The organism is Rhodobacter viridis (assembly GCF_003217355.1).
Lineage (GTDB): Bacteria > Pseudomonadota > Alphaproteobacteria > Rhodobacterales > Rhodobacteraceae > Rhodobacter > Rhodobacter viridis.
In genome coordinates, this window is sequence record NZ_QJTK01000014.1 from 1 (window position 1) to 82,377 (window position 82,377).

The window sequence follows — 82,377 nt, forward strand, 5'->3', positions numbered from 1 at the left end:
AATGGGCGATCAGCTTCGCGCAACTGAACGGCTGCGCAGATCGCCCATTGCTCCGTCGGCGCAACCGCGCCAAATTCAGCAAAGGACTCTGGTTTTAGCCGGATGAACATCGGGGGTCACAGCAAAAGCCAAGTTGATTCCGCCTAGTTCCACCGCTTGTCTATAGAAGAATAAGGTGGAAGTTGGTGGATCAAAGGGCAAATGGCAAAAAGGAACACCGACGAGCAACATCCGTGCTCGGCGTTAGCCGAGTGCGGTGGGGCGACGGCGGTACGGATCGCAATTGCGCGAACAGCGCTGTTGCGGGACGTCGTCATCAATGTAAGTAATTTTTATTTTCTCAACGATAAACTGAGGGATAATAACGAATGGCTCGTGGATACAACTATTCGGCTCTAGCCGTTCGCAATCAAACTGACTGACCCCTGTTGCACGCACGCCTCGCACTGCTCGTCGTTCGTGCAGCAGGGGTAGTGCTGACGAATGTCGACGTCGCTCCGCGTCTCACGCCTACGGCGTTTCGATGCTCGCTCGGCGCCAATCGTCAGCAGGTGCTACGCACCCAACTCGTTTCACGACAGATCCATTACACTCGTTATCTCACTCGTCTATCCAGTTATGCGGTCATCGTGAGAAACCCTCTCCTCGATCGTCGCCCAAAATCCTTGATACCACCAGATATGCGACGGAATTTCGCAGGATGGCCGGAATCTATGCAGATAAATACATGAGGCGGATAGATTCAGATCGCAATCCGTCGTTTGCCTATAACGAGGAGAACTGACTTGATTTACCATCGCTACGCTTTCGATTCGGATCCGTTTGATGACCTTGCTGAGCACCTAGAGCAGGTGCCAATATTAGCAGACGCCGTTCTCGGGATCGGTGCTCCCGGTTGTGTCGCCCGTTTTCAAAACCACTCAGATCAAAACTTGTTTTATTTGGCATGCGACGAAAACTGGCTGCCGCACATAGAGCGGCATGGGCTCGATCTGGTCTTGCCCGTTGATTTGCCGTTCGGGCTGGCGACCATAAACTCAGTTATCGAGCAATGCTCGTTGCACTCCCGTGTCAATTTGCTGGAACTGTATGACATTGGTTTTTACAGCGAGAGCGATCACGAGGATTTTCTGATGACCGTCAATGGGCATGCGGAGACTGTTAGATGCTATCCATTGGAGATCTGTGATGCCGTTGCAGAATAATTCCGTTGCCCACATCTATATCGTGCTCGGGGATATTATGCAGGCGATTATGCCAGCGCTTGCGGGTTTGCCCTTGGCTGATGTGCAAATTGCGGAGACCGGTTGCGCCGTCGGTTTCGAGAACGATTCAGATCTGGCGCTGCTCAGACTGGCAATGCCCCCGGGTATTGCAGATTTCGATGACGGGGATGAAACCATCGTGATTTTGGCGGATCCACCATACGCCCGCAGCCTAGTTGATCCTGTGCTCCACCAATGTTCCCTGCAAGATCGAGTTCAGATCGCCGAGTTTGCGAGAATTTACCTGCCAACCGCACAGCACCATGATCGGTTGATGCAGATGATGCGGGGCGCGGGTGTTGACGCATATTTCTCCTGATCTGGTCGAAATCGAAGCGCGCTCACATTTCGATTTCAAAACTTGGTTGGTAGTTGGTCAGCAGATACTCCGTGCATCTCGACCCGCTGCCCGAGGATGTCGCGCAGGTATAGGTGGTTTCTATCGCTCTGGCGTGCCACTCAGGAAATCTGGATCTGATTTGCTCCGACCGATTATACGAGATCAGGATAGGGGATGGCTGCTCCCTCGCGGCGTTCGCAAACGCATCGTGGTCAAATTGTCTGTGTCGATAATAGAGCCTCCATGGGATCTCGTATGGTGGATCCAGATAAAATAGCGGGTGCCTGCCCGAGACGGGCGATGTCAGCACCTCTCGATAATCCGAGTTTGAAATTTTCCAATGCTGGATCTGGCGAGAGTAGTGTTCGAGCTGCTGAATTTTCTCCTCCCTCCAATGCACCGAGTTGCTGGTCGGCGCATAACTGCCGTGTTCGCCGAGACCTGAAAACGAAAGTCGATTTACGGCGTAAAACCACGCGGCAGTATCGACAATGTCGCCTGCACCCTTTGAAAGCGCTTTCTTGCACTCGTCGAAATGATGCCGCGCATCGGCGTCAGTTTTGCAACTGAGGCGCGCGCGCATGAGTTCATTGATCAGCGCGTCGGGATGATCACGCAGTGCCAGCCAGAACGCCCAAACCGCTGGATTGGCGTCATTGACCCAGATCGACGCCTGCGGATGACTCTCGGAGACCGCCAATGCTACGGATCCACCGCCCAGAAACGGCTCGCGATACTCGTCGATTTCCCTTGGAAAATAGTTCAGGATTTTGTTGAGAACCTTGGATTTCCCACCGACATAACGCAGCGGGCTCGCCCCAATGCGCAACGATTTTTGAGTGGCGTTTCCGCAGGCGTGCCAGAGCGTTGATGGCGACGGCGGTGTCGCATCTCCCCACAGTCTGGCGCGGATCACCCGGATGATCGCATCGCCCTCGGGATCCTCTCCCTCGTGATCGTCCAACCAATGGTGGATCCGATCATCGTCGGGATCCGGGAGAGAAGCGGGTTTGGCTGAGGGGTCGCTCAGCACATAGCGGTCGAGCTCGCAGGCGGCAATTGTCCCGTCGCGGAGCAGATCGACGATCGCGCGATCACCCTGCCGCTGGTTGCTGACAACTGCCAGCAGATCCTCGCGGGATTGGGCGGGAGAGTCGAGGCGGAATTGGGCGAGGATGTCGGCGCGCGCTGCTGCGAGGGCATTGTCCCGGATCGCACGCGATGCCTCGCGGCTCTGCGTTGTCGCCGCCCGTTCCTCGGGGGATGGGCTGGGGCGCACCTGACGAGCCAGATTGTTCAGGGCATCCCTCAGTGGGTCAGCAAACAACGTGTCAAAGTCCGCACTGCTACCGTATTTGAATTTTCGCGATGCAGCGTCGGCGACGACGCGCACCAGTGGGACAGTGGTCAGGCTCGCGACGGCGTTCAGCAGCGCGCGCACGAGATCGGCGTCGAGCGCATTCCCTGCTCTGTGCGCGTCGAGCGCCTGCTGAACGTCGTCCACGATAGACACGATGCGCCCCTCCGGTGGGCAATGATTGGCTGTCCTGCGCAACGGGGCTGCGCAGGGGATTGGTGGGGCTCGACAATGGCCGAGCCCGATTTGGGCGTGTGATCAGGGCGTGACTGTCCGGTCCGCCGATCGGAGGTTGGTGCAGAGCCGCATTGATTATGGGGGGTGTCCGACGCTGCCCCCGCTGCTAGGGGCTGAGTATTTCAGCGGGTTTTGCCAAGTGGTTTTTGGGATTCAGCCAATTTGTGTTGCGCTAGCCTGTGAGCCGCAAAAAAGAGGTCACATTGCTCGGAGCGGCGCATTTATGCCGTGAAACGATGGCTCTCGCCTTCCCGAGCGCATCAGTCCGCGCCTTTCTGGCGTCGAATTCGGCATGCAGGCGCACAAAAATCGGCAGATATGATGGGTCTTTATCGGACAAAATCGCCGCCGTCAGAAGCATACTTTCGAGGTCTCTGTCAGATATGTTCACCATGATCTTACGCTCGGATGCATTCCAACTAAAGTTGCGATTGAGGAAACGCCTATTGCGCCTACGTTACGCCATATTTCCCATCTCGAGTTTTTGCATGCTACGCATCCGAAATTTCATCCCCGAACTCTTGATCAACCTCGTCAGCGCTCAAGCATTCCTGTGCCCAAGCGAACGCATACTGCTTTTCAATCGGAGTAATAGCAGAACCTCCTGACCATGAGTTTCCACCAGCAGAACGAGCATATTTGCTCATCGCTCCTCCCTCTCCTGCAATAAAATATTCCCCCTTGGAAGTCCGATAAAGATCTTCCTCAAACCAGCCAAAGTCACCCGGATGACCATGAGCGTATGTGCCAATATAATTTGCGGAATCGGTGTCATACCGTTTGCCATTGATGATTCGCTTCATCACTGAATCCTGTGCTGCTAGAGTGGTCAACATTTGCGGCCAATAGGTCGCAAAAAACTCATAGTCCGAATTCAGCATGAGCGACAATCGTGGCGTTGACACGATCTCGACGTCAGTTTTGACACGATCTCTGACATGATTTCAGTCTGAAATGATGAAAACAGCAAAAGCCAATCATATTCAAATTACTTGATGATCACCAAAATATTTCGAGAAGATGCGCAATGAGTGCACTTTTTCGAAAAGCCCGGAATGCGCAATGGAGTGATATCTTCACCACGTGAATTCACCTTGCGCCTAAGTCCATGCAACTGAATTTATATGAATGGTCAGCCGCCAAATCGAAAAATATTGCCGTTGCTGCATTGTTCCGAGTTTTTCAAAAAATTGATTTTTCCGCCGACTTGTTGAAGGCAAAAATCTTTACCCCAGCCTGCGAATTGCGATGAATATCTATGTGAGCGGCGTTGACGGTCGGACAATGAATGATTTTGCAAAATATAACAGTCAAGGCTTCCTTCCGGGCTTTGCAACCAACGGATCCTTGGCGGCTGCAGCGATCCGTAGTGAGCGATAAAAAATATCCGAAACCTTCACGCAATATATTTCCTGCAACCGAACCTTGATCTGCGCCTTTGATAAGCCCGCATGGGTTAGCGTAATGATATGCTGAATCATTTTATCGTTATGCTCATTTGTTGTACGATTTTGCAGTGGCTTCAAAGGTTTTGGCGGCGACGGATACAAGCAATCTTCTAAGCCATCTGGAATTTCCACCCTAAAATGTATCTTACATCCGTCCAAGCCATGGGCATCGGCATCAGATGCGAACTCTTGCAACCCAAGACTTCGGATTTGCGTTTTGTTTGTTTTTGTGTCTATGCAACCGCCTTCTATGTTGACGAATGGAAGAGGGAATACGTCAAACATAATATCATATTGCTTCTTCGCATCCTCTGGGAAGTCCCCGCAATATAGACTAACCTCGCCCCTCTCGTTGGGCAGTGCATGTGAGATGAAAAGTTGATGCAGAGGAGCGTATTTCACTCCGTTCCGATCCAGTAGAAATACCCTTTCACTATGCTCAGATAGCAACTTGTGAATCGCCCATCGCTCGTACGCAACATCATTTCTGTCGTTGGTTGGCTCTCCACTGAAAATCGCGATCGGGTCTTCGCTTGACTGTTCACCTTCCTCCGTGAGTTTCGGCGGATACCTCCGTTTGAAGATCTCCGAAATGGTGCTCTGTAACTCGCTCCAATCCATGATGCCCCCTGTACCGTGCAATTTTGCGCAGACACCGAGCCGAAGAATCGTCCCCAAAAGCGCTGGCGCAAACGCAGTTACACATCAACGGTTGACATCGTGTGCCCGGCGCGCGTTTAGAGGCGAAAATAAAGTGAAAATCTGAGCGAACGGCTCTATTCATCGCAGGTGGATTACATCGCGATCTTCACGACGGCGTCCCGCAAGGTTTCGAGCGGCGTCACGCCGTATCGTTCGCGCTTGATCGCATGCCCCATCAGATCTGCCTTCACGCGCTCTTCTATGCCAGCCGCGATCATCCGCGTCTCGAACGAGTGGCGAAGGCTGTAGGCCGTGTGCTCGTCGCTCTCCATCAGTCCATTTTCACGCAGGAACTTGTTGGTGGTGGCAGAGAGCGTCGGATTATCGCGGTAGCGAGCGAAACCGTTCGGGAACTGTCTGATGGCTTCCAGCGAGACACCAAGCAGGGGAATGTCCCGTATGGCATTCCGCGTCTTGCCTTTGTGGATGTGGATGTGCGGGATCTTGGCGTCGAGCCTGATGTGCTCGCTCAGAAGATCTGCGATCTCAGACGGGCGGCAACCCGTGTTGATGCAGGTCAGGAAGATGGCGCGAGCCTCCGGGTTGAGACCGTCCAATGCCCCCGGCGCGAGCAGGGTCTTGGTGATCCACTCACGGCTGAAAGGCGGGCGCTCCTTGCGCAAGGTTGTGTCAGCAATGCTGAGCCTGCCGAATGCCAAAGGTAGCCCGAGTTGCTTAGCATCGTTCACGGTGCGCAGGACATCCATGAGATGCCCGATGTCCTTCTTCGCACTGTTGGCGGTCAGATCCTCATCCCGGATGCGATCAATCCACCAGCGGCGAAATGTCTGCATGTCGTCGGTATTGATCTCGCCGAGATCCCGATCGCCGACGAGGGCGATGAAATTCTTCACTGCCTTGATGCGTGGATTGCGCCAGCGACGGATGTCATCCTCCGTTTTGCCGATGACCCGATCAGCGGCGATGCCCCAGAAGTCATCAAGCGCCTTGGAGAGGGTCAATTTCGGCTTGGCAACCGTGCCGAGCAGAGCGGCAGCAACCACGGCATCCGGTTCGCCACGAATTTGAGGGATCCGGCTGATACGCTCCGCAATCTTTTCGAGGGGCAGAGCGGCAACGTCCTCGACCGGCAGATACCTGTGTCCGTAGCGCTGAGCTATCTCCACCGCTGCGGCGTAGCGTTGGTCTGCCTCCTTTGAGTTGCCTGCCAGACGCGCCTCCCATGCCCGCAGCAGGTCGTCCCAAATGGCAATCGCCTTGCGTTGAGCTTCCGCCTGCGAGTCCGTGTGCAGCGACATCAAGATATCGGTGCGCGGTTCGATGTCTTTGTAGCGCCCCGGCACTCTGCGCCGCAGGTAATAACTCGCACCGCGCAGCACAACTTTCGGTGGCTTGGGGATCGGCATCCGGGGGCTCGTGTGTCGAAATGAGTATCAAAATGTGTGTCAGATTTGGCATGAGAAAGCAAGGAAAACTGGGTTTTCCTTCGTTTTCAGCGCTTTACCTGTGAGATGCTGGCGGACGGGATGGGATTCGAACCCACGAGACGGTTCCCCGCCTACACACTTTCCAGGCGTGCGCCTTCGACCACTCGGCCACCCGTCCGTCGGCGGGTTTAGCGGCAAATCTCCCCCCTCGCAAGGGGGGAGATCATCCCGAAACACGCTCAGCGATCATCGCCTTCCTCGGCGCCGTCATTGTCGGAAAGCGTCGCAATCCCCTCGCCCGTCTCCGGACGCGCGGGCGGGGCTGCGGCGATCGTCCCGTGGCCCACCACCATCTTCTCGGCGGGGGGCACGTAGTCCGGGCGCAGCATCTCGGGGTTGCGGATCCAGACGTCGCGTTGCGGGAAGGGAATCTCGATCCCCTCGCGGCCGAAGCGCTCGGCGATCTGGTGGTTCATCTCGGAATGCACCCGCAGCTTGAAGTTCACATCCGACAGGATCGCCCGGATCTCGAAGTTCAGGCTGTCCGCCCCGAAGCCGACGAAAACGGCGAAGGGCGGCGGCGTCATCATCACCAGCGGATGGGCCTGGGCAATCTCGGTCAGCATCGCCTCGATCCGGCGGGTGTCATTGCCGTAAGCCACGCCCACCGGCACGATCAGCCGCCCCGTCTTGTTGCCGCGCGTCCAGTTCGTCACCGCGCCCGAGATCAGATCGGCGTTCGGCACGATCACATCGGTGCGGTCGAAGGTCTCGATGATCGTCGCGCGCACCGAGATCGTCTTGACCACGCCCTGACGGCCGCCGACCTCGATCCAGTCGCCTTCGGAGATCGGGCGCTCGACCAGGAGGATGATGCCCGACACGAAGTTCTGCACGATCGTCTGCAGACCGAAGCCGATGCCCACCGACAGCGCCCCGGCCACGATGGCGAGCGACGACAGGTCGATCCCCGCGGTCGAGATCGCGATCAGCGCGGCGAGCAGGATGCCGACATAGCCCAGCCCCGAGACGATGGCGTTCTGACCGCCCTTGTCGATCGTCGTGCGCGGCAGGATCGAGGCCTTGAGCGCGCCCTGAAAGATCCGTGTCAGCGTGTAGCCGATGGTGAAGACGATAGTGAAGGTGATGAAGGACGAGGGCGAGATCCGCACGCCGCCGACCTCGATCCCGGCCCGGAACGAGGTCCAGAGCTCGACCAGATCATCGACCCGCGCGCCCCAGATCAGCGCCAGAACCGGCATCGAGGCGAGCGACAGCAGGAAGCCACCCAGCACCGGCAAAAGCGCGTCGCGACGGGACTCGGGGCCGGAGATGGTGACGTAAAGCTCGGCAAGGAAGCTTTGCAGCGTGATCACCAGCGCGAAAAGGCCAAGGGTCTGCACCGCGGGCCAGATCAGCGCATTGGCGGCGCTGACATAGCCGACGACGCCCAGCACCGGCCCGGCCAGCGCGATCAGCAACAGCGCATTGCCAAGCCAGCGCAGGAGGCCAAGGCGGAAGGCGCCATCCGCTTCCTCAGCCTGTTTCGCGCCATGGCCTTGACGGCGCAGCAGCTGCCCCATGCGGAAAAGTGCCAGCGCGGCAAAGACCTGCAACGGCACCTGCAGCACGGAAAGGGCCGCATCGGCCTTGTCGGCCACCGCCGCGGCGCGGTCGGAGCCGAGTTCACCCGCCCCGCCCAGAAAATCCTCGGCGCGGGGGGCGACCCACATTTCGATCAGCCGATAGGCCATGAAGGCAAGGCCGAGCATCAGCGCATAGACCCGCCCCTCGGCGCCGGGGGTGATCACCCCCTCGCCTGCCTGCGGCGGAAAGACCCGGGTGCCGAGCCAGCGCGCCGCAAGCACGACAAACAGCATCCCCGGCGCCAGAAGGTAAAGCGAGGACAGGATCGGCCCGAAGAGCGCGGTCTTTTCCAGCGCCGTCGTCGCCATCACCGCGCCCGCCGTGGGCAACAGCACCTGACCGAAGCTGACGATGCCGGAAATCAGATTGCGCCCGCGCATCGCGGTTTTCGTCAAAAGCCAGCGCGTCAGCCGCGCCATCCAGGCGCCACCGCGCGCAATCAGCAACAGCGCGCCGAGGATCAGACCGATGATCAGGGGCGCATTGTCGCGTGTGGTCTCGTAATTCACCGGCTGGGTGAAGCGCCAGCGGGTCTCGTCATAGATCCACTCGCCCATCCAGCGCAGAAGCGAGGCCCCCGCGGGCCAGTTCACCGGATTGGCCACCGAGGGCGAAAGCCGCAACAGCTTGTCCGCCTGACGTTCGCGGATCAGCTTGTCGATGGCACGGATGATCGCATCCGAGCGGCTTGCGGCCTCGGTCGCCGAAATCCCCGGCGCCTGCAATTTGGACAGTTTCGCGTTCAGATCCTCGCGCCGATTGGCAATCAGCGGATCTTCGGGCGTGCCCTCGGCCGGGGCTGGCCCCAGCGCCGCGATCTGGCTTTTCAGCGTCTCGATCTGGCTGGCATTGGTGCCCTGCGCATCGGTAAAGGTGGTGCGCCATTTCACCATCTCGGCCCGCATGTCCGAAAGCCGCGCGTCGGAAATCTCGCCTTTGGCGACGGCTTCCTCGACCTGCGACGACGCCTTTGTGAAGGACTTGTAATTCGGTTCGGGGGTGTCTTGCGCCGCGACCGGCAGCGCAAGGACAAGCGTCACAAGCAGGACGCGCAGCATGAGGCGGGCGATCATCCTTCGAACACCTCCGGCACGGCCTGGCCGCGGCCATCCAGCCAGACCGGAACCGGCAGGCCCTTGGCGTGCAGGAATTCCGGGTTGAACAGTTTCGACATGTAGCGGGTGCCGTAATCGCACAGGATGGTGACGATGGTATGGCCCGGCCCCATCGCGCGGGCCATGCGGATCGCCCCCGCGACGTTGACACCCGAGGAGCCGCCGACACAGATGCCTTCTTCCGACAGCAGATCGAAGACGACCGGCAGCGCCTCGGCATCGGAGATCGCGAAACTCATGTCGGGGGTGAAGCCTTCAAGGTTCGCGGTGATCCGGCCCTGCCCGATGCCCTCGGTGATCGAGGAGCCTTCGGCCTTCAGCACGCCCGTGGTGTAGAAGCTGTGCAGCGACGCGCCATCGGGATCGGCGAGCGCGATCTTCACGCCCTTGGGCTGCAGCGCCAGACCGACGCCCGCCAGCGTGCCGCCCGAGCCCACGGCGCAGACAAAGCCATCGACCTTGCCGCCGGTCTGCTCCCAGATTTCCGGGCCGGTGGTTTCCAGATGCGCCTGCCGGTTGGCGATATTGTCGAACTGGTTCGCCCAGACGACGCCATTCGGCTCGGTCTCGGCCAGCGCCTCGGCCAGGCGGCCCGAGTAGCGGACATAGTTGTTCGGATTGGAATAGGGCGCCGCGGGCACCTGCACGAGTTCCGCGCCGGCCAGCCGCAGCATGTCCTTCTTTTCCTGACTTTGGGTTTCCGGGATCACGATGACGGTGCGAAAGCCCATCGCCGCGCCGACCAGCGCCAGACCGATCCCGGTATTGCCCGCCGTGCCCTCGACGATGGTGCCGCCGGGTTTCAGCGCGCCACGCGCGATCGCGTCGCGGATGATGTAAAGCGCCGCCCGGTCCTTGACCGACTGGCCGGGGTTCATGAACTCGGCCTTGGCGAGGATCTCGCAGCCGGTCATTTCGGACGCCTTCTTGAGGCGGATGAGCGGCGTGTTGCCGATGGCGGCAGCCAGGTCCTTGCAGATCATGTCTCTCCCTCGTGCCGGGGCGTTGGGCCCGGTCGGGCAAGACTAAAGGGCAAGCGGGGGCGCCTCAAGTCCCGAGGGCGCTTTTGCGCAACTCCTCGCGCAGACGTGCCAACCAGAGAGCAATCACGATGAGCGGCCCGTTCTCGATTTCACCGCTGTCGATCAACTCCATCATCTGCGCGAAAGGAATGCGGTGGCTGCGGATATCCTCGCCCTCGGCCTCAAGCCCGCCAAGCCCCGCGCCGGTCTCGGGCAGGTCGCACAGACCGATGTAGCAATAGAGATATTCGCTTTTCGCCCCGGGCGAGGGGTAATGCGCAGGCGCCGCGATCAGGCGGCCCAAGGTCACGCCCGCCTCCTCCTCGGCCTCGCGCCGCGCGGCCTCTTCGGGGGTTTCGCCCGCATCGACACGGCCTGCCACGGTTTCCAGCGACCACGGGTTCGCATCGCCGCGCGCAAACGGACCGGGGCGGAATTGCTCGACGAGCAGCACGGTGTCGCGGACGGGATCGTAAGGCAACACCACCGTCGCATCGCCCGAGATGAAGGCGGCCCGGTCGAGCACCGCGCTCATGCCGCCGCTGAAACGGCGATGACGCAGGCGGTAATCCTCGACCGCGAAGAATTTCGCGTAAGGCGTGGTCAGGCTTTCGACCTGCACATCGGCCGCGACAGTGTTTCGGCGCAGCGTGGCCGGGCGCGGCCGGGCCGCGCGCAGCCGCGAGGCGGCCCGGACCCGGATCATCGGATAGCGCGCGATCGCGGCCTCGGACGAGACCTGCCCGCGCAGCGCCATCACCTCGGCCACGGCGAGCGTCGCGAGGTCACCCTTTTCCGCCGCCCACTCCGCGAGCGCCCAAAGCCGCCCCGGCGTCCAGCGCCGATCCTCGGGCAGATAGGCCAGCGCCGTGAGCGCCGTTCCATTGGCATCAACGACGCTGACAAGATCCTTGCGATAGCCGATCTCGTACCAGTCGAGCACCTCTTCTTCGGCCGCAGTCACCTCGGCCAGAAAGCCCTCGACGCCTTCGGGGCCGGGAACCAGCAGCGGATAGCCAAGTTCGGCGCCCGCAGGATCGCAGGCATGGCGGACCTCATAGCCGGTCGCGCGGGCAGGATGCAGGTCGGGAGAGCGGCCCAGAACGGCCGCAAGCAGCGGCGGATGGCCCAGAGTTCCGTAAAAGAAATAGAGTTTGCTCAATGACATCACGCCCCGCTGCGGTTGGGGCGCGGCCTATTGCCAGCGTTTCCACGCCCATTCGGCGAGCATAGCGGAAAGGACGGCCCCGCAAAAGAGCGTGGCCAGCACGTCCAGCTGGATCGCCTCGCTGCCCAGCCGCATGCCCTGTGCCAAAATGTCGAGCAGCGCCTCGCTCGGGCTGCCATAGCGCCCACGCATCATCTCGCGCATCATCTGCAACGCGCCAAGGAACAGCATCGTCCAGAGCAGCAGATAGATCGCCGCATGCAAGCCGCGCTCAACCGCTTTCGTCAGGCCCTTGCCCGGATGCATGCCGATCACCCGCCAGCCGAGCAGCAACCCGAAAGAAGCCGCCATCAAGGCCAACCCATGGATCTCGGCCCCGGGATGAAGCTTCTCGGGGATCAATTCCGCGGTGAAGAACCCTGTGGCCGCAAGACCCACAGCCCCGAACAGCTTTGCTGTCGTGGGCAGGGCCATCTGCGTGTCGCGCAGCACGACTTTCTGCATTTCCGAACTCCGACCGAAACTCGTTGAACCAGGCAATCATGATTTAACGTTATCGTCGAGGAATGTGGCGCGAATCGGGATGCAATCATGGCGAGAACGGAAACGGTCCTGCTGTTAACCCTCCTTCGTTGACCGGGCGGCATAGGCGGCCAGCGCCCGGTCCCGTCCGGCGGCCAGATCGATCAGCGGCGCGGGCAGCGCCGGGCCGGGAACCAGCTTCCACGACTTCGGCACGGCGGCAAAGAAATCGAGCGCGGTCTGCGGCGCATGGCGGTTGCCCTCGGCCAGCCAGCGGCGGCGATAGGCACCCTCGGGGTCGAATTTCTCGGCCTGCGACGCCGGGTTGAAGATGCGGAAATAGGGCGCGGCATCCGGGCCGCAACCCGCCACCCATTGCCAGCCCATCGCATTCGCGGCCGGATCATGGTCGATCAGGCAGTCCTCGAACCAGCGCAGCCCGACGCGCCAATCGGTGAGCAGATGCTTGGTCAAATAAGACGCCACGATCATCCGCGCCCGGTTGTGCATCCGCCCGGTCACGTAAAGCTCGCGCATCGCCGCATCGACGACGGGCTCGCCGGTCTGACCACGCCGCCAGCGCTCGGCCGCATCGCTGTCGCCCGCCCAGGGGAAGTCATCCCATTCCGACCGCCAATTCGCCCGGGCAAGGGTCGGATAGTGATACATCAGGTGCCAGGCGAAATCGCGCCAGACGAGTTCCTTCAGGAAGGTCTCGGCCCCGGCCCGCCCCTCCTGCATCGCGCGCCATCCGGCATGCCAGATCATGCGCGGCGAAATCTCGCCCCAGGCGAGGTTTTCCGACAGCTCCGAGGTGGCGTGATCGGCGAGAAAATCCCGCCGCGCCTGATAGGTCTCGATCCCGTCGCGCAGAAAGCGGTCGAGCCGGGCTTGCGCCTGCGCCTCGCCGACACGGGCATATTTCGCAACGATCGCTCCGCCCCGTCGCATCGGAAGGCCCAGACCCAGCGCCGCAAGGCTGTCGCCGCGCAGGATCGGCCCCGGCCTGAGCGCCGTGACCGCGGGCAAGGGCGCGGCCACCGGCAGACCCCGCACCGCTTTCCAGTAGGGCGTGTAGACGCGATAGGGACCGCCCTGCCCCGTCTTCACCTCCCAGGGCGCAAAAAGCACCTGCCCGTCAAACGAGCGCGCCTCCAGCCCTTCGGCTTTCAGCGCCGTCTTGATCTCGGTATCGCGCGCAATCGCCGCCGGATCGAGATCGCGGCTCCACCAGACCGCCCCCGCGCCACTTTCGGCGATGACCGCACGCAGCACGGCCAAAGCCGCGCCCCGGCGCAGCACCAGCGGCACGCCGCAGCGTTCCAGCGCCGGGCCAAAGGCCGCAAGCGCCTGTTCCAGACGCCATCTCGGCGCCGCGCCATAGGCCTCGGCCACAGCATCCAGAATGAACAGCGCCAGCACCGGCCGCCCGGAGGCAGCCGCTTCGGTCAGCATCGGATGGTCACTCAGCCGGAAATCGCGGCGCAGCCACAGAAGGATCGGTGTTTCATCGGTCATGTCCCCCAACTGGGGCAGCGCGGCTGGTTCGGCAAGGGGACGCCGGGCCGCAGCGGCGGCAAAATATTCACTTGTTCGCACGCTTTGCGCGGACTAGCGTTTCGCCAAATCCACATCCAACGGGGAACGCCACTCATGAAGAAAACATCGCTTCTGCTTGCCTCTGCCACGGCCGCGCTGCTGCTGTCGCTGCCTTCGGCCCCGGCCCGTGCGGGCGATTCCGGGCTTCTGGTCTTCGACTGGGCAGGCTTCGAGATCGAGGGCATCTATCAGGCGTTCAAGGACAAATACGGCGATGCCCCGACCTATTCCTTCTACGGCGATGACGACGAGGCCTATCAGAAGATCGCTTCGGGCTTCAAAGCCGACGTCGCCCACCCCTGTTCGCAGATGGTGTCGAAATACCGCGATGCCGGGCTGATCGAGCCCTGGGACCCGGCGAAGATCCCGGCCATCGCCGATATCGATCCGAAATACCTGAACTCGCCGATCTTCAAGGATGACAAGGGCGTCTGGTTCATCCCGACCGACTGGGGGGCCGCCGCCATCGCCTACAACCCCGACGAAGTCCCGGCCGAGGATGTCGCCTCGCTGCAAGTCTTCGTGAACCCGAAATATCAGGGCCGGATCTCGCTGCCGAATTCCTCGGATGACGTCTGGGCGCTGGCCTATCTGGCGACCGGCGTGACCGACTGGACCAAGGTCACCGACGCACAATTCGCCGCCGCCGCCGCCTGGCTGCGCGAGGCGCACAAGAACGTGCTGAGCTACTGGGCCGACCCGGCCGAGCAGGCGCAGACCATGGCCTCGGGCGAGGTGCTGATTTCGTGGTCTTGGAACGATGGCGTCACCAACCTGCGCAACGAAAACTACCCGGTCGCCTTCCAGCGCGAACCCAAGGAAGGCTCTTCGACCTTCTTCTGCGGCTATGTGAACCTGAAGGACGGCCCCGGCGACGAGCAGAAGGCCTATGACTTCATGAACTCGTGGCTGCGCCCCGAAGCCGCCCGCGCGCTTCTCGACAACATCGGTTACGGCCATTCGAGCCTGAAAGCGATGGCGACGATTCCGCTCGAAGAGCAGGTCAAGGCCGGCATCGGCCCGGTCAGCGCGCCGATCCTGCCGCAGGTGCCGAACGATCCGCAGCTGCGCGAAAAGCAGCTCGCCGAGTTCGAAAAGATCAAGGCCGGGTTCTGAGGTCCGGTTTCAGAAATGGGGGCGCCTTCGGGCGCCCCTCGCGTTTTCCCGGCCGCTTGACGGGTGCGGCCCGGGGTTCTATCGCCAAAGGGCGAAACCAGCGAAGGGGACAGGCCATGAAGATCGGAACGCGCGAGATCGGACCGGAGCATCCGCCGCTGGTGATTGCGGAAATCGGCATCAACCACGGCGGCTCGCTGGCCGTGGCGAAGGAAATGGTGCGTCTGGCCGCAGCCTCGGGCTGCGAATGCGTCAAGCATCAGACCCATATCCTTGAAGACGAGATGACCGACGAGGCGAAGCAGATCTTTCCGCCGAATGCCGATGTCTCGATCTGGGAGGTGATGGCGCGCTGTGCCCTGTCGCGCGAGGACGAGATCGAACTGAAGCGCTACACCGAGAGCCTCGGCATGATCTATCTCTCGACGCCGTTTTCGCGCGCGGCGGCGGAGTTTCTCGAAAGCATCGGCGTTCTGGCCTACAAGATCGGCTCGGGCGAGGCGGACAACCTGCCGCTCATTCGCCACATCGCGCGGCTGGGCAAGCCGGTGATCCTGTCGACGGGGATGCAGACCATCGAGAGCATCCGCGCGAGCGTCGCGATCCTGCAGGCCTCGGGCGTGGAATTTGCGTTGCTCGAATGCACGAACCTCTATCCCTCGCCGCCCGAAATCGTGTCGCTGCGCGGCGTCAAGGATCTGCAAGACGCCTTCCCGGGCGTGCCGGTGGGCTTTTCCGATCACTCGATCGGGCCGGAGATGGCGCTGGCCTCGGTCGCCTTGGGCGCCTGCATTCTGGAACGCCACTACACCGACACGCGCTATCGGATCGGGCCTGACATCATCAATTCGATGGACCCGTCGGAGCTGCGCCATCTGATCGACCGCTCGAAGGAAATCTGGATCGCCTCGCGCAATCCGAAGGAACGCACCCCGGCCGAGGAGCCGGTCTATCGCTTCGCGCGGGCTTCGGTCGTCGCCGACCGCGACCTGCCCGAAGGCCATGTCATCACCGAGGCCGACATCTGGGCCCGCCGCCCCGGCTCGGGCGAGATCGCGGGCTATGATTTCGACAAGGTGGTGGGCAAGCGCACCACCCGCGCCCTGCCCCGCAACACCCAGCTGAAATGGGAGGATCTGGCGTGATCGACCCGCAGCTGCGCTTCGTCTGTTTGGAAGAGCGGCGAGGCAAGCGCGCGGAGTTGAAATCGGTTTTTTCGGCTCTTGGCGACACGCTCTGGCTGATTGCTCCACCGCTGAGCAAGACGGACTACCCCGAATCCGAAGCGCGGGCGCAAGAGGCTTACGATCGTCGCAAGGATCCCGCCGCCAGTGGCTTCATGCGCATGTTGAAGCTCAGTCTGCTGAAATGGCAGTACAATGGCGCAAGGAGTTTGTTCGAACGGCGTCAGGATGGCATTGCCGTGGCCTGGAATGCGCAAGCCGGTCACCGCTACGCCTTCATGCAGGGCGCGCATGATGCCGGAGCGCAGTGTTTGTTCCTTGAACTTGGGCCGTTTCCGGGCACCATTACCGCCGATCCCTGCGGTGTGAATTTCGTCAATGGCCTCCCCCGAGAGATCGCCCCCTATCTGGTCTGGCGCGCACAAACGCCGCGCACGGGTCCGGGCTGGCGCAGTCTCGCCGATACGATCCGCCAGCGCGCCGCCTCGGGCGAAGCCAAGCCGAATGCTGCGGCCCTGCCACCGCTTGACGCCCCCTTCGTCTTTGCCCCGCTGCAAACCCCCGGCGACAGCCAGTTGCGTCTTTTCGGCGGGCGGCATCGTACTGTCGAGGATTTCGTGACCTCGCTCGTGCGGACCAGTGCGGCCTTGCCGGAGGGCTGGCACATGCGGATCAAGGAGCACCCGACCGCCGAGGTCTCGCTGGCCGAGTTCATCACCCGTGAGGCGCAGGGCAGCCGCGTCTTTCTGGACAATGAGACCGACACCTTTGCGCAGGTGCGCGCCGCGCGGGCGGTGGTAACAGTGAATTCCTCTGTCGGGCTGGAGGCGATGTGCTTTGACAAGCCCGTGATCGCCACGGGTCAGTGTTTCTGGGCGATCGCGGGCGTTGCCGATCACGCGATGGACGACGAGACGCTGTCCCGGCTGCTGGCTGATTGCGACGCGCTGACTTTCGATCCGGTCGCCCGCGATGCCTTCCTTGGCTTCCTGTTCGACGAATATTACCCGCGCCTGCGCGCGCCGCAGCCCCCCGGGATCGATCTGTCTGCCGAACTGGAAAAACTCAGGCTCAGACTGCGACCGCCGACCGGGCACCCGATCTGGAGCTGGCGCCGCCCCGAAGCGCCCGGCCCCGAAACGCAACGCGACGGACACGGAGTGCGCTGATATGGTCCCTGGTTGGAAGGTCAAGCGCGAGCTGTTGCGCCTGGGGGCGCAGATATCGGGCCTGCCGCGCCGGTTCATGGAAAAGTTCGCCCGCGTGCATTACGAGCGGACACGCTGGGACAAGATCACGGTGACCGAAGGGCCTGCGCTGCCCGGCGAGAAATACGCGATATTCCTGATCTACCAGCCGGGCCCGCTGCCGGGATCGATCCTGGAAACCTGCCGCTATCTCGTTGCGAACGGCTATCAGACCGTGCTGGTCTCGAATGGCACTCTGCGGGAGGAGGCGCGCTCTGAGTTGGGCGCGCTTTGTCGCTACGTTCTGGAACGGCCGAATTTCGGCTACGACTTCGGCGGCTATCGCGATGGCGTGCACTTCCTGCAGCAACAAGGGCTGTCGCCCGCTCATCTGGTCTTGCTCAATGACAGCATCTGGTTTCCGATGCAGGCGACATCCGACGTGCTGGCGCGAATTGAAGCCCTGCCGGCCGATATTACCGGATTGCTGCTGAACCTGCGACGCAATGGCAAGATGCGCAAGCTCCACGCCATGTTCCGCGCCGACAAGCGACCGTTCGAGTTTCTTGAATCCTATCTCATCCACCTGCGCCGCTCGACCTGGGAAAGCGCGCCGTTCCGGGATTACTGGGACACTTACAAGCAAAGCAGTTCCAAGGCCTTCACCGTCAAGCGCGGCGAACTGGGGTTTTCCAAGGCGATGCGGCGTGCGGGCTTTTCCTTCGGCGCCGTGTTGCGCCGGGACGATTTCATCGCCGCGATCCGGGAAAAGGGCGAACCCTTTCTCGACAAGACCCTGCGCTACGCCGCCTATTCGGACGAAGCCTTCCTCAAGGGCGCCATGGATCTGGCCAAGTCGCACGGCGATGAGACGCTTTGCGAACGCAAACGCGCGCATGTGATCAAAGTCGCCTTGCGGCGGCGCGTGAATGCGTCCTTCTGCTGGGCGACCGAAGAAATTTTTGGGACGCATTTCATCAAGAAGCACAATGGCGTCCTGTTTCAGAGATCCCGCGAAAAATACCTCGAAGCGGTGGATGCGGGCGATCTGCAGGTCGACGCCCCGGCGGCGCTGGACGAAATCCGTCAACGGGTACGGCGCGACCGCGGGCGTTAAGCAGGCGGATCGGCGCCCCATCCCCCGGGACGGGAGATGATCGCGCTGTTTGCACTGGCGCCGCAAACTCCGTAAGAACCTTGGACGACAGACATCGCCCAGTCCGGCTGGCCCGAAGCGCATCCCGAATCCCAATGACCCGTCATATCCTCTTCGTCACCGGCACCCGTGCCGATTTCGGCAAGATCGAGCCGCTCGCCATCGCCGCCCGCGATGGGGGGTTCAAGGTCTCGTTCCTTGTCACCGGCATGCACATGCTGGAACGCTATGGGCTGACCAAGATCGAGGTGCATCGGGTGGCGGGCGCCACCGTGCATGAATTCCTCAACCAGCGCGAGGGCGACCCGCAGGATCTGATCCTCGCGAAGTCGATCACCGGCTTTTCCGACATCTTCGCCGAGTTGCGCCCCGATCTGGTGGTCTTCCACGGCGATCGGATCGAGGCTCTGGCCTGCGCGCTCGTCTGTGCGACGAATTACATCCGCTCGGCCCATATCGAGGGCGGCGAGGTCTCGGGCACGATCGACGAGGTGTTCCGGCATTGCAACACCAAGCTGGCCGCCTGCCATTTCGTGTCTTCGGAAGCGGCGGCGAAGCGGGTGATGACCTTGGGCGAACCGGCTGACAAGATCCATGTGATCGGCTCGCCCGAGCTTGATTTTCACGCCCGGCCGTCGGGCGTCACCCTGACCGACGTGCTGCGCCGCTATGACATCCCGTTCGACGATTACGGCGTGACGACCTTTCACCCGGTCACCTCGGAAGCGGCGACGATGGGGCGGCAAGCGGCGGATCTGTTCGGGACACTCGACGCCTCGGGACGGAATTTCGTCGTCATCGCACCGAACAACGATCCGGGATCGCGCGATATCTTTGCGGTGCTGGAAAAGCTGCCGCGGGAGCGGTTCCGGCTGATCCCCTCGATGCGGTTTGCGCATTTTTCCGAGCTGATGAAGAACGCCGCCTGTCTGGTGGGCAATTCGAGCGCGGGGGTGCGCGAGGCGCCGTTTCTGGGCATCCCCTCGCTCGATATCGGGACGCGGCAGACAAACCGGGCCGAGGCGCCGTCGCTGTTTTCCGCCCATGCGGCGGAGCGGGGGAAGATCGACACTTTCCTGAGCCGCGAATGGGGCAAGCGCTACCCGCCCCATACCGCCTTTGGCGAGGGCCGCGCTGCCGAGCGCTTCATCGAGGTGCTGGCCGACGAAGGCTTCTGGCAGGGCGGGTTGCAGAAGACCTTCGCCGATCACGGCTGAGCTCAGCCCATCTCCATCTCGACCTGCCCGGTGAAGCGGCGAGCCGACCAGGCTGTGGCGACCATCTCGTTCACCGGCCGCATCGTGGTGAAACGCGGCGCGCGCGGAGAGAGATCCGCCCCCGGCCCTTCGGCGATGAGCCGCAGGAAGTCGCGCATGGCGCCGAGGAACATGTCGTTGCGCTCGAAGACGTAGGATTGGCTGGTGCGCCGTCCGGGCGTCAGGAACGTGATCTCGGGCGTCAGGAAATCGACCTCGATCAGGCGCTTCAGCCCCACCAGACGGGCGCGGCGGATGAAGACCGGCGAGAGGTAATCCATCGAGACGGTGCCGACCGGCCCGCCCTCAGCCGCAAGCATCAAGGTCGTGGCGAAATCGACGCCGGGGAACGACGGATGGCCCAGGCTTTCCGCGCCGCAGAGCGCAAGGTCGGGGAAGAGCGTCATCGCCAGATCGACCTCGTGCGAGAGGTCAAGGAGCACCCCGCCCCCCTCGGGCCGCGCGGCGTAGCTGTCGCCAAAGCGCCAGTTCGCCCGCCATTGCCGCACGTCATGGCCGATCTCGAAGGAGAAGCGGTAGATGTCGGAGAGATCTTCCGCCGCCAGCGCCTGCAGCGCCGGATTGTAGCGCATCATGAAGCCAATGAGGCTGCGATCGGCGACCGGAGCCGCGGCGGCATAGATCGCCGCCACCTGTTCGGGCGTGTAGGCGAGCGGCTTTTCGACGTAGAAAGGCAGGCCCATCCGCGCGCAAGTCTCGATCAACTCCAGCCGGATCTGCGTTTCGGTGGCGATCACCACCCCGTCCAGATCTGTCCGCGCCGCGAAAGCCGCCGCATCGAAGCTGCGCCAAGGCAGATGCGAGACGGTGCAGCCCAGTGTCGTCAGGTTGGCCGCATGCCGACGCCCGATCGAGCCTGCGCCGATGACGGCGATCCGGGCGCTTACCACGCCGAGAACCCGCCATCGACATTGACCAGCTGCCCGGTCATGTAACCCGCGCCTGCCGAGCACAGGAACAGCATCGCATCGGCGATCTCATCCGGTTTCGCCATGCGGTTGAGCATGATCAACTCGCCCACGCGGCGCTGGAATTCCTCGGAATGGTTGTTGAAGACCGCGCCGGGGGCGATGGTGTTGACGGTGGCGCCGCGCGGTGCCCAGTAGCCCGCGAGCCAGACGGTCAGGCCGTGGATGCCCGCCTTGGTCACGCCGTAAGCCGAGAAATTCTTGAACGGCATGCCGTCATAGATCGGGTGATGCGCGCCGTTCAGCGCATACATCGAGGCGACGTTGATCAGCGTCGCGGGCCAGCGGCCGACGATGTCGCGGTCCATCTGCCGGGCCACCATGAAGGCGCCGGTGAGGTTGGTGCGCAGGGTGCGCTCGAAATCGGCGACCGAGGTATCGGCGAAATCCGGGAAGGGCTTGCCCGCGCCCATCAGCATCTCGCCGGTGATCGCGGCATTGTTCAGAACCACATTGGGCTCCCAGCCATCGGCCAGAACGCGCTGGAAGATCTCGGTCACCTGCGCTTCATCACCCACGTCCAGATCGTAGAAGCGAAAGGCCTCGTTGCCCGCATGCGCCGCTTGCAGCGCCTCGGCCCGATGGCCGGGCAGATCGGTCGCCACGACGCGGGCGCCCTGATCGAGCATCCGGCGCACATAGGTCGAGCCCAGCACACCGCCCGAGCCGGTGATGAAAATGGTGCGGCCCGAAAGTTGGTTCGTCATCTCAGTTTCCTTCCGCGATGCGGTCGTTCATCAGCATTTCGACCAGCCGGAAATCAAACGGCGTGTCGATGTCAAGGCAGCGCTCGGGCGGCATCTCGAAGGGGATCACCCGGCCTTCGTAGATCGTCTTCGCCCGGCGCAGATAGTCCGAGGACAGCACATAGGTCGAGGCCGCATGTTCCCAGACCTTGGGCGCGGATTGCCGCGACCAGACCCCGCCCGGCAGCGGCTTCGAGACATGCAGCGCCCCGGTTTCATCCGCCTCGACGAGGTTGAAATAGGGGTTCTTGCGCGCCTCGCAGACGCTCATCACCATGTCGGGCTTTTCGCGGGCGAAAAGATCGAGCGCGCCGTCAAGGTCTTCGGGCAGGCGCAGCGGCGAGGTGCAATCGAGATCGACGAAGGTGGTCACGGGCTTGCCCAAAGCCGCCTGCCCGGCCTCGAGCGCATGTTGCCAGACGCCCCATTTCGGCGCCGCGTCAGTCGCCAGATGTTCAGGCCGCAGCCCGATCGGCAGCGCGCCTTTCGCCACCGCATGCTCGTAAATGCGTTCGTCATCGGTCGAGACGACAACGGCATCGATGCGCGGATTGGCGAAGAGTTGATCGAGCGACCAGTCGATCAGCGGCTTGCCCGCGATCAGCCGGAAGTCCTTGCCGGGCACGCCTTTCGAGCCCTTGCGTGCGCCGATATGGCCCAGGATCATGCGAAGTCCCCTTGCCGGTCACCGGCGATCAGGTTGCTGTGAGGAAGGTCTCGGCCCGGCGCGGCGGCGCTTCGGGCAGGAACGGGCTTTTCCATGCGCTGCCAGATGTCGGCAAGGTGGTGCACGGGTCAGCCTCGCGGATGGAGAAGGTGGCCGCACCATCGGGGAGAGGGGGGCGAAAGTCAAGCTGACGCGAGGCGCGACGGCCCCGCCCCCGCATGACGGGACTTTGAAGGGCGTCCCGGGCTCAGCCCACGTCCCAATCGTCTTCATGGGCGCAGCCGCCGATCGCCAGCCAGTCGGCGCGGACGCGGGCAACGCGGGTGTCGCCCCAGGTGCGGAAGACGATGACGAAACCCTCGGGCGTGATCATGTCCGAGGTGATGTCCATGCGCGGATTGTGCTTCTGATCAATGTCCCACATCGACAGCGAGACCTGCACCGCCGGGCTCTCGCGGAAGGGCTCGTCGAAGATGACGGCGCGGCGCAATTCGCGCGGGCCCTCGCCCGTCCACATCACGCCACCGTCCTGATAATCCGAAAACAGCACCAGCGAGCCTTGCGCCACGCCGATCCGGGTCGAGGAATACTTCTTCATCTGCCTTTACCGTTCACTCCGGTCGTCCACTCAACTTACGCTAATCCGCGGCGCGGAAAGAAAAAAGCGAAAAGCAAAGGCCCCGGCGCGAAGACCGGGGCCCAAACTCGCCTAAGAGGTGATCCCTCAGAGGTTGATGTGCGTGCCAAGCGCTTCCATGTCGGCGAGCATCTTGGCGGCGGCATCGGCCACCGTCGGATGCGCCGCATCGGCGACTTTCTTGGCCTCGGCCAGCATCTCGGCATGAACCGCGGCGGTCAGTTCCGCCTTGGTCAGACCGCGCTCGGCCAGAACGGTCACCTTGTCGCCCGAAACCTCGGCGAAGCCGCCGGTCACGGCGTAGTCGGCCGTGCCTTCGGCGCTGACCACGGTCAGGATGCCCGGCCGCAGCGAAAGGATGACGGGCGCATGGCCCGGCATCGCCGTCAGGTCGCCTTCCACGCCGGGAAGACGGACCTCGCGGGCCTGAACGGAAGCGAGCTTCCGTTCGGGCGAGACGAGGTCGAACTGCATCGTATCGGCCATGATGCCCCCTTACGCCGCAGCGGCGAGGCGCTGGGCTTTCGCGATCACTTCGTCGATGCCGCCAACCATGTAGAAGGCCGCTTCCGGCAGGTGGTCGTATTCGCCCGCAACCACCGCCTTGAACGACTTGATGGTGTCTTCGAGCGGAACCTGCACACCGTCCGAGCCGGTGAACACTTTCGCCACGTCGAAGGGCTGCGACAGGAAGCGCTGGATCTTCCGGGCGCGGGTCACCGTCAGTTTGTCTTCTTCCGACAGTTCGTCCATGCCGAGGATGGCGATGATGTCCTGCAGCGACTTGTAGCGTTGCAGCATGCCCTGCACGTCACGCGCCACCTGATAGTGCTCTTCGCCGACGACTTGCGGGTCGAGGATCCGCGAGGTCGAGTCGAGCGGGTCCACGGCCGGGTAGATGCCGAGTTCCGAGATCGCACGCGACAGAACGGTCGTGGCGTCGAGGTGGGCGAACGAGGTGGCCGGAGCCGGGTCGGTAAGGTCGTCGGCCGGCACGTAGATGGCCTGCACCGAGGTGATCGAACCGGCTTTGGTCGAGGTGATGCGTTCTTGCAGCGCGCCCATGTCGGTGGCGAGCGTCGGCTGGTAGCCCACGGCCGACGGGATACGGCCAAGGAGCGCCGACACTTCCGAACCCGCTTGGGTGAAACGGAAGATGTTGTCGACGAAGAACAGCACGTCGGTACCCGACTGGTCGCGGAACTGTTCCGCAAGCGTCAGACCGGTCAGCGCCACGCGGGCACGGGCCCCCGGGGGTTCGTTCATCTGGCCATAGACCAGCGCCACTTTCGACTCTTCGAGCTTGTCGAGGTTGATAACGCCCGACTCGATCATCTCGTGGTACAGGTCGTTCCCTTCACGGGTCCGTTCGCCAACGCCCGCGAACACCGAGAAGCCCGAGTGCACTTTCGCGATGTTGTTGATCAGTTCCATGATCAGAACGGTCTTGCCCACGCCGGCGCCGCCGAAGAGACCGATCTTGCCGCCCTTGGAGTAGGGGGCGAGCAGGTCGATCACCTTGATGCCGGTGACGAGGATTTGGCTCTCGGTCGACTGAGCGGCGAAGTCCGGGGCCGGCTGGTGGATCGCACGGGCTTCGGTTTTCGCGACGTCGCCGCGCTCGTCCACCGGCTCGCCGATGACGTTCAGGATGCGGCCGAGGGTGGCGTTGCCCACCGGAACGGTGATCGGGCCGCCGGTGTCGGACACGGCAGCGCCGCGCACGAGGCCTTCGGTCGCGTCCATGGCGATGGTACGGACGGTGTTTTCACCAAGGTGCTGCGCCACTTCGAGAACGAGGCGCTTGCCGTTGTTGGTGGTTTCAAGGGCGTTCAGAATCGCCGGGAGACCGTCTTCGAACTGCACGTCGACGACGGCGCCGATGACCTGGGTCACTTTGCCTTTGCTTGCCATTGTTTCCTATCTCCGGTTCCGTCAGAGCGCCTCGGCGCCCGAGATGATTTCGATGAGCTCTTTGGTGATGGCGGCCTGACGCGAACGGTTGAACTCGATGGTCAAACGATCGATCATGTCACCCGCGTTGCGGGTGGCGTTGTCCATGGCCGACATCTGCGCCCCGTTGAAGGACGCATTGTTTTCCAGCAGCGCGGCGAAGATCGCCGTGGCCACCGCACGCGGCAGAAGCGCGGTCAGGATTTCCTGATCGCCCGGTTCGTAGTCGTAGACCGCCGAGGCCGAAGCCGCTTCGGTTTCGAACTGCGCCGGGATCACCTGCTTGGCGGTCGGCACCTGGCTGATCACGCTCTCGAAGGTCGAGAAGAAGATCGTCGCGACATCGTATTCGCCCGCGTCGAAGCGGTCGAGGATGTTCTGGGCAATCTTCTGCGCCACCGGGTAGCTCAGCTTCTTCACTTCGCTCAGGTCGATGTGGTCGATGTAGTACTGGCCCAGATCGCGACGCAGGGCGTCGCGACCTTTCTTGCCGACGGTGAGGATCTTCACCGTCTTGCCGGCCGCCAGCAGTTCATTCGCCTTCGCCTTCGCGAGCTTCGCGATGTTGGCGTTGAAGCCGCCGCAAAGCCCGCGCTCGCCCGTCATGACGACGAGGAGATGGACCTTGTCGGAGCCCGTGCCAGCCAGCAGGCGGGGAGCGCCTTCGGTCGAGCCCACCGCAGAGGCAAGGCTCGACATCACGGCGTTCATCCGCTCGGCATAGGGCCGGGCAGCTTCGGCGCTTTCCTGGGCGCGGCGAAGTTTCGCCGCCGCGACCATCTGCATCGCTTTCGTGATCTTGCGAGTGTTCTTGACACTCACGATCCGGTTTTTGAGGTCCTTAAGGCTGGGCATCTCCCTGTCCTTTCAGGCCGTCAAGCGAAGGTCTTGGCGAACTCGGCGATCGCGTCTTTGAGCTTCTTCTCGGCGTCGCCCTTGATCTTGGGGTCTTCCTTGGTGAGCCACTCAAGCACGTCCTTGCGGGTCGAGCGCAGATAGGCCAGCAGGCCTTTCTCGAACCGGCCGACTTCTTTCACCGGAACGGTGTCGAGGAAGCCGTTCGTCCCCGCGAAGATCACCGCCACGATTTCGGCGTTGGTCAGCGGCGAGTATTGCGGCTGCTTCATCAGTTCGGTCAGGCGGGCACCGCGGTTCAGCAGCTTTTGCGTCGCGGCGTCGAGGTCCGAGCCGAACTGCGCAAAGGCGGCCATTTCGCGATACTGCGCGAGTTCCAGTTTCACCGGACCGGCAACCGATTTCATCGAGTTGGTCTGAGCCGACGAACCGACGCGCGACACCGAGAGACCGGTGTTCACGGCCGGGCGGATGCCCTGGTAGAACAGTTCGGTTTCAAGGAAGATCTGGCCGTCGGTGATCGAGATCACGTTGGTCGGGATGAAGGCCGACACGTCGCCGCCTTGGGTTTCGATGACCGGCAGAGCGGTCAGCGACCCGGCGCCGAAGTCTTCGTTCAGTTTCGCCGAACGTTCCAGCAGGCGCGAGTGGAGATAGAACACGTCGCCCGGATAGGCTTCACGCCCCGGCGGACGGCGCAGAAGCAGCGACATCTGACGGTAGGCCACGGCTTGCTTCGACAGGTCATCATAGATGATCAGGGCGTGCTTGCCGTTGTCGCGGAAGTATTCCGCCATCGCGGTCGCCGAATAGGGGGCGAGGAACTGCATCGGAGCCGGGTCCGAAGCGGTCGCGGCGACGACGGTGGTGTATTCCATCGCGCCGGCTTCTTCGAGTTTCTTCACCAGCTGGGCAACGGTCGAACGCTTCTGGCCGATGGCGACGTAGAAGCAGTGCAGCTTGTTGCCCGGGTTGGCGTCGTTGTACGACTTCTGGTTCAGAATGGTGTCGAGCGCGATCGCGGTCTTGCCGGTCTGACGGTCGCCGATGATCAGCTCGCGCTGGCCACGGCCGATCGGGATCATCGCGTCAACCGACTTGAGGCCGGTCGCCATCGGCTCGTGCACCGATTTCCGCGGAATGATGCCCGGGGCTTTGACGTCGGCGATGCGACGCTCTTTCGCCACGATCGGACCTTTGCCGTCGATCGGGTTGCCAAGACCATCGACGACGCGGCCGAGCAGGCCTTCGCCCGCCGGAACGTCCACGATCGAGTTGGTGCGCTTGACGGTGTCGCCTTCCTTGATGTCGCGGTCCGACCCGAAGATAACGATACCGACGTTGTCGACTTCGAGGTTCAGCGCCATCCCGCGGATGCCGCCGGGGAATTCGACCATTTCGCCCGCCTGGACGTTGTCGAGCCCGTGAACGCGCGCGATACCGTCACCGACCGAGAGCACACGGCCCACTTCGGCGACTTGGGCATCCTGCCCGAAGTTCTTGATCTGCTCCTTGAGGATCGCAGAGATTTCAGCAGCCTGGATGCCCATTATCCAACCTCTTTCATGGCGTTCTGGAGGGAAGCGAGTTTGGCTTTGACCGTGGTGTCGATCATGCGCGAACCCAGCTTGACGATCATGCCACCGATGAGGCTCTCATCGACGGCGACGTTCAGTTTGACGGTCTTGCCCGTCTGTTTCGCCAGCGTCGCCGCCAGCTTGTCGACCTGCGCCGTGGACAGCGCGGTAGCCGACGTGACGTCGGCGGTCATCTCGCCCTTGGCTTCGGCGATTGCGGCAGCGAGCCCGGCGAGGAGCTGCGGCAGCGCGAACAGCCGGCGTTTGCCCGCCATCAGCTTGAGCCCGTTGGCGAGCGGTGCCGACAGGCCCATCTTCGCGGCCACCGCGGCGATCGCGGCGCCTTGTTCGTCGCGGCTGTAGACCGGCGACGAAATCAGGTCACGCAGGTCCGCCGAAGCGGCCAGAGCCGCCGTCAGCGCATCCACGTCAGCCGAGAGCGCGTCGATGCCCTTGGCTTCCTGCGCGAGGTCGAAGATGGCCGTGGCATAACGCCCGGCAATGGCTGCGGAAATCGAAGCTGGTTCGGACACGTCCACCCTTCCGATGCTTTTGCCTCCGCACGCCGACGACCGAAACGTAACCGTTCCGTCACCGATTCAGAGGCCCCCCTCGGCGCCCAAGTATCTCCCGCGCGCCGCATTCGGGGTTGCGTCTAGCAGAGCATAAAGACCCTCGCAACCATCTTGGCGGCATGAATCTACATCAGGCTGGCACATTTTCTGCACAAGCACGGAGTGTTAGCGCAAAGGGTCGGACGCACCCGTTCTGCGTCCCCCAACCGCGGGACGAAGTGACGCGGAAACGCACATTTTCGCGATGGCGATTCTCTCGTGCGATCGGGGCGCTCAGGTGCGACCGACGACCGGCTTTGCTGCCCCTTCGAGGATCGAAAGCGGCTTGCGCACCGCCGCCCCCAGCCCGGTGCGGCGCGGCGAATGCACCTGCTTGATGACTTCCAGCATCACCACCCCCGCCGCAAGGTAGCCCGCCGCCCGTGTGCCGAGCCGCTCCCAGACCTCGGACGAGCGCAGCCAGAACCGCCGCTGCGAGGGCGGAATGTACAGCGCGGCCGCCTGACGCTCGGGGGCGAACCCCACCCTTCGTGCCTGCGCTTCAAGCTGACCCATCGTATAGGGGCGACCAAAGCCGAAAGGCGTGGTCTCGCGCGGGGCCCAAAGCCCGACCCGGTTCGGCACGATGAAGAGCGCCCGCCCCCCGGGGCCGAGCGCGCGCCAGCATTCGTCCATCAGCGCATCGGGGTCATCCGAGACTTCAAGCCCGTGCAGCACCACCAGCCGATCGATCATCCCGGTCTCGACCGGCCAGTTCGTTTCCGCGCACAGGACCGAGACATTCGGCTCGCCCGCGGGCCAGGGCATCACGCCCTGCTGCGCGGGCATCAGCCCGATCACCCGCCGCGCCTGCCCGAGGTAGGGCCGCAGCAGCGGCACCGCGAAACCATAGCCCGCCACCGTCAGCCCGGCCACGCCGGAGGGGGTGTTGGGCCACAGCTCCACCACCTTGTCGCGGATCGCCTTTTGCGCCGTGCGGCCAAGCTGGGTCCGGTAATAGAAATCACGCAGGTCGAGCACGTCGAGATGCATTGCAGGTTGGCCTTCCTTCGGCGAAGCTGGGTCAGGATAGCGAAAGATGCGCAAAAGACCATGACCCTCGAACTGATCCCGATCCCCTGTCTGAAAGACAATTACGCCTGGCTCTGGCACGATACCGCCACCGATACCGTCGTCGTGGTCGATGTCCCCGAGGCCACCCCGGTTCTGAACGCGCTGGCCGAACGGAACTGGCAGTTGCATCACATCCTGATCACGCATCACCATGCCGACCACATCGCGGGGGTCGAGGCCTTGGCACAGGCCACCGGGGCGAAAGTGGCGGGGGCGGCGGCCGATGCGCATCGCCTGCCGCCGCTCGATCATCCGGTGGCGCCCGGCGATGTCGTGCATCTGGGGATGGAGGCGGCGCAGGTTCTGGCGGCGGATGGCCATACGGTCGGGCATATCGCCTGGTATCTGCCGGGGGCGGGGCTGCTCTTTTCCGGCGACAGTCTGATGAGCTGGGGCTGCGGGCGGCTTTTCGAGGGCACGCCCGCGCAGATGTTCGACACGCTCGCCCGTCTGGCCGCCCTGCCCGCCGAAACGCTCGTCTGTTCGGGGCATGAATACACCGCCGCGAACGGCCGTTTCGCGCTCTCGCTCGAACCCGGCAACGGGCGGCTGCACGACCGGATGGACCGGGTGACGGCGCTGCGGCTGGCGGGTGAACCGAGCCTGCCGGTGCATCTGGGCGAGGAGTTGGCGACGAATCCCTTCCTGCGCAGCCATGACGCCGCGTTGCGTGCAGCACTTGGCATGGCCGAAGAGGCAAGCCCGCTTTCGGTCTTTACCGAGGCCCGCGCCCGCAAAGACAAGTTCTGAAAGCATTTTTGCACGGTGCCTGCGGATCGCGCGGAACCCTCACCCTTTGGTCAGATTTGCAACACAGCGTGGAGAGGTGGAAAAAACACGCAAGCGGGTCTTGAAGCGCGGCGAAATCCACCGAAACTTAATCACATGAGGCCAGTATCGGGAGACCCGAGGAAAGGAGCGCCGCATGCCTTCGTTTTCGACCACGCTCGAGCAAGCAATCCACGCCGCACTGGCGTTGGCAAACACGCGCAAGCATGAACTGGCCACGCTCGAACACCTCTTGCTCGCGCTGATCGACGAGCCCGATGCCAGCCGCGTGATGCGCGCCTGCGGCGTCGATCTCGACGAGTTGCGCCAGACGCTCACCGAATTCATCGATGATGATCTGTCGACCCTCATCACCGAGGTCGAGGGGTCCGAGGCCGTGCCGACCGCCGCCTTCCAGCGGGTGATCCAGCGCGCCGCGATCCATGTGCAAAGCTCGGGCCGGACCGAGGTGACGGGGGCCAACGTCCTGGTCGCGATCTTTGCGGAGCGGGAGTCGAACGCGGCCTTCTTCCTGCAAGAACAGGACATGACCCGCTACGACGCGGTCAACTTCATCGCCCATGGCGTGGCCAAGGACCCGGCCTTCGGCGAAAGCCGTCCGGTCGTCGGCGCCGAGGAAGAGACCGCCAAGGCCGAACCCGCGCAACCGGGCGAGGCGAAGGAATCCGCGCTTGGCAAATATTGCGTGAACCTGAACCAGAAATCGCAAAAGGGCGATATCGACCCGCTGATCGGCCGCGCCGAAGAGGTCGAGCGCTGCATTCAGGTGCTCTGCCGCCGCCGCAAGAACAACCCGCTTCTGGTGGGCGATCCGGGTGTCGGCAAGACCGCCATCGCCGAAGGTCTGGCGCTGAAGATCACCCGCGGCGAGACGCCCGACATTCTGGCGCGCTCGACGATCTATTCGCTCGACATGGGCGCGCTCTTGGCCGGCACGCGCTATCGCGGCGATTTCGAAGAACGGCTGAAAGCGGTGATGAAGGAGCTCGAGGAACATCCCGACGCGATCCTCTTCATCGACGAGATCCACACCGTGATCGGCGCCGGGGCGACCTCGGGCGGGGCGATGGACGCGTCGAACCTGCTCAAACCCGCGCTGCAGGGCGGCAAGCTGCGCTGCATGGGCTCGACCACCTACAAGGAATTCCGTCAGCACTTCGAAAAGGACCGCGCGCTGAGCCGCCGGTTCCAGAAGATCGACGTGAACGAACCCTCGGTCGGCGACAGCATCAAGATCCTGATGGGGCTGAAACCCTATTTCGAGGAACATCACGACGTGCGCTACACCAACGACGCGATCAAGTCGGCGGTGGAACTGGCGGCGCGCTACATCCATGACCGCAAGCTGCCCGACAAGGCGATCGACGTGATCGACGAGGCGGGGGCGGCGCAGCACCTGCTGCCCGAAAGCAAGAAGCGCAAGACTTTGGGCGCCAAGGAGATCGAGGCCGTCGTGGCGAAGATCGCCCGCATCCCCCCGAAGAGCGTGTCGAAAGACGATGCCGCGATCCTGCGCGATTTGGAAAAGACGCTCAAGCGCGTGGTCTTCGGTCAGGACAAGGCGATCGAGACGCTGGCCTCGGCGATCAAGCTCGCCCGGGCCGGTCTGCGCGAACCGGAAAAACCGATCGGCAACTATCTGTTCGCGGGTCCGACCGGCGTCGGCAAGACCGAGGTGGCGAAACAGCTGGCCAACACGCTCGGCGTGGAACTTTTGCGCTTCGACATGTCGGAATACATGGAGAAACACGCGGTTTCGCGGCTGATCGGTGCGCCTCCGGGTTATGTCGGCTTCGATCAGGGCGGGCTTTTGACCGATGGTGTCGATCAGCATCCGCATTGCGTGCTGCTGCTCGATGAAATCGAAAAGGCGCATTCGGACGTGTTCAACATCCTGCTGCAGGTGATGGACCACGGCAAGCTGACCGACCACAATGGTCGTCAGGTCGATTTCCGCAACGTGATCCTGATCATGACCTCGAACGCGGGCGCGGCCGAACAGGCGAAATCGGCGATCGGTTTTGGCCGCGAGCGCCGCGAGGGCGAGGATACGGCGGCGATCGAACGCACCTTCACCCCGGAATTCCGCAACCGTCTGGATGCGGTGGTCAGCTTCGCGCCGCTGCCGCGCGACACGATCCTGCAGGTGGTGGACAAGTTCGTGCTGCAACTCGAAGCGCAACTGATCGATCGCAACGTGCATATCGAGCTGACGCCCGAAGCCGCCGAATGGCTGGCGGTCAAGGGCTACGACGACAAGATGGGCGCACGTCCGCTGGGCCGGGTCATTCAGGAGCACATCAAGAAGCCTCTGGCGGAAGAACTGCTGTTCGGCCGCCTGATCAAGGGCGGGGTGGTCCGGGTGACGGTGCGCGACGATGCGATCGCGCTCGATGTCGAAGAGCCCGGCAAACCGCGCCTTGCGGGGGCGAAACCCCGGCTTCTGCCCGCGGGTTGAGCTTCGGCCGCGGCGGGTCGGCGCTGACGGTCACATGCGCAGGAGCGCGCCCAATGGCGCGTGACCGGGCCAATATCGCTGTGCTACGCTTTTCAGGCGCTCCCTCGGGGGCGCCTGTTCTGTTTTGCGGGGATATTGCGATGCCTCTGGTCTCTCTTCGCCAGTCTGACCGCCGCGCCGTCTTTCTGGTGCTCTCCCTTGGCCTCACCGCCCTGCCCGGCGCGGTCCGGGCGCAGGACATCGTCCTGAAACAACCGATCGCCTGCACCTTGGGCGAGACCTGTTACATCCAGCATTACGTCGATCACGACCCCGGCCCGGAGGTGCGCGATTTCGGCTGTGGCACTGCGACCTATCAGGGCCATGACGGCACCGACTTCGCCCTGCCAACCCTCGCCGCGATGCAGGCGGGCGTCGATGTTCTGGCTGCCGCCCCCGGCCGTGTCCGGGCTGTCCGCGATGGCGAAGCCGATGGCGCCTTTGCCGCCGGGGTCAAGGTCGACGACAAGGAATGCGGCAATGGCGTGCTGATCGACCATGGCGGCGGCTGGCAGACCCAGTATTGCCACCTGAAGAACGGCTCGGTCGCGGTGAAGCCGGGCATGAAGATCGCTGCCGGCACGAAGCTTGGTCAGGTCGGCATGTCCGGCAAGGCCGAATTCCCGCATCTGCATCTGGCCGTGCGCCATGATGGCGCCGATCTTGACCCGTTCCAACCCGACACCGCGGCCGCCTGCGGCCCCGCTCCGACCCGCACGCTCTGGCAGACCCCGCCCGCCTATGTCGGCGGCGGCCTGTTGCAGGCCGCGCTGACCGACACTCCGCCGAGCTTCGAGGCGGTCAAAGCAGGTTTACTTGCACAAGACACGCTTCCGGCCAATGCCTCGGCGCTCGTGCTCTGGCTTTACGGCTATGACAGCCGCAAGGGCGACGTGGTGACGATGACGATCACCGGCCCCGGGGGCTTTACCTTCGCGCATGACGAGGTGCTGGAAAAACCGCAGGCGCTGTTTTTCCGCTATGCGGGCAAGCGCGCGCCCGCGGGCGGTTTCGCCCCCGGCGGGTATACTGCCACCGTCACTCAAAGCCGCGACGGCACCGAAATCAGCCGCAAGGAGGTTTTCGTAACCGTCACCGCGCCCTGAGCGGCGAAAGCCGCCCGCGGGGCGTTGACTCTGCGCCCGCCCCCTGTATAAGCCCCCCATCCCGGCAGCGGCGACGCTTGCCGGGGCTTTCATTGGTGTTGGTGGACCCCGCAAGGGGAAGCCTGTCGCCCGAACCGCAAGGGGAGGGAAAGGACAACGCCCTTCACAGTCAAGAAGGAGATCAGCGATGACCAAACGCACCGCTGCCAAGTACAAAATCGACCGCCGCATGGGCGAGAACATCTGGGGCCGCGCCAAGTCGCCGCTGAACAAGCGTGACTACGGTCCGGGCCAGCACGGCCAGCGCCGCAAGAACAAGCTGTCGGACTTCGGGACCCAGCTGCGCGCCAAGCAAAAACTCAAAGGCTACTACGGCGATCTGACCGAGAAGCAATTCCGCAAGATCTACGGCGAAGCCGAACGCGTCAAGGGCGACACCGGTGAAAACCTGATCGGTCTGCTCGAGCGCCGTCTGGACGCGATCGTCTACCGCGCCAAGTTCGTTCCGACGATCTTCGCAGCGCGTCAGTTCGTGAACCACGGCCACGTCACCGTCAACGGCGCCCGCGTCAACATCGCGTCGTACCGCGTCAAGGAAGGCGACGTGATCGCCGTTCGTGACCGTTCGAAGCAACTGGCGATCGTCCTCGAAGCCGCCCAGTCGGGCGAGCGCGACGTGCCGGATTACCTCGAAGTCGACCACTCGAAAATGACCGCGACCTTCGTGCGCACCCCGGGCCTGAGCGACGTGCCCTATCCGGTGCACATGGAACCGAACCTGGTCGTCGAATTCTACGCGAAGAACTGATCCGGTTCTTTGCCTCCCAAACGAAAGGCCGCCCTTCGGGGCGGCCTTTTGCTTTGCCTGGCGTGTTGCGGAGCGGGCGGTGCCCCCGCCCCTGAGGAGGTCAGCCGCCCAGATGGATCTTGCGCAGGAAGGCGCTGCCCGCCGAATAGTCGCCGGGACGCAGGTAGGTGGCGTAGGAGCCCTCGGCCAGCGCCTCGAGATAGGTTTGCATCGAGCGGGTGGTTTTCAGCTTCGGATGCACGCGATCGCCGGAATTCAGCGCGATCGTTTCGACCGACCGCAGCACTGCACGCTCGGTCGCGGCACTCCAATCCCCGGTGGGATCGGCAAGGTAGAGATCGACCTCGGCCAATTCCGACTGGATGGCGACACGGGTATCGATCGGAAGCGCGTGGAACGCGGCGCCAAGATCCCCAGCCAAAGCCGCAGATCCGAGACCCGAGCCGAAGAGGCAGCAGACACTGGCAAACAGGACAGCACGAGAGGGGTGTTTCATCAGGACCTTCCAACTTTTACCAACCGTCATCCCATCGGGCCGAAATGTGGCACCAAACGGCGGCTGCGACGGCAATATGGGGCGGATGTTCTAAAAATTTCCTAAAATTTGATCTGCAGGTTGCGGTCTGACGGCATCACTGCCGCAGTCACGCCGATTTCGGGCCGAAACAGCGCTTCCCATGCGGCTTTCCCCCGGCTATTGAGGCATCCAGGACAAGGACCTCAGCATGACAGACCCGATCCGCCCCCAGCCCGGCATCCTCGACATCGCCCTTTACGAAGGTGGCGCCTCGCATGTGGCCGGCGTCAGCGATGCGATCAAGCTCAGCTCGAACGAGAACCCGCATGGCGCCTCGGACCGCGCCAAGGAGGCGTTCTCGCGCACGGTGCACAAGCTGCACCGCTATCCCTCGACCGATCACGCCGCCCTGCGTCAGGCGATCGGCGATGTGCACGGGCTTGATCCGTCGCGCATCATCTGCGGCGTCGGTTCGGATGAAATCATCCGCATGATCGTCAACGCCTATGCCGGGCCGAAGGACGAGGTGGTGCACAGCGAACACGGGTTCCTGATGTATCGCATCGCCGCGCTGGGTGCGGGGGCGACGCCGGTCTCGGTGCCCGAGCGCGAACGCACGCTGGATGTGGATGCGATCCTGAAGGCGTGCGGCAAGAAGACGAAGCTCGTCTTCATCGCCAACCCGAACAACCCGACCGGCACGATGGTCGGGCTGGCGGAACTTGAACGGCTTGCGATGGGGATTCCGAAACAGGCGATGCTGATCATCGACAGCGCCTATGCGGAATATGTCGAGGGCTATGACGGCGGTGCCGAACTGGCCTCGCGGCTGCCCAACGTGATGATGACGCGCACCTTTTCCAAGATCTACGGTCTGGGCGGGCTGCGCATCGGCTGGGGTTACGGCCCGAAGGACATCATCGATGTGCTGAACCGCATCCGCGATCCGTTCAACCTGTCGACTTCGCAGCTGGAAACGGCCGAGGCGGCGGTGCGCGATCAGGATTGGGTTTCCCAGTCGCGGTCGGAAAACGCCCGGCTGCGGCATTGGCTGTCGGGAGCTCTGGCCGAGCGCGGCGTGCCGAATGACACGTCGATGGCGAATTTCGTGCTGGCGCGGTTCGGCTCGGAAGCCGAGGCCGAGGCCTGCGACGACTTCCTGAAAAAGGACGGGCTGATCGTGCGACGCGTGGCCAGCTATGGCCTGCCGCATTGCCTGCGCATCACCGTGGGTGACGAGCCCTCATGCCGGCGCGTGGCGCATATGATCGGCCTGTTCAAGGCGGGCGCCTCGGCATGACACACTACAAGCGCGTCGCCCTGATCGGGCTGGGGCTGATTGCCTCCTCGATGGCGCATGCGATGCGCGAAAAGGGTCTGGCGGGCGAGATCATCGGCCATGCGAAATCGGCCGAGACCCGGGCGACGGCGCTGGAAATCGGCATCTGCGACCGGGTTTTCGACACCGCTGCCGAAGCGGTCGAGGGCGCCGATCTGGTGGTGCTTTGCGTGCCGGTCGGCGCGATGGCGGCAATTGCCGCCGAGATCGCGCCGCATCTGGCGCCGGGGGCCACCGTGACCGATGTCGGCTCGGTCAAGCAGGCAGTGGTCGAAGCCGTGGCGCCGCACATGCCCGAGCATGCGCAGTTCATTCCCGGCCACCCGCTGGCGGGCACCGAACATTCCGGGCCGCGCTCGGGCTTTGCGACGCTTTTTGTCAACCGCTGGTGGCTGCTGACGCCGCTCGAGGGCAACGACCCGGCCGCCGTGGCCCGGCTGAAAGCCTTCCTGACCGCGCTTGGCGCCAATGTCGACGAGATGGAGGTGGCCCGGCACGATCTGGTGCTGGCCGTCGTCTCGCATACGCCGCACCTGATCGCCTATACGATGGTGGGTGTGGCCGACCACCTGCGCCGGGTGACGCAGGAAGAGGTGATCAAATATTCCGCCTCGGGCTTTCGCGATTTCACCCGGATCGCGGCCTCGGACCCGACGATGTGGCGCGACGTGTTCCTGACCAACAAGGAAGCGACGCTCGATATTCTGGGCCGCTTCACCGAGGAACTGTTCATGCTGCAACGCGCCATCCGCATGGGTGACGGGCAGATGCTGTTTGACTATTTCACCGAGACCCGCGCGATCCGCCGCGGCATCATCGAGGCCGGTCAGGACACCGCCGCCCCCGACTTCGGCCGCGTGCCGCCCCCCAAGGCGGAGACACGCTGATGCGCGCGACACGGAGCCTTGCGCTGGCGCTGATCTTGGCGCTGGCGTCTGGACCCGTTCCCGCCGAAAGCCTGAAAAGCTCTCCGCTGCCCCTGCCCCGCCCAAAATCGGCCGCGACGACGACACCGCAGCCCGAAGCGCCAAAGGCGACACCGGGCGGGGTCGCTTTGCCCACAAGCTCCGGGCAATCGCCGATCGGCACGCCCGAGGCGCGCGCGGCCGAAACGGCCCCCACCTCCGATCCGGCTCTGGCAGGCTTTCGCCCGCATCCGCGCCCCGCATCGATCGCGGCCAGCGCGCCGACAGACAGCCTGCCGCCCCCCGCCGATCCGCGTCTGGCCAAGGCGCATCCGAAACCCCGCCCCGAGGGGCTGGTGACGCTGCCGCCCACGGAGGCCGCCCCCGGTCCCGCCCCCAAGGCGGACCCGCGGCTGGCGGGCTACCGTCCGAAACCGCGCCCCGAGGCGCTTGAAATTCAACGCCCCGCCGAAAGCGAGGAAGCCGCCGCGCAACCGATCGTTCCGATCGTGCCCGAGGAACCGGTCGAGCCCGTGGCGCAGAAACCGCCGCCGGGCGGGGTGCTGTCGCGGCTGTTCGGATCGCGCAAGCGCAACGTGCCCAAACCCGAGGTTCAGGCCACGGCCCCCGCCCCCGAGCAGAGCCTGCGCGGCTCGGTCTGCGGCGTGCCCGGCCTGATCGGGCAGGAAGTGCCGCCGATCGGCAATGGCGGACGCGGCTCGGGCTGCGGCATCGCCGAACCGGTGCGGATCACCTCGGTCTCGGGCATCAAGCTGACACAGCCGATGACCGTCGATTGCCAGACCGCCACCAGCTTCAAGCGCTGGGTCGATCGCGGCATCGTTCCGGCGGTGGGCGGCAAGGGCGGCGGCATCGCGAAACTCGATGTCGGGCCGGGCTATGTCTGCCGTCCGCGCAATGGCGTGCGCGGGGCGAAACTGTCAGAGCACGGCCATGGCAAGGCGATCGACCTGATGGGGCTGGTGCTGCGCAACGGCCAGAGCCTTGACGTGCTCAAGGGCTGGAGAAGCCAGCCGCGGCTGTTCAAGTCGATTCACGCCTCGGCCTGTGGGCTTTTCGGCACGGTGCTGGGGCCCAGGGCCGACCGCTACCACCAGAACCACATCCATGTGGACACGATCCACTACCGCTCGGGCACCTACTGCCGTTAACGCAGTCGCGGCGCGGGGCCAAGCGGCAGCGCGGCAAGGCTCATCCGGCCGTTGGCAAAGCTGAGCGGCAGTTGCACCGACCCGTCGGGGCTTTGCTTCGACAGATAGTCGCCCATCGCCGCCAGCATCGCCTTGCGCTCGGGCGGAACCAGCCCCGCGGCCAGACCGAGATCGAGCCAGACCGGAAAATCGCTGAGCGCGATCGTCAGCGTGCCCTCGGGCGTGCCCTCGGCGTCAACCGTCAGATGGCCGGAAACGCTGATCCGATGCCCGCCCCAGACCAGCTCGGCCCGGCGCAGATCAAGCGCGCTCACGGCCACCGGCGCGGGGGACAGCAGCACCAGAGGCTGCGCAAGTCCCACCCCCGCGTCGAGCGAAACTTGCTCCAACAGATCCGGCAGAGGCCGCTCCAGCCCGGCCTGACGGCTGAGGCTCGCGGCCAGACCGGGCGGCAGCGCAGCCCCGACGATCGCGCCCGCGAGCGTGTAAGTCTGCGGGTCCTCCGTCGGTCGCAGCGCCAGATCGACACTTTCGGCGGCGAGCGAGGGGGCCTTGGCCGCCTCCAGCTGCAGCGCCGGGGCCTGCATCCGCAGCGTCACCCCGGCCAGCGGCAGATCGGGCGCCGGGGCGGCCGCAACCGTCAGCGCCGCCGCCGTGCCCGTCAGGGCGAAGGGCAGGCCCTGCACCTCGACCCGTTGCGGCAAGGGCAGATCGAGCGTCCAGGCCAGCGGGTTCCAGACCGGCGCGGTGATCGTCGCCCGCTCGAGCGCCACGACCCGCATACCCGCATTCGCCCCCCAGGGCGCGTCCAGTTGCACGCCGATCCGGGCCGGAAAGCCGGTCGCCGTCACTTGCGCCGCCCCCGCGGCATCGGACCCGTCCAGCGCCCCGCGCAGCCAAAGCGCCATCCCCTGCCCCGCGCCCCAGTCGACCAGCCCCAGCCCACCTGCCAGAACCACAGCCCAAACCCGCCCCCGCATCGCAGCCCCTTCCCAAACCCCGACCTTCCTTTTATCCCCCGTCCGAAAGGAGGGCCAGCCATGCCCGAGGCGCTTTGGATTTTCGGCTACGGATCGCTGATCTGGGACCCGGGTTTCGCCCCGGCCGAGACGGCTGCGGCGCGGCTCGACGGCTGGCACCGCAGCTTCTGCATGCATTCGATCCATTTCCGCGGCACGCCCGAGGCGCCGGGTCTGGTGCTGGCGCTCGACGCGGCCGAGGGCGCGCAGTGCAAGGGCCTTGCCCTGCGCGTGGCCGAGGCCGAGGCGGACCGCGTTCTGGCCGAGATCCGCGCCCGCGAACTGGTGTCCGACGCCTATCTGGAACGCAGGCTGCCGGTGACGCTTGCCGACGGGCGGCAGGTCACCGCGATCACCTACGTCATCGACCGCGCCGGACCGCAATATTGCGCCCTCGATTTCGAGACTCAGGCGCGGACCATCGCCCATGCCGTGGGCGCGCGCGGGCCGAACCGCGATTACCTGTTCAACACCGCCGCGCATCTGACCGATCTGGGACTGGCCGATCCCGATCTGGAAGCGCTGGCTGCACGGGTGCGTGCGCTTCTGGCTTGAGGCTTGGCAGGGGGGCCAACGCGGCATATCCTCGCAGCAACGAGCAGAGAGGCAGAACATGCGCGCACCGGTCCGGGTCCAAGCCCCGCAGTTTTCGCAACCCGTCCGACAGATCGTCTCGATGCTGGTCGTGCTGGCGCTTGTCGGCGCGGGAGGGTTTCTGGCCTATGCCCGCATCTACCCGATCTTCCAGACCAATCCGCTGCTGAATGGGCTCATTGGCGGGGTCTTCGTGCTCGGCGTTCTGGGCTGTTTCTGGCAGGTGGTGCAGCTGGTGAAAGCGGTCAGCTGGATCGAAAGCTTCGCCGCCGACCGCCCCGGCCGGCCGATGTATCGCCCGCCGCAGATGCTGGTGCCCTTGGCGGCCCTTCTGGGCCGCGGTGGCGCGAGCCGCACCATCGCCACGACCGCCGCCCGCTCGATCCTTGAATCGGTGGCCGCGCGGATCGACGAGGCCCGCGACATCACCCGCTATCTCTCGAACCTGCTGATCTTCCTTGGCCTGCTTGGCACCTTCTACGGCCTTGCCACCACCGTCCCGGGCGTCGTCGACACGATCCGCGCCCTTGCCCCGCAAGAGGGCGAAGCGGCCACCGCCGTCTTTTCGCGGCTGATGTCGGGGCTTGAGGGCCAGCTGGGCGGCATGGGCACGGCCTTTTCCTCGTCGCTGCTCGGTCTTGCCGGATCGCTGGTCGTCGGACTTCTCGAACTTTTCGCCACGCATGGGCAGAACCGCTTCTATGGCGAGCTGGAGGACTGGATTTCCTCGATCACCCGGCTTTCCTTTGCCGCGGCCGAGGTCGAAGGTGCGGGCGAGGCTTCGGCCGTGGCCGGGGTGCTTGACCACATGGCCGAGCAGATGGATGCGTTGCAGACGCTCTTCATCCGGGCCGAACAGGCCCGCGGGCAGACCGAGACGCGGCTCGCGCAGCTGACACAAGGGTTTGGCGATCTGTCGCTCAAACTCGGCGCCGAACTCGACGCACGGGCGGCGCAGGCGCTGGCGCTCTCGCGCATGGCCGAGGGACAGGAACGGCTGATCGCGGCGCTCGACCGGATGGCCGCACAGGCCGCGGCAGAACGCGACGCCGATCTGGATGTCGATGCCGAAATGCGGATGCGGCTGCGCTCGATCGACATGCAGATGTCGCGGATGCTGGAAGAAATGTCCGCCGGACGGCAGGAAAGCATGGCCGATCTGCGCAACGATTTCGCGGCGCTGACGCGCGCGATCATGGCCCGCGCCCGCGGCGGGGAGGGCTGAGATGGCGCTCTCGGGCCGTCGCGGGCAGCGCTTCACCACCACCAACGTCTGGCCGGGCTTCGTCGATGCGATGGGCGCCCTGCTGATGGTGCTGATCTTCGTGCTGTCGATCTTCATGATGGTGCAGTCGATGCTGCGCGACACGATCACGACGAAGGACCACGAGCTGGACGCACTGTCGGCGCAGGTCGCCGGGCTGGCGCAGGCGCTGTCGCTGGAACAGGCGAAGACCGAGACCCTGACCGGACGGCTGGATGCCGCGGGCGCGCGGATCACCGCCTTCGAGGCGCAGGTGGCGGGGCTTCTGGCCGACAAGGCGGCGCAGGAGGCGACGATTTCCAGCCTGCAGGGCAATCTGAAGACCTCGGACGAGGCCTTGGCGGCGGCCCGGTTGCAGCTTGAGGAAGCGCGCAAAAAGGCCGAGGAAACCCTGACGCTTCTGGCCGCGGCCGAGGCGGCAAAGAAGGATCTGCAGGGCAAGCTCGATGTGCAGCTGAGCGAGGCCGAAAAACAGGCGGCGCTGAAGGCCGTGGCGGAAAAGACCCTGACCGAGACGCGGGCCGAAGGCGATCGCAAGGCGGAACAGGTGGCGCTGCTCAACCAGCAGGTGGCGGCTTTGCGCACGCAACTGGCGGATCTGCAGGCGGTTCTGGATGCGGCCAAGGCCAAGGATGCCGACGCCAAGGTGCAGGTCGAGGCGCTGGGAAGCCAGCTCAATTCGGCCTTGGCGCAAGTGGCGGCGGAACAGAAACGCCGCGCCGCGCTGGAGGAAGAGGCCCGCAAGAAGGCCGAGGCCGAGGCGAAGGATCTGGCCCGGTATCGCTCCGAATTCTTCGGTCGGATGTCGCAACTGCTGGACGGGCGCGCGGGGGTGCGGGTCGTCGGCGATCGCTTCGTCTTTTCCTCCGAAGTGCTTTTCGAGCTGGGCTCGGCCGATCTTTCGCCCGAGGGGCAGGCGCAGATTTCGCGCGTGGCCGAGACCTTCCGCGAGCTGGCCGCCGAGATCCCGCCCGAGATCGACTGGGTGCTGGAGGTGGACGGTTTCACCGATGACACGCCGCTCTCGGGTCAGGGCGCGTTCAAGGACAACTGGCAGCTGTCGCAGGCCCGGGCGCTCTCGGTGGTGAAATATCTGATCGACGCGCAGGGCTTCGCGCCGAAACGGCTGGCGGCGGCGGGCTTTGGCGAATTCCGCCCGGTGGCCGTGGGCAACAGCGCCGAAGCGCGGGCGCAAAACCGCCGGATCGAGTTGAAGCTGACCGAGCGTTAAGCCGCCAGATCGTGGCGCAGGATCGCCGCTTCCGAGGCGCTCAGAATGCGCCGCGCGAACGGCCCGTAGCGCATCGGATCGGCGTCAATCCCGGGCAGAAGCCGCAGCAGCGCCCGCCGCTGATCCTCGGCGATGCCCTCGATCTCGGTCGCGGCGGGGTGGAAGCTTTCGGTCTCGACCCCGTTCGCGCGCAGCACCTGATGGCGCTCGAACAGCAGATGCAGATAGGTGACCTCGGGCAGGGTCGTCTCGACCCGGACGGACGTGCCATTCACCAGATCGATTGCCTGAACCAGCACCTCGGGCTCGTTGAACAGCGCCCGCGCGGCGCGGCCCGTCACCAAAAGCCGATGCTGCGGCGAAACGCGCAACTCGCCTCCTGATTGCAGAAACCCGAACGCCCCCGCCCGCAACCGCACCGGACGCAAATGTGGCAGCGCATAAAGCCGGGCCCCGCTCATCCGCCGCGAGCCGATCCAAAGCAGCTCCTGCGCGCCCTCGTCGCGGGTCCAGACCCGGTCGCCGGGCCGCAGCGCCTCGACCGGGCGCGGCCCGCGCGGCGTGTCGATCAGCGTGCCCGGCGTGAAACAGATGACCCCGGGTTCGGGCAAGCGCTGGCTCTCGGGGCGCAGATCGACGTTGCTTTCGACCAGCCACAGATCGGTGTCGCGCGGGGGCATGCGGCCTGCAAACATCAACAGACGCGCCCGCGCTTCGGGCAGTTCGACCAGCGTGATGACATAGGAGGCGATGCCGTCGGTCACGGTAAAGCTTTGATCCGGAAGGTCGGGCAGATCTGCCGCGGCGCGAAAGGCGGCACTGCCACCGCCGTCGACCGCCACGCCCAGAAGTCGGCGCACCACCCGCGCCGCGCGCTGGCGCAGCGCCTCGCTGCCCTCGGCCCCGCTCAGGATCAGAACGTCGCTTGGCCCATCGACCCGGACCGCGTCACCGGTCCAGCGCCAACACGCCCCGGTGGAAAGGCTTGAGACCGGAGCGCCGAAAGCGCCATCGATCTCTGTCTGGACCCACGATATGACGAAGGTGCCCAGATAGCCCGGCTTCATTGCCTGTATGTCCTGCCTCGAAGTATGGACCCTTCGGTCCTTGATTAAGGCAAACCTAACACGGGTGATTCGGCTTGTGAATCCCCTTTGATCCAGATCAAGAAAAAGACAACTTCAGGCTGAATTTTTCAGAATTTCATCCGCAACCGGATCGAGCCGACAAATTGCCCCTCGGGCTGACCGACGAACTCGCGCGAGAGCCAGGTGACGCCGTAAAAGACCCCCACCCGACCAAGCCGCGTGGAAAGGCCCGCGCGCAGACGGGTGCGGGTCGGCTCGGGCTGGACATCCCAGCCCCCCGGCAGATAGGCGCTGTCGACGACATGCGCGATATCGGCCCCGACGACGAACGACGTGCCCTCGCCCCCGGTGCCGGAAATGCCGACATAGCGCTGCCCGGTCACCTCGTCGCGCAGCCACAGCGCCCCGGTCTCGCGCTCGCCAAAGGCCAGATCGGCACCGACGCGCAGCAGGCTTTCATCCCCGGCCCGGGCTTCGGCAAAGGGGCGCACCTCGGCCCGCCCCAGGGCCACGGGCCGCGCGATTTCGCCGCTGATCACCGGATAAAGATGGTTGGGCAGCTGGCTGTCGGCGGCGCGGGGGCTGGGCTGGTTCAGCCAGTCGTGCAGATCGCCCTGCAACTCGGAAATCCCGTTCGCCGGGCCGGTCCAGACCAGACCGAAGCCCAGATCCGCCTCGGTCGTGGCGGTGGGGGCAAAGGGCGTGTGGATCGCATAGCTCGCCTTGCCGACATAGCGCCGATCGCCGTGCAGGCTTTGCAGCCGCGACGGCGCGATCACCGCGCCGCTCAGCCGGTATTCGAGGATCTCGAAGGGACGCCCGGGCAACGTGCCATTCCACCCCGGGCCGCGCAGCCAGGACATCGCGTAAGATCCGGTCTGCCAGCGGTCCTTGCCATCGCCCAGCAGGTCGTTGTTCAGGAAATGCCCAAAGCCCAGCGCCCGTGAGGCCGGGCTTTCCGCCTGAACGGTCGCGGGAAGGGCCAGAAGGCCGCAAAGGGCCAGAACGAGCGAAATCAGGCGCGGCATGGTTTCCTGTCGGTCGAAGACGTTTCGGTAGGGTCACATTAACCACGCCTTCGCGCCCGATCCCGGCGAAAATGCGGCCCTGTCGCGGTATCTGCGGGACGCGACTTTGCCGCCACACGGACTCGCCCCCGCCGCCGCCCCGCGCTATTCTTGGCCCATGACCGAGCCATCCCCCACCGGCTTTGCCGCCGCCTTTCCGCCCCGCCGCGGCCGCACCCACGAGGTGCAGGGCCCCGGCGCCCAGGTCTTTGCCGCTGTTCTCGCCGGGGTTTTGGACGCTCCGGTGCTTTGGGTGCGCCCGCCGCGCGGCCTTGATCCGCTGCATCCGCCCGGCCTTGCCCGATTCTGCGATCCCTCGGCGCTGCTCTTCGCCGCCGCGCCGAATCCGACCGAAGTTCTGGCCGTGGCGGAGGAGGCGCTGCGCTCGGGCGCGGTGGCGGCGGTGATCTTCGAGGTGACGAAACCCCTGACCCTGACCGCCGGGCGGCGGCTGCAACTGGCGGCCGAGGCGGGGCAAAGCCTTGGTCTGGCGTTGATTTCCGAGGGTCTGGGCTCGCCCGCCGCGGAAACCCGCTGGCACTGCGCGCCCCTGCTTTCCCCCGAAGACTCGACTCTGTGGCGCTGGTCTCTTACAAAGAACAAATCGGGAACAATCGACTCTTGGGACCTGCGCTGGGATGACGAAACGCATCGTATCGCTGTGGTTGCCGCGTCTGGCGGTGGACCGGGCCCTGCGGGCGCGCCCGGTTGAGGGGCCCTTTGCGCTGGCCCTGCGCAGCGGCCCTGCCGAACGTCTGCACGATCTGACCGCCGCCGCCGAGGCGCAGGGGCTGGCGCGCGGCATGGCTCTGGCCGAGGCGCGGGCGCTATGCCCGGGGCTTGTCGTCCACCCGGCCGATCCGGCGGGGGATGCACGTTTCCTGCGCGGTCTGGCGCGCTGGCTCGGCCGGTTCAGCCCGCGCGTGGCGCTCGACGGTCCCGACGGGCTTTTGCTGGATCTGACCGGCGTCGCGCATCTGTGGGGGGGCGAGGCCGACTGGCTGACGGAGCTGCGCCGCGCGCTCTCGCGGGCCGGGCTTGGTGCCCGACTGGGACTGGCCGACACGCCCGGAGCCGCCTGGGCCTTGGCGCATAGCGGCGAGGGCGTCGCCGCCCCCGGTGCCACCCGCGCGGCGCTGGCGCCGCTGCCCGTCACCGCGCTGCGCCTGCCGCCCGCCACCACGATCCCGCTGCAACGGCTCGGCCTGCGGCAGATTTCCGACCTGCTCGCCCTGCCCCGCGCCGCCCTTGGCCGCCGCTTCGGCCCCGAGGTCGGTCTCGCGCTCGACCGCGCGCTGGGGCTTTTGCCCGAGGCGCTGGCCCCCCTGCCCGAACCGCCCCGCTTCGCGCTGCGCCTGACCCTGCCCGAACCGATCGGCCGGGTCGAAGATGTGATGGCCGGGGCGGACCGGCTGCTGCGCCCCCTGTGCGACCGGCTCGCCGCGGCCGAGGCCGGGGCGCGGCACCTGACGCTCACGCTGCGCCGGGTCGATGCCGCCGAGCATCAGGTCGCGCTGCGCCTCGCCGCGCCCCTGCGCGATCCGCGCCGGATCCTGCCCCTGTTCCTGCGCGGCATCGAGGCTGCGGATGCGGGGTTCGGCATCGACCAGCTGCGTCTCGCCGCAACCGGGGTCGAGCCCCTGCCCGCCACGCAGCTCGCCACCCGCGCCGCGGGCACCACCCCGCCCGAGGGCGCGCTTGACGATCTGATCACCCGGCTTGGCACCCGCATCGGGCTGGAGAACATCCGCCGTGCGCTCCCCGCCGAAAGCCACATCCCCGCGCGCAGCTTCCTGATCGCCCCCGCCGCCCTCGTGCCGCCAGCCCCGCGCACCGGCTGGGCCGTGGCCCGCCCCCGCCCGGTGACGCTCTTTGCGCCCGAACCCGTCGCCGCCCCCGCCCGCCCGGCACCGCCACGCAACTTCCGCTGGCGCCGCCGCGCCTTCACCACCGCCCGCGCAACGGGCCCCGAACGCATCGCGCCCGAATGGTGGCTGGGCGAGGAAAGCTGGCGCGGCGGCCTGCGCGACTACTGGCGCATCGACACCACCACTGGCCCGCGGCTCTGGCTTTTCTTCACGCCCGAGGCCCCCGGCTGGTTCGCCGAAGGCGAATTCGCGTGAGTGAGCCGGGAAATCGAACCCCTCCGGTGGAGGGGGTCCCCGGCGAACGCCCCTGCGCGTCGCAGGGGCCAGCAAAGGCAGGATCAAGACCCCCTCCCGCACCCCCCTCCCCTTTTCATCTTGCCGAAAATACCTCGGGGGGTGAGGGGGGCAGCGCCCCCCTTTCGGGGCCCGCAGCGCAGCCCGCCTATGCAGAACTCTGCATCACCTCGAACTTCAGCTTTCTGACCGGCGCTTCCCACCCCGAGGAACTGGTCACCCGTGCCGCCGATCTGGGCCTGACCGCACTGGCCATCACCGACCGCAATTCGCTTGCGGGCGTCGTGCGGGCCTTCGCGGCGCTGAAGGAACTCAGACGCGCCCGCAACGACGTGCCCATCCGCAGCGCCACCGTGACCGACACCTCGGCCCGCCTCAGCACCGAAACCACCCTCCCCCGCCCCAAGGCCGACGCCTTGCCGCGGCTCATCACCGGCGCCCGGCTGATCCTGCGCGACGCGCTCTGCGACTGGATCGCGCTCCCCACCGACCGCGCCGCCTATGAACGGCTCAGCCAACTGCTCACGCTCGGCAAACGCCGCGCCCCGAAGGGCGATTGCCACCTCGACCTTGCCGATCTGCACGCAGAGGGCCGCGGCCTGATCCTGATCGCCCTGCCGCAAGCGCCCCTGTCGCCGAAGATCGCCCATGAGCTGACCGAGATGGCGCGGCGCTTCCCCGGCCATGTCTTTCTGGGCGCCGCACCGCGTTATGACGGCTCCGACCGCGCCCATTTCGCCGCCCTCTCGGCGCTGGCTCTTGCCACCTCGGCGCCGATGGTCGCGGTGGGGGACGTGCTGATGCACCGCGCGGCAAGGCGCCAACTCGCCGATGTGCTCACCTGCCTGCGCGAAGGGCTGACCATCGACCGCATCGGCACCAAGGCCCTGCCGAATGCCGAACGCCGCCTGAAATCCGGCGCCGAAATGGCGCGGCTTTTCGCCGACCATCCGGCCGCGATCCGCCGCACGCTCGACATCGCCGCGCGCATCCAGTTCGACCTGTCCGATCTCAGCTACGACTACCCCGCAAGCCTCGGCCCCGAGGCGCCACAGGACCGCCTGACCCGCCTGACCTGGGAGGGCCTTGCGCGCCGTTGCCCGGACGGCATCCCCGACCGCTTCCGCGCCTTGGCGGAGAAGGAACTCGCCCTTGTCGCCGACTTGGGCTTTGCCGCCTATTTCCTGACGGTCCACGACATCGTCGCCTTCGCCCGCGCGCGCAACATCCTGTGTCAGGGCCGCGGCTCGGCGGCGAATTCCATCCTGTGCTGGGCGCTCGGCATCACCGATGTCCGCCCCGACCAGATTTCCATGGTCTTCGAGCGCTTCATCTCGAAACACCGCGGCGAGCCGCCCGATATCGACGTGGATTTCGAACACGAACGCCGCGAAGAGGTGATCCAGCATATCTACGACACCTACGGCCGCGACCGCGCCGGGCTTTGCGCGACGGTGATCCACTTCCGCACCCGCGCCGCGATCCGCGAGGTGGGCAAGGTCATGGGCCTGTCCGCCGACACCACCGCGGCGCTGACCGGGCAGATCTGGGGCAGTTCCTCCAAAGGCGCCGACCCCGCCCGGCTGCGCGAATTGGGCCTTGATCCGGAGAACCGCCGTCTGGCGCAAACCATCCGCCTGATCGGCGAGATCATCGGCTTTCCGCGCCATCTGTCGCAACATGTCGGCGGCTTCGTCATCACCCGCGGTCGGCTCGACGCGCTTTGCCCGATCGAGAATGCCGCGATGGAGGGGCGCACGGTGATCGAATGGGACAAGGACGACATCGACACCTTGGGCATTCTCAAGGTCGACATCCTCAGCCTTGGCATGCTGACCTGCCTGCGCAAGGCCTTTGCCCTGCTTGAAAAGACCGGCGGGCCCAGCCTGACGCTGGGCACCGTGCCGCAGGAAGATGCGCCCACCTATGCGATGCTGTCCCGCGCCGATGCCATCGGCGTCTTTCAGGTCGAAAGCCGGGCGCAGATGAATTTCCTGCCGCGGATGCGCCCGCGCACCTTTTACGATCTGGTGATCGAGGTCGCCATCGTCCGCCCCGGCCCGATTCAGGGCGGCATGGTCCATCCCTATATCGCCCGCCGTCAGGGCCGCGAGGCGGTCAGCTTCCCGTCAAAAGATCTGGAAGGCGTTCTGGGCAAGACCCTTGGCGTGCCGCTTTTCCAGGAGCAGGCGATGCAGATCGCCGTCGTCGGCGCGGGCTTTTCCCCCGAGGAAGCCGACCGCCTGCGCCGCTCGATCGCCACCTTCCGGCGCATGGGCACGATCGCGACCTTCCGCGACCGCTTCATCGCCGGGATGCTGGACCGCGGCTACGAACAGACCTTTGCCGAGGCCAGTTTCGCGCAGATCGAGGGCTTTGCCGAATATGGTTTCCCCGAAAGCCATGCCGCGGCTTTCGCGATGCTGACCTATGTGTCCTCCTGGCTCAAATGCCATTACCCGGCGCATTTCGCCTGCGCGCTTTTGAATGCCCAGCCGATGGGCTTTTACGCCCCGGCGCAGATCGTGCGCGATGCGCGCGAGCATGGGATCGAGGTGCGGCCCGTCTCGGTCAATGCCTCGGACTGGGACAACACGCTCGAACGCCGCACCGATGGGCGCTTCGCGCTGCGGCTCGGCTTCCGGCAGGTGAAGGGGTTGCGCGAAGACGACGCGGGCTGGATCGTCGCGGCACGCGGCAATGGGTATCCCGATCCGCAGGCGCTCTGGCTGCGGGCGGGGGTGGGCGCCGCGACGCTCGAACGGCTGGCCGAGGCCGATGCTTTTGCGGGCATGGGCCTGACCCGGCGCGATGCTTTGTGGCAGGTCCGGGCGATCCGCGCGCCGCGGCCCTTGCCGCTGTTCTCGGACCCGCTTGATGGCGAGGGGATCGTGGAAGCCCCGCCCACCCTGCCGATGATGCATCTGGGCGAGGAGGTGGTGGAGGATTACCTGTCGCTGCGGCTGTCCTTGCGCGCCCATCCGATGGAGCTGTTGCGCCCGATGATTGCCGGGCTGACGCCGCATGCCAGTCTTGGCAGCGCGCCGATCGCCCGGACCTCGGTCTGCGGTCTGGTGATCACGCGCCAACGCCCCGGCACGGCCTCGGGGGTGATTTTCCTGACTTTGGAGGATGAGACGGGGGTGTCGAACGTGATCGTCTGGCCGAAGATCTATGCGCAATTCCGCCGCGCGGTGATCGGCGGGCGGCTTTTGCGCGTCACCGGGCGGTTGCAGCGCGAGGGGATCGTGGTGCATCTGATCGCGGACGAGATCACCGATCTTTCGGGCCATCTTGCGGCCTTGGGCCATCCGCTCGACAGCGTGGTGGGGCTGACCCAGCCGCAGGCCGACGACGCGCCGCGGCCAAGGGCGCAGGCCGGGGCACGGCATCCGCGCGAGCAGGCGAAGAAACTGTTCCCAAGCCGGGATTTTCATTGAGGGACTGCCCGATTTCGGGCGGAAAAGGAAAGGCACGGCCTTTCCCCGCCCGCTGCGATCCGGTCGTCCCAGGACCGTTTCCCCAAGCACAGCAGAGGCCGGCGCCCGACCCGGCGGGCGAGAAGCGCCCGCCATGGGCGGGGCGGGCGCTGGCCGAGGGCCTTTGGGCCCCCGGCGGTCACTGGGCCGATGTCCCGCATGGCCAAGGCAATGGCCTTGGCCAGACGCCTCTCACCCCTCGGCCACCAGCCCCTTCGCCACGCCGCCCGACACCGCCAGCGCATCGGCAGGCGCGAGCCGCACCATCAAGCCCCGCTTGCCGCCGTTCACGACGATCCGCTCCACGCCCAGCGCCGTCGCCTCGAACGCCACCGGTACCCGCTTCTTCTGCCCGAACGGCGAAATCCCCCCGGTGTGAAAGCCGGTCAGCCGCTCGGCCTTGTCGGGCGGCATCATCGCCGCCGTCTTGGCCCCGAAAGCCACCGCCACCTTCTTCATGGACAATGTGCAATCCGACGGGATCACCGCACAGGCAGGCTTGCCATCGACCTCGACCATCAGCGTCTTGAGCACCTCGGCGGGATCGGCGCCGATCGCCGCAGCCGCATGCAGGCCGATCTTGTCCTGCCCGGCAACGTACTCATATTCGATCCGCTCGAAACCGACCTTCGCGGCCTCGAGCGCGCGGGTGGCTTGGGTGGCTGTGCTCATGGCGCTCTCCTTTTCCCCGTCTTGCCAAGCCCCCCTCCCCCCGTCAACGCCGCAAATTCCGTTGCGTCGCAACCGCAGGATGTGCCGCCTTTGCCGTTGCCAGAGACCCCGCCCCCGATAGGATTTGACGTCAGGGAAAGGGAGGAGAGGATGCAGATTTCAGGCAAGGTCTTTGTCGTCACCGGCGGCGGTTCGGGGCTCGGTGCCGCGGTCGCGCGGATGGTTGCGGACAATGGCGGCAAGGTGGTGATCGTCGATCTGAACGCCGAGGCGGGCATGGCGATGGCCTCGGACCTCGGCGCCATCTCGCGGTTTTGCCGCGCCGATGTCACGCAGGAAGCCGACGGCACCGCCGCGATCGAGTTGGCGATTTCGGTCTTCGGGCGGCTCGATGCGCTGGTCAATTGCGCGGGCATTGCCCCGGGCGAAAAGATATTGGGCCGCGAGGGGCCGCATCGGCTCGACAGTTTTGCCCGCGCGGTGACGGTGAACCTTGTGGGCACCTTCAACATGCTGCGTCTGGCCGCCGAGGCGATGGCGAAAAACGCCCCCGGCCCGGGCGGCGAGCGCGGGGTGATCGTCAACACGGCCTCCATCGCGGCCTTTGACGGGCAGATCGGACAGGCGGCCTATGCCGCGTCCAAGGGCGGCGTCGCGGCGCTGACCCTTCCGGCCGCGCGCGAACTCGCCCGGCATGGCATCCGCGTCGTGACGGTGGCGCCCGGCATATTTCGCACACCGATGATGGCGAGCCTGCCGCAGGAGGTGCAGGACAATCTGGGCGCCTCGGTGCCCTTCCCGAACCGGCTGGGAGATCCCGCGGAATATGCCGCGCTGGTGCGCCATATCTGCGAAAACCAGATGATGAACGGCGAGGTGCTGCGGCTGGATGGCGCCCTGCGGATGGCCGCGAAATGAGGGGGGAGATGATGACGGATCCGGTGGTGATCGTGGGCATGGCCCGCACGCCGATGGGCGGCTTTCAGGGCGCGTTTGCCGATCTGGCGGCCGCCGATCTGGGCGCGGTGGCGCTTCGCGCGGCGCTTTCGCGGGCGGGTCTTCCGGCCGAGGCGGTCGACGAGGTGATCCTGGGCTGCGTCCTGCCCGCAGGTCAGGGTCAAGCCCCGGCACGGCAGGCGGCGCTGAAAGCCGGACTACCGCTTGCTGCGGGGGCGACGACGATCAACAAGATGTGCGGCTCGGGGATGAAGGCGGCGATGTTCGGCCACGACCTTTTGCTCGCGGGCTCGGCGCAGGTGGTGCTGGCGGGCGGCATGGAGAGCATGACGAATGCCCCCTATCTTCTGCCGAAAGCGCGCGGCGGGCTGCGGCTCGGGCATGGGCAGGTGATGGATCACATGTTCCTGGACGGGCTCGAGGATGCCTATGACCGCGGCCGGTTGATGGGCACCTTTGCCGAGGATTGCGCCGAGGAGTTCGGCTTCACCCGCGCGGCGCAGGATGGCTATGCGATCACCTCGCTGACCCGGGCGCAGGCGGCGATTGCGAGCGGGGCTTTCGCGGCGGAAATCGCGCCGGTGGTGATTTCGGGCAAGACCGAAGTCACGGTCAACACCGACGAGCAGCCCGGCAAGGCGCGGATGGACAAGATCGCGACGCTGAAACCCGCGTTCCGGCCGGGCGGCACGGTGACGGCGGCGAATTCGTCGTCGATCTCGGACGGGGCGGCGGCGCTGGTGCTGATGCGCGCCTCCGAGGCCGAGGCCCGCGGGCTGACGCCGCTCGCCCGGGTGCTGGGCCATGCGACCCATGCCGACAAGCCGAACCTGTTTCCGACCGCGCCGATCGGGGCGCTGTCGAAACTGTCGGAAAAGCTCGATCTTGACCTGCGGGCGGTCGATCTTTTCGAGGTGAACGAGGCTTTCGCGGTCGTCGCCATGGCGGCGATGACCGTGCTGAACCTGCCGCATGAACGGGTCAATGTGCATGGCGGCGCCTGCGCGCTGGGGCATCCGATCGGTGCCTCGGGCGCGCGGGTGCTGGTGACGCTGCTTGCCGCGCTGCAACGGCATGGGCTGAGAACCGGGGTGGCGACGCTCTGCATCGGCGGCGGGGAAGCCACGGCGATGGCGATCGAGCGGATCGACGCCTAACCGGCGCGGCAGGTCATCGGGCGGGCGGCGGGCCGGATCTCGTCCGTCCGCCGCCAGAGCCCGTCTGCCCGCGCGAAGACCACCCGCCCGGCGCGGGCAAAGCCCACCACGCCCGCGGGGGTGAAGCGGGTGATCTCGGCCCGGTCCGGCGCCAGATCGATCACGCCGAAATCATTCGGCTCGCCGCGTTCGCGGGTCGAAAGACCGGTGCCGACCTGCAGCTGCAGCACGCGCGCCGCGCCCTCTCGGGTGACGAAGGGCTGCGTGCGCCACAGATGCAGATGCCCGGTGCACAGCATCCCCACCCCGGCTTCGGCCATCGCCTCCAGCGCGTCCGCGGCGCCCGCAAGCAGGGTCTTGTCGCTGTCGTCGGGCTGGGTGAACGGGTGATGCGCCACCACCACGACCTGTCGCCCCGCCTGCACGGCCTTGCGCACCCGCGCGAGCAGCGTCGCGAAGCCGCCGCGGCGAATGCGGCCCGCCTGCCAATGCCGCGGCGTCGCGGTGTTGAAGCCAAGCACCGTCACCCCCGGCAGCTCCCGCACCGGGTAGAGGTCGTCGCAGATCGCGGCGCGATAGCCGCCAAAGGGGCGCAGGAACCGCAGCACGGGCCGATCGAGCGGAATGTCGTGATTGCCCGGAACCGCAAGCCAGGGCCGCTCGATCCGGTCCAGAAAGGCCTGCGCCTGACGGAACTGTGCCTCCCGGGCACGCTGGGTGATATCGCCCGAAAGCAGCACCAGATCGGGCGCCAGCCGCTGCACCGCCGCCACCAGAGGCGCGATCAGCTCGGGATGGGTGCGCCCGAAATGCAGATCCGAAAGGTGCAACAGCCGGATCACGCCGGAATCCCCTCCGCCAGCGCGTCGACCACGGTTTCGGCAAGCCCGCCCTGCTCCTCGGCCGCGCCCGCGCGGGCACTGAGCTCGGGGCCGATCACCGTCAGCCCCTCGGGCAGGGCGCGGTAGTGCAAGGGCGTCGCCATCTCGGACCTTTCGCCATCGCGGGCGGTCAAAAGCCGCGGCTTCGCCGGGGTGATGGTGAAGGCGGAGCCGAAGTCGATCTGGTAATCGACATGCCGCTCGGCCCAGCCCATGCCCAGCTTGAGCGCCCCCGTCAGCATCGCGCGCAGACTGGTTTCCGGCGCCAGAAGCAGCGCCAGCTCGCCCGCGCGCAAGCGCCCCGCCCCGGCAATGCCCAGGAAATCAAGCTGATAGGGGCTGTTCATCACGAAGGCGAGCGGCGAATGCACCCGCCTTGTGCCGGTGGCGCCCTCGATCGTCAGCCACATGCCGCCCGGTGCGACCAGCATCGTGCGCAGCACCGACCAATGCGCCGCAAGGCGCGAGCGGCCCCAGCGGCGGTAGATCGCCTCGCGCTCGCGCAGGATGCGGGGGTAAAGCCCGATCGAGGCGTTGTTCAGAAACAGCCGGTCGTTCACCAGCCCCGCCTGCACCGCGCGCGCCGTGCCCCCGGCGAGCACCGCCACCGCGGCGTCGATGTCTTCGGGAATGCCCAGACCGCGGGCGAAGAAATTGAAGGTGCCGGTCGGAATGACCCCGAGCCGCACCCCGGCGCCGTGGATCGTGTCGGCAACGGCCGAAATCGTGCCATCACCGCCGCAGGCGACGAGGGTGCCAACCCCCTGCGCCAGCGCGGCGCGGGTGTTGGGCACGATCTTTTCCGGCCCGCCCGAAAGCAGCGTCCAGCCGCCCTGCGGAAAATGCCGTTCGAAGGCGGCGTGCAGCGCCGCGATCCGCTCAGAGGCGCCGGTTCCGGAGCCGGAATTGACCACAACGCAAATCTGCTCGGCGGCACCGGCCGGAAAACGCGGGATCGGGGGGAAACGGGTCTCGAGGATCATGGCGCACTCCGCTTGGGTGCGGGGCTTTCCGACGCACCTGTTCCCCAACGCGGCAGGCACGAAATCGTTCCCTGCCGCAGCGATTGGCTTTCCGCCCCGGCTGCGCTAGAACGGCGCGAGCCAATGCCAGCCCGGAGACATCCGATGCCCCATTACCGTTCCCGCAAATCGACCCATGGCCGCAACATGGCCGGTGCCCGTGGCCTGTGGCGTGCCACCGGCATGACCGACGGCGATTTCGGCAAGCCGATCATCGCCGTCGTCAACTCCTTCACCCAGTTCGTGCCGGGTCACGTCCACCTGAAGGACCTCGGCCAGATGGTCGCGCGCGAGATCGAAGCCGCGGGCGGTGTCGCCAAGGAATTCAACACCATCGCCATCGATGACGGCATCGCGATGGGCCATGACGGCATGCTCTATTCCCTGCCCTCGCGCGAAGTGATCGCGGATTCGGTCGAATACATGGTCAACGGCCATTGCGCCGACGCGATGGTCTGCATCTCGAACTGCGACAAGATCACGCCCGGCATGATGATGGCGGCGATGCGGCTCAACATCCCGGTGATCTTCGTTTCGGGCGGGCCGATGGAGGCGGGCAAGATCAGTTCCGACGTGATCGACCATGACCTTGATCTGGTCGATGCGATGGTCGTGGCCGCCGACGACAGCTACACCGACGCACAGGTCGAAGCGATCGAGAAAGCCGCCTGCCCCACCTGCGGCTCGTGCTCGGGGATGTTCACCGCGAATTCGATGAACTGTCTGGCCGAGGCGCTGGGGCTGGCGCTGCCGGGCAACGGCTCGATGCTGGCGACCCATGCCGACCGCAAGGCGCTCTTCCTTGAAGCCGGGCGCAAGATCGTCGAGATCACCAAGCGCCACTATGAGGGCGAGGAAAAGGGCCTGCTGCCGCGCGACATCGCCACGTTTGAGGCGTTCGAAAACGCGATGAGCCTTGATATCGCGATGGGTGGCTCGACCAACACCGTGCTGCACCTGCTCGCCATCGCCCATGAAGGCGAGGTGAATTTCACCATGGACGACATGGACCGGCTGTCGCGCAAGGTGCCGTGCCTGTCCAAGGTCGCCCCGGCGAAACAGGACGTGCATATGGAAGACGTGCACCGCGCGGGCGGCATCATGGCGATCCTTGGCGAATTGCTGCGCGGCGGTCTGCTGCATGGCGATGCGAAAACCGTGCATTCGGCGACCATCGCCGAGGCGATTGCGAAATGGGACGTGATGGTGGCGAACGATCCCGCCGTCGACACGTTCTACCGCGCCGCACCGGGGGGCGTGCGCACCACCGAAGCCTTCTCGACCCAGAACCGCTACAAGGAGCTGGACCGCGACCGCAAGGGCGGCGTGATCCGCTCGGTCGAGCACGCCTTCACCAAGGACGGCGGTCTGGCGGTGCTCTTTGGCAACATCGCGGAAAACGGTTGCATCGTGAAGACCGCGGGCGTGGACGAGTCGATCCTCAAGTTCACCGGCCCGGCGAAAGTCTTTGAAAGCCAAGACGATGCGGTGTCCGGCATCCTGACCGGCAAGGTCATCGAGGGCGAAGTGGTGGTGATCCGCTTCGAGGGCCCGCGCGGTGGCCCGGGCATGCAGGAGATGCTCTATCCGACCAGCTATCTGAAATCGAAGGGGCTGGGCAAGAAATGCGCCCTGCTGACCGATGGCCGCTTCTCGGGCGGCACCTCGGGGCTCTCGATCGGGCACGTCTCGCCCGAGGCCGAGGAAGGCGGGCTGATCGGGCTTGTCGAAACCGGCGACGTGATCGAGATCGACATTCCGAACCGCACCATCCATCTGGCGGTGGACGAGGCAACGCTCGCCGCCCGCCGCGCCGCCAAGGGCCCGCTGCCCTGGGCCCCCGCTGCCCCCCGTCCGCGCCATGTGTCGACCGCGCTCAAGGCCTATGCGATGTTCGCGTCCTCAGCGGCCAAGGGCGGCGTGCGCATCCTGCCGAAGTGATCGCAAGGCTATCGAACTGAAAAGGCCCCCGCCGCGACGGGGGCCTTTTTCATCTCAGCCGATCAGGACCAGGTTTGCAGCACATGCGCGGCGGCGGCGATCATCGCCCAGATCACCCCATGCACCAGCGCGAGCGCCCCAAGCCCTGCCGTCACCCCGGCCATCACCCAAAGCCCGTCGCGCTCGAAAAGACCGATGCCGATCAAGGCGAGCGCAAAGGCCGGGCCGATATTGCCGAGCGGGATCGGCAGCGTCAGGATGATCGCCAGCACAAGGGCCAGCGCCCCCAGCGCCTGCTCGGCCCAGCGCGAGGACAGAAAGCCCAGCCGCGGTTTCAGCATCTTTTCCGCCCGGGTCAGGCGCGGCACGACAAAGGCAGCCAGACGCGCGAAATCCGCCCGCGCGATCGAGCGTTTGGCGATGAAGGCGGGAAACCACGGCGGCCCGCCGATCAGCATCTGAAAGGTCAGGAAGATCAGCGGCAGCCCCAGCACGGCCGAAGTGCCCGGCGGCGTCGGCAGCACATTCGGCAGCGAAAAGATCACCAGAAGCGGGCCAAAGGCGCGCACGCTGAGCCGCGTAAGCAGATCGGACAGCGCGATGCGGTCGCGGCTTTGATCCTCGGCCAGCTCGGTCAGCAGATCCGACAGCCGCTCGGGCCGGGGCTTGCGCGACAGACGCGCGCGCAGCTTCGCGGCAACGGCCCGCGCCCGGGCACGCGCGGCGGGGCCCGACATCCGGCTCATGCCCGCACCCTTTGGGGAATGCGGACAAGGCAAGGGCGGCACATGGCAAATCGGCACGTCATGAGCGGAGATTTCACGCGGATCTGAAGAGGATATCTGGCAGATAGGCACCCCCTCCCCCGCTCGCAAGACCGCTGCGGCCGAATGTTGCGGCAGCGCCGTTCAGGGGGCGATGGTGTAGAGGATGAAACCCGAGGCCGGGGCATAGGTGTCGTAAAGCCCCCGCGCCGTGGTGTTGGTTTCCGCCGTGAGCCAGCGCACCGAAGTGTAGCCGCGCGCACGGGCAAAGGCCCGGACATGCTCGATCAGCGCCCGGCCGACCCCCTTGCCGCGCGCCTCGGGCACGGTGAACAGGTCGCTCAGGTAAACGACCATCCCGCCCGAAAGCGAGCGGTGCATCAGCGAATATTGCACGAGGCCGAGCGCGGTGCCGTCTTCATCGCGGGCGATGTCGGCCCAGTAGGGCTCGGTTTCGGACTGGATCCAGTCCCAGACCCGCGCCTCGGCACCCGAGGCATCGGTCTTGTAAAACGCCGCATAGGCGCGAAACAGCGCCTCCCAATCGGCGCGGTCGGCGGGGGTGACGGGGGCAATGGTCAGGCTCATGGCGGCTCTCCTCTTTGGTTCAGGGAACCGCAAGCGGCTGGCGGCGGCAAGCCGCCAAAGCGGGCGACGATTGCCCGGATTGCGCGAAGGACGGGGCCATGCGATGATAAGCCATGGCCGAGATCGTCAATCTGAACCGTTTCCGCAAGCAAGCCGCCCGTGCCGAAGCCAAGGCCGCGGCCGATGCCAATGCCGCCAAATTCGGCCGCACCAAGGCGCAGAAAAAGCTCGAGGAGGCCGAGGCCGCCAAAGCCCGCGCCACCCTCGACGCGCATCGGCGCGAGGATGAACCAGAGGACAAGGCGTGAGCGAAGCCCCGCGCAAGCATTCGCTGACCTTGGGCGGGCATCGCACCTCGGTCTCGCTCGAGGACGAGTTCTGGGTGGGATTCAAGGAACTCGCGGCCGAACGTGGTCTGGGCATCAACGAGGCCGCGCGGGAAATCGACGCGGCCCGCGATCCGGGCACCGGGCTTGCGACGGCGATCCGGCTGGCCGTGCTGCGCTATTACCGCGACCGCGCGACAAGCCCCGAGCGCACCGCCGCCTCGCAGGCCGCGGCCAGATCCTTGCGCGAGGGATAATCCGACACATCAAGCGGCGGATGGAAAACCACCTCCGCCGCGCCCTGTTTCGGCGCCGACAGCACCTTGATCAGATGGCTTGCAAAGGGCATGTCCCGCCACCAGCCGTAAAACCGCGGGTCCTCGCCCTCGGGCGCGGTGTAATTCACCGTCACCGGCTGGATCTGCATCACCTTGTCGAGGCCATGGGTGTAGAAAGCGGCAAAGAGCGTCGTCTTGAACGGCAGCACCTGCATCCCGTCGGTCGAGGTGCCCTCGGGGAAGAACAGCAGGTGATGGCCATCACGGATGCGGCCCTCGAAGATCGCCTGCTGCGCCTTCGCTTCACGCGGGTCGCGGCGGATGAAGACGGTGCCGGTCGCCCGCGCCAGCCAGCCGGCAAAGGGCCAATGCGCCACCTCGTCCTTCGAGACGAAGTAGCATTTCTGACAGGCGTTCAGCGTGTAGATGTCGAGCCAGCCGGTGTGATTGGCAACGACCGCGCCGATGTGGCGCATGGGTTCGCCGCGCACGCTGAAGCGCAGACCGATGAGCGCGACACAGATCCGGCACACGACGGTGGTGATCGCGGGCGTCCAGGGCCGGTGCTCGCCATGCAGGGGCCGCTCGATCAGCCGCACCGCCAGCAAGACGATCAGCCCGACGAGCAGCGCAGTCGCGATCGGCACGCCCCGCAAGACCAAACGCATCCGGTCGGCAAGGGTCGCGGGCTTGTCGGGCGGCGGCTCATCCCCCATCCAGATCGGTCGCGTCATCCTCTCCCCTCCACCCGTCGCGTGTAGAATTCCCGGTGCTTTTCCGACATCGCCTGCGTATCCATCAAAAGCATGACATCGGTGGTGTTGAACGGCCGGTCGACGAAGGCGCCTTCGCCGACGAACCCCCCCAAGCGCAAGTAAGCCTTGATCAAATTCGGCATCGCCTCCATCGCGCTGCGGCGATCGAGCGCATCTTTCGCCACCAGATCCATGCTCTGGAAATGCTTGGCGCGCGGGCGCAGCCCCTCGGGTGCGAGATGATGGTGGTGCAGCCAGGCAAGTGGCTGTTTCAGCGTCTCGACATCGGTGCCGTGGAACGAGGCGACGCCGAACAGGATTTCGATCTCATGCGCCAGCACGTAATCTGCAAGCGCATTCCACAGCATCAGCATCGCCGCGCCGCCGCGGTGATCGGGATGCACGCAGGACCGCCCCAGTTCCAGCAGCCGCCGCCCCGAGGCCCGCAAGGGCGCAAGGTCATATTCCGCATCACAATAAAAGCGCCCGATCTCTGCCGCCCGATCCGAGCGCAACAGCCGGTAGGCCGCCACGACACGGTCCAGATCATCCTCTGGCTTGCTCGGATCGATCAGCATCAGATGGTCGTAAAGCGGGTCGAATTCATCCGCTTCGAGCCGGTTTTCGTGGTCGATGAGCGGCCCGGCGCCCCCCAATTCCTCCACGAAGACGGCGTAGCGCAGCCGTTGCGATGCCCGAATGTCCTGGGCATCGCGCGCCAATCTGACTTCATAAGAAAGCGGTGCTGCCGCCATGATCAATGCCTTCTGTCTTCTTCCGGTCTATGCGTCCGCGCGCGAAGGTGCAATGACGGCAGACACGTTCAACCACGCCGCGACGTGGGGTTACATTCCCGAAGCCCGGGTGTTAACCATTTTTAAAGGTGTTAACCTTTTATCAACCTTGGTCAGGAATAACGAGAGCAAGCTGCACCCGTGTCCCGTCGATCACCTGTTTGCCGGCATGTTCGAAATTGACCGTCACCTTGTCGCCCACGCGCGACTGTACCTGTCCCAGCCCCCAATCCGGGGCCTGGGGGTTCTTGACCAGCATCCCCGGTTCCAGAAACTCGTTCATCCTGCCCTCGCTTCGGCGACCCCCGAAAGGGAGACCCTTCATGCCTCATGACGCTTTTGCCACCGCCCCGCTTCCCGAAACCGCGCCCTCCGAGGCCGATCTGGTCGCCCTTGTCGGTTCGCGACTCTGCCACGACCTTATCAGCCCTTTGGGGGCGATCGGCAACGGGGTGGAGTTGCTGGCGATGTCGGGTCTGGGCAGCAGCCCCGAGGTGCAACTGATCTCGGAAAGCGTCACCTCGGCCAATGCGCGGATCAAATTCTTCCGCATCGCCTTTGGTCAGGCCTCGGTCGACCAGCGGATCGGAACCTCGGAAATCCTTGGCGTGCTTGAAGAAATCTCGCGCGGGGGGCGGGTGAAATACCACTGGCTCGGGGCGGGCGATCAGTCGCGCCGGATGGTGAAACTGATCTTCCTTGCGATCCTCTGCCTCGAGCCCGCGCTGCCCTGGGGTGGCGAAGTCGTGATCTCGGAGGAAGACGGCGAATGGCGTCTCGTGGCCCAGGCCAAGCGCACGAAGCCCGACCCGGAGCTGTGGTCGCGGCTCTCGGGCAGTCTGGCGACGGTCACCCCCGCGCAGGTGCAGTTCCTGCTTTTGCCGCGCGAGGCGGGCCATCACGGCCGACGCATCGTCTGGGACGTGGCCGAGACGCGCGTCGAAATCCGGTTCTGAGCCTTACGCGTGGCCCGGCCTTACGCCCGGCCCAGCTTTAGGCGCGGATCGTCCCGTCGCCCCGCACGAGATATTTGAACGAGGTCAGCTGCTCGGCGCCCACCGGGCCGCGCGCATGCAGCTTGCCCGTGGCGATGCCGATCTCCGCCCCCATGCCGAATTCGCCGCCATCGGCAAACTGCGTCGAGGCATTGCGCATCAGGATCGCGCTATCGAGCCGTTCAAAGAACCGCGCCGCGGTGGCGTCATTCTCGGTCAGGATCGATTCGGTGTGGCTCGAGCCATAGCGGCGGATATGAGCGATCGCCTCGTCCACCCCGTCGACCAGCTTCGCCGCGCAGATCATGTCGAGGAATTCACGCCCGAAATCCTCCTCGGCGGCGGGAACGGTGCCCGGGATATGCGCGAGATCGGCCGAAACCCGCATCTCGACGCCCTTCGCGATCAGATCTTCAATCAGCACCGCGCCGTGCTTTTCGTAGAACTTGCGGTCGATCAGCAGGCATTCCATCGAGCCGCAAATCCCGGTCCGGCGGGTCTTGGCGTTCACCACCACGCGCCGCGCCTTGTCCAGATCGGCATCGGCATCGGCGTAGGTGTGGCAGATCCCCTCCAGATGCGCGAAGACCGGCACCCGCGCCTCGGCCTGCACAAGACCCACGAGGCCCTTGCCGCCGCGCGGCACGATCACGTCGATATGGGCCACGGCGCGCAGCATCTCGGCTACGGCGGCGCGATCGCGGGTCGGCACCAGCTGAATCGCGGCTTCGGGCAGGTTCGCCGCCTTCAGCCCGGCGACCATGCAGGCATGGATGGCACGCGAGGAATGGAAGCTTTCCGAACCGCCCCGCAGGATCACCGCATTGCCCGCCTTCAGACACAGCGCCCCGGCATCGGCGGTCACATTGGGCCGCGATTCGTAGATCACGCCGATCACGCCCAAAGGCGTGCGGACGCGCTGGATATGCAGCCCCGTCGGCCGATCCCATTCCGCAATGATTTCGCCCACCGGATCACGCTGCTCGGCCACGGCGCGCAGCCCATCGACGATGCCGCGAATCCGGCCCTCGTCCAGCATCAGCCGGTCCATCATCGCGGGGGAAAGGCCCTTTTCGCGACCATAGGCCAGATCTTCGGCATTGGCGGCGATGATCTCGTCCTTGCGGGCGGCAACCTCGTAAGCGGCGGCGATCAGCGCGGCATGCTTGCGCTCGGCGCTGGCAAAGGCCAGTTCGGCCGCCGCGGCACGGGCCGCCTGGCCCAAGGTGTCGATCAGGGTTTTCGCATCCAGCTCGTCGCGCATCAGAAGTCCTCCGTTCGGCGCGTGATACGCCACGAAAGGAACAGCGTCCAGAGGGAGGGGGAAAGTGGCGCGGTTGACGGGGCTCGAACCCGCGACCCCCGGCGTGACAGGCCGGTACTCTAACCAACTGAGCTACAACCGCGCGATGGGGCGGGGTGTAACGGCTGCCTGCGGGGGCGTCAAGCGGGAAAGCGCAGGAAATCTGTCGATGCCAACGATGGCCTGTGGCGGCGGTCCGGATACCCGCCCCGACACCGCGCCCCGGGATGTAACGGCAAGATGAAGTTTTCATGACAACCCAAGGTTGTTCAGCCTTGAGTAACGCCTTGCCGCAACACTTGTCACCGTGACGACAAATCAGGTGCGGCATGGCAACAATTCGGGCTCTTCTCGGCAGAATCGGCGTGCAGGTGGGGCTCTGCGCCGCGCTCTTTGCCGTGCTGCTCACGGTCCTGGGCTGGACCTCGCATGACGGGTTTTCAAGCTTTCGCGCCCAGACGGGAGAGATGACGCGGACACGGGTGCCCGACCTGCGCAGCACAAGCACGCTCGTTGCGCAGATTTCCGCGCTTCCGCAAGGCTTTGCGCAGATCCTGCAGGCGCCGGACACGGCCGCGGTCAAGGCGGCCCACGACGCTCTCGCCGCCCGGATCGACCGCTTTGCCACCGCGCCCGAGGTGGCCGCCGTGCCGGGACTGACGGATCATTTCACCCGATTGCGCGACCGGCTGGATGCACTTGCGGCGATGCTGGCGGCGCGGATGGCCGCCGAAGCGGATCTGGCGCAGGCGCTCAAGGATATCGATTCGGTGCTGCAGACGGTGGTGACCGGCTTCAATGCCTACGAGCCGAAGGATGTGATCCGCCTGCGCTCCGAGATCATCCGCATCCTGACCGAACGCGACCCCGCCGCCTTTGCCCCGCGGGGCCGGAAATTCGCCGAAGCGGCCGCGAATGTCGCGCGCTCGGTGCCCGAGGCCAAGGCCGCAGGGCGCGCAAGGCTTCTGGCGCTGGCGGATCCCGACACGGGGCTCGTCGCGCTGCGCAAGCGGGTTCTGGCCGACAGCGCGGAGGCGACGGCCCTGTCGGGTCAGGCCCTTGCCGCGACCGAAGACATCACGACCCAGGTGACACGCAAGGGGCTTGCGGTGCTGGATGCGGTGGAGGGCGAGATCCGCGGTCTGGACGCCGATGCCGCGCGCACGGACCGGACCTTCTCGCTTCTCCTGGCCGGGGCCGGGCTGGCGCTGGTGCTGGTCGTGCTCTCGCTGCGGGCGCTGATCGTGCACCCGCTGCGCCGCCTCGCCGCGCGGACCCGGGGCCTTGCTGCGGGGAATCGCAGCGTTCTCGACGACATGCGGCGCAGGGGCGGCGAAATCGGCGAGATGCAGGAGGCCCTGTGCGTCTTTCGCGACAATCTTGCCGAAAACGACCGCCTGGCCGAGGCTGCAAGACGCGCCGCGGCCGAGCGGGAAGTCGAGGCGCTGGCGCAGATCGAACGCGAGCGGGCGGCAGAGCGCGCCGAAGCCCTGCGCGAAACCGCGCGACACGAGGCCGAACGCGCTGCCGAGGCCGAGCACAAGCGGCGGGACGCGGAGCTTGCGGCCGAACGCGCGCGGCAGCTGGCCGAGCAGCAGCAGATCGTCGCCACGCTCGAAACCGGGTTGCACCGGCTGGCCGAGGGGGATCTGACCGCGCTGATCCAAAGCCCCTTCCCGCCGCAGTACGAAAGCCTGCGCACCAATTTCAACGCCGCTCTGACGGGCCTTGCGGAGCTTGTCGAGACGATCCGGCACAGCACCGACGGGATTCTCGCCACCTCGACCGATCTGGACCGCGGGGCGGCCGAGATGTCGGCGCAATCGGCCCGGGCGGCGGCCTCGCTGGAAGAAACCGCCGCTGCGATGACCGAACTGGCGGGCGCGTCGCGCACCGGCGCCGAGCGGGCCCTCGAAACCGCCCAAAGCGCCGAGCAGATGCGGACCGGCATCCAGAACGCGCAGGCCGCCGTCAACCGCGTGGTCGAAGCGATGGCGCGCATCACGACCTCGTCCGATGCGATCGCGCGGATCATCTCGGTGATCGACGACATCTCGTTCCAGACCAACCTTCTTGCCCTCAACGCGGGCGTGGAGGCCGCGCGGGCGGGCGAGGCCGGACGCGGCTTTGCCGTTGTCGCCTCGGAAGTGCGAGATCTGGCGCAGCGCACCACCGCCGCCGCCGCCGAGATCGGGGGGCTGATCATGGAGGCCCGCGGCAATGTCGGCGCGGGCGAAACGCTGGTCGCGGAGGCCGATCGGGGCCTTGCCAACACCGTGGGCGTGATCGAGGCGATCGTCCGGCATGTGCAGGAACTGGCGCAGGTCAGCCGCGAACAGTCGGCGAGCATCGGGGAAGTCACCGCCGCGACGGAAGTTCTGGATCTGGCGACGCAGAAAAGCGCCGAGGGGGTCGAACGGACCGCGCATTCGGGACGCGAGCTTCTGAGCGCCGCCCAGATGCTGTCTCAGGCGATCGCGCGCTTCGATCTTGGCACCGGGCACGCCAAGACCGTCTCGCGGGCCGCGTGAACAGCGATGCGATCAGGGAAGGTCGCGCGCGTCGAAGGTCTGGATCAGCGACGGCAGATCGGCGACCGTGTCGATGACGTGATCCGCCCCGGCCGCCTTGAACCGCGCCCGGGCACGGCGACGGATGTCGTTGCGTTTCGCTTCGGGCAAGGCAGCGATCTCGGCCGCGCTGAAGCCCGCCTCATTGCCCGACAGCGTCACGCCCACGGTGATGCAGCCCGCTGCCCGCCCCTCGGCGATGCCGGGTTCGGTGTCATCGACCTTGATCACGCTCTGCGGCGGATAGACGCCAAGATCGGCAAAACACTTGTAGATCATCAGCGGCCCGGGCCGCCCCTCGGCCAGATCGTCGGTGCAGACGAGCGTATCAGGCGCATAGCCCTGCGCCGCGGCCGCGGCGCTCACGCGCCCCATGATCGCGCGCGTGCTGCTGGTCGTCGACCCGATCCGAATGCCCTCCGCCCGCAGCCATGCAGCCGTGTCGAGCGCCCCGGGCACAAACGTCACTCGCGCCGCCGCCGCAGTCTGCCGCGTCACGTAATGCTCATGAAGCCGCGCGACCGCGGCCCGGTCGGGCAGAATGCCGTGCACCTCCTGCCAGCGCGCGGCGATCAGCGGCTCGGCCAGAAGGGCGGCAATGTGATCCGATTTTCGGATCCCCATCGCCTTGCGCAGATCGGCCGTGCCAAGCACGAGCCCGAATTCCGCAAAGCTTTGGGCGAGACTGCCGATCGAGGTCAGCGCACCGAAATCGACCATCGTGCCCGCCCAGTCGAAGATGACCGCCCTGATCCTGCTCATCCCGTCCCTCTTGATCCGTCATACTGGCCCGAGGGGGACATCGCTTCATGAAAGTCGGATGACAGAAGGGCGCGACGCAAGCGCGCATTTCCGCAGGATGGCGTCATTCGAATGTCATGAATTTGTTACAATAAATCAATTGCCGCCAACTATTTTGTCGTTACATTGCCGTTGCATCTGAAGGGGGCTGCGATGGGCAAGAACAAGGAAAAGAAGAAGGAAAGCCAGCTGGTGATCCGGGTCGAGAAAGCGGAGAAGACCGCGTTCCTCGAGTTGTGCGAAGCTCTGGACACCAGCGCAGGGCGCGAATTGCGCCGTTTCATGCGCGAGTTCGTTGCCTCGAACGCCGCCGCGGCGCAGGCCGAGCAACCGGCACCGAAATCCCGCAAGGCTCAGAAAGTGGAAGCTCCCGTCGCGACCGCCGAGCCCGGCGCGGACGTTGCAGCTCCCACCGATGCCGACGCGCCGATCGAGGACGCGCCCGAAACGGAGAAGCCGGTCCGCAAAGCCCGGAAAACCGCGCCGACCGAAGCCTGAGACCGCGCAGACGTCACGGACCGTTGCCTGACCCGACGCGGGTCAGGCGCGTGTCTTGCTGCACAAACCTGCGACCGGATCGCAGGATCATTTGTCGCAGAAATCTGAAAATACCAAGCATGGACAGAGCCTTGGCAAATTCTCTAGGGTACTCCAGGGAGGCCAAACAGTTCAGTTCAGTTTACAGGTACCTCATGAAAAGACCTCGGCCTCCGGTTGCCGCGCTCGTCGCGCGCGTCGTGCGCCTGCGCAAAGTCGATCTGGAACGCGCCACCGGCGATCTTGCCATCGGCACAATGGCACGCCTGCATGTCGATACCGAAGCGCTTGACGCCACCGAATGCAGCATCGTGGAACTCAAGCGTGGCGGGTTCATTTCCGGCCGACAGATGGTCGATCTGTTGCGCCGCCATCAGCGGGAATGCCGCCAGCGGCGCTGATCCTCAGACCGGCGGTTGCGGCGGAAGGGTCGCGCGCAGCCTGCTGGCAGCCGATGCCATCACGGGACGGCTGCGCGACATCAACTGCGTTGTGGTGCGCTGCAAGACCTGCCGCGCGCCCTGCCCGATGCGGCGCGGGCGCAGCTCGAGCCGCGCGGCGCCGATCCCGAACAGCGGATACAGCGCCAGCGCCATCGCGGCCGAGAACAGCATCGAGAAGACGACATCCGACAGGAAATGCCGCCCGAGCGCGATCCGCAAAAGCCCCGTGCCCAGCACGAGAGCGAGGCCGCCAAGCGTCCCGAGCGACTTTTGCAGCCGGGAAAGATGCGGCCAGGCCAGCACCAGCCCGCCCAGAACCAGCGTGGCAATCAGCGCGACATCCCCCGAACTGAAGGAACAGTTGCGGGCGCATTGATCGGTCACCTGCCAGGCGGGGGTAAAGGTGGCCAGCCCGCCGAACTCGGCGACCTGATCGGGACGGGCCCGCCCGACATGGCTCTTGAGCAGCCCGTTCACCAGAAGCCCCGGGGCCAGCAGCAGATTTGCGGCGAGATAGGCGGCGCAGCGCATCTCGGCCTGCCGCAAGACGCCGCCAATCTTGCCCGCGATGACGCCGATGACGATCGCAAAGGCAAGCGCCTCGCCGCCCATGCGGATCAGATCGTTCAGCAGCACCCAGGGACCGGAATGGGCAGGAAAGGCTCCGGTCGCGTCGAAGAACATGGCGGAAACCCGCAGATCAAGCCCGGGAAACAGTGCGAAAACCATCTGGGCGACGATCGCCGCCAGCAAAAGCGCGATGAAAAGACGAAAACGCAACGGGTCGATCATGGTCGGCCAGGTCCTTCAAGGCAGGAGGCGTCGGAAAGAAGCGAAAGAGTGACGTCCGATCCGCGGGCAAAGCCCGTCGTCGGTGCGATCCGCGCCAGCACCGGCGCAGCAGGACAGGGCATCGCGGCGCCGGATCGCTGCACCAGCAGCACGGGCAGCGCATCGGTCTGGGCGCGGAAAGGCGCGGTCATTTCCCAGTGGTTGCGCGGCCGTCCCTGCGGCGGCACCGCGCGCAGGGCAAGGCGGGTGTCGCGGCCGAACCAGGCAAGATCGGCAAGCAAATCCCGATCCGCGGCGACCAGCGTCGGCGCCCCGTGCGCGCGGGCAAGCGCAAGGACCTGCTCTGCCAGCGCCGCATGACCGAGATAGCGGGCAAAGACCTCGCGCCCGTCGGGCAAGCGCAACTCGGGCGCAAGAGCGCGGGCGGCGGGCACGGCCAGCGCCAGCGCCCCGCCCAGTGTCAGGGACACCGCCAGCAGCCGCGGCCGCGCGGCCAAGAGCGGTGCCGCCAGCAACGCGGCAGGCACAAGCGACAGCACCGCCCAATTCGCCAGCGCCTTGCCGCCAAAAGCCTGCAGGCTGACAATGGCAATCGGCACGACGGCAAGCGCGATCAGTCCGACCTCGGACCGGCGCGCCCCTGCGAGCACCGCAGCCGGAAACAGGATCGGCCCGAAAACCGCGAATTGAGACGCCAGAAAGCGCAGGGGCTCAAGCGGATCAAGCCCGCGCACCGGACCCGTGGCGGTATCGGACAGATGGCGGAAGGTGACGAATCCATGATCAAGCAGCCAGACCAGATGCGGCGCAAGCACGATGAGCGCGACCCCCGCCGCAAGCGCCAGATCGCCCCGGCCAATCCGCCAGCGCGGCGACAGCACCGCCGCCAAGGCCATGCCCAGAAGACCGTAAAGCATCGCATATTTGGCGAGCGCCCCAAGCGCCACCGCCAGCCCGAGAGCCGCGGCCTTCCCCGGCTGCGACCGTCCCTGCGCCCGCGCCTGCGCCAGATCGCATTGGGCGATCAAGGCCAGCGCGAAGGCCAGAAGCAGCGGCGTGTCGGTGGTCATCAGGGCCGAGCCCAGCGTCACCGCCGGGGCCGTGGCATAGCCAAGCGCCGCGACGGCCGCGACGCGCGAGGTCGCCAGACGCCGCCCCAGCGCGAAAATGGCCAGCGCCACAGCCAGATGCAGGAAGACCGCTGGCAGGCGCACAGTCGCAACGGACGCGCCGAAGACCGTGGTCACGGCGCCGATCAGCCAGCCGATCAGCGGCGGTTTCGAATAGGCCCCAAGGCTCGGCGCCTGCCCCCAGACCCAATATTGCGCCTCGTCGGTCGAAAGCTCGGTGGCGTCAAACAGCCCGAAGCCAAACCGCCACAGCGTCAGGGCGCCGATCAGCATCAGGGCCAGATGTGGCAGCGACACCGCCCGACGCGGCGAGCAGAGTGCTTCAACTCCGGTCGGCACGGGGCAATTCCTGAGGCTGCGCCCTCTTGCGGCGCCGGATCAGCCAGGCCACGCCGATCAGATCGCTGATCCCCACCAGCGCCCGCGCCAGATTGGTGTATTTCGACCGGCCATGCTGCCGCGGCGCGTGGCTGACATCGACATGGGCGACGCGCCAGCCATCGCGGGCAAAAAGCGCGGGCAGATAGCGGTGCATGTGATCGAAATAGGGCAGATCCAGATAGGCCGCGCGCCGAAAAGCCTTGAGGCCGCAGCCGGTGTCGCGCGTGGCATCGTGCAGGATCGCCTGCCGCAGCGTATTGGCAAAGCGCGAGGCCAGCCGTTTCGACAGCCCATCCTGCCGCCCCACCCGCTGCCCGGCGACCAGCCCGAGCTGCGGATCGCTCTCGGGGGCCAGCAGCGGGGCAAGAAGCTGCGGCAGGTTCTCGGGCGGGTTCTGGCCATCGCCGTCGAGCGTCGCGACCAGCGCGCCCCGTGCAGCCCGAACCCCGGAATGGACGGCCGCCGACTGCCCGGCCGAAATCGCATGGGCGATCACCCGCAGCTCGGGGATCTGCGCCGCCAGATCGAGCGCCACCGCCCGGGTGTCATCGGTCGAGCCATCGTCGACAAGCAGGATCTCGTGCGCACAAAGCCCGGTCAGCGCGGCGCGGATGCCCGCAACCAGCGGCGGCAGGTTCGGCGCCTCGTCATGCAGGGGAACCACGACCGAGACGACGGGCGCCGACACGGGTGCAGGACCGCGCGCCTCGGGCACCGGCATCGACAGGTTGAAATCGGTCGCAAGGTCCATCGTGATCTCCCTCCGGAGACCCGCTAGCAGGGCAATGTCACGGCAAGGTCACGTCTTTCTGACAGTTTGACGACAAGACGGCGACGGGTCAAGGATCAGTAGATCGGCGGCGAAACGATCCAGATCACCACCGCGGGCGCGGTGCCGTCATTGCGCCAGGCATATTCGGTCTGCCCGAATTGAAAGCTGTCGCCGGGGGCGAGGTGAAACTCGGTCTCACCAAGGATCAGCGTCAGCGTGCCCGAGATCACGACGCCGCCATCTTCGGTCGGGCGCGCCTTGCGCGGCCCCTCGCTCGAGGCGCCGGGGGCGAAGACCGAGCGGATCATCTCGAACGAACCGCCCAAAGTGGGCGAGAGCAGTTCCTCGACCAGCCCGCTTTCGGTGGTGCCGATGGTCTGGCGATCGGCGGCGCGCAGCACCAGCCCCTGTTCCTCGGGCGCCCGGCCCGACGAGCGGAAAAAGAAGCTCAGCGTCACCTCGAGCCGTTCGGCGATCTGGCCGAGATCGCGCACCGAAGGCGTGGTCTGGCCGCGCTCGATATGGCTGAGCCAGCCGACCGAGCGCCCCACGGCGGCGGCCAGTTGCGCCAGGGTCATGCCCCGGGTCTTGCGCAGCGCGCGGATATCTTCGCCGACGTGATGGCCCATGAGCTGTCCTTTTTCGCGCGCCACCATGCGGGACACGGTTGAAAAGCTCAAGCCGGAACCGGGACGGATTTGGAATTTCCACCAACAATCTACACATAAATGAAATTTCTTGTTGAAATTTCATTTTGAAGATGGATTTCTGAAGGCATCGTCGCCCCCTGCCCTTCAGAACCGGATGCCCCCATGACCGAAATCCCCGCCAAAGCCCGCATCGTCATCATCGGAGGCGGCATCTCCGGCTGCTCCGTCGCCTATCATCTGGCCCGGCTGGGCTGGACGGATATCGTGCTTCTGGAACGCAAGCAGCTGACCTCGGGCACGACCTGGCACGCTGCCGGGCTGATCGGTCAGCTGCGCGCCAGCCAGAACATGACGCGGCTGGCGAAATACTCGGCCGACCTTTACGCGAAGCTGGAAGCCGAGACCGGCCTTGCCACCGGCTTTCGGCAATGCGGCTCGATCACCGTCGCCCTGACCGGGGAACGGCGCGAAGAAATCCTGCGGCAGGCGGCGCTCGCCCGCGCCTTTGGCGTCGAGGTGAACGAGCTTTCGCCCGCAGAGGTGCTGGCGCGCTATCCGCATCTGAACATCGCCGATGTCGTGGCGGGGGTGCATCTGCCGGGCGACGGGCAGGCCGATCCGGGCAATATCGCCCTTGCGCTGGCCAAGGGGGCGCGCACGCGCGGGGCGAAGATCCTCGAACAGGTGAAGGTCACGCGGATCACCACGGCGGGTGGGAAGGTGACCGGGGTCGATTGGGAAGCGCAGGGCGACAAGGGCCATATCGCCTGCGATCTGGTGGTGAACTGCGGCGGCATGTGGGGCCGCGATCTGGCGGCGCAGAACGATGTGACGCTGCCGCTGCATGCCTGCGAACATTTCTACATCGTCACCGAGAACATCCCCGGCCTTTCGCAGCTGCCGGTGCTGCGGGTGCCGGACGAATGCGCCTATTACAAGGAGGATGCGGGCAAGATCCTGCTTGGCGCCTTTGAGCCGAAGGCCAAGCCTTGGGGCATGGGCGGCATTCCCGAGGATTTCTGCTTCGATCAGCTGCCCGAAGATGTCGATCACTTTGAGCCGATCCTCGAAAAGGCGATCTCGCGGATGCCGATCCTGCAAAGCGCCGGGATCCACACCTTCTTCAACGGCCCGGAAAGCTTCACGCCGGACGATCGCTACTATCTGGGCGAGGCGCCGAACCTGCGCGGCTATTGGGTGGCGGCGGGCTACAACTCGATCGGCATCGTCTCGTCGGGGGGCGCGGGCATGGCGCTGGCGCAATGGATGCATGACGGCGAGGCGCCCTTCGATCTGTGGGAGGTCGATATCCGCCGCGCCCAGCCGTTCCAGAAGAACCGCCGCTACCTGAAGGAACGGGTCAGCGAGACCCTCGGCCTGCTTTATGCCGACCACTTCCCCTATCGGCAGATGGAAACGAGCCGGGGCGTCCGCCGCTCGCCGCTGCATGAACATCTGAAAGTGCGCGGCGCGGTCTTTGGCGAGGTCGCGGGCTGGGAGCGGGCGAACTGGTTCGCCACCCACGGGCAGGAGCGCGAATATCGCCTGAGCTGGAAGCGGCAGAACTGGTTTGCGAACCAATGCACCGAGCATATGGCGCTGCGCACCGGGGTCGGGCTGCTCGACATGTCGAGCTTCGGCAAGATCCGGGTCGAGGGGCGCGATGCGGCGGCCTTCCTGCAACGGCTCTGCGCCAATGATGTCGACGTGCCCGCGGGCCGCATCGTCTACACGCAGATGCTGAACGCGCACGGCGGCATCGAAAGCGACCTGACGGTGACACGGCTTTCGGAAACCGCCTTCTTCCTGGTCGTGCCGGGCGCGACGCTGCAACGCGATCTGGTCTGGCTGCGCAAGCATCTGGCGGATGCGTTCGTGACGATCACCGATGTCACCGCCGCCGAGGCCGTGCTGCCGCTGATGGGGCCGCGCGCCCGCGATCTGCTGCGCCTCGTCTCGCCCGATGATCTGTCGAATGCGGCGCATCCGTTCGGCACGGCGCGCGAGATCGAGATCGGCCTTGGCCTCGCCCGGGCGCATCGGGTGAGCTATGTGGGCGAGCTGGGCTGGGAGCTGTACGTCTCCGCCGATCAGGCCGCGCATGTGTTCGAAACCCTCGTCACGGCGGGGGCCGAGGTCGGGCTGAAGCTGTGCGGCCTGCATGCGATGGACAGCTGCCGGATCGAAAAGGCCTATCGCCACTTCGGCCATGACATCACCGACGAGGATCATGTGCTTGAAGCCGGTCTCGGTTTCGCGGTGAAGACCGAGAAGGGCGATTTCATCGGCCGCGACTCGGTTCTGCGCAAGCGCGATAGCGGTCTGTCGCGCCGGATGGTGCAGTTCCGCCTGCGCGACCCGGAGCCGCTGCTGTTTCACAACGAACCGATCCTGCGCGATGGCAAGATCGTCGGCCAGCTGACCTCGGGCAATTATGGCCATGCCTTGGGCGGGGCGATCGGTCTGGGGTACGTCCCCTGCCGCCCCGACGAAACCGCGGCCGAGCTGCTGGCCTCGCAGTATACGATCGACGTGGCCGGGCGCATCTTTGACGCCGAGGCAAGCCTCGCGCCGCTTTACGACCCGCAATCGACCCGGGTTCGGGCCTGATCCCAAGCCGCCGCAAAGGGGGCAAATGCCCCCTTTCGCACGGAACCCCCTGCCGATCCCGCGCGTTGACCCGCTGTCATCTGCAAGGGAGAAACCGATGCACAAGAGCGCAATCGTTCTGCTGGCCGTTCTGGCGCTGGGGGCTTGCGAAACCGTCAAGGGCGCGGGTCGTGACATGCAGGCCGCGGGCCATGCGGTGACGAAGGAAGCGACCGAGACGCAAGGCGGGATGTGAGCGGCGCAGCCCGGGCTTCGGCCTGGTCAGCCCCCTACACCAGCCCTTCGTCCGCGATGTTCAGCACCACGCCGCAATGCTTGCAGTGCACCGCATCGGCGTCATGCAGCATCAACCCGCAGCTCGGGCATTTGTGGCGCACCTTCAGCGGCCGGAACAGCACCTGCGCCAGCCGCAAAAACAGCGTCACGCCAACGATCATCACCACGACCGAGATCATCCGCCCCGAGGTGCCCTTCAGCGTCACATCGCCAAAGCCCGTCGTCGTCAGCGTCGTCACGGTGAAGTAAAGCGCATCGGCGTAATGGCGGATATCCGGGTTGCGGCCCATCTGCGTCGCATAGATCAGCCCGGTCATCACGAACAGGAACACCGCAAGGTTGATCGCGGCCAGAATCACCTCTTCATATTTGCGGAACAGCCGGAAATCCTGCCGCAGCCGCCCGAGCATCTGATAGGCATGCAAAAGCCGCAGCGTCCGCAAGACGCGCAGAAAGCCAAGCTCTGCCCCCAGCAGCGGCGCCAGAAACGACACCATCGCCACCACATCGGCCCAGGTCGAGAGCCGCCGCCAGAACGCGCCCTTGCGCTCCTCGACCGCGAACCGCGCGCCGAAATCGATCACGATCACCGCACCGATCGCCACATCGGCGACCAGAACCCAGGGCGCCGCGGGCAGGAACGAGGTCACGATCACGAAAACGATCGTCGCCAGATCGAACCCCAGCAGCGCATAGCGAAACCGCTGCGCCCGCTTCGAGCGCCCGTGATAGAGGTTGCGCAGATCTTTCAGCATAAGCTCTCCCCTGCAGGCCTGCGGCGGCTCACCCCTTCCCCAAAGGCCCCATTTCCCCTATCTAGCCACAAACTTCCCTTTCCCAAGGTGCGCGCAATGGCTTCCTATCAATATGTCTACCACATGGATGGCGTCTCGAAGACCTATCCCGGTGGCAAGAAATGCTTCGAAAACATCCGTCTGAACTTCCTGCCGGGCGTCAAGATCGGGGTCGTCGGCGTCAACGGCGCCGGTAAATCGACGCTTTTGCGCATCATGGCGGGCATCGACAAGGATTTTCAGGGCGAGGCCTGGGCTGCCAAGGGCGCCAAGGTCGGCTACCTCTCGCAGGAGCCGCAACTCGACGAGTCGCTGAGCGTGCGCGAAAACGTCATGCTCGGTGTCGCCGAAAAGACCGCCAAGATCGCCCGCTACAATGATCTGGCGATGAACTACAGCGACGAGACCGCCGAGGAGATGGCGCGCCTGCAAGACGAGATCGACGCCGAAAACCTCTGGGATCTCGACAGCCAGGTCGATATCGCGCTGGAAGCGCTGCGCTGCCCGCCCGATGATGCCAATGTCGCAACGCTTTCGGGGGGCGAGCGCCGCCGCGTGGCGCTGTGCAAGCTGCTGCTTGAAGCGCCCGACATGCTGCTCTTGGACGAACCGACCAACCACCTTGACGCCGAAACCATCGCCTGGCTGCAAAAGCACCTGATCGACTACAAGGGCACGATCCTCTGCGTCACCCACGACCGTTACTTCCTTGACGACATCACCTCGTGGATCCTTGAACTCGAGCGCGGCCGCGGCATCCCCTACGAGGGCAACTATTCGAGCTGGCTGGAACAGAAGGCCAAGCGGCTCGAACAGGAAGCCCGCGAGGACAAGGCCAAGCAGAAGGTCATGGAGAAGGAACTGGAATGGATCCGCGCCGGCGCCAAGGCCCGGCAGGCGAAATCCAAGGCCCGGATCGCGGCTTACGACAAGATGGCCGAGGAAGGCGTCAAGGAACGCGTCGGCAAGGCGCAGATCATCATTCCGAACGGCCCGCGCCTTGGCGGCAAGGTGATCGAGGTCACGGGCCTCAAGAAGCACATGGGCGACAAGCTTCTGATCGAGAACCTCAGCTTCTCGCTGCCGCCGGGCGGCATCATGGGGGTGATCGGTCCGAACGGCGCCGGGAAATCGACGCTGATCAAGATGATCGTCGGCGCCGAGGAACCGGACGAGGGCACGATCGTCGTCGGCGACACGGTGAAGCTGGCCTATGTCGATCAGTCGCGCGATGCGCTGGATGCCGAGAAGAACGTCTGGGAGGAAATCTCGGGCGGGGCGGAGCTGATCCAGCTTGGCGATGCGACGGTGCCCAGCCGCAGCTATGTCGGTGCGTTCAACTTCAAGGGCGCGGACCAGCAGAAGAAGGTCGGCCAGCTCTCGGGCGGGGAACGCAACCGCGTTCACATGGCGAAACTGCTGAAATCGGGCGGCAACGTGCTGCTGCTTGACGAACCGACGAACGATCTGGACGTGGAAACCCTGCAGGCGCTGGAAGCGGCGATCGAGGATTTCGCGGGCTGCGCGGTGATCATCTCGCACGACCGCTTCTTCCTCGACCGTCTGTGCACGCACATCCTGTCGTTCGAGGGCGACGCCCATGTGGAATTCTTCGAGGGCAACTTCGAGGATTACGAAAACGACAAGATCCGCCGCCTGGGCCCGGATGCGGTCGAGCCGAAGCGGGTGAAATACAAGAAGTTCACGCGGTAAGACGTGTGTGAAGCAATGATTGGCCAAGCGATCTTGGCCAATCAATTTCTTTGAGGGAAATTCTGTGTCCAACAGCAACGATGGATCAATAGATGACCTCAACCTCAACTTCTGCGTCAAATATGCACGCCATCTGCTGACCGAAAGCAGGATATTTTCCCCGATATTGATCGCGCCAGGCCTTGAGGAAATTGCCTCAAGAAAAATGAATGACGCCACCGGCGGCGTTATTTCATTCGATCACATCGCCCTCACCGAATCAGCGACATTTTATCAATCAAAGTGCAAATTACTATTTAGCCGAGCAAGGCAAAAATTTTCAAATTACCACGAACGCCTTGAATTTTCCACCGATGACTTTATAATATTGGCAAGTCAGCCTGCGCCAGACTTGACGCTGAAGGAGTTCCGTCCGGGACCTGACGAAAAAGGCTCACTCCCAAATGGCGATATTGAGCAACGCCTAGCGAAGTTCTCAGACAAATTGAAGGAGGTCGTAATTGAGGCGAGATGGGCTTTCTCACGCCACGAGATTTATTTCCCGGGAATTACATTTTTTGTCGACGTTTCAAGGAAAGATAGCATGCTGAACCTCAGATCTTTTCAGGGATCCACTAGCGGTATATTTTCCAATGATGGGCGAAAAATTGAAGACATGGCGGATGTCAAGATAGAAAATCTCATCTCATCGGCGCCAAGCGCACAGCACCTGTTATTGGCTGCGCAAGAGGCTGAAAATGCCTATCAGCAACTTCCATTATTAATTGCCTGTGCAAAAAGTCTTGTCGGAGATGGGCGCAAAAAGTTGGAGGCGTTCAAGGTATTTTTACCGGAGCATCTGCGATCGAAATGGGAGATGGCGCTAGAGAGGCGCAGGCATCTTGAGCACGACATTGGCTCAGACCTCAAACTGTGTGATGCAGAGCAGTCTTGTTGGGATATGGATGAGATATTGCCATTCGCTTTTCGATATTACGCAAGCCATCCATTTCGCGCGAGGAATTGAAGTACTCGCCAATTGGTGCATACGGGCTGGAGCATAATCTGATGACCCTCACCCGCATCCTCACCACCCTGCCCGACACCATCTCGGCTCAAACCCTCGGCAAGGCGCTCGTCACCGCGCGGCTGGTCGCCTGCGCCCATGTCTCGGCGCCGGGCACGTCCTTCTACATCTGGGAGGGACAACAGGACCACAGCCCCGAGGTGCAGCTCTGGCTCAAGACTACGCCCGAGCGCCATGCAGGCGATCTCGAAATTGCTTTGCGCCTCGGCGCAGCGCAGATCCGGCGCGGAGATGTTCGAACTGAGCCTGCGGAACATCTCGCCCGCCAGCCATGCGGTGGCGGCAAGGGCACGCGCGCGGCCTGTCGCTTTACACGACGCGGACCGGCACCAAGAACACGTCGCACTGGTATCTGCACGCCGTGCTGATCCTTCAGGAGGAGGTCATCTCGGTCAAGAGCTGCTCCCATGGCGCGATGGGGTTCACACCGCTTGCCCATCCCGGGCGACTTGCCGAGCCTGCCGGTTTCAAGTGCACGCCCGCACCCGGCTTTCTGGCCACGCTCGCGCCGGTCTGACGCCTCTTTCCGCCCTTGCCGCATCCGGGTAATCTTGCCCGATGACGAAGAAATATCCCCGCACCTTTCATTTGCCGATCTCGCCCGGCGCCAGCAGCGACGACAAGATCATGACCTCGCTCGAGGGGCTGGCCGTCGACGATCTGGTGATCACCGAAAAGATGGACGGCGAGAACACCACGCTGCACCGCGGCGGGTGCCATGCGCGCAGCCCCGACAGCCGCAACCACCCCTCGCGCGATTGGCTCAAGGCCTTTGCCGCGGGCATCACGCCGCAGCTGGCCGAGGGCGAGCGGATTGTCGGCGAGAACCTCTATGCCCGCCATTCGGTGGGCTATGACGCGCTGCCCGCATGGTTTCTGGGCTTTGCCTGGATCGTCGGCGACGAGGTGCAGCCCTGGGATCTGACGCTCTTGCGGTTCGAGGAGCTGGGCATCACCCCGGTGCCGGTGCTCTGGCGCGGACCGTTCCGCCCGGGGCTCTTCGAGACCATCGCGGCGGGGCTCGACCGCGACCGGCAGGAGGGCTTCGTCGCCCGCGTGGCCGCGGCCTTCCCGGAGGCCGAGATGCCGCGCCGGATGGGCAAATATGTCCGCGCGGGCCATGTGCAAAGCGAGACGCACTGGATGCACGCCCCCCTTGTGCCGAACGGGCTGAAGGGCGCATGAGCCTCGGACGCGCCGCCCTGCATCTGGTGCTGGCTGCCGTGCTGACGGTGCTGACGCAACTGGGCGGGCTGGCCTGGCTGCTCAGTCGGCTGTTTCGGCGCAAGGCTCTCGCCTTTGCGGTGCTTTACGCCGGGCTTTGGCTGGCGGCGCTGATGATCGCGCCGATCTTCGGGCGGGTGCCGATCGCCTGTCACGGCGAAGGGCCGCTGGGGATGCGGTCCTGGGTCTTCTGCCTTGCGAACCGCAATTACGTCGCGCCGGGTCTCAAGGCCGCCGCCGAGGACATGGCGGCCGCGATGGCGCAGACCTATCCCGGCACCGTGACCCTTGCCCTTGATGGCAACTTCCCGTTTCTGAACGGCTTTCCGCTTCTGCCGCATCTGTCGCACAAGGATGGCCGCAAGCTTGACCTTGCGCTTTATTATGCGGACCAAGGCCGCTACCTGCCGGGGCGGACCCGGTCGCTGCTGGGCTATTTCGCCTTCGAGCCGGGGCCAAGCGTCTGCCCGCCGCGCTTTCCGACCCTGCGCTGGGACCTTGACTGGCTGCAACCGCTCTGGCCCGATTACGCGCCCGAGCCTGCGCGGATGCGCCTTGCGCTGCGGTTGCTTTCGCGCGACCCGCGGATCGGCAAGATTTTCCTTGAACCGCATCTGGCGGCGAAATTCGGGTCCGGCGCCTCCAAGATCCGCTTTCAGGGCTGCGCCGCCGCCCGGCATGACGATCACATCCACATCCAGTTGTGAGGTCCTTTTTCCGCCGGACCGCTCAGCCAAGCGCGTCGATTGCCGCCGCCAGCTTCATCACATCGGCCGCATAGAACCCGGCCGCATTGATGCAATTCGTCTCCAGCAGTTTCAAGCCGCTTTCGGTAGCGCGTGGGCCAGTTTTTCCATGTCGTCGAAGGGCTGCAAGATCCACTGCATCGGGTTCGGGCCTCCGCCGCGCAAAGGTAACACGCCCTTCCATAGCGCCCGGGTCCCGCGGCGTCACGATCCTTGCCGGGGCGGTCCGGCACCGACGCGCCCCGATCCGCAGACTAATTCTCGCTGATGTCGACCGGGCGGAAGTGCAGCGCGGGGTGCGCGAAGGACTCGAAGACAGCCTTGATCTCTTCGGTGCAAAGCGTGTGCAGCGTCCGTGCATCGCGCCAGAGGGTCGCCCCGGTCAGGGCCGATGCCTTCACGACGCGCTCGGCGCCCTCGATGCCATAGCTGTCCAGCGGCAGGTTGCGCTTGCGGTCGCGTCGCTGAAACACGCTCATCCGGCTTTCGTCCCAGCTGTCCCGTCGGGCCACAATGTGCATGTATTGAGATTTCGGCCAGAGTATCTCGGCGTTTGGTGCGAGGCTCCAGATCCGGAAGACCGGCAGAAATTCAAACGCATCGCCCGCCTTTTCGGTCATCGCCTCGGCGAGCGCGGCGCTGACGGCAAGTTCCGGTCCTTCGGTGCCATCGTGCATCCCGAACAGATCGAGCGCACGATCCGGCGGCGTCAGGTCAGAACGCGATCATGGGGCGGCGGGGCGCCTGCGGAGGAGATCCCGACGCAGCGTCAGCCCCGCCGCCACGATGATCGCAAGTTCAAGGCCGAAGGTCCTGTGCAGCACGAAGTTCCACACCCATCCGTCGCAAGCCGCAGCAGTTCGGGCAGGTCGTGCTCCAGAAACGGTACAAGCAAAAGCGCCATGCCCGCCCAGAACAGGAGCCGTGCCGCAAGCGCCCAGACGTCGAGATCAATCGCCAGACCCCGCGCCAGCACCGGGTTCGCCAGCTTCAAGAGCTCAGAAACACAAGACTTCCGGCCAGCGGAAAGGGCCAGTCGCGCAGGGCCTTGCGCGCGCTCTGGCTGACGCGAGAGGGGCGACTGATGTGTCCCAACAAACCCGCCCGCAGGGAAAGCGGTGCCAGCCAATGCCCAGGCAGGCGGCGCAGCCAGGCCGCTGTCAGCGCCAGCGAGAGTGCCTGCAGATGCTCGACCACCGGCGCCGCCGCAAACGCAAGCTGCACCACCGGCCGCACTGAGAGCCGACCGCTCCCGGCCGCCGCCACGCCAAGGATCGCAAGGGCAAAGAGCGCCAGCGACAGACCGGGGGCGTGATGCCAGAACAGCAGATCCGCCAGCGCGACCAAACCCGCGAGCCCGGCCCAATGCGGGCCTCTGGTGCTCCGGCCCTCGCCCAGTGACACATCGGGCGGAACTGAGGTCGGCGCATCGAGCCACCAGCCGTCACGCGCAAGCGACCGGAGCAATCCGGGAATGAGAACGGGTTGGGTCATGATCTGGCTCCGCAAACTGTCTGCGGGACCTTGCCTCGGCCCTTGTGCAGGTGCCGCGCGCAAGGCGTGCAGATCTCGTGCAGAGCGACCGACGCGGGGCGTTTCGCCCATTTCGGGCCTCTCCCGCGGATGGTACAGTTTTTGTGACCTTCGCCAGCAAGGGCTGGGGGTATCGGGGCGCGTTGGGGGGGCGCTCGCCCGCCGCTTGCCGCAGGTCCTGACCCGCAATCGCCGAAACCCATTTTGACCCGATCCCCTTGCAACGGACGAAACCGATGAAACCTCCCCATTTTCTCAAAGCGTTGCTGGGGCGCAAATCCGCAGAAAAGAAGGCGATCCGACCGCAATCCGGCCCGCTGGCGCCGTTTTTCGATGCTCTGGGTGACCCTTCGCTGCCGCCAACCGCCCGCGACGGGATTGGGCGCATTTTCGATGCGGTCGAAAGCCCGATGTTCCTGAGCTTCCCCAAGCAACCCGCGCTGCCCAAAGGCGTGGTGCCGGTGGCTGACCTGCCCCGCGCGCTCGCGCTGATGGTCTCGCGAGAAGGCCTCGAAACCCTTGAATGTTCGTATTTTCCGGGCGTTCTGCCGGAATTGAGCAAGACCCTGCTTTCCACGCTGGACGGCGACACGCAACAGGCCCTGACGCTCCACACCAGCCGAATTCAGGACCGGCTGAGCGCGGCGCTGTTTTCTCTGATCGATCCTGCCCTCGCGCGGCTCACCCGCCGTTTACCCGCCGAGACTGGGCCGTGTCCCCCGCTGGATAGTCTGAGAAATGCAAGCAACGCCTCTGTCCTCGAGCTCCTGCAGCTTGCCGTGATCGTGCCGCTCGACGAGGTTCCGGTGGCGCTGGCGATGCTGGAAATCTTCGAGGCGGGGGCGATCCCCTGCGGCTATCTGGGCCTCGACGCGCCCTGTGACACTGCGGCGGGGCGGCTTTGCGCTTGGATCGGGCCGCAGGTCCACCACCCCGAGGCGGCCGCGCCCGCGATCGAGCTTGAGGACCAGATCGGGCGAGCCGCGCAGGAGATCTTTTTCGCGCTGCGCGAGGCCGTCCGTGACCTCGAGGTCGTTCAGGTGGGGGAAACGGCCTTTGTCTCCTCGAAATCGGCGGGGTTCTTTCTGTCGAGCGGTCCGATGGGCGCGGGAATGGATCGCTACACGGTCTATCTGTCCCCGACCGAGGAGTATGATGCCGCGACCCGTCCGCTTGCCGCGCGGATTGCGGGGCTGGCCGGGCTCGCCGATTGCACCGCGCGGTTTGGGGCGCCCGAGAAGGACATCCCCTCGATCCGCCTGCCGGGGCGCCCGCCAACGCTGCCGGGCAAGCTTTATCGGCATGGACAGGTGCGGGTGTCCGCGCTCAGTGCCAATGGCGTGGACCTTGCCGCGATCACGGTTTGGCTGGATCCGGGCGCAGGGGGCTAGGGTCTGCGGGGCGGATCACTTGGTGAAATCAAGCGCCAAGGGGGCGAGGTCATGCGAGATCGTGAGGCGGAAGCCCCAGAAATTCCAAAGAAAAATATCCCCTTCGCGCACAAGGCCGCTTTGGTAGCCATCGACCCAATCGGGGTGCGGGGGGTGATTGAAGCGCCGCGCCAGATCCGCCGCGCGCAGCCCGAGCGGGGGGCCGCCCAGATCGAAGCGCAGATCGCAAAACCCAGCCAGCAGAAAGTGCCGCGAAACGCGGTCTGGCTGGAAAAACCCGACCGTGCCGCCGCAGGGCAGATCGAGCAGCGCATGATCGGGGGAAACCGTACCAGCGCCTCGGGCAAGGGCGCAAGCCCCGCGCCGTAGCCCATGGGAGGGGCCGTCACGCAGATCCCCTCGGGCAGGGGCAAGCGGTTGACGGCGGGCAGCTGCGGCGCAGGTCGTCCCATCCAGGGAAATCGCACTCTCATATCTCTCTGAGGTGGTCCCCAGCCAGCGGACAGTTTGCTAAGCTTGCCGCCAAGGAAGACGAGGACGAACAGCGTGGCTGGCAAACGGCAGAACTACAGCGCGGACTTCAAGGCGAAGGTGGCGCTTGAAGCCATTCGTGGCGAGGCGACGATCGCCGAGCTGGTGGTGAAGCACGGCGTGCAT

General features: G+C 65.2%; 81 protein-coding genes and 2 tRNA genes. 40 read left to right on the plus strand and 43 right to left on the minus strand.

Going from position 1 to position 82,377, the window contains the following annotated elements; genetic code table 11:
• The first annotated feature begins 785 nt into the window (after nt 1-785).
• Together C8J30_RS14740 and C8J30_RS14745 are read left to right on the plus strand one after the other, a co-directional pair.
• Nucleotides 786-1,205, plus strand: coding sequence for a hypothetical protein (locus tag C8J30_RS14740; protein ID WP_110806605.1), 420 nt, complete (start codon nt 786-788; stop codon nt 1,203-1,205).
• Complete coding sequence (locus C8J30_RS14745) at nt 1,189-1,584, plus strand: hypothetical protein (protein ID WP_110806606.1); 396 nt, start codon at nt 1,189-1,191, stop codon at nt 1,582-1,584. Before C8J30_RS14740 ends, C8J30_RS14745 begins: the two co-directional genes overlap by 17 nt.
• A gap of 22 nt (nt 1,585-1,606) precedes the next feature.
• On the opposite strand, the gene C8J30_RS14750 is transcribed toward C8J30_RS14745, so the two are convergent.
• The 10 genes from C8J30_RS14750 to C8J30_RS14785 all read right to left on the minus strand — a co-directional run bounded on the left by C8J30_RS14750 (nt 1,607) and on the right by C8J30_RS14785 (nt 13,729).
• Nucleotides 1,607-3,118, minus strand: coding sequence for a DNA adenine methylase (locus C8J30_RS14750; RefSeq protein WP_181420901.1), 1,512 nt, complete (start codon nt 3,116-3,118; stop codon nt 1,607-1,609).
• A gap of 572 nt (nt 3,119-3,690) precedes the next feature.
• A complete protein-coding gene (locus C8J30_RS18360) occupies nt 3,691-4,080 on the minus strand; it encodes a hypothetical protein (protein WP_146227926.1) in 390 nt (129 codons plus the stop codon).
• Between the two features lie 429 nt (nt 4,081-4,509).
• The gene (locus tag C8J30_RS18365) at nt 4,510-5,268 is read right to left on the minus strand and encodes a hypothetical protein (RefSeq protein ID WP_146227927.1); all 759 of its coding nucleotides are present in this window, start codon (nt 5,266-5,268) and stop codon (nt 4,510-4,512) included.
• A 173-nt stretch (nt 5,269-5,441) separates the two neighbouring features.
• The gene (locus C8J30_RS14755; protein WP_110806608.1) at nt 5,442-6,716 is read right to left on the minus strand and encodes a tyrosine-type recombinase/integrase; all 1,275 of its coding nucleotides are present in this window, start codon (nt 6,714-6,716) and stop codon (nt 5,442-5,444) included.
• Between the two features lie 109 nt (nt 6,717-6,825).
• A tRNA-Ser gene (locus C8J30_RS14760) sits at nt 6,826-6,915 on the minus strand.
• A gap of 61 nt (nt 6,916-6,976) precedes the next feature.
• Nucleotides 6,977-9,457, minus strand: coding sequence for a DUF3772 domain-containing protein (locus C8J30_RS14765; protein WP_110806609.1), 2,481 nt, complete (start codon nt 9,455-9,457; stop codon nt 6,977-6,979).
• Nucleotides 9,454-10,482, minus strand: coding sequence for a cysteine synthase A (locus C8J30_RS14770; RefSeq protein ID WP_110806610.1), 1,029 nt, complete (start codon nt 10,480-10,482; stop codon nt 9,454-9,456). Before C8J30_RS14770 ends, C8J30_RS14765 begins: the two co-directional genes overlap by 4 nt.
• Before the next feature lie 64 nt (nt 10,483-10,546).
• Entirely contained in the window at nt 10,547-11,689 is a 1,143-nt protein-coding gene (locus C8J30_RS14775) for an NUDIX domain-containing protein (RefSeq protein WP_110806611.1), read from the minus strand.
• 27 nt (nt 11,690-11,716) lie between these two features.
• Entirely contained in the window at nt 11,717-12,193 is a 477-nt protein-coding gene (locus tag C8J30_RS14780) for a TrgA family protein (RefSeq protein ID WP_110806612.1), read from the minus strand.
• A gap of 114 nt (nt 12,194-12,307) precedes the next feature.
• Complete coding sequence (locus tag C8J30_RS14785; protein ID WP_110806613.1) at nt 12,308-13,729, minus strand: cryptochrome/photolyase family protein; 1,422 nt, start codon at nt 13,727-13,729, stop codon at nt 12,308-12,310.
• 135 nt (nt 13,730-13,864) lie between these two features.
• On the opposite strand from C8J30_RS14785, the gene C8J30_RS14790 reads away from it, so the two are divergent.
• From C8J30_RS14790 to neuC, 5 genes are all read left to right on the plus strand, one after another.
• Entirely contained in the window at nt 13,865-14,926 is a 1,062-nt protein-coding gene (locus tag C8J30_RS14790) for an extracellular solute-binding protein (RefSeq protein WP_110806614.1), read from the plus strand.
• A gap of 116 nt (nt 14,927-15,042) precedes the next feature.
• On the plus strand, nt 15,043-16,071 hold the full coding sequence (locus C8J30_RS14795) for an N-acetylneuraminate synthase family protein (protein WP_110806615.1): 1,029 nt from the start codon (nt 15,043-15,045) through the stop codon (nt 16,069-16,071).
• Entirely contained in the window at nt 16,068-17,279 is a 1,212-nt protein-coding gene (locus C8J30_RS19395; protein WP_394341941.1) for a capsular polysaccharide export protein, LipB/KpsS family, read from the plus strand. Before C8J30_RS14795 ends, C8J30_RS19395 begins: the two co-directional genes overlap by 4 nt.
• Nucleotides 17,280-17,355: 76 nt before the next feature.
• Nucleotides 17,356-18,414: a rhamnan synthesis F family protein gene (locus C8J30_RS14805; RefSeq protein WP_110806675.1), complete on the plus strand. Its 1,059-nt coding sequence runs from the start codon at nt 17,356-17,358 to the stop codon at nt 18,412-18,414.
• 134 nt (nt 18,415-18,548) lie between these two features.
• Nucleotides 18,549-19,670 (plus strand): UDP-N-acetylglucosamine 2-epimerase, encoded by a 1,122-nt coding sequence (neuC, locus tag C8J30_RS14810; RefSeq protein ID WP_110806617.1) that lies wholly within the window; start codon nt 18,549-18,551, stop codon nt 19,668-19,670.
• A 2-nt stretch (nt 19,671-19,672) separates the two neighbouring features.
• Here the strand turns inward: neuC and C8J30_RS14815 are convergent, their stop codons facing one another.
• The 10 genes from C8J30_RS14815 to C8J30_RS14860 form a co-directional block, all read right to left on the minus strand.
• The gene (locus C8J30_RS14815; RefSeq protein ID WP_110806618.1) at nt 19,673-20,620 is read right to left on the minus strand and encodes a Gfo/Idh/MocA family protein; all 948 of its coding nucleotides are present in this window, start codon (nt 20,618-20,620) and stop codon (nt 19,673-19,675) included.
• Entirely contained in the window at nt 20,614-21,405 is a 792-nt protein-coding gene (locus C8J30_RS14820; protein WP_110806619.1) for an SDR family NAD(P)-dependent oxidoreductase, read from the minus strand. The genes C8J30_RS14815 and C8J30_RS14820 overlap by 7 nt, the downstream gene beginning before the upstream one ends.
• A gap of 1 nt (nt 21,406) precedes the next feature.
• Nucleotides 21,407-22,111: an acylneuraminate cytidylyltransferase family protein gene (locus tag C8J30_RS14825; protein ID WP_110806620.1), complete on the minus strand. Its 705-nt coding sequence runs from the start codon at nt 22,109-22,111 to the stop codon at nt 21,407-21,409.
• Between the two features lie 247 nt (nt 22,112-22,358).
• On the minus strand, nt 22,359-22,709 hold the full coding sequence (locus tag C8J30_RS14830) for an H-type lectin domain-containing protein (protein ID WP_110806621.1): 351 nt from the start codon (nt 22,707-22,709) through the stop codon (nt 22,359-22,361).
• 126 nt (nt 22,710-22,835) lie between these two features.
• Nucleotides 22,836-23,234 (minus strand): F0F1 ATP synthase subunit epsilon, encoded by a 399-nt coding sequence (locus C8J30_RS14835; protein ID WP_110806622.1) that lies wholly within the window; start codon nt 23,232-23,234, stop codon nt 22,836-22,838.
• A 9-nt stretch (nt 23,235-23,243) separates the two neighbouring features.
• Nucleotides 23,244-24,662, minus strand: coding sequence for a F0F1 ATP synthase subunit beta (atpD, locus tag C8J30_RS14840; RefSeq protein ID WP_110806623.1), 1,419 nt, complete (start codon nt 24,660-24,662; stop codon nt 23,244-23,246).
• 21 nt (nt 24,663-24,683) lie between these two features.
• Entirely contained in the window at nt 24,684-25,556 is an 873-nt protein-coding gene (locus C8J30_RS14845) for a F0F1 ATP synthase subunit gamma (protein ID WP_110806624.1), read from the minus strand.
• Nucleotides 25,557-25,576: 20 nt separating this feature from the next.
• On the minus strand, nt 25,577-27,106 hold the full coding sequence (atpA, locus tag C8J30_RS14850; RefSeq protein WP_110806625.1) for a F0F1 ATP synthase subunit alpha: 1,530 nt from the start codon (nt 27,104-27,106) through the stop codon (nt 25,577-25,579).
• Complete coding sequence (locus tag C8J30_RS14855; protein ID WP_181420904.1) at nt 27,106-27,666, minus strand: F0F1 ATP synthase subunit delta; 561 nt, start codon at nt 27,664-27,666, stop codon at nt 27,106-27,108. Before C8J30_RS14855 ends, atpA begins: the two co-directional genes overlap by 1 nt.
• 315 nt (nt 27,667-27,981) lie before the next feature.
• The gene (locus tag C8J30_RS14860; protein WP_110806627.1) at nt 27,982-28,740 is read right to left on the minus strand and encodes a methyltransferase domain-containing protein; all 759 of its coding nucleotides are present in this window, start codon (nt 28,738-28,740) and stop codon (nt 27,982-27,984) included.
• 60 nt (nt 28,741-28,800) lie between these two features.
• Between C8J30_RS14860 and gloB the strand changes: the two genes are divergently transcribed.
• The 4 genes from gloB (at nt 28,801) to rpsD (ending at nt 34,021) form a co-directional block, all read left to right on the plus strand.
• Nucleotides 28,801-29,571, plus strand: a complete 771-nt coding sequence (gene gloB, locus C8J30_RS14865; protein ID WP_110806628.1) for a hydroxyacylglutathione hydrolase — start codon at nt 28,801-28,803, stop codon at nt 29,569-29,571.
• A gap of 175 nt (nt 29,572-29,746) precedes the next feature.
• Nucleotides 29,747-32,068 carry an ATP-dependent Clp protease ATP-binding subunit ClpA gene (clpA, locus tag C8J30_RS14870; protein ID WP_110806629.1) on the plus strand — a complete coding sequence of 774 codons (2,322 nt, stop codon included), beginning with the start codon at nt 29,747-29,749 and terminating at the stop codon, nt 32,066-32,068.
• A 140-nt stretch (nt 32,069-32,208) separates the two neighbouring features.
• Nucleotides 32,209-33,213, plus strand: coding sequence for a M23 family metallopeptidase (locus C8J30_RS14875; protein WP_110806630.1), 1,005 nt, complete (start codon nt 32,209-32,211; stop codon nt 33,211-33,213).
• Between the two features lie 187 nt (nt 33,214-33,400).
• Nucleotides 33,401-34,021, plus strand: a complete 621-nt coding sequence (rpsD, locus tag C8J30_RS14880; RefSeq protein WP_110806631.1) for a 30S ribosomal protein S4 — start codon at nt 33,401-33,403, stop codon at nt 34,019-34,021.
• A 100-nt stretch (nt 34,022-34,121) separates the two neighbouring features.
• Here rpsD and C8J30_RS14885 read toward each other — a convergent pair whose 3' ends face one another.
• On the minus strand, nt 34,122-34,517 hold the full coding sequence (locus C8J30_RS14885) for a hypothetical protein (RefSeq protein ID WP_146227929.1): 396 nt from the start codon (nt 34,515-34,517) through the stop codon (nt 34,122-34,124).
• A 229-nt stretch (nt 34,518-34,746) separates the two neighbouring features.
• Here C8J30_RS14885 and hisC point away from each other — a divergent pair, with 229 nt between their 5' ends.
• From hisC to C8J30_RS19100, 3 genes are read left to right on the plus strand one after another with little or no spacing between them, the layout of a single operon-like run.
• Nucleotides 34,747-35,838: a histidinol-phosphate transaminase gene (hisC, locus tag C8J30_RS14890; RefSeq protein ID WP_110806633.1), complete on the plus strand. Its 1,092-nt coding sequence runs from the start codon at nt 34,747-34,749 to the stop codon at nt 35,836-35,838.
• Nucleotides 35,835-36,764 (plus strand): prephenate/arogenate dehydrogenase family protein, encoded by a 930-nt coding sequence (locus tag C8J30_RS14895; RefSeq protein WP_110806634.1) that lies wholly within the window; start codon nt 35,835-35,837, stop codon nt 36,762-36,764. The genes hisC and C8J30_RS14895 overlap by 4 nt, the downstream gene beginning before the upstream one ends.
• Complete coding sequence (locus C8J30_RS19100) at nt 36,764-37,954, plus strand: extensin family protein (protein ID WP_245909842.1); 1,191 nt, start codon at nt 36,764-36,766, stop codon at nt 37,952-37,954. The genes C8J30_RS14895 and C8J30_RS19100 overlap by 1 nt, the downstream gene beginning before the upstream one ends.
• Here the strand turns inward: C8J30_RS19100 and C8J30_RS14905 are convergent.
• Nucleotides 37,951-38,934, minus strand: coding sequence for a DUF2125 domain-containing protein (locus tag C8J30_RS14905; protein ID WP_110806635.1), 984 nt, complete (start codon nt 38,932-38,934; stop codon nt 37,951-37,953). The genes C8J30_RS19100 and C8J30_RS14905 overlap by 4 nt on opposite strands.
• Before the next feature lie 60 nt (nt 38,935-38,994).
• Between C8J30_RS14905 and C8J30_RS14910 the strand changes: the two genes are divergently transcribed.
• The 3 genes from C8J30_RS14910 to C8J30_RS14920 are packed head-to-tail and all read left to right on the plus strand — an operon-like array spanning nt 38,995 to nt 42,062.
• Nucleotides 38,995-39,528, plus strand: coding sequence for a gamma-glutamylcyclotransferase (locus C8J30_RS14910; RefSeq protein ID WP_110806636.1), 534 nt, complete (start codon nt 38,995-38,997; stop codon nt 39,526-39,528).
• Between the two features lie 58 nt (nt 39,529-39,586).
• Nucleotides 39,587-40,792 (plus strand): biopolymer transporter ExbB, encoded by a 1,206-nt coding sequence (locus C8J30_RS14915; RefSeq protein ID WP_110806637.1) that lies wholly within the window; start codon nt 39,587-39,589, stop codon nt 40,790-40,792.
• A 1-nt stretch (nt 40,793) separates the two neighbouring features.
• Nucleotides 40,794-42,062 carry a peptidoglycan -binding protein gene (locus C8J30_RS14920; RefSeq protein ID WP_110806638.1) on the plus strand — a complete coding sequence of 423 codons (1,269 nt, stop codon included), beginning with the start codon at nt 40,794-40,796 and terminating at the stop codon, nt 42,060-42,062.
• Here C8J30_RS14920 and C8J30_RS14925 read toward each other — a convergent pair.
• Entirely contained in the window at nt 42,059-43,129 is a 1,071-nt protein-coding gene (locus tag C8J30_RS14925) for a Hint domain-containing protein (protein WP_110806639.1), read from the minus strand. The two genes, C8J30_RS14920 and C8J30_RS14925, sit on opposite strands and share 4 nt — an antisense overlap.
• Before the next feature lie 128 nt (nt 43,130-43,257).
• Nucleotides 43,258-44,178 (minus strand): lipid A-modifier LpxR family protein, encoded by a 921-nt coding sequence (locus C8J30_RS14930; protein WP_110806640.1) that lies wholly within the window; start codon nt 44,176-44,178, stop codon nt 43,258-43,260.
• 157 nt (nt 44,179-44,335) lie between these two features.
• Between C8J30_RS14930 and C8J30_RS14935 the strand changes: the two genes are divergently transcribed.
• The 3 genes from C8J30_RS14935 to C8J30_RS14945 all read left to right on the plus strand — a co-directional run bounded on the left by C8J30_RS14935 (nt 44,336) and on the right by C8J30_RS14945 (nt 49,819).
• Entirely contained in the window at nt 44,336-44,929 is a 594-nt protein-coding gene (locus C8J30_RS14935) for an ImuA family protein (protein WP_110806641.1), read from the plus strand.
• Nucleotides 44,856-46,340 (plus strand): Y-family DNA polymerase, encoded by a 1,485-nt coding sequence (locus C8J30_RS14940; protein WP_110806642.1) that lies wholly within the window; start codon nt 44,856-44,858, stop codon nt 46,338-46,340. The genes C8J30_RS14935 and C8J30_RS14940 overlap by 74 nt, the downstream gene beginning before the upstream one ends.
• Nucleotides 46,341-46,543: 203 nt before the next feature.
• Complete coding sequence (locus tag C8J30_RS14945; RefSeq protein ID WP_245909848.1) at nt 46,544-49,819, plus strand: error-prone DNA polymerase; 3,276 nt, start codon at nt 46,544-46,546, stop codon at nt 49,817-49,819.
• Nucleotides 49,820-50,050: 231 nt separating this feature from the next.
• Here C8J30_RS14945 and ybaK read toward each other — a convergent pair whose 3' ends face one another.
• Nucleotides 50,051-50,530, minus strand: a complete 480-nt coding sequence (gene ybaK / locus C8J30_RS14950) for a Cys-tRNA(Pro) deacylase (protein ID WP_110806644.1) — start codon at nt 50,528-50,530, stop codon at nt 50,051-50,053.
• Nucleotides 50,531-50,680: 150 nt separating this feature from the next.
• Between ybaK and C8J30_RS14955 the strand changes: the two genes are divergently transcribed.
• Together C8J30_RS14955 and C8J30_RS14960 are read left to right on the plus strand one after the other, a co-directional pair.
• Nucleotides 50,681-51,448, plus strand: coding sequence for a 3-hydroxyacyl-CoA dehydrogenase (locus tag C8J30_RS14955; protein WP_110806645.1), 768 nt, complete (start codon nt 50,681-50,683; stop codon nt 51,446-51,448).
• 8 nt (nt 51,449-51,456) lie between these two features.
• Nucleotides 51,457-52,644: an acetyl-CoA C-acyltransferase gene (locus C8J30_RS14960; protein ID WP_110806646.1), complete on the plus strand. Its 1,188-nt coding sequence runs from the start codon at nt 51,457-51,459 to the stop codon at nt 52,642-52,644.
• Here the strand turns inward: C8J30_RS14960 and C8J30_RS14965 are convergent.
• Nucleotides 52,641-53,486: a metallophosphoesterase family protein gene (locus tag C8J30_RS14965; protein ID WP_181420905.1), complete on the minus strand. Its 846-nt coding sequence runs from the start codon at nt 53,484-53,486 to the stop codon at nt 52,641-52,643. The two genes, C8J30_RS14960 and C8J30_RS14965, sit on opposite strands and share 4 nt — an antisense overlap.
• Complete coding sequence (locus C8J30_RS14970; RefSeq protein WP_110806648.1) at nt 53,483-54,508, minus strand: diacylglycerol/lipid kinase family protein; 1,026 nt, start codon at nt 54,506-54,508, stop codon at nt 53,483-53,485. The genes C8J30_RS14965 and C8J30_RS14970 overlap by 4 nt, the downstream gene beginning before the upstream one ends.
• 144 nt (nt 54,509-54,652) lie before the next feature.
• Between C8J30_RS14970 and ilvD the strand changes: the two genes are divergently transcribed.
• Nucleotides 54,653-56,488: a dihydroxy-acid dehydratase gene (gene ilvD / locus C8J30_RS14975; protein ID WP_110806649.1), complete on the plus strand. Its 1,836-nt coding sequence runs from the start codon at nt 54,653-54,655 to the stop codon at nt 56,486-56,488.
• 62 nt (nt 56,489-56,550) lie between these two features.
• Here the strand turns inward: ilvD and C8J30_RS14980 are convergent, their stop codons facing one another.
• Both C8J30_RS14980 and C8J30_RS14985 read right to left on the minus strand, forming a co-directional pair.
• Nucleotides 56,551-57,234 carry an exopolysaccharide biosynthesis protein gene (locus C8J30_RS14980; RefSeq protein ID WP_110806650.1) on the minus strand — a complete coding sequence of 228 codons (684 nt, stop codon included), beginning with the start codon at nt 57,232-57,234 and terminating at the stop codon, nt 56,551-56,553.
• A 162-nt stretch (nt 57,235-57,396) separates the two neighbouring features.
• The gene (locus C8J30_RS14985) at nt 57,397-57,840 is read right to left on the minus strand and encodes a GNAT family N-acetyltransferase (protein ID WP_110806651.1); all 444 of its coding nucleotides are present in this window, start codon (nt 57,838-57,840) and stop codon (nt 57,397-57,399) included.
• 113 nt (nt 57,841-57,953) lie between these two features.
• Between C8J30_RS14985 and C8J30_RS14990 the strand changes: the two genes are divergently transcribed.
• Nucleotides 57,954-58,148, plus strand: coding sequence for a DUF4169 family protein (locus tag C8J30_RS14990; protein ID WP_110806652.1), 195 nt, complete (start codon nt 57,954-57,956; stop codon nt 58,146-58,148).
• Entirely contained in the window at nt 58,145-58,423 is a 279-nt protein-coding gene (locus C8J30_RS14995; protein WP_110806653.1) for a ribbon-helix-helix domain-containing protein, read from the plus strand. Before C8J30_RS14990 ends, C8J30_RS14995 begins: the two co-directional genes overlap by 4 nt.
• On the opposite strand, the gene C8J30_RS15000 is transcribed toward C8J30_RS14995, so the two are convergent.
• From C8J30_RS15000 to C8J30_RS15010, 3 genes are all read right to left on the minus strand, one after another.
• Complete coding sequence (locus C8J30_RS15000; RefSeq protein WP_110806654.1) at nt 58,348-59,178, minus strand: lysophospholipid acyltransferase family protein; 831 nt, start codon at nt 59,176-59,178, stop codon at nt 58,348-58,350. The two genes, C8J30_RS14995 and C8J30_RS15000, sit on opposite strands and share 76 nt — an antisense overlap.
• The gene (locus C8J30_RS15005) at nt 59,175-59,954 is read right to left on the minus strand and encodes a GNAT family N-acetyltransferase (RefSeq protein WP_110806655.1); all 780 of its coding nucleotides are present in this window, start codon (nt 59,952-59,954) and stop codon (nt 59,175-59,177) included. Before C8J30_RS15005 ends, C8J30_RS15000 begins: the two co-directional genes overlap by 4 nt.
• 142 nt (nt 59,955-60,096) lie before the next feature.
• Nucleotides 60,097-60,276, minus strand: coding sequence for a DUF3553 domain-containing protein (locus tag C8J30_RS15010; RefSeq protein WP_110806677.1), 180 nt, complete (start codon nt 60,274-60,276; stop codon nt 60,097-60,099).
• Nucleotides 60,277-60,316: 40 nt separating this feature from the next.
• On the opposite strand from C8J30_RS15010, the gene C8J30_RS15015 reads away from it, so the two are divergent.
• Nucleotides 60,317-60,949, plus strand: a complete 633-nt coding sequence (locus C8J30_RS15015; RefSeq protein ID WP_110806656.1) for a histidine phosphotransferase family protein — start codon at nt 60,317-60,319, stop codon at nt 60,947-60,949.
• A gap of 37 nt (nt 60,950-60,986) precedes the next feature.
• Here C8J30_RS15015 and C8J30_RS15020 read toward each other — a convergent pair whose 3' ends face one another.
• On the minus strand, nt 60,987-62,252 hold the full coding sequence (locus C8J30_RS15020) for a glutamate-5-semialdehyde dehydrogenase (RefSeq protein WP_110806657.1): 1,266 nt from the start codon (nt 62,250-62,252) through the stop codon (nt 60,987-60,989).
• Between the two features lie 65 nt (nt 62,253-62,317).
• Nucleotides 62,318-62,394: transfer RNA gene (locus tag C8J30_RS15025), tRNA-Asp, on the minus strand.
• Between the two features lie 262 nt (nt 62,395-62,656).
• Here C8J30_RS15025 and C8J30_RS15030 point away from each other — a divergent pair.
• Nucleotides 62,657-64,822 carry a methyl-accepting chemotaxis protein gene (locus C8J30_RS15030; protein ID WP_110806658.1) on the plus strand — a complete coding sequence of 722 codons (2,166 nt, stop codon included), beginning with the start codon at nt 62,657-62,659 and terminating at the stop codon, nt 64,820-64,822.
• A 12-nt stretch (nt 64,823-64,834) separates the two neighbouring features.
• Here the strand turns inward: C8J30_RS15030 and phnX are convergent, their stop codons facing one another.
• On the minus strand, nt 64,835-65,623 hold the full coding sequence (gene phnX / locus C8J30_RS15035; RefSeq protein WP_110806659.1) for a phosphonoacetaldehyde hydrolase: 789 nt from the start codon (nt 65,621-65,623) through the stop codon (nt 64,835-64,837).
• Nucleotides 65,624-65,815: 192 nt separating this feature from the next.
• Between phnX and C8J30_RS15040 the strand changes: the two genes are divergently transcribed.
• Together C8J30_RS15040 and C8J30_RS15045 are read left to right on the plus strand one after the other, a co-directional pair.
• Nucleotides 65,816-66,160: a hypothetical protein gene (locus tag C8J30_RS15040; RefSeq protein WP_146227932.1), complete on the plus strand. Its 345-nt coding sequence runs from the start codon at nt 65,816-65,818 to the stop codon at nt 66,158-66,160.
• 194 nt (nt 66,161-66,354) lie between these two features.
• Nucleotides 66,355-66,600, plus strand: a complete 246-nt coding sequence (locus C8J30_RS15045) for a hypothetical protein (protein ID WP_110806661.1) — start codon at nt 66,355-66,357, stop codon at nt 66,598-66,600.
• A gap of 3 nt (nt 66,601-66,603) precedes the next feature.
• On the opposite strand, the gene C8J30_RS15050 is transcribed toward C8J30_RS15045, so the two are convergent.
• The 4 genes from C8J30_RS15050 to C8J30_RS15065 all read right to left on the minus strand — a co-directional run bounded on the left by C8J30_RS15050 (nt 66,604) and on the right by C8J30_RS15065 (nt 70,346).
• Nucleotides 66,604-67,434, minus strand: a complete 831-nt coding sequence (locus C8J30_RS15050) for a phosphatase PAP2 family protein (protein ID WP_110806662.1) — start codon at nt 67,432-67,434, stop codon at nt 66,604-66,606.
• Nucleotides 67,431-68,903: an ArnT family glycosyltransferase gene (locus C8J30_RS15055; protein ID WP_146227933.1), complete on the minus strand. Its 1,473-nt coding sequence runs from the start codon at nt 68,901-68,903 to the stop codon at nt 67,431-67,433. The genes C8J30_RS15050 and C8J30_RS15055 overlap by 4 nt, the downstream gene beginning before the upstream one ends.
• Nucleotides 68,887-69,696, minus strand: a complete 810-nt coding sequence (locus C8J30_RS15060; protein WP_245909844.1) for a glycosyltransferase family 2 protein — start codon at nt 69,694-69,696, stop codon at nt 68,887-68,889. The genes C8J30_RS15055 and C8J30_RS15060 overlap by 17 nt, the downstream gene beginning before the upstream one ends.
• 95 nt (nt 69,697-69,791) lie before the next feature.
• Nucleotides 69,792-70,346 carry a helix-turn-helix domain-containing protein gene (locus C8J30_RS15065; protein ID WP_110806679.1) on the minus strand — a complete coding sequence of 185 codons (555 nt, stop codon included), beginning with the start codon at nt 70,344-70,346 and terminating at the stop codon, nt 69,792-69,794.
• A gap of 183 nt (nt 70,347-70,529) precedes the next feature.
• Here C8J30_RS15065 and C8J30_RS15070 point away from each other — a divergent pair, with 183 nt between their 5' ends.
• On the plus strand, nt 70,530-72,977 hold the full coding sequence (locus tag C8J30_RS15070; RefSeq protein ID WP_110806664.1) for a GcvT family protein: 2,448 nt from the start codon (nt 70,530-70,532) through the stop codon (nt 72,975-72,977).
• Between the two features lie 97 nt (nt 72,978-73,074).
• Entirely contained in the window at nt 73,075-73,212 is a 138-nt protein-coding gene (locus tag C8J30_RS15075) for an entericidin A/B family lipoprotein (RefSeq protein WP_110806665.1), read from the plus strand.
• A gap of 34 nt (nt 73,213-73,246) precedes the next feature.
• On the opposite strand, the gene C8J30_RS15080 is transcribed toward C8J30_RS15075, so the two are convergent.
• A complete protein-coding gene (locus C8J30_RS15080; RefSeq protein ID WP_110806666.1) occupies nt 73,247-74,008 on the minus strand; it encodes an ion transporter in 762 nt (253 codons plus the stop codon).
• 96 nt (nt 74,009-74,104) lie between these two features.
• On the opposite strand from C8J30_RS15080, the gene ettA reads away from it, so the two are divergent.
• The 6 genes from ettA (at nt 74,105) to C8J30_RS15105 (ending at nt 78,757) form a co-directional block, all read left to right on the plus strand.
• Entirely contained in the window at nt 74,105-75,760 is a 1,656-nt protein-coding gene (gene ettA, locus C8J30_RS15085) for an energy-dependent translational throttle protein EttA (protein WP_110806667.1), read from the plus strand.
• A gap of 64 nt (nt 75,761-75,824) precedes the next feature.
• On the plus strand, nt 75,825-76,766 hold the full coding sequence (locus C8J30_RS18370) for a hypothetical protein (protein ID WP_146227934.1): 942 nt from the start codon (nt 75,825-75,827) through the stop codon (nt 76,764-76,766).
• Between the two features lie 41 nt (nt 76,767-76,807).
• Nucleotides 76,808-77,194 carry a divalent-cation tolerance protein CutA gene (gene cutA, locus C8J30_RS15090; protein WP_110806668.1) on the plus strand — a complete coding sequence of 129 codons (387 nt, stop codon included), beginning with the start codon at nt 76,808-76,810 and terminating at the stop codon, nt 77,192-77,194.
• Entirely contained in the window at nt 77,188-77,343 is a 156-nt protein-coding gene (locus tag C8J30_RS18915; protein WP_220033769.1) for a hypothetical protein, read from the plus strand. Before cutA ends, C8J30_RS18915 begins: the two co-directional genes overlap by 7 nt.
• A 41-nt stretch (nt 77,344-77,384) precedes the next feature.
• Nucleotides 77,385-78,011: an RNA ligase family protein gene (locus tag C8J30_RS15100; RefSeq protein WP_110806669.1), complete on the plus strand. Its 627-nt coding sequence runs from the start codon at nt 77,385-77,387 to the stop codon at nt 78,009-78,011.
• Nucleotides 78,008-78,757 carry a hypothetical protein gene (locus C8J30_RS15105; RefSeq protein ID WP_110806670.1) on the plus strand — a complete coding sequence of 250 codons (750 nt, stop codon included), beginning with the start codon at nt 78,008-78,010 and terminating at the stop codon, nt 78,755-78,757. Before C8J30_RS15100 ends, C8J30_RS15105 begins: the two co-directional genes overlap by 4 nt.
• A 293-nt stretch (nt 78,758-79,050) precedes the next feature.
• On the opposite strand, the gene C8J30_RS15110 is transcribed toward C8J30_RS15105, so the two are convergent.
• From C8J30_RS15110 to C8J30_RS15120, 3 genes are all read right to left on the minus strand, one after another.
• Nucleotides 79,051-79,473, minus strand: a complete 423-nt coding sequence (locus tag C8J30_RS15110; RefSeq protein ID WP_110806671.1) for a hypothetical protein — start codon at nt 79,471-79,473, stop codon at nt 79,051-79,053.
• Nucleotides 79,474-79,565: 92 nt separating this feature from the next.
• Nucleotides 79,566-79,790: a hypothetical protein gene (locus tag C8J30_RS18710; RefSeq protein ID WP_181420906.1), complete on the minus strand. Its 225-nt coding sequence runs from the start codon at nt 79,788-79,790 to the stop codon at nt 79,566-79,568.
• Entirely contained in the window at nt 79,787-80,290 is a 504-nt protein-coding gene (locus C8J30_RS15120; protein WP_110806672.1) for a hypothetical protein, read from the minus strand. The genes C8J30_RS18710 and C8J30_RS15120 overlap by 4 nt, the downstream gene beginning before the upstream one ends.
• A gap of 275 nt (nt 80,291-80,565) precedes the next feature.
• Here C8J30_RS15120 and C8J30_RS15125 point away from each other — a divergent pair, with 275 nt between their 5' ends.
• The 3 genes from C8J30_RS15125 to C8J30_RS18380 all read left to right on the plus strand — a co-directional run.
• On the plus strand, nt 80,566-81,720 hold the full coding sequence (locus tag C8J30_RS15125; protein ID WP_110806673.1) for a hypothetical protein: 1,155 nt from the start codon (nt 80,566-80,568) through the stop codon (nt 81,718-81,720).
• 153 nt (nt 81,721-81,873) lie between these two features.
• On the plus strand, nt 81,874-82,089 hold the full coding sequence (locus tag C8J30_RS15130) for a hypothetical protein (protein ID WP_110806674.1): 216 nt from the start codon (nt 81,874-81,876) through the stop codon (nt 82,087-82,089).
• Nucleotides 82,090-82,266: 177 nt separating this feature from the next.
• Nucleotides 82,267-82,377, plus strand: a 111-nt coding sequence (locus C8J30_RS18380; RefSeq protein ID WP_146227936.1) for a transposase, incomplete at its 3' end; no start/stop codon positions are given.

Coding starts and splice junctions, on each gene's coding strand:
- C8J30_RS18365 (WP_146227927.1), bottom strand. CDS start 5,268: ATGGATTGGAGCGAGTTACAGAGCACCATTTCGGAGATCTTCAAACGG.
- atpA (WP_110806625.1), bottom strand. CDS start 27,106: ATGGGCATCCAGGCTGCTGAAATCTCTGCGATCCTCAAGGAGCAGATC.
- C8J30_RS15075 (WP_110806665.1), top strand. CDS start 73,075: ATGCACAAGAGCGCAATCGTTCTGCTGGCCGTTCTGGCGCTGGGGGCT.
- C8J30_RS14955 (WP_110806645.1), top strand. CDS start 50,681: ATGCAGATTTCAGGCAAGGTCTTTGTCGTCACCGGCGGCGGTTCGGGG.
- ybaK (WP_110806644.1), bottom strand. CDS start 50,530: ATGAGCACAGCCACCCAAGCCACCCGCGCGCTCGAGGCCGCGAAGGTC.
- C8J30_RS14935 (WP_110806641.1), top strand. CDS start 44,336: ATGACCGAGCCATCCCCCACCGGCTTTGCCGCCGCCTTTCCGCCCCGC.
- C8J30_RS14910 (WP_110806636.1), top strand. CDS start 38,995: ATGCCCGAGGCGCTTTGGATTTTCGGCTACGGATCGCTGATCTGGGAC.
- C8J30_RS14825 (WP_110806620.1), bottom strand. CDS start 22,111: ATGATCCTGGGCCATATCGGCGCACGCAAGGGCTCGAAAGGCGTGCCC.
- C8J30_RS14980 (WP_110806650.1), bottom strand. CDS start 57,234: ATGAGCCGGATGTCGGGCCCCGCCGCGCGTGCCCGGGCGCGGGCCGTT.
- C8J30_RS14915 (WP_110806637.1), top strand. CDS start 39,587: ATGCGCGCACCGGTCCGGGTCCAAGCCCCGCAGTTTTCGCAACCCGTC.
- C8J30_RS14960 (WP_110806646.1), top strand. CDS start 51,457: ATGATGACGGATCCGGTGGTGATCGTGGGCATGGCCCGCACGCCGATG.
- C8J30_RS14940 (WP_110806642.1), top strand. CDS start 44,856: ATGACGAAACGCATCGTATCGCTGTGGTTGCCGCGTCTGGCGGTGGAC.
- C8J30_RS14835 (WP_110806622.1), bottom strand. CDS start 23,234: ATGGCCGATACGATGCAGTTCGACCTCGTCTCGCCCGAACGGAAGCTC.
- neuC (WP_110806617.1), top strand. CDS start 18,549: ATGACCCGTCATATCCTCTTCGTCACCGGCACCCGTGCCGATTTCGGC.
- C8J30_RS15020 (WP_110806657.1), bottom strand. CDS start 62,252: ATGCGCGACGAGCTGGATGCGAAAACCCTGATCGACACCTTGGGCCAG.
- C8J30_RS15060 (WP_245909844.1), bottom strand. CDS start 69,696: ATGGACCTTGCGACCGATTTCAACCTGTCGATGCCGGTGCCCGAGGCG.
- C8J30_RS14970 (WP_110806648.1), bottom strand. CDS start 54,508: ATGATCCTCGAGACCCGTTTCCCCCCGATCCCGCGTTTTCCGGCCGGT.
- C8J30_RS15005 (WP_110806655.1), bottom strand. CDS start 59,954: ATGGCGGCAGCACCGCTTTCTTATGAAGTCAGATTGGCGCGCGATGCC.
- C8J30_RS15010 (WP_110806677.1), bottom strand. CDS start 60,276: ATGAACGAGTTTCTGGAACCGGGGATGCTGGTCAAGAACCCCCAGGCC.
- C8J30_RS19100 (WP_245909842.1), top strand. CDS start 36,764: ATGCGCGCGACACGGAGCCTTGCGCTGGCGCTGATCTTGGCGCTGGCG.
- C8J30_RS14795 (WP_110806615.1), top strand. CDS start 15,043: ATGAAGATCGGAACGCGCGAGATCGGACCGGAGCATCCGCCGCTGGTG.
- C8J30_RS15110 (WP_110806671.1), bottom strand. CDS start 79,473: ATGCACGATGGCACCGAAGGACCGGAACTTGCCGTCAGCGCCGCGCTC.
- C8J30_RS14885 (WP_146227929.1), bottom strand. CDS start 34,517: ATGAAACACCCCTCTCGTGCTGTCCTGTTTGCCAGTGTCTGCTGCCTC.
- C8J30_RS14805 (WP_110806675.1), top strand. CDS start 17,356: ATGGAAAAGTTCGCCCGCGTGCATTACGAGCGGACACGCTGGGACAAG.
- C8J30_RS14765 (WP_110806609.1), bottom strand. CDS start 9,457: ATGATCGCCCGCCTCATGCTGCGCGTCCTGCTTGTGACGCTTGTCCTT.
- C8J30_RS14895 (WP_110806634.1), top strand. CDS start 35,835: ATGACACACTACAAGCGCGTCGCCCTGATCGGGCTGGGGCTGATTGCC.
- C8J30_RS14845 (WP_110806624.1), bottom strand. CDS start 25,556: ATGCCCAGCCTTAAGGACCTCAAAAACCGGATCGTGAGTGTCAAGAAC.
- C8J30_RS14905 (WP_110806635.1), bottom strand. CDS start 38,934: ATGCGGGGGCGGGTTTGGGCTGTGGTTCTGGCAGGTGGGCTGGGGCTG.
- C8J30_RS15070 (WP_110806664.1), top strand. CDS start 70,530: ATGACCGAAATCCCCGCCAAAGCCCGCATCGTCATCATCGGAGGCGGC.
- C8J30_RS15120 (WP_110806672.1), bottom strand. CDS start 80,290: ATGACCCAACCCGTTCTCATTCCCGGATTGCTCCGGTCGCTTGCGCGT.
- C8J30_RS14925 (WP_110806639.1), bottom strand. CDS start 43,129: ATGAAGCCGGGCTATCTGGGCACCTTCGTCATATCGTGGGTCCAGACA.
- C8J30_RS15015 (WP_110806656.1), top strand. CDS start 60,317: ATGCCTCATGACGCTTTTGCCACCGCCCCGCTTCCCGAAACCGCGCCC.
- clpA (WP_110806629.1), top strand. CDS start 29,747: ATGCCTTCGTTTTCGACCACGCTCGAGCAAGCAATCCACGCCGCACTG.
- C8J30_RS15050 (WP_110806662.1), bottom strand. CDS start 67,434: ATGATCGACCCGTTGCGTTTTCGTCTTTTCATCGCGCTTTTGCTGGCG.
- C8J30_RS15065 (WP_110806679.1), bottom strand. CDS start 70,346: ATGGGCCATCACGTCGGCGAAGATATCCGCGCGCTGCGCAAGACCCGG.
- hisC (WP_110806633.1), top strand. CDS start 34,747: ATGACAGACCCGATCCGCCCCCAGCCCGGCATCCTCGACATCGCCCTT.
- gloB (WP_110806628.1), top strand. CDS start 28,801: ATGACCCTCGAACTGATCCCGATCCCCTGTCTGAAAGACAATTACGCC.
- C8J30_RS15100 (WP_110806669.1), top strand. CDS start 77,385: ATGACGAAGAAATATCCCCGCACCTTTCATTTGCCGATCTCGCCCGGC.
- C8J30_RS14755 (WP_110806608.1), bottom strand. CDS start 6,716: ATGCCGATCCCCAAGCCACCGAAAGTTGTGCTGCGCGGTGCGAGTTAT.
- C8J30_RS15105 (WP_110806670.1), top strand. CDS start 78,008: ATGAGCCTCGGACGCGCCGCCCTGCATCTGGTGCTGGCTGCCGTGCTG.
- atpD (WP_110806623.1), bottom strand. CDS start 24,662: ATGGCAAGCAAAGGCAAAGTGACCCAGGTCATCGGCGCCGTCGTCGAC.
- C8J30_RS14780 (WP_110806612.1), bottom strand. CDS start 12,193: ATGCAGAAAGTCGTGCTGCGCGACACGCAGATGGCCCTGCCCACGACA.
- C8J30_RS14990 (WP_110806652.1), top strand. CDS start 57,954: ATGGCCGAGATCGTCAATCTGAACCGTTTCCGCAAGCAAGCCGCCCGT.
- cutA (WP_110806668.1), top strand. CDS start 76,808: ATGACCCTCACCCGCATCCTCACCACCCTGCCCGACACCATCTCGGCT.
- C8J30_RS15080 (WP_110806666.1), bottom strand. CDS start 74,008: ATGCTGAAAGATCTGCGCAACCTCTATCACGGGCGCTCGAAGCGGGCG.
- C8J30_RS14820 (WP_110806619.1), bottom strand. CDS start 21,405: ATGACGAACCAACTTTCGGGCCGCACCATTTTCATCACCGGCTCGGGC.
- C8J30_RS14775 (WP_110806611.1), bottom strand. CDS start 11,689: ATGTCATTGAGCAAACTCTATTTCTTTTACGGAACTCTGGGCCATCCG.
- C8J30_RS14930 (WP_110806640.1), bottom strand. CDS start 44,178: ATGCCGCGCCTGATTTCGCTCGTTCTGGCCCTTTGCGGCCTTCTGGCC.
- C8J30_RS14860 (WP_110806627.1), bottom strand. CDS start 28,740: ATGCATCTCGACGTGCTCGACCTGCGTGATTTCTATTACCGGACCCAG.
- C8J30_RS15125 (WP_110806673.1), top strand. CDS start 80,566: ATGAAACCTCCCCATTTTCTCAAAGCGTTGCTGGGGCGCAAATCCGCA.
- C8J30_RS14790 (WP_110806614.1), top strand. CDS start 13,865: ATGAAGAAAACATCGCTTCTGCTTGCCTCTGCCACGGCCGCGCTGCTG.
- rpsD (WP_110806631.1), top strand. CDS start 33,401: ATGACCAAACGCACCGCTGCCAAGTACAAAATCGACCGCCGCATGGGC.
- C8J30_RS15040 (WP_146227932.1), top strand. CDS start 65,816: ATGGGCAAGAACAAGGAAAAGAAGAAGGAAAGCCAGCTGGTGATCCGG.
- ilvD (WP_110806649.1), top strand. CDS start 54,653: ATGCCCCATTACCGTTCCCGCAAATCGACCCATGGCCGCAACATGGCC.
- C8J30_RS14770 (WP_110806610.1), bottom strand. CDS start 10,482: ATGATCTGCAAGGACCTGGCTGCCGCCATCGGCAACACGCCGCTCATC.
- ettA (WP_110806667.1), top strand. CDS start 74,105: ATGGCTTCCTATCAATATGTCTACCACATGGATGGCGTCTCGAAGACC.
- C8J30_RS14985 (WP_110806651.1), bottom strand. CDS start 57,840: ATGAGCCTGACCATTGCCCCCGTCACCCCCGCCGACCGCGCCGATTGG.
- C8J30_RS14875 (WP_110806630.1), top strand. CDS start 32,209: ATGCCTCTGGTCTCTCTTCGCCAGTCTGACCGCCGCGCCGTCTTTCTG.
- C8J30_RS14785 (WP_110806613.1), bottom strand. CDS start 13,729: ATGACCGATGAAACACCGATCCTTCTGTGGCTGCGCCGCGATTTCCGG.
- C8J30_RS18360 (WP_146227926.1), bottom strand. CDS start 4,080: ATGCTGAATTCGGACTATGAGTTTTTTGCGACCTATTGGCCGCAAATG.
- C8J30_RS14920 (WP_110806638.1), top strand. CDS start 40,794: ATGGCGCTCTCGGGCCGTCGCGGGCAGCGCTTCACCACCACCAACGTC.
- C8J30_RS15045 (WP_110806661.1), top strand. CDS start 66,355: ATGAAAAGACCTCGGCCTCCGGTTGCCGCGCTCGTCGCGCGCGTCGTG.
- phnX (WP_110806659.1), bottom strand. CDS start 65,623: ATGAGCAGGATCAGGGCGGTCATCTTCGACTGGGCGGGCACGATGGTC.
- C8J30_RS14830 (WP_110806621.1), bottom strand. CDS start 22,709: ATGAAGAAGTATTCCTCGACCCGGATCGGCGTGGCGCAAGGCTCGCTG.
- C8J30_RS14745 (WP_110806606.1), top strand. CDS start 1,189: ATGCCGTTGCAGAATAATTCCGTTGCCCACATCTATATCGTGCTCGGG.
- C8J30_RS15000 (WP_110806654.1), bottom strand. CDS start 59,178: ATGACGCGACCGATCTGGATGGGGGATGAGCCGCCGCCCGACAAGCCC.